This window comes from Vibrio tasmaniensis (genome assembly GCF_024347635.1).
Taxonomy (GTDB): Bacteria; Pseudomonadota; Gammaproteobacteria; order Enterobacterales; family Vibrionaceae; genus Vibrio; species Vibrio tasmaniensis.
In genome coordinates this window covers 2421390-2536732 of record NZ_AP025510.1, presented here as the reverse complement: position 1 = coordinate 2536732, position 115343 = coordinate 2421390, and the positions used below count along the sequence as shown (strand labels likewise).

The window sequence follows — 115343 nt, the reverse complement described above, 5'->3', positions numbered from 1 at the left end:
ACGACCTTCTTTAGAGATGGTTCTGCGTAGGATGCATTCACCGCCATCAAGCAGTTCGTTGTCTTCTAACCAGCGAGTTGCATGCAGATTGTTCTCAAGTAAAAAAGCGGCACTGACTTCGGTTTTTTCTTCACCTTGTCGAACCATTCCTGCATCAGATCTTCCTCCAAGACATAAGCCTAAAGCGTCGATAGCGATAGATTTACCCGCACCAGTTTCTCCGGTGATTGTTGTCATGCCTTTAGAGAGTTCTAGCTGTAAAGACTTAACAATAGCGAAATTATTAACACTTAGATGAGCTAGCATTTTTATTTACCTGTATAACTGAACAATACTGTATATAAGTTCAGTATATACTGTTTCTTTATACAGTAAAGTCAGCAGGTGAAAATTTTTTGCGACAGACCTCAGAATTGAGGTTGTCTGTAGATCACTGAAACCGCAGTAGATTCCCAACTCAGTTGTTCCTCCCTCTTGGGAATGACGATGTGATGGATTGGCGTGAAGATAGAGGTGGCGGGCTTTTGTTAGGCAATAAAAAAGGCTGACGAATACGTCAGCCTTTCAAGTTTTCGGTTATTACTGGAGCTTTTATTTTTTAGAACAGCTTACTCGACCAGCCTAGTTTGTTACGCAGAACATGGTAGTAATTGTAGTCTTTAGGGTGGATCAGCTTGAGTACATTCGGGCTTTGGTAAATGTGGATCTCATCACCAGGAGAAACCGGTAGCGAGATTTGACCATCGCAGCTCACTTCCTGAGTTCCGCGGTTATCAGGCGATACGATCAGCTTGATACGACGTTTTCCATCCACTACCAGTGGGCGGCTTGAAAGGGTGTGTGGGAACATCGGTACTAATGAAATTGCATTTAAACTTGATGACAGGATAGGACCACCACCAGAAAGCGAATAGGCGGTTGAACCTGTCGGTGTTGAGACGATCAAGCCATCAGAACGCTGTGAGAAGGCGAAGCTGTCATCGATATACACTTCGAACTCGATCATATGTGCGACTTGACCGGGGTGAAGTACTGCTTCGTTGAGTGCGGCGTTATGGCTTTTTATTTGGCCATGACGATGAATTTCAGTTTCAAGTAAGAAGCGCTCTTCTTCCATGAATTCACCCTTGAGTACATCAGTAAGCGCACTCTGGAAGTTTTCAGGATTAAGATCGGTAAGGAAACCTAGGTTACCTCGGTTTACGCCAATCACTGAAATATCGAAACGTGACAAGATTCTAGCGGCACCGAGCATATTTCCGTCACCACCCACCACAATGGCGAGATCGGCGCGTTTACCTAATTCAATTAGGCTAGAAAAATGTTCTTGTGGGATATCGTCTAAAATTGTAGCGAGTCTGTCATCCACAAACACTTGATAACCCTCAGTACTTAACCACTGATAGAGCTCTCTATGAGTCTGAATTGCTTGCTGATCTCGAGGTTTACCAATAATGGCGATGACTTCAAATGGCTTTTTCATAACGTTTCCAAACGAATTAGGCTTGAATCAAAATTCTTCATCCCCATAATAAAGGCAAGTTGAACGTCTATGCGAGTGTTTTATATCAATTTGGGGTGCAAACACACCTGTCACTTGCATTGAAAACGAATTCTGGAGAGATCATGAGCAACGAAGAAAACAAAGTAACGGAAGAAGAGCTAGATCAAATCATTGCTGAAGCTGAGAAAGTTGAAGAAGCTGAGCTAAATGAAGAGTCTGTTGATGAGCAAGAAGCAAAAATCGCTCAACTAGAAGCTGCACTACTTTCTAGCGAATCTAAAGTGAAAGAGCAGCAAGATTCTGTTCTTCGCGCAAAAGCTGAAGTTGAAAACATGCGTCGCCGTAGCGAGCAAGAAATTGATAAAGCGCGTAAATTCGCTTTGAACAAGTTTGCCGAAGGTCTACTTCCTGTCATCGACAACCTAGAGCGTGCAATGCAAGCGGCAGATGCTGAAAACGAAGTGGTTAAGCCACTGTTTGAAGGTGTTGAGCTAACGCACAAAACGTTCGTAGACACAGTTGCTAAGTTTGGTCTTAAAGAGATCAACCCTGAAGGTGAAGTGTTCAACCCTGAATTCCACCAAGCGATGTCTATCCAAGAAAGTCCAGATCACGAATCAAACACGGTTATGTTCGTAATGCAAAAAGGTTACGAGTTAAACGGTCGTGTGGTTCGCCCTGCGATGGTTATGGTTGCTAAGTAATGACGTGCTACGTTGCCAAGTGATTGAGTAGCGCATTGACTGAGTAAGTCGCGGCGACAAAATAAATCACTGGTTTACGTAAAATGAAAAGAGAGGCATATGCCTCTCTTTTTTTGTGCCTATAACTTGAGACCCCACGTAAATAGTCATCAAAACCGCATTAAGAATGTTGTTCTTTTTATATTACCCAGAACAATGATTTAGAGTTTTATATTATGAAACTGGTTGTTAATGAGGAAATGTTTTGATGTCACACTTGTAATGTTTTTGTAAATAAATGCTTTTAATTGTTATCTTTGTATGTAAAATCCACTGCGATATAGCGATTTGAGTCGCATATATAACTATAAAAGTACAAATTTCAAACACAACAAACTGGAGAAGAACGATGGACAAATCGCTCTCAAGTAAGATTTTTGTAGGCTTGTTTGCCGGCCTACTTATTGGTACTGCTATTCAGTACCTATTCAACGGTATTGCAGTATTTGATACTTACCTGCTAGGTCTAGCAGAAGGTGTCGGTGGTATGTTTGTCTCTTTGATCAAACTATTGGTTGTTCCACTGGTATACGTATCTATCGTTTGCGGAATTGTTGAATTGAAAGACATCCGTTCTTTCGGTCGCCTAGGTGGTAAAACTTTTGCTCTTTACATTATCAACACCATCATCGCGATTTCTGCAGCCCTAACTGTTGGCCTTATTTTCCAACCGGGTGCTGGTGCAGATTTAGCCGGAACGATCTCTGAGACAGTTCAACTAACAACAACTGAAACTCCAGATATCTTCTCTCTTGTTGTGAACATCGTTCCTAGCAACCCAGTTCAGGCGTTTGCAAGCGGCGACATGCTACAGATCATCTTCATGGCAATTTTGACTGGTCTTGCTATTCAGGCTCTTGATTCACGTGGCGGTCCAGCGATCAAAACGTTCAAGATGGCTAACGAAATCATGATGAAGCTTATCGGCCTAGTAATGAGCTTGGCGCCATTTGGTGTATTCGCTCTGATGATTCAACTAGGTGCGACACTGAACGCTGAGACACTTATGTCTGTAGCTGGCTATGTAGCGCTTGTTGTTGCGATGCTAGTGTTCTGGATTTTCTTCTTCTACCCAATGATGGTTGGTATCGCGACAGGTATTACGCCTAAGCAATTCCTACGTGCAACTCGTGAGCAAATCCTTTTCTCACTATCGACGGCAAGTTCGAATGCGACTATCCCAGTAACAATGCGCACTCTAACTGAAAAGCTTGGTGTATCAAGATCTGTGGCAGGCTTCGGTGTACCACTGGGTGCGACAATGAACATGTCTGGTGTTTCTATCTACATCGCACTAGCGACAATGTTCGTAGCAAACGCATTCGGTCAACCAATCAACACGGCTGACATCTTTACTCTGGGTCTAACTATCTTGCTACTGTCTATCGGTGCTGGTGGTGTTCCTGGTGGTGGTGTTGTAATGGTAGGTGTTCTATTGCACCAACTAGGTTTACCACCAGAAGGTCTAGCTATCATTGCTGCGGTAGACCGTATCAACGATATGTTCTGTACTTCTTCTAACGTAGTAGGTGATACAGCGGTTAACACTATCGTTGCTAAGTCTGAAGGCGAAATCGGCGTTGAAACAAACGAAGAAGCTGAGCTAAAGAAAGCAGAAGCGTAATCAGAGATTTTCCTCTATAGATGAAATCTAAGTGGAAAGCCTGAATAGACAAACGGAGCCTAAGTGGCTCCGTTTTTTATTGGGTGATAAACCCAGTTACTAGGCTTATGTGAAGGTAATGATATGTATTCGTGTCTAACCATTCCTTTTATCAAAATAAATGTGAAAAAATTCAGTATCCCCCTTGAAAAGGATTCGTGAGCCCTTATCTATGGTGCATACGAAAGCAAATTACATTTGCACTTAAATTTGTGTATTAGGGTTGAATCCCTGATTACTACCCCCCACATAGTGGGTATAGCAAAAAACTAAATAGAATTTATTCGGAGAAAGCCTGATGGGTCGAATCATTGGTATTGATTTAGGTACTACTAACTCTTGTGTTGCTGTTCTTGACGGTGACAAACCACGCGTATTAGAAAATGCTGAAGGCGAACGCACAACAGCATCGGTAATCGCATACACTGAAGGCGAGACGCTAGTTGGTCAACCTGCGAAACGTCAAGCTGTTACTAACCCTCAAAACACGCTATACGCGATTAAGCGTCTAATCGGTCGTCGTTTTGAAGATGAAGAAGTTCAACGCGATATCGAAATCATGCCTTTTAACATTGTTAAAGCTGATAACGGTGATGCATGGGTTGAAGCGCAAGGCCAAAAAATGGCTGCTCCTCAAGTATCTGCTGAAGTTCTTAAGAAAATGAAGAAAACAGCTGAAGACTTCCTAGGCGAAGAAGTAACTGGCGCAGTAGTAACTGTTCCTGCTTACTTCAACGATGCTCAACGTCAAGCAACGAAAGATGCTGGCCGTATCGCTGGTCTAGATGTTAAACGTATCATCAACGAACCTACTGCTGCTGCTCTGGCTTACGGCCTAGACAAGCAAGGTGGTGATCGCACTATCGCTGTATACGACCTTGGTGGTGGTACATTCGATATCTCTATTATCGAAATCGATGAAGTAGAAGGCGAGAAGACTTTCGAAGTTCTTTCAACTAACGGTGATACTCACCTTGGTGGTGAAGATTTCGATAACCGCATGATCAACTACCTAGTAGATGAGTTCAAGAAAGAGCAAGGTATCGATCTTAAAGCTGATCCACTAGCAATGCAGCGTGTTAAAGAAGCAGCAGAAAAAGCGAAAATCGAGCTTTCTTCTACTACTCAAACTGACGTAAACCTACCTTACGTTACTGCAGATGCGACTGGTCCTAAGCACATGAACATCAAAGTGACTCGCGCGAAGCTTGAGTCTCTAGTTGAAGACCTAGTTCAACGTTCTCTTGAGCCACTAAAAGTTGCTCTAGCAGATGCTGACCTATCTGTAGGCGAAATCACTGACGTTATCCTAGTTGGTGGTCAGACTCGTATGCCTATGGTTCAAGCTAAAGTAACTGAATTCTTCGGTAAAGAGCCACGTAAAGACGTGAACCCTGACGAAGCTGTTGCAATGGGTGCTGCTGTTCAAGGTGGTGTACTAGCTGGTGAAGTTAAAGACGTTCTTCTTCTAGACGTTACTCCTCTATCTTTCGGTATCGAAACGATGGGCGGCGTCATGACTAAGCTTATCGAGAAAAACACAACTATCCCTACTAAAGCGGATCAAGTGTTCTCTACAGCTGAAGACAACCAAAGCGCAGTAACTATCCACGTTCTTCAAGGTGAGCGTAAGCAAGCGACTTACAACAAGTCTCTTGGTCAGTTCAACCTAGAAGGTATCCAACCAGCACCACGTGGCATGCCACAAGTTGAAGTAACATTCGACCTAGATGCTGATGGTATCCTGAACGTATCTGCTAAAGATAAAGCGACAGGTAAAGAGCAGAAGATCACTATCCAAGCATCAGGCGGTTTGTCTGAGGAAGAGATCGAAGCAATGGTTCAAGAAGCAGAAGCTAACAAAGAAGCTGACAAGAAGTTCGAAGAGCTAGTAACTGCACGTAACCAAGCTGACCAAATGATTCACGGCACTAAGAAGCAAGTAGAAGAAGCTGGTGAAGCTCTACCTGCAGACGAGAAAGCTAAAATCGAAGCAGCTATCGAAGCTCTAGAATCAGTTAAGTCTGGTGACGACAAAGAAGCTATCGACGCTAAAGTTCAAGAACTTATGCAAGCAGCTCAAAAGCTAATGGAAATTGCTCAACAGAAAGCTCAAGCTGAACAAGCTGGTGCTGACGCTGGTGAACAACCTAAGCAAGACGACGATGTGGTAGACGCTGAGTTCGAAGAAGTAAAAGAAGACAAAAAATAATTTCGTCGCAGAGTAGCCTGATTTCGTTGTCGGAAGTGCTCACCTACTAGCGTAGGCTCCGCGCTTCCTCCTAGAACTCAAGCTACTTGCTTAGAAATTCATTGTCTCAAAGACTTATTATTGCGGGCGTCAGAGGTAACTCTCACGCCCGTAAATTTGTATTTAGACTTGTCGATCTAGATAATAGCTTTATTCGGCATTTCAGCCGGCAGAACTTTTATCTAGATTGATACATAGACTACTGAAGTGATCATTCGGTAGTAGCAATTATTTGGTGACCTAGAACATGTCAAAACGTGATTTTTACGAAGTATTAGGCGTAAGCCGCGATGCATCAGAGCGCGATATTAAAAAAGCGTACAAACGCTTAGCGATGAAATTCCACCCGGACCGTAATCAGGGTGATGACAGCGCAGCAGACAAATTTAAAGAAGTAAAAGTAGCGTACGAGATCCTAACCGATTCTCAAAAGAAAGCAGCTTACGACCAATACGGTCACGCAGCCTTTGAACAAGGTGGCATGGGCGGCGGCGGTTACGGCGGCGGTGGTCAAGGTGACTTCGGCGATATCTTCGGTGATGTGTTTGGCGATATCTTTGGCGGCGGTCGTCGTGGTGGTGGTCAAGCGCGTGCACAACGTGGTTCTGATTTGCGTTACAACATGGAGCTTTCTCTAGAAGAAGCCGTTCGTGGTGTATCTAAAGAGATTGAAGTACCAACACTTGTTGAATGTGACATTTGTGATGGTAGCGGTGCTAAAGCGGGTTCTTCTGCACAAACGTGTGGTACTTGTCATGGCCACGGCCAGGTACAAATGCGCCAAGGTTTCTTTGCGGTTCAACAGACTTGTCCTACTTGTAATGGTAAAGGCAAGATCATCAAAGACCCATGTAACTCATGTCATGGCCAAGGTCGCAAACAGAAGACGAAAACGCTTAACGTTAAGATCCCAGCAGGTGTTGATACTGGTGATCGCATTCGTCTATCTGGCGAAGGCGAAGCAGGGGAGCACGGCGCTCCAGCTGGCGACTTGTACGTACAAGTACACGTAAAAGAGCACAATATCTTTGAGCGTGACGGCAACAACCTTTACTGCGAAGTGCCAGTAAGCTTCTCTATGGCTGCTTTAGGTGGTGAAGTTGAAGTTCCAACACTCGATGGTCGTGTAAACCTTAAAGTGCCAGAAGAGACACAAACGGGCCGTATGTTCCGTATGCGTGGCAAAGGCGTGAAAGGCGTTCGTGGCGGCGGTGTGGGTGACCTAATCGTTAAGCTAGTGGTTGAAACTCCGGTTAAGCTAAGCTCTCGTCAAAAAGAACTACTGCGTGAATTTGAAGAAACATGTTGTGGTGAAGCGGCAAGCAAGCACAAGCCAAAATCTGAAGGTTTCTTCAGCGGCGTGAAAAACTTCTTTGATGACCTAACTAAGTAATCAGTTCAGTGATTTGGTAGCTTAAGTTACTAATAAAAAATAAAACCTGCTCATGTAGCAGGTTTTTTTGTGACTGAAGATAGTGTTTTCAAAGTGATGTTAAACCTTTGGCTTCTGATTTTACGCGGCTCCTGATTTCTACATTACTTCCAACACGCTTGAGGCTCTGAAACACCAGAGTGATGTAGCTTCAGAATATCAGTCGGTGAGCCAAAGCAGTCATCATTTGTCTGTGGTGCGTGTGGCTCTGCTTGAATGGAGTATGAGGTACTGCTGGCCGAAATTGTTAGTGTGTACCTGCTTGTATCGGTATCGCAAAACGAGCACGTCCCTCCAGAAACTATGTTTCCAGCAGCCGTGGCATAATTTCCGGCGTAAGCACTCTCAAGTTCAAGTTGAATTTTTGCCATATCTCCTATCGCTGTCATTCGATGCGATTTTAAAACATGGCTTGTGTAGCTTGGATAAGCTATTGCACTGAGTACTCCTACAATGGCAACAGCGATCAATAATTCGATCAGTGTCATTCCTTTCATACTTAAATTGTTGTTGTTACATCTTTTTATTCGAATCTTCACGAGTAGTTTCCTTTCATAACCCTGTCCATTTTTCTCGGGTGGTAGCATCGGTGCAAGATTAAATATGCTTACGCACCTGATTACATAGGAATTTGGGAAATGACTCGCGGGTTTACTTTATTAGAGCTGTTAATAACGGTGTCGATACTGTCGATATTGGTAGCGACGGCTGCTCCGAGTTTTAGTTCAGTCACCCAAACAGTCAAGATACAGCGCCTTGCTGGGGAGTTGAATGGTTTCTTAGTACAGGCAAAGTCTGAGTCTGTGAAAAGAAATCAAAAACTCTGGGTACATTTCTCGACGGCTAAAAATGAAGAGCAATCTACGGGGGAGTGGACTGTATGGTTGAAGCCTACGGAAGATCTGTCTGGTGATACATTGCTGATGTTGTCGGGAGAACCGTTTCGAGATTTATCGTTTTCTCATAACTATACAGGCTCAAAAATCAGCTTTGAAAGTGTAAGAGGAAGGCCAGCCAGAGGTACGATTTACCTGGCTCCTAAAAGAGCTTCAACCGACCGACTTTTGATTAAACTATCTAGCCCTCCGGGGCGAATTAAAGTGTGCGGCGAATCAGGCGCTCAGTATGGCTACTATGCTTGCTAAGCTTGGCAGCAGAAGCTTGCGAAAGCAAAAGGGCGCATCTCTCATTGAACTGATGGTCACCTCCGTTATTGGTGTATTCGCGATTGCTATTATCGGCAGCGTATTTATGACGGGACACAGGGTAGCCAAAGATAAAGGTATTGAATTATTGCTGTTGCAAAACCTTACGAGCACCATGCAGGTAATGAAAGAAGATATTCAACGAGCAGGCTACGATGGTTCAAATGGTGAATCCCTGAAGCTGTTAGGTGCCGCTAACACGATTAATGTTAGCGGTGGTGTTGAGGTGGGATTCGTCTATTTCAAAGAGGGATCAACTGACGGAAAAAACTATAGGAATATCGTGTATAAAAAGGAGGGGACTCGATTGAAAATTTGTGAAAAGGGCGTTCTTACTCCAGGGAACATTTTAGCTCATGATCAAGTTACCTCATGCTACTCACTTTTCGACGATAGCATTATCTCCGTCGACGATTTATCAATATCCTCGCAATTGTTGAGCAAAAATGGGGTGAGCACTACGCTCACTGATCTGAATATTGTTGCTTCAATTCCGAGTGCAGGGATCTCTAAAGGCGTCGCTATAACCATTAAGCAAAGGAATTGGCAATGACCTCGGTAAAGCAGCAATCTGGAGTGGCTACGTTGTTAATCACATCTGTTTTAGTGTTAAGTGCTTTAATTGTTACTTTGGGTACCTATCGCAGTGTTTTTCATCAAATTAAGGTAGCGCAAAATGAAGTTCAAGCCCGTAAAGCTCATTGGAACGCCGAGGCTGGATTGGAGTGTGGTTTTACCTATATAGCTGAAAATGATCTCACGGCTATTCCTAATGATTTAATGAATCACTGTCAGCAGTCGAAAGTCCTTACGTTGAAATCAGATAACCTAACGCCGAATATACTGGTGTCGGGCGCACACTCTTTATCTTTGAGCAAAGAGATAAGCTTTAACAATTCGTCGGGGCTAGGGGCGATGCAAACCAATTCGAGTTTGGAGTTTATTTCTGATCACAATATCGATATCACCCCAGATATTAGTCTTACTGCGGTCGGTGGTATTAACGAATGTGTGTCTGTTCGGTTCTTAGATAGTGTGATCTATAAAAACCAAGGTGGCGGGCGTTTAAAGACAATCACACCTACGGGCGGTCTCCCTCCTTTCCCTACCTTTGAGTCTTGCCAACCGACAACCAATATTAACCGCAATGCAACTATTGATTCCGTTGGGTCATTGCCTTCAAATGCTTTTCAATCCGATTTCAAGTTTGACCCAGCCATCGATACTTTCTCTAATTACTTTGGGGTACCTAAAACACCAGAGAATATTGACCAGATTAAGGGTGATTATCATGTGATTGACCTTATTGACAGGACGGTATCTCCTCCAAAACATACTGATTTGGTCAATGGAAAGTATCAAGGCAATAAGTGTAGCCAAGCGATTAATAATGCCTTTGCTAGTGGTAAAGATAAGGTATGGGTGATAGGTGACTGCGTGGTTTATCACCCACCAATTAATGTGGTAGAACCTATCCCCGGAGTTATTACGCCACGTTCACTGGTGATTCAAGATGGCATCGTTGCGAACGGTAATGCAAGTGTGTTTGATGGCTCCTTTTATCACCTAAATGATATGAGCATATACGATGAGCCAGCTTCCCCTGATGTTGATACGGACCTGTTGAGCGGCTTATGGACCAAAGTTCCAAATACGATACCTATCGCCGGCTTAGTGCAGAGCAATTCGGTTTATATTGGATTTGCTTCTTTTTTCCCCAAGGGAGGAATGTTCTTTGATTCAGTTGGCGGGCTATCGACAATTCAAGGTTCGATAAACTTAGATTACACAGGGGAATACAACCCCCATGGTGTTCCTTTGAAAGCCAAATGGAAAAAGGGATCATGGAATGACTTATAAACATTCAGGTTTTAGCTTGATAGAGGTCCTGATCTCTTTCCTATTGATCGGTATTGCTTCGCTAGGGCTGGTTAAACTACAGGTCTATGCAGAGCAAAAGTCGGATTACGCGCTGCACAGTGTAGAAGCGCTTCACTTTGCTGAAAGGCAGATGGAGTATTATCGAACTCGTGTGTCGGATGTTGGGGGAGCTGTAGGATTAATCCTTTTTACGGATCTCAATCAGGCGGACTACTGTCGCAATGCGACAAGTTCGGATCCTTTATCTGGTTTGTCAGGCTCTGGGTATTCGATGACCTGTGAAGTGACAAATGCCAGTGGTGCCTTGTCTCATGCTTTGAAAAACATTACGGTGACTGTTGCATGGCAAGATCGCATGAACCGTGCACAAAGCATTTACCTCGAAACTATGCTCTCCAAATACAGTGAGTTTGATTGATCTATTAAGCAAACGTTTACTGCATGCCAAGCCCTACGCTTCTCCCTTCTGATAGTTTGTCACTCCTCGGACATTGTTTACGTGCCAGTTAAAACTCTGTATATGGAATGGTGTTTTTTGTGTTTTTATATTGTTGCTGTTGTACGGTATTTTTGCAAAATATGTCTCCATTTATGGAAAATGATGTGGAACCTTGTGCTTTTTAACAGCGACTTTAATAGAATATGTGCTGTACCAATAGGCCATGGTCAAAACTTATATTAGGCCTAAACAAACAACATCACATATGGAGTTACAATGAGTAACCAAGCCGTAAAAAAAGCACCATCGACTGAGAAGATCAGTGGTATGGACCGCTTTCTAAACTTCATTGAACGCGCCGGCAACAAAATTCCAGATCCAGCAATCCTGTTCTTCTGGGCTCTAGTTATTGTATGGGTAGCATCTGCACTTTTGTCGAACCTTTCATTCGACCTAATCAACCCTCAAACGGGTGCTGCTCTAGAAGTAAACAACCTACTTACTGGTGAAGCGCTTGCTAGCTTCCTAGCGAATATGGTTACCACGTTTACAGGCTTTGCTCCGCTAGGCATCGTACTTGTTGCTATGCTAGGTGTTGGCGTTGCTGACTCTTCAGGCTTCATTACGACTGGCCTTAAGAAGATGCTGAATTTCACGCCAGCTAAGTTGCTAACGCCAATGCTAATCTTGGTTGCTATTGTGTCTCACACAGCAGCAGATGCAGGTTACGTTCTAGTCATCCCTCTTGGCGGTATCATCTTCCACGCTGCGGGTCGTCACCCTCTAGCGGGTATTGCAGCAGCGTTTGCTGGTGTATCAGGTGGTTTCTCTGCGAACTTCATTCCTTCAGGTATTGATCCGCTACTAGCAGGTTTCACTCAAACAGCGGCAAACGTTCTTGACCCTGCATACGTGATCAACCCTCTAGCGAACATCTTCTTTACTGGTTTGTCTTCAATTCTAATTGTGGCAATTGGTTGGTACGTTACAGAGAAAATCATCGAGCCTCGTCTTGCTAATACGCCCGTAGATGAAGATGCAGAACAAGCACCTGATCTAGGTACGTTCACAGCCATTGAATCTAAAGCATTCAAATTCGCTGGTTGGGCAATGGTTGCCGGTATTGGTCTGCTTATCGCGGCTCTAATGCCTGAAAACTCAGCACTTCGTTCACCTGAAGGCGAACTAACGGCGTTCTCAGCACCAGTAATGAAGTCTATCGTTCCTCTGATCTTCATCCTGTTTATTATTCCGGGTATCGTTTATGGCCGTGTAGCGGGTACATTCAAGAATAGTAATGATGTTATTAAAGCAATGTCTGAGACGATGGCAACGATGGGCGCATACATTGTAATGTCGTTCTTCTGTGCTCAGTTCCTATCTGCATTCGCTCAATCAAACATCGGTACTATGCTGGCACTTTATGGTGCAGAAGGCTTGAAAGCGATGGACCTTCCAGGTGAAGCAACGGTTGTTGGTATGATTCTACTAACGGCTTCAGTTAACCTTCTTGTAGGTTCAGCTTCAGCTAAGTGGGCTCTTATTGGTCCAATCTTAGTTCCTATGTTAATGGTTGTGGGTATCTCTCCTGAGCTATCTCAAGCGGCTTACCGTGTAGGCGATTCAGTGTCTAACATCATCTCTCCACTTATGGTGTTCTTCCCACTGGTTGTTGTTTACTGTCAACGTTACGTTAAGTCGACAGGTATCGGTACTCTAGCTTCTCTAATGATGCCATTCTCTATTGCTATGTTAATCGGTTGGTCTATCTTCTTGCTAGGTTACTGGGCTCTTGGTATCCCGCTAGGTATCCAAGCTCCTTACACTTACACAATGTAAGATAAGTAATAGAAGCAAAAGTTAGTAAGATAAAATCATCGAAGCCCGCACCGAAATGTGCGGGATTTTTTTTGCTATTTTTTTCTGTTTTTTATCCAAGATTTTTATAGCCAAGACTTTCTATATCCCAAACTTTTTATATCCAAAACTTTTTATATTCAAAATAAAGGCACTCAGCTTATACTCCGGATTACGGCTAATTGTTGGCCGGTAAATTTAGGAAATCCAAGCCACATGAAGATTCTGCTTTTAGTAGGGTTAATTGTTTTAAATGGTCTGTTTGCCATGTCAGAGATTGCACTGGTAGCAGCAAAAAATAGTCGGCTGAAACGCTTAGCCGAAAAACATCGCTCCGCTCAGGTTGCACTTGAGCTCAAAGAAAATCCAACTCGCTTCCTTTCAACTATTCAAATCGGTATTACGGTAATCGGCCTACTCAGCGGTATCGTGGGCGAGGCTACGTTATCAGCTCCACTTGCGGTTCAGCTTGAACTGTGGGGACTCGATCCAACACAAGCGAATATCCTGTCTACCACGGTAGTCGTTGTGGGTATAACTTACTTCGCGATTGTTGTAGGTGAGCTAGTGCCAAAACGTTTTGCTCAATCTCAAGCTGAAAACATTGCTGTGCTAGTCGCGCTGCCTATCTTCTGGTTATCTAAAATTGCGACGCCGTTTGTGTTTGCGTTGTCGGCTTCTACGGAAGGTATTCTCAAGTTAATGGGACGTGGTGGTGAAGAAGACAGTGTGACGGAAGATGATATTCATGCACTCGTAAAAGAAGGCTCGGAATCTGGTGTGATTGAACGTGGCGAGCAAGAGATGATTCGTAATATCTTGCAGCTTGATGACCGTCTGGTGAGCTCGTTGATGACGCCACGTCGAGACGTCGACTTTCTGGATATTAGCCAACCAGTTGAGCAGATATTTAAAAAACTGCGCAGCTCAAAGCATAGTGTGTTTCCATTGTGCCAAGATCACCTCAATAAAGTGGTCGGTACGGTGTCAGCCAAAGCCTTATTGAATCAGGCGGGTAATTTAAATATTCAAGTGATCATGGGGCTATCTCGCTCTCCGATCTATGTTCCAGAATCGATGAAGGCTTTACGTCTGCTTGGCTATTTTAAAGAGTCGGGAACAGAGATGGCATTCATTGTTGATGAATATGGCGATGTTCAAGGCCTTGTGACTCATTACGATATCCTAGAGGCGATTGCGGGCGAACTATCAAATAACCCGAAAGACCTGTGGACAGAGCAAGTGGAAGATGGATTGCTGGTGGATGGATTGATTCCTATCAGTGAACTGAAAAACCGCTTAGAGCTGTCGGATTTTGAGGGGGAAAGCGAGAGCTTCCAAACGTTGAATGGCCTAGTGACTTGGTTAATAGGGCGCTTACCTGATGCAGGTGAAGTTGTTCAATACCAGCAGTGGCAGTTTGAAATTATCTCTGTTGAGAATAATCGCATTGTGAGTATCAAAGCGACGCGAATAGCCGATGATATAGAAGGCGCCAATAGTTAGTGAACTAGCCAACCAGTAAGCGGCTATTGTTCATTGTCTCTTATCTCTTTATTGTTCATTATCACTAAGATTAGGTATGCTTCTCCGCATACCTATTTTCGTTTTTATCCTTTGTTTTCTGGAGCTCCCTTTGTCAGACCATCAATTCACCCCTCAAGATGAAATCTTCATGCGACGCGCCATCGAGGTGGCTAAGCAAGCAGAGAAAGAGGGGGAGGTTCCCGTTGGTGCTGTACTAGTGAAAGATGGAGAGGTTATCTCTGAAGGATGGAATCGCTCGATTGGCTGCCACGATGCAACCGCACATGCAGAAATCGAAACCTTGCGTAAAGCAGGTCAAGCCTTGGAAAACTATCGCTTACTTGATACCACCTTGTATGTCACCTTAGAACCTTGCCCAATGTGTGCGGGTGCCTTGTTACATAGCCGAGTAAAACGCATTGTGTTTGGTGCGCCAGATTTAAAAGCGGGTGCGGCTGGCACAGTCTTGAACTTGTTTGAAAGCCAAGCCTCATACCATTATGCCGACGTTGAGCATGGCTTATTAGAAGCTGAATGTCGTGAGCAGTTGCAGGCGTTTTTCAAGCGTCGTAGAAAAGAGATCAAAGAGAAGCGAAAGCAAGATCGCCTGTTGGAAGAGCAGCGTTTAGAATCCGACAAGGTAAGTAATAAGAATAAGGTCAGTAACAACAAGGCCTGTAACAACAAATAGCAGCGAGCTTTCGGCACTCTCAATCGCAAGAGTGCCAAGCAAACTTACTTAGTCATTACTTTTACTCAGCAATCATCTGCATGAAAGCACGGTTGCGCCAAATGATCTTCTTCTTATTATTTGAAAGCATACGCTTACGACGGTTGGCAGCAACGGTCTTATCAAGGCGTTTCGATTTCAGTTTGTTCTTCATCATTTCAACGATTTCCTATTTGTCGTTTGGCTTTGTAATTATGAACTCAGTTTTAATTGTAGTTGTTATTTGTTTATAAGCTCTGCCACGAACTTAGCATTAGCTTCCTGAACCACAATCGTGATGGCTAAGAGCTGAATGTAACCGAGCATGATGTCGCTTATGGTGTGACGTTATAAAGTTCGATTGTTACTGCAATATGACACTCTGGATATCGCAGGCGTTTTGTTTGTTTTGGTCATTTATCGTGATGTGCAATAAAAAAGAGCAATGCTAAATGGCATTGCTCTTTTTCTGTTATTTGGAAGACTCAGCGTCGTTCACTGTGGATTCAGTCTCACTGATTGTTGATTCAGCATCTGATACCTCTAGAGGCGGGATAACGACTAAACCTTCAAGGCTCGCTTCTTCCTCTTTATTACGCTTATTTACATGGCCAATAATGCTTTGGTAATAACGGCGAATGTTCTCAACGTAATTCCTTGCTTCATCACCACGAGCATAACCGTAACGAGTTTTACTGTAGTACTTCTTCTGTCTTAGAAGAGGCAGCCTGTCTTTCACATCACCCCAAGCATCAGGATCACCGCCTTGCGCTTTGGTTAAGCGACGTGCATCCATCATGTGACCGTAACCTACGTTATATGATGCGAGGGCAAACCAGATCTTTTCATGTTGAGTAATAGAGTCAGGAACTCGATTCACGATACGACGTAAGTATTCCACGCCACCTTGTACCGACTGTTTAGGGTCAAGACGATTGGTTACACCTACGCTCTTCGCGGTTGGCAGCGTCAACATCATCATCCCACGAACACCGGTTGGAGAACGTGCTACTGGGTTCCAGTGTGACTCTTGGTATGCCAAAGCGGCGATTAAGCGCCAATCAAATTCTTGCGAGTATTGCTGAAACAGTGGCGACCATTTTGGTAGCTTGCTGTCCAATGCACGGATAAAAGCACGAGTATCAACGTAGTCAAAAGTACCAATGTGACCGATGTACTTCTCTTCCAGTGAAGCCAGCTCACCAGATTGTTTAAGGTTACCGAAGAACTCAATCAGCAACGCATACAGGCTTTCATCTTCTGAACGTTCTAAGTACCAAGAGATAGGTTGGTCTTCAGTAAGTTCGAAAGCAAGAGCCACATCAGGGTATAAACGCTGTGCCAAGGAAAGCTCAATGGAGTCTGCAACGGTAAACAGTCGCTCTCCGGTTGATACTTCTTTTAGCAGGTCATTGATGTCTGCATTACCGACCGCATCGTAGATAAAGTCATCGTGTGTGTTCTGTAGCTGTTTTAATGTTGGTTCAAAGTGTGAGTCTTTCACCACAACCAAAGATGGCGTCAGTGTTTCATTGGATGCCGTTTCTTCTGATTCAGTTTGTTCTTTTACAAACTCGGCCTGACGATCGTTCTCAAACTTGATCAGCTGATCGAGGTTTCTTGGTCGCCATTGACCTTTCTTGTACACGACTTGTTGGCTTACATAGTAATAAGCAGGTGCAGCGCGATACGCACGTGTCAGGTTATTGTTTTGTGTTAATCCGGTCGCGATAAGATCGATTTCGCCTTTCTTCAACGCAGGGAATAGGCCGGATAAGCGGTATGCAGGTTTAACCTCAAGCTTTACACCGAGCTCTTTAGCAAACTCACGAGCCAACTCGTAATCTAAGCCAGCAGGGCCATCGGGACCAATGTAATAAGAGAGTTGGTTATTCAGTGTGCCGACACGCAGAACGCCGCGATCTCGTATCTGTTCAAGAACACTTTTAGGTTCAGACTCAATCTGACATCCAGTTATCCCGAACAGAGCGATAGCGAGCAAAAGGAATTTAGACGAAAAGATCAGCGTAATTTTATGCATCAAAATGAAATCTCGAAAAGTGGAAGCCCCTTTATACCAAACCCCGCAAGGCTGGCAAAGCAGGTTTATTTAAACAGTTGTAAAAGTGCTGATAAATGCAGCAAAACTGTCATTTATATCGTTAGATGAAAAAAATAACGCAAACGGTTGCTTTTGGTGTTACGTCACAAAAAGAAATGCTTTATAATGCGCTCGCATTGAAGAGGTGGAATCGGCATAGGTTTGTTAACCTTCGGGAATAGCTTCGAAGAAAACAGTTAGGTTGTTCCTATAACCCACTGAATTTATTCCAATATCACCTTAATCAACTGCATAAGAGACCTAAGCACATGAGAATTTTGCGTGGCTCCCCAGCTCTATCTGAGTTTCGTGTTAACAAGCTTTTAGAGCTTTGTCGTGAATTAAGCTTACCTGTAACAGGTATTTACGCTGAGTTTGCCCACTTTGCTGATTTAACGGCAGACCTAGATGCGTCTGAAGTTGAGAAGCTAGAAAAGCTACTGACTTACGGTCCAACGATTGAAGAGCATGAACCTGAAGGTTTATTGCTGCTTGCAACGCCACGTCCAGGCACTATCTCGCCTTGGTCTTCAAAATCAACTGATATCGCACACAACTGTGGACTGGCTAAAGTGTCACGTCTAGAGCGCGGTACAGCTTTCTACATTGAAACTTCTTCTGAACTTTCTGAGCTTCAACTTGTTGAGCTAAAAGCAATCCTGCACGATCGTATGATGGAAGTGGTTTTCACTGACTTCGAATCGGCAGCGGCACTATTTACTGTTGCTGAGCCTGCTCCTTACGCGGAAGTTGACCTATTAACTGGCGGACGTAAAGCGCTTGAAAAAGCAAACGTTACCTTAGGTCTTGCGCTTGCAGAAGATGAAATTGATTACCTTCTTGAAAGCTTCACTGAAAAGCTAGGTCGTAACCCGACTGATATCGAACTAATGATGTTTGCACAAGCGAACTCAGAGCACTGTCGTCACAAGATCTTTAACGCTGATTGGACTATCGATGGCGTTAAACAAGAAAAATCATTGTTCAAGATGATTAAGAATACTTTTGAAACGACACCAGAACACGTTCTGTCTGCTTATAAAGATAACGCAGCAGTAATGACAGGTTCTGAAGTGGGTCGTTTCTTCCCAGATCCAAAAACTCGTCAGTACAACTACCACCAAGAGAAAACACACATCTTGATGAAAGTTGAAACGCACAACCACCCAACGGCAATCTCTCCATGGCCGGGCGCATCAACAGGTTCAGGCGGTGAAATCCGTGATGAAGGCGCGACAGGTATTGGTGGTAAGCCAAAAGCGGGTCTAGTTGCTTTCTCAGTATCTAACCTTAAGATCCCGAACTTCGTTCAACCTTGGGAAACTGACTTTGGTAAGCCGAGCCGTATCGTTACTGCTCTGGATATTATGCTTGAAGGCCCTCTTGGTGGCGCAGCATTCAACAACGAATTTGGTCGTCCAAACCTACTAGGTTACTTCCGTACTTACGAAGAGAAAGTAAACTCTCACGCAGGTGAAGAAGTACGTGGTTACCACAAGCCAATCATGCTGGCTGGTGGTCTAGGTAACATTCGTGATGATCATGTTCAGAAGAAAGAGATCCCAGTAGGTGCAAGCCTAATCGTTCTTGGCGGTCCAGCAATGAACATCGGCCTTGGTGGCGGTGCTGCATCTTCAATGGATTCTGGTTCTTCTTCTGAAGACTTAGATTTTGCTTCTGTACAACGTGAAAATCCAGAGATGGAACGTCGCTGTCAGGAAGTTATCGACCGTTGTTGGCAGCTTGGTGATGCGAACCCAATCGCATTCATCCACGATGTGGGCGCGGGCGGTATCTCGAACGCACTTCCAGAGCTAGTAGACGATGGCGAGCGTGGCGGTATCTTTAATCTACGTGACGTACCAAACGATGAGCCGGGCATGAGCCCACTTGAGATCTGGTGTAATGAATCTCAAGAGCGTTACGTTATGGCGGTTGCTGATAAAGACATGGCAACATTCGACGCGATTTGTAAACGTGAACGCGCACCATATGCAGTGGTTGGTAAAGCAACTGAAGAGCGTGATCTTAAATTAGAAGATTCTCACTTCGACAATACGCCAATCGACATGCCAATGGACATCCTATTAGGTAAAACACCTAAGATGCACCGTGATGCGAAGACGCTAAAAGCAAACAATCCTGCGATTGACCGTTCTGGTATCGAACTAAACGAAGCGGTTGACCGTATTCTTCGCCTACCAACAGTGGCAGAGAAAACATTCCTTATCACTATCGGTGACCGCTCGGTAACAGGCCTTGTAGCTCGTGACCAAATGGTTGGCCCATGGCAGGTTCCAGTTGCTAACTGCGCAGTAACTGCAGCAAGTTACGACTCTTACCACGGTGAGGCAATGTCTCTTGGTGAGCGTACGCCAGTAGCACTACTAGATTTCGGCGCGTCAGCTCGTCTAGCGGTTGGTGAAGCAATCACTAACATCGCAGCGACCAACATCGGCGATATCAAACACATTAAATTGTCAGCTAACTGGATGTCTCCAGCAGGTCACCCTGGTGAAGATGCTGGTCTTTACGAAGCGGTTAAAGCCGTCGGTGAAGAACTATGTCCGGCACTGGGTCTTACTATCCCAGTAGGTAAAGACTCAATGTCGATGAAGACCAAGTGGGAAGAGAACGGCGAGCAGAAAGAAGTCACATCTCCGCTATCTCTTGTTATCACTGCGTTTGCACGTGTTGAAGATGTTCGTAAGACGATTACGCCACAACTTCGTACAGACAAAGGCAACACGTCACTGGTACTTATCGACCTTGGTAACGGCAAAAACCGCATGGGCGCAACAGCACTTGCTCAGGTTTACAAGCAGCTTGGTGATAAGCCAGCAGACGTAGACAATGCAGCGCAACTAAAAGGTTTCTACGAAGGCGTTCAAACGCTTGTAGCGAACGACCAAGTTGTCGCTTACCACGATAAAGGCGATGGCGGTCTATTCGTTACTCTAGCTGAAATGGCTTTCGCAGGTCACTGTGGTGTTAATGCAAACATTGAAGCGCTAGGTGAAGACACACTAGCAGCACTATTCAATGAAGAGCTAGGTGCGGTAATTCAGGTTCGTAACGACGACCTAGACGCAGTTATTTCTACGCTTGCAGCTAATGGCCTAGAAGCGTGTTCACACGTAATTGGTTCTGTTGAAGCATCTGACGAAGTAGTGATTAAGTCAGGCGCAGACGTTGTAATCCAACGTAACCGTACTGAACTACGTACTATCTGGGCTGAAACTACGCACAAGATGCAAGGTCTACGTGATAACCCAATCTGTGCAGACCAAGAGCACGAAGCGAAGAAAGACAATTCAGACCCCGGTCTGAACGTGAAACTAAGCTTCGACGTAAATGAAGACATTGCTGCTCCTTACATCAACACGGGCGCTAAGCCTAAGATGGCAATTCTACGTGAGCAGGGTGTTAACTCTCACGTTGAAATGGCAGCAGCATTCGACCGTGCAGGCTTCGAAGCGACTGATATTCACATGAGCGACATCCTAACGGGTCAAGCGGTACTAGAAGAGTACAATGGCCTTGTGGCTTGTGGTGGCTTCTCTTACGGTGATGTACTAGGCGCTGGTGAAGGTTGGGCTAAGTCGGTTCTATTTAACGACTCGACTCGTGACCAATTTGAAAACTTCTTCAAGCGTGAAGATACTTTCTCTCTAGGTGTGTGTAACGGTTGTCAGATGTTGTCTAACCTACGTGAACTAATCCCTGGTGCTGAGTACTGGCCGCGTTTCGTTCGTAACGAATCAGAGCGTTTTGAAGCTCGTTTCAGCCTAGTTGAAGTTCAGAAGTCAGATTCTGTATTCTTCAACGGTATGGAAGGTTCTCGTATGCCAATCGCTGTTTCTCACGGTGAAGGCCGCGTAGAAGTACGTGACAACGACCACCTAAACGCGATTGAAAACTCAGGCACAGTTGCTCTACGTTACGTTGATAACAACGGTAACCAAACGCAGCAATACCCGAACAACCCGAATGGTTCGCCAAACGCTATCACAGGTCTAACGACTACCGATGGCCGCGTAACTATTATGATGCCTCACCCAGAGCGTGTATTCCGTACGGTTGCTAACTCTTGGGCTCCAGAAACTTGGGGCGAGAACGGCGCTTGGATGCGTATGTTCCAAAACGCACGCAAGAACATTGGTTAATTGAGTTAATCAAAAACAGGGTTAATCTGAACTAAGGTTAACCCTGACGAAAAACAAAAGCGCAGGCCAATTGGTCTGCGCTTTTTTGTTTGTGTGTGGGATTTGTTGCTTAAATTTTATATGAGTGATTATATTACTAGTTTTTTAGTTATTTTAAGGCGTGTTGTAAATGTGTAATGCTCACAATCATTTACCAGGTTGTAATTGTGGTTATGGTAGAGGGCGTAATAGCTCTTTTAGTTATCGGGGTTATCAATCATCCCCAATAGAGAGTAAACCTGAAAAAGATAAAGCAGAAGTATTTTCACCATTATTAATTCGAATGGAATGTAACCAGTGTGGTAAGTCTGTGTATTTCTATCGTTCAAGATATAATGGTAGAGTTTTTTTTGATTCATTAGGTAAGCCTTGGCCAAAGCACTTATGTTTGTCTAATGATAGTGTGAAGACAACTAACGATAACTTTTTTGATATCCTCTCAATGCAAGAGCAGAATAATCTATATACTAAAATTACAGGTATACATAAAGATGAAGTAATTTGTTTGACTGTGCAGACAGAAGTACTCAACAAATATAAAATTAATATCAATAGTGAGTTGAAGTTAGTTAAAAATAAATACTCTGATAAGTTAATTTACATGGATCACTTGAAGAGAAAAATTGAGATTAGATGCCAGTAGGGATTTATAATCAAAAAAAGCCGCAGGATTTAACCCCTGCGGCTTTTGGCTTTCTATTTACATAGAACTCTAGGATCTAACGATTAGTTGTTGCTGTGTAGCTCGCTGTTCAGTTCAACAGCAGACTTGTTCGCTAGACATTCGATTTGACCAGTGATCGAGTTGCGACGGAACAGAAGATCAGAAACGCCAGCTAGGTCACGAGCTTTAATGATTTCTACTTCGTTGCCTTCTTTATCTAGCATGCGAACTTTCGTACCCGCAGTCACGTAAAGACCTGACTCAACCGTACAACGATCGCCCATTGGGAAGCCAAGACCTGCGTTTGCGCCTAGCAGGCAGTTTTCGCCGATAGAGATAACCATAGTGCCGCCACCAGAAAGCGTACCCATGATAGAAGCGCCGCCGCCGATATCAGAACCGTTACCCACAACCACACCAGCAGAGATACGACCTTCAACCATGCTTACGCCAGTAGTACCTGCATTGAAGTTGATGAAACCTTCATGCATAACCGTTGTGCCTTCACCCACATGTGCGCCAAGACGAACACGAGAAGTATCAGCAATACGAATACCTGTTGGTACCACGTAATCCACCATTTTAGGGAACTTGTCTACGCAATCTACAGACAGAGCACGACCCGCTAGGCGAGCTTCGATTTGACGCTCAGCCAGCTCAGGAAGATCGATAGGGCCTTCGTTAGTCCATGCGATGTTGTGCAGTAGACCGAAGATACCGTCTAATACCGTACCGTGTGGTTGTACTAGGCGGTTAGAGATAAGTTGTAGTTTTAGGAAACCTTCAGCAACTGATGCTGGCTTCTCGTCAGTCGCAAGAACAACAAGAACAAGAGGTTGCTCAGATGCTGCTGCTTTTTCTGCGAAAGATGCGTTTGCTGCATCGTCGTTTGCTGCGAATGCTTTCGCTAGTTCTGCGCTTTGTGCAGCAGAGATTTCGATAGCTTGGTTGCCTTCAGTGTAACCCGAAACTTCAGCCACAGCCGCTACAAGAGCATCGCTTGGGTTTAGAAGTGGGTTAGGGAAGAACGCTTCAATGATTTTATTGTCGCGGTTTTTGGTTGCCGTACCGAAGGCTAGTGAAAAGTAAGCCATGTTGAATCTCCATGTGTTGAGTCTTGATTTTGCTACTCCATAACAACGGCTCGAATAACAAGCGCTGCCGTTAGCAAAGTTAATTTAATTGCGTTCATCATAAAGAGAGCGCCCTCGTTATGAAAGGGCGCATCGGGATAAAGTCTGTAAAATGATATTGCTTGTCTTTCTGGAGATAGTTTTCTGCAATGAGAAAATGCTGTAGAACAACACAAATTGGCTCGTAATTTAATCAATACTCTCGTTTTAATAGTCTTCTCTAAACAAACAGCGCCTTATAAGCCTGTTCAATCCCTTCAATCAACATCTGCATACCGATGACTGCGAGTATTAACCCCATCATTCGTGTTATCACGTTCAATGCGCTTGGTCCGACAGCTTTAACAAAGCGCTCGCCGAATACAAATAAGATATAGGTTAAGGTACACAGTAGGCCGAAAGCTACAATGGTGATGATGGTTTCATAGATACTTTCGGTACTGGCAAAGTTCATCGCAGTGGCAATGGTGCCGGGGCCAGCGAGAATTGGCATTGCAAGTGGTGAGACGGCGATACTTAGAGCTGCGTCTCGCTGGGCATCTGAGTTCACTTTCTCTTTTGCTTTGGCGTGTGTTGAATCGCCTTGCAGCATGTGGAAGCCAATCAAAAAGACCAAAATGCCGCCTGTGATGCGCAGTGCGTACAGCGTGATACCAAATAGGTCAAAGATCAGTTTGCCAGAGAGTGCAAAAGTACTGACGATGATGAAGGCGATAAACACTGAACGGAAAGCGATAGATTTAACGGTTTCCCTGTCATTGTCACCAGTTAATCCAAGAAAAATTGGCGTATTAGCGATAGGGTTCATAATGGCAAAAAAGCCCATGAACACGGTAATGGTATGAATGATGAGCTCTTTCATATTATTCCTTTAAAAAGATGCAGTTAAATACGACAGCAGAATGTATTTAATCTTAGATACAAATAATTATTAGAAATAGATAGTAGAGCAAGTGTGGATAAAAAACAGCCAGCATAAGGCTGGCTGTTTGGTTTTAGTGATAGGTGTAGAGTTTTGGTCGTCTGTTATTGCTTGTTTCTCAGTTAACGGACTCTACTCTATGGGTAGATCGTGGAGCTCAACGTTGTCGTTATGCGTTTTGAGATTCGCTCACGGCTACAGCCAATGCAACCGTCGCACCGACCATTGGGTTGTTACCCATACCGATGAAGCCCATCATTGCTACGTGAGCAGGGACGGAAGAGCTACCTGCAAACTGAGCGTCAGCGTGCATTCTTCCCATAGTATCTGTCATGCCGTAAGACGCTGGGCCTGCTGCCACGTTATCTGGATGTAATGTACGGCCTGTACCGCCGCCTGAAGCAACTGAGAAGTAAGGTAAACCTTGGCGAGTACGTTCTGCTTTGTAGATACCTGCAACAGGGTGCTGGAAGCGCGTTGGGTTAGTTGAGTTACCCGTAATACTTACATCCACTTCTTCTCTGTGCATAATCGCCACGCCTTCACGTACATCATCAGCGCCGTAACACAAGATCTCTCCGCGAGGGCCTTGTGAGAAGCGGCGACGTTCTGTTTCAACAAGTTCACCGGTTTGGTAATCGTATTGAGTGCGAACATAGGTAAAACCATTGATGCGAGAGATTAAGTAAGCCGCATCTTTACCTAGACCATTGAGTATTACCTTCAATGGGTTGTGACGTGATTTGTTGACGTTGAGTGCGATTTTAATCGCACCTTCTGCAGCAGCAAAAGATTCATGGCCCGCAAGGAAGGCAAAGCAGTGGCTTTCTTCATTTAAAAGACGCGCAGCTAGCGCACCGTGGCCGATCCCCACTTGGCGTTGCTCAGCAACACTGCCGGGTTTGGTGAATGCTTGAAGGCCTTCACCAATGATATTCGCTGCTTGTTCTGCGCTGGTGGCTTTGCGAAATAGCGCCAGTGCTGAACCAAGGATATAGGCATCGGCAGCGCTTTCAAAAGCGATAGGCTGGGTGTCCATCACCATGGCTTTTGGATCAACGTTGTGGGCTTTACAGTATTGGTTCGCTTGCTCTAAAGAGTCGAAGTTCATTTCTGCCAATACGCGAGTTACTGATTCATTAAATTGAGTGTTCATCATATCTTTCCTCTAAATTGGCAAAAATTATTGTTGGCGTGGGTTAATGGTGGTAACGGCTTCATCGAATCGACCATAAGTTCCCATTGCAAGGTCTGCTGCTTCGTTGGCTGACATACCTTGGTTAATCGCCTTCATCATTTTGCCGAGGTTGAGATATTCGTAGCCAATTACCTCGCTGTGGTCATCAAGTGCAAGCTTGGTCACGTAACCCTCTGCAAGCTCTAGGTAACGAACGCCTTTCGCTGAGGTTGAATAGCTAGTACCTACTTGGCTACGTTGTGTTTGACCGAGATCTTCTAATGCTGCGCCAATTTCTAGGCCGCCTTCAGAGAATGCAGACTGAGTTCGACCGTAAACAAATTGCAGAAAAATTTCGCGCATGGCTACGTTAATAGCGTCGCACACCAAGTCAGTATTCAGGGCTTCAAGAATGGTTCTTCCTGTGAGGATTTCGGCTGCCATCGCGGCTGATTGAGTCATGCCTGAACAACCAATCGTTTCGATTAGCGCCTCTTCGATGATGCCGTTTTTTACATTCAGTGTTAGTTTTGCGGCACCTTGTTGTGGTGCACAAGTGCCGACGCCATGGCTTAAGCCAGAAATAGCGATAACGTCTTTTGGACTAACCATAGCGCCTTCAACTGGAATTGGTGCTGAAGTGTGGAGATCACCCCTTTGAATAGGGCACATTGATTGAATTTCTGAAGAGTAGTGCATAATGTTTTCTCACTGTTAGGGTCATTGAAGACCTAGGGCGTTGAGAAAACAGGACGTGTTGGAAGAGGTGCGGCTAATTCACTACAGATCTTGTGTATCGATCATCCAAAGGTGTCATGAAGCTCGGTCTTAATAGACTAAGTCCATTTCAAAATGGAGGAGTAGCGATACATCCAACAGTATTACCTGTTTTCGATTCTGTAGGAGTCATTAGCACTGTTCGAAAGAACGGGCAGTTGAAGCAAAAGCTTAGGTGGAACCCCATCACCTGATGACTATAGATTAGATCTTTATCACACTTTTGTGCAAGCGAATGTTTAGAGCGATTTCGACTATAAACAGAGCTCATTATATTTCGATAAGTATAAAAAAACGCCAATAAAGAACTCTGATTAGAGACATTATTGACGTTTTTTAGAAAACTTCAGCTAATTAAGCGGCATCTTCTTCTGCGTCTTCAACAGCTTCAAGCTTCTTTTCTTTTTTCGGAGCTGGTTTACGCTTAGCACCTAATGCGTAAAGAACTTCTTCTTTGTTCTTCGCTAGGTACATTGCAAGCTCTTCTTGCTTGCCTTCATCTTCAACTAAATCGCTTTTGCTTAATAGTTCAAAAAGCTCATCAGCCATATCCAGCATTTTGTCGTATGCGTCAGCTTCGGCTTTAGAGGTAAAAGTCATTTTCTCTTCTCCGTTGCGTTCGACCACGTACTTGACGATAACAGCCATGGTTAATCCTCTAAGTTTGATAAATTTTACTGGCTTTTTATACAGTTTCTGATGTTAAAAGTCCAGTTGGAGCCCTAACAATGCGGCCTCAATCTTGATGTGAAGCCCAGTCTTCACAATAACTCATGAAAGATTTCAGCAGCGGGCTCTGGTATTTGTCTTTATGGACCAGCATCCAGAATCGACGTTTCATGTCGAGTGGGACATTGAGTGCTTTCACTCGGCCTGAATCAATTGCTCGTTGCGCAGCCAGCCGAGATAAACACGCGAATCCAAGATTGGCAGAAACAGAATTAATGATCGCCTCAGTCGTGTTGAGTTCAAAGGATTCATACCAATGTTCTATGCGTGGTGCGACGGCACGAAGAAAAAACTCGCGAGTGCCTGAACCAGACTCACGTAAAATCCAATGACTGTCTTCTAAATCGCTTAAAATCACTTTTTCTTTTGAAGTGAGAGGGTGTTGATTACTAACAATAATACACATTTCATCGCTGCTAAACTGACTCGAAATGAGTTCTGGATGGAGTGTTTTTCCTTCAATTAGCGCGATATCAAGTTCATAATCCACCAACTTTTGGCAGATCAGCGCACTGTTTGAAATGAACAAGCTCTGATCTTGATGCTGAGTTAGTTCGCGAAAGCCAGACAGAATAAACGGTGCGACCTGATTACCAATCGTGTCGCTCGCGCCAACCTTTAAATTGCCACTTAACGGTTGGTCGTCGCGGAACAAAACATCAATACCAGCAGCACGATGTAATATCTCATCCGCCAAAGGAAGAAGCTTTTGTCCTTCTTGATTGAGAATTAATCGGTTATTAACCCGGTCAAATAGAGAGTGACCGAGTTGTTTCTCCATTTCGCCTAGCGCCATGCTGACAGCGGCCTTAGACAGAAACAGAGCCTCGGAGGCTGCGGTCAATGTCGAATGCTGGGTAATAGTGACAAACACTTTGAGTTGTTTGATTGAAATATTAGCCATCAGGTTCCTAGTTTTACGCTGCTGGTGTAAAGGTATCGTTCAGTATTAATGAACATTTGTTATATATAATTGGATATTGTTTAACGAAGCGCAAGCGTATTATGGCTTCAACAAGCTGATGAGTTCACAAGTTTAGTGAATTAAGTTTAAGAGAGGCTGACATGATTCAACGTATTAAATATAGATTAACAGGAGCTCCAACTCCCATGGCAGGGTTAGCACTCGCAATTGCAAGTTTAGGCTGGTGTTGGGATGGTGTTTTAGTCGCACAAGGTATTTTGCACACACCGGGTTTGGTGCAGTGGGTCAGTGCTGGTATTGCGGCGGTATTGCTTCTTGTTTTAGCTGTGAAATTTTTGATTCACGGCCACTTATTACGTGAAGACCTTGCTCACCCTGTTGTTGGCAGTGTTGTACCCACATTCGCAATGGGTTGTATGGTGGTGTCTGCTTCGTTGGCTCCGATCTCTCAATTCTTACAAGAAGCTGTGTGGCTCGCTTCGGTAGCGTTACATGTCGTGTTCTTGGTGAGCTTCCTATACCACAGAGCAAAACAGTTTGAGATCCACCACATGGTACCAAGCTGGTTTGTGCCACCAATCGGTATTATCGTGGCAGACGTTTCTTTTTCAGGTAACCCGATCTTAGAACCCGTTGCTCACGCGACTTTAGTCTTTGGTTTATTGGTTTATGCCGTAATGCTACCTCTTATGATCTACCGTTTGATCTTCTCTCATGAAGTGCCTGACGCAGCAAAACCAACCATTGCGATTATGGCGGCACCAGCAAGTCTATCTTTAGCTGGCTACCTAACGGTGACGGCAAATCCTTCGCCAGTGATCATTGGGTTACTCTTTGGCATTGCAGTGTTGATGACGTTTATTATCTACATCGCGTTTTTCAAACTACTTCGTCTGCCATTCAGCCCTGGCTATGCGGCGTTTACATTCCCAATCGTGATTGGTGCAACGGCGCTATTCAAATTGGCGGCTTGGATGCAAGCACAAGGTATTGAAGCGCATTACATAAATCAAGTATTCGGTCTAGCGTATCTAGAATTGATTGTGGCAACGTTTGTGGTGGGTTATGTGGCGGTTCGTTATTACATGAATTACAAACCTCACCGTGTTCTAAGCGCGGTAGGCAGTAAATTGTAAGAAGCAATAGTTCAAAAGATAAACGGACCTTAAGTTTTCAGTATTTCATAAGCTTATATTCCTAATCCAAACACGGCACTTATGCTAATCTGGCTTTATATTGTGGCAAGATTAGCGTGAGTGCACTTTGTTTACTGTTTACCATTCCAATAAAGTTGATACTTTAAAAATCCTTCTCGTTCACTTAATCAAAAGTGATCCTTTAGCCAATCCTTTCGAAAAAGAGCAGATCTTGGTTCAGAGCCCAGGTATGTCTCAATGGCTTAAGATGGAACTCGCCAAAGAGTTTGGTGTAGCAGCAAATATCGATTTCCCACTTCCAGCAACCTTCATTTGGGATATGTTTACCCAAGTGCTTCCTGATGTACCTAAACGCAGTGCTTTTAACAAAGAAGCGATGACGTGGAAGTTGATGAGTTTACTACCCGTTAAGCTTGACCACCCTGATTTCTTGCCTCTGCAACGTTATCTTGAAAATGATGAAGATGACTCTAAGTTGTATCAATTGGCAGAGAAAATTGCCGATATCTTCGATGGTTACTTGGTGTATCGACCTGAATGGATGGCGATGTGGGAAGCGGGAGAACCTGTTTCTGAACTTATTGATGACGAAGGGCAACAAGATCACCCTTGGCAGCCGATTTTGTGGCAAGCACTCTATGACCAGACCCTGTCCCAAGGCCAATCTAAATATCACCGTGGTAACTTGTATCACGACTTCATTGAAGCGTTAGCCAATCAACAAGGTCAGCTGCAGCATCTGCCGAAACGCTTATTTGTGTTTGGTATTTCTTCGCTGCCTCCTCGTTACATGGATGCGTTGAAAGCACTTGGCGAGCAGATTGATGTGCACTTGATGTTTACCAACCCTTGCCAACATTACTGGGGCGATATTCGCGACCGTAAATATTTGGCAAGAGTTGAAGCCCAGCGTCGCAAGCAGTTTGCGTTGGTTGATGGTTTACCTCAACTAGAAGGCGAAGTATCACCATTGAAAGATGGCATTGAAGCCAACGTTGAAGACGAACTGCATACCAGCCAAGCCGTGGGTAATAGTTTACTTGCGTCTATGGGAAAGCTGGGCAGAGATAACCTGTTCTTGCTATCTCAATCAGACAGCGAAGAGCATGAGTTCTTTATTGATGTTGAGAGGGATAACCTGCTGCATCAATTGCAAGCTGATATTCTTCAGTTAGAAGAGCATCAAGACGACCACATCTTAGATTCCAGCAACCATAAACAGGTGGTTGAGCTTGGCGATCGCTCTCTGACCGTACATGCGTGTCACAGCCCAATGCGTGAGGTCGAAGTCCTTCATGATCAGTTGTTGGCGATGTTTGATGCCAACCCGACTCTGAAACCACGCGATATCATCGTTATGGTGTCTGACATTAATGCTTATAGCCCAGCGATTCAGGCGGTATTTGGTAATGCACCGGGTGAGCGTTATATCCCTTACTCGATCTCTGATAGAACCGCAGACCAAGAAAGCCCAATTCTGACCGCCTTCATGCAGTTAGTCGCGCTACCAAACACGCGCTGTCTAGCTTCTGAGTTGCTAGAGCTGTTAGAAATTCCTGCGATGATGGCACGCTTTGGTATTGACGAGTTTCAATTCGAGCAAGCCAAGCAATGGGTTGAAGAAGCGGGTATCCGTTGGGGTGTCGATGCTTCAACGGCGACAGAATTTGATTTACCTGCGACCGAGCAAAATACTTGGCTATTCGGCATTCAGCGCATGCTCTTAGGTTATGCGATGTCAGACTCTGCAGGTTTGTTTGAAACTGAACACTCTCCGATTGCCGCTTATAACGAAGTTCAAGGCATTAACGCCGAACTTGCAGGTAAGTTAGCTCACTTTATCGATCGTATTGCCCATTACCGTCAACGCTTAACTGAAACTCAATCTATCGATATGTGGCGTGAAATCTTGCTGCAAATGATTGATGATTTCTTTGCGGTTGAACTGGAAGGCGAGGTGGTGCTTAAGTCGATACGTGATGCGCTTTCGCAACTGAATGAACAGCTTGATGATGCCTTGTATGAACAAGAGCTGTCGCCAAGCATTATCTACCAGTACCTCAATAATAAGTTATCTGGCGCGCGTATTAGCCAGAGATTCTTAGCCGGGCAAGTTAACTTTTGTACCTTGATGCCGATGCGTTCGATTCCGTTCAAAACCGTCTGTTTGTTAGGCATGAATGATGGTGTTTACCCTCGCTCAATGCCACCAGAAGGTTTTGATTTGATGAGCGCCCAAACTCGCTCGCCGAATGGCGTAGGCAAAAAGAGTCTAGCTCGTCCGGGCGATCGTTCTCGTCGTGATGATGACCGCTATCTATTCTTAGAGGCGATGTTGTCGGCGCAAGAGTGCTTATACATCAGCTATGTCGGCCGTTCAATTCAAGATAATACCGAGCGAGTGCCGTCGGTATTGGTTTCAGAGTTAATTGAGTACTGCCAACAGAACTACTGCTTAAGTGAAGACCAAGCCCTACCAAGTGATGATTCAGGCATCAACCTGACTCAAGCGATCAGCTTTGAACACACCATGACACCGTTCAGCCCGGCAGCGTTTACTCAAGGTGACGCAAGCCATGTATTGAGTTATGCCAAAGAGTGGCTACCTGCGGCAAATCGTTCTGGTGAACGCAGTGGTGAATTCAATCGCGCATTGGATGACTATTTGTTCGGTGCAACGTACCCGTTAGAATTGGATCTGGTTGAGTTACAGCGTTTTTGGCGTTTGCCAGTACAGTACTTCTTTAATCGCCGTCTAAAAGTGGTGTTTGAGCCGCCGCTTCCGGTAATGGAAGACGATGAGCCGTTCGTACTTAATGGTTTAGAGAGTTTCCAACTTAAGGATGCTTTGCTGCAAGTGCTGTTGGACCACCCAGAAGGCGCAGACGAAGCGGTTCGATTGTTTGTCTCTGAACAAAAAGCACAGGGCCGATTACCTGTCGGCGCTTTTGGTGATATCGAATTTGAAACTAACCGTGTTCAAGCGGAAGACTTAGCCAAAGAGATTCGATTTGTGAGCGGATCACCGCAGCAAGATCTCGAAGTAAATATCGAATTTGATGTGTTAGGCGAAGGTAAACCTGTTCGCTTGACGGGTTGGTTAACTCAAAACTATCAATCAGGTTTAGTGCGATTCCGAAGTGGAAAAATACGCTCTCAAGATTATTTGGCAGCGTGGATTGATCATCTATGTTGTGCAGTGATGGGGCACGGAAAAACGACTCATATTATTGGCTACGACAGAAAAGAGGGCGTGGTTCACCAAACGCTACAGCCGATTGGCGATGCGCTTCAGGCGAAGAGTTTACTGACTGAGTTAGTGCGACTGTTTTATCAAGGTATGACAGCGCCATTACCTTACTTTCCGAAAACTGCATTAGCTGGTGTTGAGGCTGGCTTTAGCCGTGGTAAGTGGGTCGATGACGAAGAAAAGTCCCTAAAGAAAATGGCCGATACCTTTAATGACAGCTTCGCCTTTACGGGCGAGGGGCGAGATACCTACATCTCACGTATTTGGCCTAAGTGGAATGATGAATTGGCTGCTGAGTCGCGTATGTATTCAACGCTTGTGTTACAGGCGGCAAGGTTGGCTGCTGCCGATCTGGAAGATCAGGAGTAGGTGGTTGTGATCGGTAAGATCAATAGCGGATGCGCTAAATTAATAGAAGACGAAAGAGAGTGGCTGGTAAACATTTGGGACGCTTGCTTTCAAGGTGAAGGGAATCTAGGTGAAGAGAAGCAAGGTACAGGAAATAAAGTGGCCGCCAGTAAATCATTATTAGTGTAGGGCGTTCGCTGTACGGCCACAGGTCAGAGGGACCATTATTCTGTGGTTCAAAGTAGGCAATGAGTATAAAACTCGAATCGCGCTCCTGAACTCGTGGGCGCATAGTATCGAGGCGATCTGAATTGATCCGTGAGAGAGATCGCACTAACTATTAACAAATTGGCGTAGGACGTAAATTGAATGACGTTTTCTACGCTAGGTCACATTTGTAACAGACTAATTTATCAGAAGGCAGTAAGGCATGACGACCACAAGCAGTGCTCAGGTAATCGTTCCACAAACACTTGATACCATGACGTTTCCACTTCATGGCGCGCGTTTAATTGAAGCATCAGCGGGTACGGGTAAAACATTCACCATTGCTGGCTTGTACTTGCGCCTACTGCTTGGGCACGGCACGGCTGCACCGCAAGGCGAGCTTACGGAAGCCACTCGACACCATGAACCACTAACCGTAGATCAAATATTGGTAGTGACCTTTACTGAAGCGGCAACGGCCGAGCTGCGAGATCGTATCCGTGCGCGAATCCATGATGCACGTATCGCGTTTGCTCGCGGGCAAAGTGACGACCCTGTGATTGCTCCTTTGTTACAAGCCATCGATGATCATGCTGGTGCGGCGAAAACTCTGCTCAATGCTGAAAGGCAAATGGATGAAGCGGCGGTATACACCATTCACGGTTTCTGTCAGAGAATGTTGACTCAGAATGCCTTCGAGTCTGGAAGCCGCTTTGATAATGAATTTGTGACCGATGAAAGCCACCTTAAAGCGCAAGTGGTTGCCGATTATTGGCGTAAACAGTTCTACCCATTGCCAATTCAATTAGCAGGTGAGGTTCGCAATATCTGGGGTTCTCCCGCTTCGCTATTGGCTGACGTAAACCGTTACCTGACGGGCTCTCCGCTGAAGTTGACGGTAGATGCGATGTCGGGTGATTTACAAACTCTGCACAATCAAAACCTAGACAAAGTGAAGCAACTTAAAGCGCTGTGGTGTGAATCTGAAGCGGACTTTTTGGCTTTGATTTCTGGATCGGATGTGAACAAGCGCAGCTACACCAAGAAGTCTTTGCCGACTTGGTTAGAAGCGGTAACAGCATGGGCTCAGAGCGACACCCATGATTACCAGTTCCCAGATAAATTAGAGAAGTTCTCACAAGCCACGTTAATTGAAAAAACACCAAAAGGTACTGCTCCTCAACACGCGGTGTTTGAGGCTATTGAGGACTTCTTAAACTCCCCAGCAGATCTAAAAGCCCCATTGTTGGCACATGCGATTACCCACTGTCGAACTATGCTAGCCAAGGCTAAACAGCAGAAGCAATGGTTATCGTTTGATGACTTGCTGACCCAGTTATCCGCGTCGATTGATGTGGATGAGCAATCCTTGCTGGTGGAGAGAATTCGCACCTTATACCCAGTGGCTATGATTGATGAATTCCAAGATACCGATCCGCTGCAATACAGTATTTTTAGTCGAATCTACCTAGATAATCCGCAGTGTGGCTTGTTTATGATCGGTGACCCTAAGCAGGCTATCTATGGCTTCCGTGGCGCGGATATCTTTACCTATATCAAGGCGAGAAACCAAGTTAGTGCTCACTACACGCTAGGCACTAACTGGCGTTCGAGTGCTGACATGGTCAGCGCGGTAAATCAAGTGTTTATGAATTCGGATAGCCCGTTTATCTATGACCAAGACATTCCATTTTTACCCGTCGCAGCTAGCCCATCGGCCGACAAACGCCAATGGGTGATGAACGGAGAAACTCAGCACGCACTCACCTTTTGGTTGCAAGAGGCTGAAGATAAGCCGTTACCAAAGGGCGAATATCACAAGGCAATGGCTGAGGCGACGGCGAGTCAAATTCAAACCATTCTGACCGCTTCTCAAAATCAGCAAGCCTATTTTGATAACGGCAAAAAACAACATGCCGTGAATGCAGGTGATATTGCTGTTTTGGTTCGAACCGGTAGTGAAGGTCGCCTGATTAAGAACGCGTTGTCGGAACAAGGCATCGCTAGTGTCTACTTATCGAACCGAGATAGCGTATTCACCAGCTTGGTCGCACAAGATATTCAACGCCTATTGCAAGCGGTGTTGACGCCTGAAAACGACCGTGCATTGCGTGCTAGTTTAGCGTCGGAATTGTTTGCTTTGGATGCCGCATCATTGGATGAACTCAACAACGATGAAGTGGTGTGGGAAAACGTTGTTAACGAATTTCGAGAATATCGTAAGTTGTGGCTACAGCGCGGCGTGCTACCAATGCTTCGCAGCGTGATCAGTAAACGACATCTCGCGGAACGTTTACTGGAAGAAGAAAATGGTGATCGCTCACTCACTGATTTGATGCATATTGGTGACCTGCTGCAACAAGCAAGGCAAGAACTCGACAGCGACTATGGCTTGTTACGTTGGCTAGCAGAAGCGATATCAGATGCACAAATTGGTTTAGGCGGAAGCGATGATGACATCCAACGCCTTGAATCAGAAAGAAACTTGGTTCAAATCGTTACTATTCATAAATCGAAAGGCTTGGAATATGACTTAGTATTTTTGCCGTTCGTTGCAAGTTACCGTGAAGCGAGTGAAGGCAAGTTCTACGATCACGAGTCAGATACCACAGTGCTTGATATTACCGGTAGTGATAGTGCTTTGGCACAAGCCGATAAAGAGCGATTAGCAGAAGACTTACGTTTGATTTACGTGGCGCTTACTCGTGCTGTATACGGTTGTTTCGTTGGTATGGCACCGTTACGTAAAGGCCGCTCAACTAAAGAGCCGACGGGTGTGCATTTGAGTGCGATGGGCTACTTGGTTCAAAATGGACAGGAGCAAGGTATTGCTGAGTTGAATCAAGCTTTGGCAGCGATTGAGGGTAAGAATTCAAGCGTACTACTGTCTGAAACACCAACCGCTCATGAGCAAGTGTTTGTTCAGGCAGAACAAGTGAGTGACGACTTACAGGCTAGCGAACTGAAGGCTTCAATTGACCGAGCTTGGCGAATCACCAGTTACTCGGGGCTTGTAAAACAAGGTAGTCACGGAGCAAGCCATGACGCTACGATTGAGGTGTCTGGCTTCGATATTGATTGTGCTGATGAGCAAGATGAGTCGGAACTGATTGAACCGGAACGCTCTATATTCACGTTCCCTCGCGGTGCTCGCCCAGGTACCTTCTTACATACCTTGTTTGAGGATGTTGAATTTACCGAGCCAGCAACCAGTGACCATAACACGCAAGTAATCACTCACTTGTTAGAGTCAGAGCAATACGAACTCGAATGGTTACCTGTGCTTCAACAGCTTGTTGATACGGTGCTAAACACGGCTTTAGATGGAAAGAACTTAAAGCTGAGCGAGAAAGACTCAACTCAACGACTGATTGAGATGGAATTCTTGTTGCCGATCGAAGTGTTAGCGGCATCTGAATTGAATCAAACCATTCAATATCACGATCCGCTATCAGCAAAAGCCGGTGACCTTGGCTTTCAAACCGTGCAAGGCATGCTGAAAGGCTTCATCGATTTGGTGTTTGAGCATCAAGGTAAATACTATGTGCTCGACTGGAAATCGAACCATCTAGGTGATGACGTTGCCGTCTACCATGGTGAAGCATTGAAATCGGCGATGGCAGACCACCGTTATGACCTGCAATATCAAATCTATGCTTTGGCGTTGCACCGTTTCTTACGCAGCCGCGTTGCGGATTACAGTTATGAACAACATTTCGGTGGGGTTTATTACTTGTTCTTAAGAGGAATGGACGGCCAATCTCAACAAGGTGTTTTCTCGGCTAAACCTACATTGGCTTTGCTCGATGAAATGGATCAATTGATTGACGGTAAAGTGATAGACAGACGTTCAGCACAATTGAATGATAATGAAACTGGACAGATGGGGCTTCTATAATGACAACAACGACCACTAATACCAGTATGGAAACAGCGAACTCTGTTAAGCCAGTTTCACTTATCCCTGAACAGCTCATGGATGTACTCAAGTTCCTTGCAGCCAAGGGCTCAATTCGCCAATTGGATTATCAGTTTGCTCGTTTTATTGCTCAGCAAGCGACGAGTCACTCTCAAGAGATCGGCTTTCTAGCTGGGGTGGTGAGCCATGAATTAGGCAAGGGGCATATCTGTACTCAGCTTGTTCAAGAGACAGATCTTGCTCAGCTAATTGGTTTGTATGGTGAGACGGCATTGCAACTGAATCAAAAATTGTTGGGGATTGACTGGGTGACTGTTTTGCAATCATCTAACCTCGTTGGCACAACCAATGACTGTGTTAAGCCGCTAATGTTTGATGGACGGCGTGTCTACTTACAGCGTTATTGGAACTATGAAGTTGTGTTGGCTGAAACGTTAAACCGTTTAAGTAAGCCAGTTGAGTTCAACTCTGAGCAAAAAAAATCGCTAACCGAAACATTGAATCAGTTATTCGCACGCAGTTATCACTTTCTGTTTAACGCTTTAGCCAAGGCTGAAGCAAACCAACAAACGTCTCAGGTATTACGCCAACAACTGGTGTGTGACCATCTAGATATTGTCGATGAACATGTTCTGGATTGGGGCGCGATAGACCAAGCGATTGTTCAAGCCAAACAAGTGACCGATTTAGATGCTCTAGACAGCTTGGTGCCTTTATCTGTTTGCTTGAACTGGCAAAAGGTCGCAGCAGCGGTGGCGTTAAGTCGTCGCTTCGCGGTGATCTCTGGTGGGCCGGGTACCGGTAAAACGACCACGGTAACCAAATTGCTGTCGGCTATGGTCGAGCAATCACTCAGTCAAGGTAAAACACCAACGATTAAATTAGTCGCACCGACAGGTAAAGCGGCGGCGCGTTTAACCGAGTCGATTGGTAAAGCGATTGAACAATTGCCTCTAGCGCCAGAAGTTAAGGCGAATATACCGACTGAATCCAGTACCTTACACCGCTTACTGGGTGCGATTCCTAATCGAGCTGAATTTAGACATAACCGACGCAATCCACTTCACCTTGATATTTTGGTGGTGGATGAAGCATCGATGGTCGATCTGTCGATGATGTATAAGCTGGTGGATGCGCTTCCTGAGCACGCAAGGCTCATTTTATTGGGTGATAAAGACCAACTTGCTTCAGTAGAGGCAGGAGCGGTGTTGGGTGATATCTGCTCGTTTAATTCAACAGGCTACAGCACAGCGCAAGGCAATTTGATTGCAGAAATGACCGGCTTTGACGCGATCGCTAAACCAGGGCAGGTCAAAGCTGGAGCGCTTAACCCTCCTGCTGCGATTGCGGATAGCTTGTGTATGCTGCAGAAGAGTTACCGTTTCGATGCGCGTTCAGGTATCGGACAGTTGGCAAAAGCGATCAATAACGGGTCTGCCAGTCAAGTTGACCAAGTGTTTGCTAAAGGGTTTGGAGACATTGAAAACCATCCTCTGTCGAGTGATAGCTATAATTTGATGCTGCGCACTTTAGTCAATGAGTATGGCGGGTATCTCAACCGAATGAATGTGCCGCTAGAAGAATTAGAAACCCAAGAAGCGCGAGCTAAATCGGTGCTCGATTTGTTCAGTCAATGTCGACTGTTATGTTCTATTCGTGAAGGGGATTTTGGTGTTAAAGGCCTCAACCACAGAATCGAAAGGGCACTTGCCGCAAGATGCTTGGTGAATCCGCACAACGATGAATTGTGGTATCACGGGCGACCAGTCATGGTAACGCGTAATGATCATGGTTTGGGTTTATACAATGGTGATATCGGTATCTGTATGCTAGAGGCGGATTCAAGCCAGCCTGACTCAACTCATCGCTTGAAGGTGTATTTTGAACTGCCAGATGGCAGTGTGAAAGCGGTGCTACCAAGCCGAGTTCCCGATCATGAAACCGCTTATGCGATGACGATACACAAATCTCAAGGCAGTGAATTTGATCTGACTTTGATGATCTTACCGCCAGACTTCAGCCCTATTTTAACGCGAGAGCTTATCTATACGGGTATCACGCGTGCTAAGAAACGACTGATGATGTTCAGTGATACAAACGTGTTGAAGCGTGGAATTAAGGTGAAAACAGAACGAGTGAGTGGTTTAGGCAGTCGTTTAACCGGCTAATGAGTTGTTCACTTCAACTGTTAGTGGGTTCTAGGGAAGGGTATCGCGAGGGGCAACGCGGCTAAATGGCTAACAGATAGTACATAAAGCAACCATCCCTGGTCGCTTTGAGCGTTATTAAGAATCTGTTCCTAAAAACGCTCGAGTAAACGATATATGGTTTATCTTGTATTTTGGTTGGCAATTCAAAATAAACTCTTTTAGATTTTCGCTCACAGGGAACACGCAGTGTACGTCTAGCCCTTCTAAGAATTGGTTATCAGCCATATCCCAAAAACTTTGCAGCGAGTTACAAACAATGGTTCTCATATCAATGTTGCTCTTTTGCTGTTTATATTAACGAGCAGACTGACTACTAGCATGCTGATCGTTAACGGGTATAGCAATCCGTGCAGTGACCACCTGAATGTCATAGCTTAAACATTCGGCGGCATTCCAATAAAAACGCTTGTCAATATTCATAAAGCGTGCAAATTCTATACAATTACGGCTGTGAATGAAAGTGCATATTTAATAAATATCACATAGCAAACGATTCAATTTGCAATAGAGTTGTTATTAAAGTGAGGTTTTGCTCCAAATTTCATTTACACATTTAACGCTAAGATCTTGGAGTTCCTTTGATAGTTGTACAGACCTTGCTTTTCCATTGGTAATTCATCAACCGTTATTTCGTAAAAACCCTGTTCACGGAACCAATGAAGGCTGTGTGTGGTAAGAACAAAGATCTGGTCGATATCACGAGATTTGGATTGGTGGCGCATGTAATCAAGCAGTAACTGGCCACGGTTTCCATCCCGGTAATCAGGGTGAATAGCGACACAGGCCATTTCTGCCATGTGATCTTCGGGGTAAGCGTATAGTGCTGCACAGCCTATAATTAGCCCGTCTTTTTCGATAATGGTAAAGCGATGGACTTCTTGCTCCAATTGTTCTCTTGAGCGACGCACTAAGATGCCTTGTTCTTCTAGAGGTCGAATGAGGTCAAAGATGCCACCAATATCGTCAATTTGAGCTTGTCTTACTTGTTCCGCACTCGCCATCACTACTTGGGTTCCAATACCATCAAAAGAGAACAGTTCTTGGATCAATGCGCCATCGACTTTGTAGCTGATTAAGTGACAACGAGGCACGCCTGCTCGGCAAGCTGAGATCGCTCCTTTTAAGAAGCGCAGTGTTCCGGTACTCATGTCTTCGGCGGGGTCCTGAGACTCCGTTAAGCGTTCAAGAATTTGCTTAGCGTCTTTAGGGAAGAGTTCGGCGAGTACATTACCATTTTCGTCGGTTACCCCTTGCTCCGAACAAAAGCCAATCAGTTTGTCGGCTTTTAAACGGATAGCAACTTGTGTCGCAACCTCTTCCGAAAGCAGGTTGAAGCTTTCGCCGGTGACTGAACTGGCAATAGGCCCAAGAAGGACGATGGAACCTTGGTCAAGGGTGCGATTGATCCCTTCGATGTCTATTCGACGAATGCGTCCGCTGTGGCAGTAATCCGTGCCATCATCGACGCCTAAGGGTTGAGCGGTAATGAAGTTACCACTCATCACATTGAGTTGAGTTCCTGCCATCGGGGTGTTATTTAAACTCATTGAAAGGCGAGCGGTGATCGCAAGTTGTAGTTGCCCAGCCGCCTGCATCGCGACACCTAAAGAATATTCATCTGTGACTCTAATATTTTTATGGTAAGGCGTATGACAATCTTGTTTTTCTAACAGTTGATTGATCTGTGGTCTAGCCCCATGAACGAGAACAATCTTAACCCCAAGGCTATGAAGTAGGGCTATATCATTAATAATATTACCAAAGTTTCTATCGGCAACGGCTTCACCTCCCAGCATAATGACCATGGTTTTCCCACGGTGAGCATTTACATAAGGGGTCGATTGCCTAAAGCCTTTGACTAGCGCCGTACTTCTTAATTTCACAGAATAAGCCTTCCTTGTTTATTTATTCGATAATTTAGCATTTAAATTCAAATCTGAACAACAACTTTTTGGAATGAAGCGCAAACTATTCTCATCTAGGCTTCGTTTTATAAACTGTCTCAGTGTACAATGCGTACAGCATCCTTATGAGTCGTAAACGAATGCAAAAAAATCCAGCAAGAAAGAGTAAGATTGATGAGATCGCTAGAGGTCTCTACAGTGGAGCAGAGCAGCGCAACAAACCTAAATTGAGACGGAAGGTCATTGAACGCAGTTTAATGGTTTTAGCTTTGGTGGGTTCGTTTGCCGTCGCTTCCTTGTTTGCCGATGTGTTTTATAGAGTGCAAGATGCGATAACGCCTAATAGTCAAATATATGGAACTTGGGTAGAGCAAGATGTCGCTCGTTATGCTGCGGACGAGTTTGTGCTGAGTGAAAATGGTGTGTCAGTGCGAGGCTCTGTTGTGTCGACTCATTTTGATTTCGATGGTAAGTACTTCGAATATAAGGCCGGCAATAAAACGTATCACTTCCGCATAACGAATTCTGATAAGACAGAAATGATGCTTGTATCGGATAATCACTATAATCCAGTCTTTCGTCTTAAAGGTCATATCGATAACTCAGTTCGATAGGTTATCTTATACCAATCGTAGTAAATAATTGGTCACCCTAGCTTGTTAAAAAACTCGATAACTTCGTTAGAATTTTTGATTGTAGAATAACTACTTATCAAAAAGATCTGCCTTGTTCTCAAGATTTTTTCCTACGCTATTTTTAATCACTTATTTACTGTGATTGGTATTATTGTAAACATTTACAATCTAAGATTGTGTTATCTGATCGTTTTTGTCATCCTCGATGCATAGAATATTTAGGATGACTCTTGTGATTAAAAAATGGCTTCCCCTTGTTGCTGCCTCTTTCTTATTTGGCTGTGCTCAACCCACTGATCTTGCCCAACAACACCTTGATGGTGAATTTCCCCGAACCTTAAATAAGGTCGATTTGGTTGAATCTAATAAACCAAGAGACTACACCGCATTTGCAGAGCAAGCTGAGATGGTGGTTTCTAAATCCCCTTCGATGGCTAAAATCTATGAGCCGCTTTATCAGCAACTCAATGAATGGGCGGTGCTGAGTGGAGAGCCGAGTGAACTCGCTAATTTTGGCGTTCAAACAGCTCAATTAGGCGGTGGCGATAAGCAAGGCAATGTTTTGTTTACGGGGTACTTTTCTCCTGTAATGGAATTGCGACATGAAGCAAACGAAGAATATCGATTCCCTGTTTATGGGCTTCCAGAGTGTGATAAAGAGTGTCCTACACGCGAAGAGATCTACAACGGTGCATTAGAAGGCCAAGGTCTTGAGTTAGGTTACTCGGCAAACCGTATCGACCCATTTATGATGGAAGTACAGGGCAGCGGCTTTGTGCATTTCGGAGATGATGACACGCTGCAATATTTTGCATACGCGGGTAAGAACAACAAAGCTTACGTGAGTATCGGCCGTGTTTTGATCGAGCGAGGTTTAGTGCCACGCGAAAAAATGTCATTGAAAGCAATCAAAGAGTGGGTATTGGCAAACGATCCTGAAGTGGTAAAAGAGCTGCTTGAGCAAAACCCATCTTTTGTCTTCTTTAGCGCGAGAGATGATCTATCCGTAATGGGCAGTGCAGGCATTCCTCTATTACCGATGGCAGCAGTTGCGGGTGATCGTTCGATCTTACCTATGGGTACACCTATTTTGGCTGAGGTTCCATTGTTGAATGCCGATGGCACGTGGAGCGGCGCGCACCAACTAAGACTGTTACTGGTTTTGGATACGGGTGGTGCGGTTAAGCAAAACCATTTGGATCTCTATCATGGTATGGGCCCACGAGCAGGTACTGAAGCAGGCCATTACAAGCATTTTGGTCGGGTGTGGAAACTTGGCTTAGATGGCAGTGCAACTGAAGCGCCTTGGGCTTTACCACCTGAAAAGGTCGAGTAAGCGGCAATAAAATAGGGCATTGAAAGCGAATCGCTAATCCCCTAGACTTTTAATTCAAGAGTGCGTATAAAACGCACTCTTTTCTTTTTCTCAGAAATAAATTGGCGGCAACAATGCGTGAATTGACCACTCCAGCTTCAGAAAACTATGACCAACGATTTGGTGGCACTCGTCGCCTGTATGGCAATAGTGAAGTAGATATACTTAGAGCAGCACACGTGTGTGTGATCGGTATTGGCGGTGTCGGTTCATGGGCGGTTGAAGCGCTTGCTCGTACTGGTTTAGGTGAGCTGACATTGATCGATATGGATGATGTGTGCGTGACGAACATCAACCGTCAGATCCATGCAATGTCGGGCACGGTTGGTAAGAGTAAAATCGAAGTGATGGCAGAGCGCGTTAAGCTGATTAACCCAGAGTGCAAAGTTAACCTGATTGATGACTTTATCGGGCCAGATAATCAGGCTGAATACCTATCGAAAGAGTTCGACTTTGTGCTCGATGCGATTGATAGCATGAAAGCTAAGGCTTCACTGTTGGCGTATTGTCGTAGCAACAAAATCAAAGTGATCACTACGGGTGGCGCGGGTGGGCAAGTTGACCCGACTCAAATCAAAGTGGCTGATCTGACTAAGACGATTCAAGATCCACTCGCAAAGAAACTAAAAGATACGCTGCGTCGTCATCATAATTTCCCTAAGAACCCTGCGCGTAAGTTTGGTATCGATTGTGTGTTCTCGACTGAGCAACTTAAATACCCTCAAGCCGACGGCAGTGTATGTGCTGCGAAAGCGACCGCAGAAGGTCCAAAACGTATGGATTGCGCGACGGGTTTTGGTGCGGCAACGGTTGTAACGGCTACATTTGGTTTTGTGGCTGTTTCGCGTATTGTCGAAAAGTTGATTCAAAAGCACGCTAAGTAGTTCTCTATTATCTGCTTTACAACACTAAACCTTTGTCACCTGTACATTTAGTCATAATCTATTGGATATTAAAATGATGTCATTCCCAAGCTCTCCATTTGGTACTGAAATTACCAGTGATGATATTGTCGCGAAAATGCAGACATTTAACGGTTGGGAAGATCGTTATCGCCAAGTGATTCAATGGGGTAAGAAACTGCCAATTATGCCTGGTGAACTGAAAAGTGAGCAGGTGATTGTCTCTGGCTGTGAAAGCCAAGTGTGGTTAGTTTCTCAAAATATCGACGGTGTTTGGCACTTTTGTGCTGATTCTGATGCGCGTATCGTGCGCGGTCTGATTGCATTAGTGATGGCTGCGTACGACGGTAAAACATCAGAGCAGGTTCAAGCATTTGATATCGATGGATACTTTGAAAAAATCGGTTTAATTACCCATCTAAGCCCATCTCGCGGTAATGGATTAAAAGCGATTGTTGCTCAAATCCAAGAGCTAAGTGCTTAATATCTCTTAGATACATAGAAACGAAAAGGGTTGACGCTACAGGTCAACCCTAAATAATTTCGCTACTCGTTATTCTTTACTATCTATAGCATATCAACGGCTTTTTTTATCGCCGCAATCAGCTTTTCAACATCATCCAGATTGTTATAAATACCAAATGAGATCCGTACTGTCCCTTTGACATTGAGTGCATCCATTAATGGGTGAGCACAGTGGTGTCCAGCACGTACTGCGATACCTTGTTGATCCAACAGGGTTGCAATATCTTGGTGGTGAACGCCATCCATCACAAAAGTAATCACACTTGCGTTGGGTTGATAACCCAATACCTGAATATCATCCAGCTTGCTGAGTGCAAGATAAGTCTCGTGCTGTAGTTGGTGGATATGATTTTCGACATCTTGCTGAGCAAAACCACTTAACCATTCTATTGCGGTACTTAATGCTATCGCTCCCGCCACATTTGGCGTGCCCGCTTCAAATTTCCCTGGCAGTTCAGAAAATGTGGTACCAGAGAAAGACACGCGCTCAACCATTTTGCCACCGCCATGCCAAGGGGGCATCGCTTCGAGCAATTCAAGTTTGCCGTAAAGCACACCTATGCCGGCAGGGGCGTAGAGTTTATGGCCTGAGAAAACGTAGAAATCCGCATCTAAAGCAGTAACATCTACTGGTTCATGAACAATACCTTGTGCGCCATCGACCACAACAATCGCATTCATCTTGTGCGCTTTCTCGATCACTTCTTCAATGGGCTGACGAGAACCCGTCACATTAGTTATCTGAGCCAGAGCAACAATCTTGGTTCGATCATTTAATAGAGCGTCAAAGGCAGCAAGGTCAAATTCACAATCTGACGTCATCGGTACTTTTACGACTTTCGCTCCGGTTTGTTCAGCCACAATTTGCCAAGGCACGATGTTGGCGTGATGCTCCATTTCGCTAACCAAGATCTCATCACCAGCTTGAAGCGTGCTTCTTGCGTACGTTTGAGCTATCAGGTTGAGAGCTTCGGTTGCACCACGAGTCCAAATGATCTCTTTTGAAGAAGCCGCGCCAATAAATTGAGCGACTTTGTCTCTTGCCGCTTCAAACTGACTGGTCGCGTTCGCGGTTAAGCTGTGGCTGCCTCGGTGAACATTGGCATTTTGTTTGGAGTAATATTGGCTAATAGCATCAATAACTACCTGAGGCTTTTGTGTCGTTGCCGCGCTGTCTAAATAAATCAACGACTGTTGATTGATGGTTTGTGATAGCGCAGGGAACTGCTCTCGGATGTGATTGATATCAAGCATCTATTCTTACCTAAAATCTTGGAAATTGGTGCTAGCGTTATGCTGAGCGGTATTGTTATTTTATCGCGACTTGTCAACCGTTGCTGACTAATCTTGATGATCCCAGCTATTTTCTCGCTCTTTAACCTGAGTAAACAGCTTTTGGTTAGCGGGAACTTTGATTTGATGCTTAAGTGCTGTCTTTATCAGGTGCCCGGTAATGAAGTCTATCTCTGTCTTGCGCTGGAAAAACATATCTTGCTTCATGGATGAGTTGTTCTGCGCCGTGGCTTGGATAACCTGTTTGACGCTTGCTTCCAATTCATCGGATGAACAAGCGATCCCTTCGGCTTGCATAACCTGCGTGAGCTCTTTAATGATAGAACTCAAAATATCCTCAAACCTTTTATCTGCAAGTTCGCCATTCTTGATTTGCTCCAGCCCAGTGAGTGGGTTGATAGCACAATTGATGGCGAGCTTAGTCCATAGTGCTGTTTTTATTTCTGGATTCCAACTCACGGTAGGGAAGGCATGTTCCAACACATCAACTAAAAAAGTGCACTGTTGACCCTTGAGGTTAAAAGCACCCAATTGAGTTTGGCCGATTCCTGTGTGGGATACATTGTTGCGATTGGGTTTAAATGCAGCCTGGGTGGTGGTCGCCAATATTACCGGGTGAGCGTCAATTTGAGCCGCTATCTGATCGACGGCTCCCATACCGTTGTGCATGAACATGAGAACGGTGTCAGGATCGATATGCTGCAGTAACGCAGTGGTGGCTTCTTCGACTTGCCAAGCTTTGACTGTGAAGATCACTAAGTCACTCGCTGATAGCTTTTCGATATTGTTGTTACTGAAGGAAAGTGAAGCTTGTCCATCAAGTGATAAGTCAATTGAGTTATCAGTGGTTCGACTCCACAAAGAGACATTATGACCAGCTTGAAGCAGTTTTATTGCCCATAAAGAGCCGATAGCCCCTGGCCCAACAATAGTGATGTTCACAGCAATACCGAGATAAGAAAGTGGTGCTGCAAGGATAACGAGGCATTAAATGAAAGCAATAAAAAATGGCACCCGAGGGTGCCATTTTGGAAACTTTATTAGAAGTTCGATTAGAACTTGTAAGTTACTGCGAAGTAGTGACCTACGCCTGATGTAGAGAACTCACCAATTTGTGGTTTGTTCGGGTCCATTAGAGCACCGTCTCTTAGGCCGTATACATCTTGGTATAATTTAAGACCGTAACCTACAGCAAATTGGTTATTGTGCCAGTAAATACCATTGAACATAGCTCCGCCGTTGCTTGACTGGTTGTATGAACTATCACGACCAAATTCGTAGTCAATGTAACCTTGGTAAGCAATGAATGAACCGTTATCGAAGTTCATGAAAGGTTTAAACCAGTTTGTAGAAAATTGGTAACCGTTCCAATCTTTTGCATTTAGATCGTAGTTAGCGTAAAGGTTGAATTGCATTTTACCAAACCAAGGTACCATTACGTCTGAACCGATACCTGTTTTAGTTGCGTAACCACCGTCAGCTTTACCATCAATAGTTGTGTAGTTTGCTACGTATAGTTCTTGTACCGGACCAAAAGAAAGGTCTTTACCAGTCAGGCCATCGATAGACATACGAGGTGCAAATTTAACAAACAGCTGATCGTCTTTTGCTTTATCACTGCCGCTATCGTTAGTTAGATTGAATACATCAATGTAACCGTAAAGATCGAAGATACCAGAGCGTCCACCAAACTCCATTTCAAGATAAGTATGATCTTTGTCTTGAGGCTTCTCGTCGATAGTGTGCATGATATTAAACTGCATCCAGTTGTAATCATTTTTGTGAGTATCGCCGTCAGAATAATCAGCCGCCATTACTGGAGCAGAAGCTGCCGCAAGTAGGCCAAGAGTTAAAAGTGATTTACGCATAATAGAACTCTCTATGTTTGAAATAAGTAACCCGCTAATCCGTGCGTGTTTATATGTCCGAATGCCGAGCATAATAGCGATTTTGTTCTCAAATAAAAGTGAGACAGAGTGAAAACTATGATTATTATGGTGAGCGCGATCACACTAACGATCTAAATGATGGAACTTTAATGTTGCTATGCATCTTGATGAATTCCTACTTCTATTGATTTTGTGAAATTCGATTATTTTGTGTATAAATTGGTGAAATACCGCTCTAAGCAAACGATTCTACCGAAAATCGTGACATGCATATCAAAATCAACAGTATTTCTTTCTAAGCGTTTTCTCGTGAAAAATACCTCACTCAGCGAGCTTGTCGATCCTGCCTTTGATCCATTCTCAAGCAACTCCGTACTGAAGTTTGAATCAATTGATGAACAATTCATGTGATGACTAGCTTGACTTTAAACCTGTTTGTTTTTTCATCACTGATAATATTGAGACAGTTCATTGCACTAATTTTGAGGCAACGATTAAAGATTTTCTCCTGAGCTTATCTTTTTTGTGACGAACTGGTCGAACTTTTTGGAGAGAAGACCAATGAAATATTCACCAATACTCGCGGTAGCGATGTCAGCCCTATTTATTGTTGGATGTGATGATGACGACCAACCTACAACCCAACTGCAAGCTGTGCACGCATCGCCAGATGCCCCACTAGCTAATGTGTTAGTTAATAGTCAGGCTCGTTGGACTGGAGTTGATTACGCTCAGGCATCAGGATACGCCTCGGTTAACCAAGGCCAAACAACTCTGCAAGTCGATGTTCAACTTCCTGGGGATAGTGTGGCGACGGTGATTTCACCAAGCCAATTCAATTTAAGTGGTGATCTGGATTACACAGTGATGGTGGTCGGTGATGCTGACGGTTCCAACAACCCAGTAGAGGCTCTTGTTGTGACACGACCTGCAGCAGGAACGGCGACGAGTTCGAGTTTGGATGTGCAAGTTGTTCACGCGGCAACTGGGGTTGGTGATGTCAATTTATACGTTACCGCACCGAATGATCCCTTAGGTGCACCGATTGGAACGTTGGGCTACAAAGGGTTTACTGATGTTCTGAACATACCTGCAGGGCAATATCGAGTGAGATTAGAAACTGTGAGTGGAAGTGCTATTGCTTTTGACTCTGGAGAAATCACTCTGTCTGGTGGTAGCGAGCTAACTATAGCGGCGGTGCCAAGAGCGGATTCAAACAGTGCATCTCCAGTGAAGTTGATGGTGATGGATGGAAAAGGCTCATCTTTAATTTACGATATGGCGGAAACGGCAGAAGTGAGAGTAGGGCATTTGGTTGATGGTGCGCCGGATGTCGACCCATTTGTCAACGGTTCTGCATTTGCTCCGCTTGCTGATTTAATGTTTAAAGAGATCCGTGGATTTTTAGATTTAGCAGCTGGGACTTACGATATTGACATCTTTGCTGACGGTACAACGACCAATGCATTGATTGATGCTGACGGGGTGGCTGTATTTGCCGGGATGGATTACAGCATTTATGCTGTGGGGACGGTAAGTCCACTCAATTTAGAACCACTAATTGTCCCTGAAAATCGCCGTCCTGTCGCGACTAGTGCGGTATTGAACATTACTCATGCAGCGGCTAATCCAATAGCAGCTTCAGTTGATATTTACTTAACCGAAAACGTGGGAATAGCGGGAAGCACACCAGCGCTGAGTAATGTGAAATTTAAAGATTACGCGAATGGTATTTATGTAGCAGCAGGAACTTACTATGTGACGATTACTGTCGCTGGCGATCCGTCTATTGTTGCGATTGACTCTGCGCCTGCAACTTTGGCTGATGGTGTTGTGTATCAAGTCGTAGCGATTGATGATTCGATGGGAACGGGCTTCAACTTATTAGTGAGTGATACAACAGACTAGATCTGTCATGTCAGTGAGCAGAAAATAAAAGAGGGTAGCTCAGTGCTCCCCTCTTCTGTTTTGCTTTCTTTTTTATTCGTGGTTGTTTTTAGCTTTTTCTAATAAATCAGTGAAAAAGTGGCGTAGCGAATAAAGCATGATCAAACTCGGAATCACCATTAATGACGTCAGTATAAAGAAAGTTGACCAATCATTGAGGTAATCGACGAGCTCGCCACTGAATGAAGCCAGAGTTGTTCGACCGAAATTACCTAGGGATGCTAATAAGGCATATTGCGTCGCCGAGAAAGCTTGACCAGTCAGTAAGGTTAAGAAAGAGACAAATGCGACTGTCGAAAAGGCGGTTGTGAAGTTGTCGACAATGATAGTTGCCAAGAACAGAGTTTCACTAGGGCCTGCCTGAGCGATCCACGCGAACATTAAGTTACTGGCTGCCATTGCAACACCGCCAATCATCAGTCCGCGTACAATACCGAATTTCACATTGAAGATACTGCCGAGCAAGGTGAAGAATATCGTCGCGCCCCAACCGATTAACTTGGAGTAGTGGCCAATCTGTTCATTGCTAAAGCCTATCTCTTTATAGAAGGTGATAGACATTCTACCTAAGAAGGCTTCACCTATCTTAAATAGGAAAACAAACAGTAGAAGGGTAATGGCAACTTGAACCCCGTTTCGTTTGAAGAAATCATAGAACGGTTCTAGCACTGTAACGCTGAACCACGCGACGACTTTTGAACCCACAACTTTATTGTGACGTTGCTGTGCTTGTTCTTGCAGGGCTTCGCGCTGTGTATTGGGCTCACCGACAAAAAGAGTAAATAGCATTAACACGACAACCACACCAGCCATGCCGTAATACACACCATTCCAACCGATTGAGTCTGCATTGATAAAAGCGAGATAACCTGGAAGAGAATAGCCCGTCCACCATCCCATTACGGCCATTGCGGATGCTTGTGGCAACTTTGATGCTTCCGATTTTGGAAATGAATCAATACGAAAGGCATCAATCGCGACATCTTGAGTAGCAGAAGCGATAGCTATTCCGAGAGCAAGCATAGAGGTGAACATCAAGTCATTGGCTGGGTTTACTCCGGCAATGAACAGGGTGCAGATCAATACCAAACTTTGGCACAAGAATATCCAACTGCGTCGTTGGCCTAATATCGCGTGTAAAACTGGCAGTTTGACCCGGTCTACTAACGGTGCCCATAGAAAGTTGATGGCATAGACGGCGAACACACTACCGAAATAACCGATCGCAGCACGAGTTAAACCGGCATCTTTTAGCCAACCAGACATGTTGGATCCAATCAGGACCCATGGGAAGCCACTCGAACAACCGAGCATAAACACCCAAAGTAGACGTTTATCTAGGTAGCTGCGGAAAGTTTGCATCCAAGAAAGAGAGGGGGTGCCTGATGACATGGGTCGTCCTTGTATAGAAAACGCCCTTAAGAATAAGGGCGTTACATTGGATTACTTAAGAAGGGTCACTTTAGTGATGACGATTGGGTCGACAGGAATGTCTGACATGCGGCCCATTCGCTTGGTTGGAATTGTTGCCATCTTTTGAACAACGTCAAAACCATCGGTTACTTTACCAAATACAGCGTAACCCGGATTGCCACCTTTAGCGTTTAAGAAATCGTTGTCTGCAAAGTTAATGAAGAACTGGCGAGTTGCAGAATCTGGTGCATTGGTGCGAGCCATTGCGATCGTTGCAGTATCATTCTTCAGGCCATTGCTACCTTCATTTTTGATAGGAGCATAAGTTGCTAATTGCTTCATATCTTGATCGAAGCCACCACCCTGAGCCATAAAGCCCGGGATCACACGGTGAAACTGAGTGCCTTCGTAGCTACCGTCTGCAACATATTTAAGAAAGTTATCAACACTAACCGGTGCTTGCTCTTGGTTTAGCTCGATAGTGAAGCCGCCTAATGTCGTCTCTACGCTGACTTTCGGTCCAGCCCAAACACTCACGCTCACCAGCATCAATGCGATAGAAGATAGAATGCGTCCCATTAGAAACGTTCCTTCATGTAAGTTCTTAGCTCTTGGTCATTAGCTATTTCAGTAAGTACCAAGTTAATGACATCGTTAAGCACCATTGAAATGTCGTCGTTTGATGCGCTCAATGCGCCAGTGCGAACAGCGGTACCATTGAATGTCTTAACTAGCTTACCTTCAGGCGTTTCAGCAGTGACTTCAAGTGTTACTTTACCGTCCATTTGGTTTTCCATGATGGTGTGCTTGACAGTAACGAGCGCTTCTTGAATCTCTAAAACAATTGAGTTTTCACTGTTTACGCTTGCACGAAAACCTTGAGACTCTAACTGTTGAGCAATAGCGTTTTCTAGAGAAATACGCATGTTTTGCTTAGCGTGAATCGGCTGAATGTTTGAACGTCCACTATCAACCAATGCAACATATTGAGCAGCACGAACATCTTTACTGGTTAGTGTGTATGTTTTGCCTTGTACAAGGTTGCTTGAGCTTAGTGAAGCTTCTGGCATTACGTTGATCTGTTCTTTCTGAGGGGCTGAACATGCTGTCAAAGCCAAAATAGAAGCAGCCAAAATCAGTTTTTTCATTCCTTTATCCTTTCTAAATTCACACCAGGAGCTCGGTATCTTAAATTCTTGTGACGTCGTTTCTGCTTATTTATTAAAATTCGCAGGTTCTCTTGTTGCTTGTAATATCTCAAATTTCTGGTTTAGTTCAAGCGTTTCAACGTTTGCTTCACCAAATAGTCTTGCTAGTTTGACATCGTATCCGAGGTGTCGGTTACCAATAACAATTAATTTGCCTCCGTTGCTAAGAACATGCTTTGCATCACAGAACATTTGCCATGCAATGTGATCAGTAATCGCTTGTTGCTGGTGGAACGGAGGGTTGCACATAACTAAGTAAGTGCTGTTTTTCTTAAAGCCATCTAAACAGTTATTGGCGATGAACTGAAAATTACCTTCTTCGCCAAGGTTATCCTTAATATTTTGACGCGCTGATTCTACGGCCATAAAGCTTTCATCTACACAGGTGATACGTGCTTGTGGGTTTAATTGCCCAGCTTTTACACTCAATACACCGTTGCCACAACCTAGGTCGATGATATGACGCAGTTCAGGATCTTGAGGGATGTGCTCTAGCATATAGCGAGCGCCTTGATCGAGTGCTTCGCCTGAGTAAACGTTCGGTAAATTTTTCAGGCGAATATCTTCACCGTCTACATCCCATTCAACAAAAGGTTCGACCGTTTGAAGCGGCTGACAATTTGGTGAAGAGAAAACCAAGCGATGTTTCTTCTTCGCTAGAGAAGTTTTGGTTTCACCTAGGTACTTTTCGAAAATATTAAGTGTAGATGTGTGGATATCTTTTACTTTGTTGACACCGATGACTTGGCAGCCTTCTGGCAACGCTTGGCGCAGTTGACTCAATTGCCAGACTAGATGGCGGTTTGTTTTAGGCAGCTGCATGATCACAAGGTCAATCCCGTGTGGGATATCATCCATTGTGTTCAGGAAGTTCACACGGTTACTTTGATTGCGCTGTAAATTTTTTAGCGCACCGCGATGAGAGATAAACGAGTCGCTCATCATGCTGACATCATGATCTTTCGAGAACCATGCCGACAAGGCACCAAAGCTATCGTTCATGATCAGGATGTGTTTGCCCGGTTCAAGGTTCATCTCTTCAACGTGACTAATAATGTATTCGTCGCCCGCATCCCAAGCTTGAAGGGTTTCATTTGAACGGTTGGGGAAACGATGTAAGGTCAAAGTTCTATCGAGAAGAGTAAGTTCGGTTTTCATAGCTTGAGATACTTATGTAAGAAATAACAACGATATTGTCTCAAATGCAGCCTGAACAAGATAGAAAAAACTCAACCAAACCTAAGTCGTTCGTTATGAAATACTCAGACAGTCGACCAGTTAGGGTTTATACTTCCCCCACAGATAATGCCAATACGTTATTAAGGAATCATAATGATCCAAGAAGTTATCGAAACAAAATTGCACAATGAGTTTTCACCAAGTCATTTAAACGTGGTCAATGAGAGCTATATGCACAATGTTCCGGCTGGTTCTGAGAGTCATTTTAAAGTGATTGTTGTCAGCGATGCGTTTGAAGGTTTGCGTCTTATTGGTCGTCATCGTGCGGTAAATAAAGCACTTTCAGAAGAGCTAGCGAATAATATTCACGCACTATCTATTCACACTTATACAAAAGATGAATGGATGAAGCAACTCGATAACGTGCCAGACAGCCCTATGTGTATGGGCGGTGGTAAGTAATAAATCTAATTGATAGAAGAGGTGGCGATGCCGCCTTTTTTATCGCCATGCTAATGTGTTTTTAGGGTTTATATCACTCAAATTGATGTCAAATTAGGCGCCTTTAAATACCCACAATGAGTAATGTTTTTATTAACAGTGTTTCAACATAACTCGTAAAATATTAGTTTGTGACAGAGTATTAATCTCTTGTTTAAAACGCGATTCAAAAGCCATTTTATCTGTGCGGCTCGTCAAATTTATACATATTTGAGAGTCCATATGCTTCAAATCTCACCAAATTAAGGCTGTATTCAAGTTATTGGTCATGGCATCAAGTTGTCAAAAAATGCTAGAATACGGCACCTGATAAATCTCACATAATCTTTGTGATGGGTTTATTAACGTAATGTTGCGATTTTGGTATCTCGAATTTACCAAAACCGGACACTGTAATGTCGTGTCTAAGGGCGATGTTAAAACGTCCTGAATTTACGCAATTAAAAGAATCTTTTTCCCGATAAAGTAGTGCAAGTGCGTATGATTACAATAAAGAAGGGTTTGGATCTTCCTATCGCAGGAACTCCATCCCAGGTGATTAATGATGGTAAGTCCATCACTAAAGTCGCCTTGCTTGGCGAAGAGTACGTTGGTATGCGTCCTACGATGCATGCTCGCGTTGGTGATGAAGTGAAGAAAGGCCAAGTTCTTTTTGCAGATAAAAAGAACCCAGGTGTTGTATTTACTTCTCCAGCAAGCGGTAAAGTTATTGAAGTGAACCGTGGTGCTAAGCGTGTTCTTCAATCAGTAGTGATTGAAGTAGCAGGTAATGAGCAGATCACGTTCAATAGCTATGAAGCTAACCAACTAGCAAGTCTTGACCGTGAAACGGTTAAAACTCAGTTAGTTGAGTCTGGCGCATGGACCGCTTTGCGAACTCGTCCGTTCAGCAAGGTTCCAGCAGTTGATTCTGAAACTCAGGCTATTTTCGTTACTGCTATGGATACTAATCCGTTAGCAGCTGAGCCAGAATTAATCATTAACGAGCAGTCTGATGCTTTCGTTGCTGGTTTAGATCTTCTTTCAACTCTGACTAACGGTAAAGTGTACGTTTGTAAAAAAGGTACTAGCTTACCTCGTTCAGCTCAGTCTAACGTTGAAGAACATGTTTTTGATGGCCCACACCCTGCAGGTCTTGCAGGCACGCATATGCATTACCTATATCCGGTAAATGCACAAAATGTAGCGTGGAGCATTAACTACCAAGATGTTATCGCATTCGGTAAGCTTTTCCTTACTGGTGAGATTTACTCTGAGCGTGTTGTTTCTCTGGCTGGTCCAGTGGTTAACAACCCTCGTCTAGTTCGTACTCAAATTGGTGCTAGCCTTGAAGAGTTGACGGACAGCGAGTTGATGCCAGGTGAAGTTCGCCTGATCTCTGGTTCAGTGCTATCTGGTGTTCACGCTTCAGGTCCACATGCTTACCTTGGCCGTTACCATCAACAAGTTTCGGTTCTTCGTGAAGGTCGTGATAAAGAGCTATTCGGCTGGGCTATGCCTGGTAAGAACAAGTTCTCTGTTACTCGTTCATTCCTTGGTCACGTGTTTAAAGGTCAGTTGTTCAACATGACAACGACAACAAACGGTAGTGATCGCTCTATGGTTCCAATTGGTAACTACGAGAAAGTAATGCCATTAGATATGGAGCCTACTTTGCTGCTTCGCGATCTATGTGCTGGCGACGTTGATAGTGCACAAGCACTTGGTGCGCTAGAGCTAGATGAAGAAGATTTAGCACTGTGTACCTTTGTATGTCCTGGTAAGTACGAGTACGGTCAGTTACTTCGTGAATGCCTAGATACAATTGTGAAGGAAGGGTAATTTCATGGGCCTTAAAAAGTTTATTGAAGACATCGAGCATCATTTTGAACCAGGTGGTAAACACGAAACGTGGTTTGCGCTTTACGAAGCAGCAGCAACACTTTTCTACACACCAGGTACTGTTACAAAGAAAAGCTCGCATGTCCGTGATAGCGTTGATTTAAAACGTATCATGATCATGGTTTGGCTTGCGGTATTCCCAGCAATGTTCTGGGGTATGTACAACGCAGGTGGTCAGGCTATCGCAGCACTAAACCACATGTATTCAGGTGCAGAACTGGTTTCTATCATTGATGGTAACTGGCACTACTGGCTAACCGAAATGCTTGGAGCCTCCTTAGGGGCCGATGCAGGTTGGGGCAGTAAGATGCTCTTGGGTGCGACTTACTTCTTACCTATCTACGCAACGGTATTTATCGTTGGTGGTTTCTGGGAAGTATTGTTCTGTATGGTGCGTAAGCATGAAGTCAACGAAGGTTTCTTTGTTACTTCTATCTTATTTGCGCTTATCGTTCCGCCAACGCTTCCTCTATGGCAAGCAGCACTAGGTATTACCTTTGGTGTTGTTGTAGCTAAAGAGATCTTCGGTGGTACGGGTCGTAACTTCTTGAACCCTGCTCTTGCTGGTCGTGCGTTCCTATTCTTTGCATACCCTGCACAGATTTCAGGTGACGTAGTTTGGACTGCTGCAGATGGCTTCTCTGGTGCAACTGCTCTTAGCCAATGGGCTCAAGGCGGCGGTAGTGCACTAATGAACGTAACATCAGGTGAAGCAATCACTTGGATGGACGCATTCATTGGTAACATTCCAGGTTCTATCGGTGAAGTTTCAACGCTTGCACTTATGATTGGTGCAGCAATGATTGTTTACATGGGCATTGCTTCATGGCGCATCATTGCGGGTGTAATGATCGGTATGGTTGCGGTATCAACACTATTTAACGTGATTGGTTCTGACACTAATGCAATGTTCAGCATGCCTTGGCATTGGCACCTAGTACTAGGTGGCTTCGCATTCGGTATGTTCTTCATGGCGACTGACCCAGTATCAGCTTCATTTACCAATAAAGGTAAGTGGTGGTACGGCATCCTAATCGGCGCAATGTGTGTAATGATTCGTGTAGTTAACCCTGCATACCCAGAAGGCATGATGCTTGCGATTCTATTCGCAAACCTATTTGCTCCTCTGTTTGACCACGTTGTAATCGAGAAGAACATTAAGCGGAGACTAGCGCGCTATGGCAAGTAATAACGATAGCATTAAAAAGACGCTGTTTGTTGTTATCGCATTGAGCCTAGTGTGCTCAATCATCGTTTCAACAGCTGCAGTTGTTCTTAAACCTAAGCAACAAGCTAACGCAGTTCTGGATCAGCAAACTAAGATCCTTGAAGTTGCGGGCATTGAACTTGCGGGTAATATCCCAGCACTGTACGCAGAGAACATCGAACCTCGTCTAGTCGATTTCGCTACTGGCGATTTCGTGGACGGCGACGCTGCTGCATACGACCAACGTAAAGCGGCAAAAGATCCTGCTCAGTCAATCAAGCTTTCAGCTGAAGATGACATCGCAAAGATCATTCGTCGTGCTAACACGGGTACTGTATACCTAGTGAAAGATGGCGCTGAAACTTCTAAAGTTATCATCCCTGTTCACGGTAACGGTCTATGGTCAATGATGTACGCATTCGTTGCGGTAGAAACTGATGGCAACACAGTTTCTGGTATCACTTACTACGAGCAAGGTGAAACTCCTGGACTTGGTGGTGAAGTTGAGAACCCAACTTGGCGCGCTCAATTCGTTGGTAAGAAATTATTCGACGAAAACCACAAACCTGCTATCCAGGTTGTTAAAGGTGGCGCTCCTCAAGGTTCTGAGCACGGTGTAGATGGCCTTTCTGGTGCAACACTGACTAGCGTTGGTGTTCAACATACATTTGACTTCTGGTTAGGTGATATGGGCTTTGGTCCGTTCCTAGCAAAAGTTCGTGACGGAGGTCTGAACTAATGTCTAGTGCAAAAGAAATTAAAAAGAGCATCTTAGCGCCTGTGTTGGATAACAACCCAATCGCGCTACAGGTTCTTGGTGTGTGTTCTGCTCTTGCGGTAACCACTAAGCTAGAAACAGCATTTGTTATGACTATCGCGGTAATGTTCGTTACTGCCCTGTCTAACTTCTTCGTTTCTTTAATCCGTAACCACATTCCTAACAGTGTGCGTATCATCGTTCAGATGGCAATTATCGCATCATTAGTAATCGTGGTAGACCAAGTGCTTAAAGCATACCTATACGATATCTCTAAGCAGCTATCTGTATTCGTTGGCCTAATCATTACAAACTGTATTGTAATGGGTCGTGCTGAAGCATTCGCAATGAAGTCTGCGCCAATCCCATCTTTCATCGATGGTCTTGGTAACGGTCTTGGTTACGGTTTCGTTCTTATCACTGTTGGTTTCTTCCGTGAGCTTCTAGGCTCTGGCAAACTATTTGGTATGGAAGTACTACCTCTAGTGAGCAACGGTGGTTGGTATCAGCCAAACGGCTTGATGCTTCTAGCACCTTCTGCATTCTTCCTAATTGGTTTCTTGATTTGGGCAATTCGTGTGTTCAAACCAGAACAAGTAGAAGCGAAGGGGTAAGGTAGTCATGGAACATTATATTAGTCTGCTAGTTAAATCGATTTTCATCGAAAACATGGCGCTTTCTTTCTTCCTAGGTATGTGTACATTCCTAGCGGTTTCTAAGAAAGTTAAAACTTCTTTTGGTCTTGGTGTTGCGGTAGTTGTAGTACTTACAATCGCTGTTCCTGTAAACAACCTTGTTTACACACACATCCTAAAAGAAAATGCACTTGTTGCCGGTGTCGATTTAAGTTTCCTTAACTTCATCGCATTCATCGGTGTTATCGCTGCACTTGTACAAATCCTAGAGATGGTTCTAGACCGTTTCTTCCCACCTTTGTACAACGCACTAGGTATCTTCCTTCCATTGATCACAGTTAACTGTGCAATCTTTGGTGGTGTATCTTTCATGGTAACTCGTGACTACAACTTTGCTGAATCTGTTGTTTACGGCTTCGGTTCTGGTGTGGGTTGGATGTTAGCTATCGTTGCTCTTGCGGGTATCCGTGAGAAGATGAAGTACTCTGACGTACCTCCAGGTCTACGTGGCCTTGGTATCACGTTCATTACTGTTGGTCTGATGGCGTTAGGCTTTATGTCTTTCTCTGGTGTTCAACTGTAGGGTAAGCACCCAGTAATAAGGAATAACAAATGCAAAGCATTATTCTTGGCGTAGCGATGTTTACCATTATTGTATTGGCTCTAGTACTAGTGATTCTTTTCGCTAAGTCTAAGCTAGTACCATCAGGTGACATCACTATTGCTGTAAACGGCGACCCTGAAAAGGCGATCGTTACTCAACCTGGTAGCAAGCTACTTGGTGCCCTAGCTGGCGCTGGTATCTTCGTATCGTCTGCTTGTGGTGGCGGTGGCTCTTGTGGTCAGTGTCGTGTAAAAGTTAAGTCTGGTGGTGGCGACATCCTACCAACTGAACTTGATCACATCACCAAAGGCGAAGCTCGCGAAGGCGAACGTCTTGCATGTCAAGTTGCTATGAAAACTGACATGGAGATTGAACTAGACGAAGACATCTTTGGTGTTAAGAAGTGGGAATGTACAGTTATCTCTAATGATAACGAAGCTACTTTCATCAAAGAGCTAGCACTTGCTATCCCTGAAGGTGAAGAAGTACCGTTCCGCGCGGGTGGTTATATTCAGATTGAAGCTGAACCACATCACGTGAAATACGCAGATTACGATATTCCTGAAGAATACCGTGGTGACTGGGATAAGTTCAACTTGTTCCGTTACGAGTCTATCGTTAAAGAGCATTCGATTCGTGCTTACTCTATGGCTTCATACCCAGAAGAGAAAGGCATCATCAAGCTTAACGTGCGTATCGCAACTCCGCCGCCAAACAACCCTGATGTTGCTCCAGGTGTGATGTCTTCATACATCTGGTCTCTTAAAGAAGGCGACAAATGTACTATTTCTGGTCCATTTGGTGAGTTCTTTGCTAAAGACACAGACAATGAAATGGTATTCATCGGTGGTGGTGCAGGTATGGCGCCAATGCGTTCACATATCTTCGACCAACTTAAGCGTCTTAACTCTACTCGTAAGATGTCTTACTGGTACGGTGCACGTTCTAAGCGTGAGATGTTCTACATTGAAGACTTCGACGGCCTAGCGGCTGCAAACGAGAACTTCGTGTGGCACTGTGCACTGTCTGATCCTCAACCAGAGGATAACTGGGACGGTTACACAGGTTTCATCCACAACGTATTGTACGAAAACTACCTGAAGGATCACGAAGCTCCTGAAGACTGTGAGTACTACATGTGTGGTCCACCAATGATGAACGCGGCTGTTATCGGCATGCTTAAAGATCTTGGTGTAGAGGATGAAAACATTCTACTAGATGACTTCGGTGGTTAATCCATTTAAGTGATTGATATTATGGCTGACTCTCACGAGTCAGCCATTTGTTTTTCTAAGACTACTCGTGACAACAAACTGGCTTATATAAGAAAGAGTAAGGCATTTAAAATACCTATTTTCACTCTTATTTTTCCTTATATAAATCCTCAACATTAGACAGGAGTAAGCAAGTGAGAATTTGGCTTGTTGCATTAACTTCTTTGATTTTTCTTGCGGGCTGTGAGCAGGCAAGAGAGCAAGTGCATTTAAGTGGCCCGACAATGGGGACCAGTTATAACATTAAGTATATCAATGGCGATGAATTTCCTGAGTCTAAAGAAGTTCATACCGAGATCGATCGTCTACTTGAAGAAGTGAATGATCAAATGTCGACCTACCGTGAAGACTCAGAGCTGAGCCGTTTCAACCAACACAAAGGTGCGGATGCATTCGAAGTATCTGAACAAACCGCTATCGTTGTGAAAGAAGCGATTCGTTTGAACGGTCTTACTGAAGGTGCATTGGATGTGACGGTTGGTCCATTAGTGAACTTGTGGGGTTTTGGCCCAGAAGCGCGTCCTGAAGTGGTTCCATCGGACGAAGAGCTTGCGGCTCGCAAAGCTAAGGTAGGTATTCATCACCTAAGCATTGAAGGCAACAAACTGACTAAGGATCTGCCGAACCTGTATGTCGATCTTTCGACGATTGCAAAAGGTTGGGGTGTTGACGTTGTAGCTGACTACCTAGATTCAATTGGTATCCACAATTACATGGTAGAAGTGGGCGGTGAAATTCGCTTGAAAGGCTTAAACCGTGAAAGTGTGGGTTGGCGTATCGCGATCGAGAAGCCAAGCGTTGATGAACGCAACATTCAAGAGATCATCGAGCCTGGTGATATGGCGATCGCAACGTCTGGTGACTATCGTAACTATTTCGAGCGAGATGGTGTTCGTTACTCACACATCATCAACCCAGAAACAGGTAAGCCGCTTCATCATAAAGTGGTTTCTGTAACCGTTTTAAATCCGTCTTCAATGACTGCAGACGGTTTATCTACTGGCCTTATGGTCTTAGGTGAAGAAAAAGGACTGGAAGTCGCAAACCAACATAACATCCCTGTGTTCATGGTGGTAAAAACAGCAGATGGCTTTAAAGAAGTTGCTTCTGAAGCATTTAAGCCATACTTAGGTAAATAAGGTAAGCGAGATAATTATGAATACATTTCTGATTACATTTGGTGTTTTTCTTGCAGTAATCGCAGCGATGTCAATTGGCTATATTATCCAAAAGAAAGTTGTGAAAGGTAGCTGTGGTGGCTTAGGTGCTGTTGGTATTGATAAAGTATGTAACTGCCCTGAACCTTGTGACGCGCGTAAGAAGCGTGAAGCACGTGAAGCATACCGTGAAGAGAAACTGGCTGAGCGTCAACAAAAAGAAGCGGCTTGGAGTAAAGACCGTATCGCTTAATTGGTGACAGTCATAGAGGAATAGAGTTATCTATGCCCTTAAAATAAGAAGCTCAAGATTATCGTCTTGAGCTTTTTTAGTTTTAAGGTTTCGCCGTTTATCTTGGTATTAAAAATGGGAAAAAAACGAATTTCTACTGGTCGATTTGCATGTTGTTGCGCACAAAGACCAGTTGGTTCCTACCTTGTTCTTTTGCAGTATAAAGCAGTTCATCTGCGGCTTTTATTTGCTCATCTAAACTGCCAACTAAGTCGGTTGCTCCGATACTCATGCTGACTTTAATCCGTTGCGAGTCATGGATAACCTCTTGGTTCTGTATCGCAACTCTCATCGATTCTAACGTGTCGACAAATTCTTCAAATGGTCTGCATGATTGAATGCAGAACTCTTCACCGCCGAAACGAACGGCTATATCATCTTTAAAATGATTTTTGATGATCTTTCCGACTTCAATGAGCACCGCATCACCACCGTCATGACCGTAGGTATCGTTCACTTTTTTAAAGAAGTCGATATCCATCATGGCGATACTACGATGTTCGCAGCCTTTACATGTTTGATTGAAAAGGTAGCGGCGGTTCCAAAGCCCGGTCAGAGCATCCTCATTGGCATGACGAAACAGCTCATTGGTGGCTTCTTTCATATCGAGTAGTTGATGAATACGACAGAAGAACTCTTCTTGGTTAAATGGCTTATAAAGGAAGTCGTTGGCGCCAGCTTTAAGGAAACGAGCAGTCATGGTTCGGTCGTCACTGCCAGATAGTCCTAGAATAGCGAGTTGATTGCGATCGTGGTGTACTCGGATATCACGGGTCATTGAAATGCCATCTTTGTTTGGCATGTCATGATCGGTAACGACGAAAGTGATGTCGGGGTCGTTTTGGATAAGATCTAGTGCTTGCTCTCCATCCTCCGCTTGAATCGTTTGAATATATTGGTGCTCAAGAAGTTGCACTACATATCGACGAACTACAGCAGAATCATCAACAACTAAGGCTTTATGGTATCGGTTATTCGAGATTCGATTAACCAGAGGAAGTAAGTAACTGACTGACGACATGCTGTCTTTAAGGATGTAATCAATCACACCTTTCGCGAGTACTTGTTCTCGAAGTGTGTTGTTGAACATGCCGGTTAGGACTATGATTTTTTGCTGATAGTCGAGTACCAAATCAATGATCTCGCCATCTTGGCCATCGGGTAAGCAGTAATCGAGCACCGCACACAAGAAATCCGTCTCTTGCTCTAAGATAGCTTTAGCTTCAGCCACTGATTCAGCCAGTGCAACCTCATAGCCATCGTTTGTCAATTGCTGGTACAGGTAGTTTCTGAATGCTCGACTATCTTCGACTACTAGTATTTTATCACTCAAAAGTTATCCCTACTTACAGGTTAAATACTCTCTTACAATACTATCAGAATAGTAAGTGGCTAATGAAGTTAAAGCTATTTAGCTGGGCTCCAGATCATTTTAAATCTGAGAATAATTGATTATACTGTTTATAGATACAGTTGTGAGGTTGGGTTATTCCTAGATGTGTAGTGCGGGTGAAGAGAAAGTAAGAAAAATAATCCACGTTGATATGGACTGCTTTTACGCTGCTGTAGAAATGAGAGATAACCCTGCTTACCGAAATCGACCACTCGCAGTAGGGGGGCATGAAAAGCAGCGTGGGGTTTTGAGTACCTGTAATTACGAAGCTCGCAAGTTTGGTATTCGCTCTGCAATGCCAACGGGAAAGGCGCTGCAGCTTTGCCCCAATCTGTTGGTTGTTCCTGGGAGAATGTCGGTTTACGTCGAGATATCGAAAAAAATCCGCGAAATTTTTTCTCGATACACATCCATCATTGAACCTCTTTCTTTAGATGAAGCTTTTCTTGATGTTACGGATTCGACGCTGTGTCGTGGGTCGGCAACACTGATTGCCGAATCAATTCGTCGTGATATCTGGAATGAACTTAACTTAACGGCTTCTGCTGGCATCGCCCCGATAAAGTTCTTGGCGAAAGTGGCTTCAGATCTGAACAAGCCTAATGGTCAGTTTGTTATCCCACCGCAAGACGTACAAGCTGTTATTGACGAATTGCCACTTGAAAAGATTCCCGGTGTTGGCAAGGTCAGTATTGAAAAACTTCATCAAGCGGGGCTTTTTACTTGTAAAGATATTAAGGAGTCTGATTATCGCGATCTCTTGCTCAGGTTTGGCCGTCAAGGTGCATCACTGTGGAAGCGCAGCCATGGTATTGATGACCGAGAAGTTATTATTGAGCGTGAACGAAAATCGGTAGGCGTGGAGCGAACTTTTACTCAGAATATTTCTACTTACGCAGAGTGTTGGCAGGTAATAGAAGACACGCTTTTCCCTGAGCTTGAAACACGTTTAGAGAAAGCTAGCCCAAGTAAAGCGATCATCAAGCAGGGCATTAAGCTCAAGTTTGCCGATTTCCAGCAAACCACTATTGAGCACATCCACGCCTCTTTAGATCGCGAACACTTCAAAGAGCTGTTAAGCGAAATACTCAAAAGGCAGCAAGGGCGAGAGATACGCCTGCTTGGTTTAAGCGTAATGCTACAACCCAAAGACCAAATGCGTCAGTTGAGTTTCTTTTAGGGAAAAGCACTGAGAGTTTAGATTTAGAGGTGTTGCTGGAAGTGCTAGAGTTTGAATACCGACTAGACTCCACAGCCTAGTCAGCTTCTATATCATTACATGAGATGCCCTACCTAGGGAGTTGTTTAACTCGCGCTAAGGTATCACTGAATGGTTGTTGCTCTAGCTTTCCGTACCCAACCATTTTGCTGGCTTTAAGCTTGGTTGAAAGCGGGGTGGCGATTCCGCATAGAAAACGCGTAATGGCTTCGTCGGTGATCAATTGTTGACTCTTAGATACAAATTCATGAATCCATGTCATTACGGTCTCGTCGTCAACGGGTTCAACATCGACGGTTGGTAATATTGCCACTTCACCACGGCAGACAGAGCAATGACCACAGTTTGTTGGTGCTTTATCATCGGCAAAGTAACTTGCTAGGCGTGAGCTTAGGCAGGTGTCTGCCTCAAAGAAGCTCAGCATTTGATTAAGGCGATTTATCTCACTGTTCTCTTTTGCCTTAAACAATTCAGTTAGACGTTCCGATAACTGCATCATCTCTTCAGAGGTGTTGTGGATCGCATACACATCTGTGATCTGCTTACTTTCCAACTCAATCCAACCTTGTTCATTGAAATAATCGATTGCCGCAATAACACGCTGACGATCAGTCTGGAAGTGTGTCCACAGCGCATCGAAGTCGACTTGGCACCAGACTCTGGCTTGAGGAGAGCATTGGAAAATCGCTTCTACAAAATGACGACGTTCGCCTTGGAACTGTTCGGTGATCTGCTGTTTCGGGCGAACGAACTTAAATTTGTAGTCAGCAAAGTAGCTGTATTTAGGCTCAATCACACCTTCAATTTCGAGATACACCAGTAGCGTTTTTAGTGGTAACTGACGAATGTTGGACTCACGCGATAGTTGGTTGAGCATGATTTCCCATTGGTTTGCGCCAGAAGCCGCAATGTTTTGGTTTTCGTATATTTCTTTTAAGACCGTTTGAATTGATATGTTGTCTGGCGTGTCGCCAAAGACGAAGTTCTCTAGTGTACTTAGACCGTACTTGTTGGCGAGAAGAATACATACCGAAGGCTGGCCATCTCGACCTGCTCTGCCTATCTCTTGCGAGTAGTTTTCGATTGATTTCGGTAAGTCAAAGTGAATCACTCGGCGAATGTTGGACTTGTCGACACCCATACCAAAAGCAATGGTTGCCACGATGCAGCTCACGTCATCGTTCATGAATTGATGTTGAATAGCATCTCTATTTTCAGGCTTAAGACCAGCATGGTAAGCCACGGCATTAACGCCAGCGTTACGAAGTTGCTGAGCCACCATCTCTGCTGTTTGTTGAAGAGTGACATAAACAATAGTTGGAGCGAGAGAAGCTTGGTTAACCACATTACACAAGGTTTCTAGCTTGCTGGTTTGTTCGCAAGGTTGAATCGACAGGTCGAGATTTTGACGATAGAAGCCCGTAACCACCACACGTTCCTCATCGATAGCAAACTTCGACTTCATATCTTGGATAACTGATGTGGTCGCGGTTGCTGTCAGTAGCAGTACCTGAGGAATATTGAGCTGTTTTTGGTACTGGGGAAGCTTCAGGTAATCTGGTCTAAAGTTGTGTCCCCATTCTGAAATACAGTGCGCTTCATCGACCACCAGTAACGAGATCGGTACTTGAGAGATAAACTGGCGAAAGCGTTCGTTCTTCAAGCGTTCAACTGAGATCATTAGGATTTTAGTATCGCCGTTACGTACCGACTGCATCACCTGTTGGGTGGTTTGTCTGTCTTGGCTTGATTCGATTGCAGCCGCGCTTATTCCCTTACTGTGTAAGAAGTTGAGTTGGTCTTTCATTAAGGCTAACAATGGTGATATCACCAAGGTTAAGTGCGGCAACTCTAATGCTGGCAATTGATAGCAAAGCGACTTGCCTGAGCCTGTTGGGAATATGGCGGCAGTCGAATGACCAGATAAAACATTATCAATGACTTGCTTTTGTCCATGACGCAGTGAGTCGAATCCGAATACTTGTTTTAGCTTCTGCTCAATCATTTATGTTCTACCTGAGTTATTAAGTGTCGTATTGATGCTTAAGCGGGCGCCTATTCATGATAGCGTCGCTTGATGAATCAAATGTCTTGCACCTGATTGTACCTAATTCTATTCTGTAGCTCCTATAGAAAAGCACCCCAATAGTATGAATAAGTCTGAGCTTCGCCAAATAATCATAGAGCAACTCGAATCCCGATTACGTATCGCGCAATCTGCTACTCAACGCGCCATTGATGCTGCAACCGATGAAGAGACAGTGCCTGAGCACAAGTACGATACATTGGCGCTAGAAGCCTCGTATCTAGCACATGGACAAGCCGTGAGAGTGCAAGAGTGTGAAGATGACATTCAGTGTTATCGTAACTTAGTGCTGCGTGATAGTGAGAAAATTACGGTGAGCAGCTATGTTGTGGTCATTGACGAGCATGATCAATATAAACACTTCTTTATGGGGCCGAGAGTCGGGGGACTGTCTGTCACGTGGAATAACAATGAAGTTGCTATCGTGACAGCAAATGCACCTTTTGGTCAGGCTCTAATGGGGAAAGAAGTTGGCGATGAGATTGAGTTTAAGGTCGCAGATAAACAGTTCTGCTATGAAGTCATGTCTGTCGACTAACTGAGTAACAGATATATATAAAACGTTTCTCTGACAAAGAAGCATAAACTCAAGGTATAGTAATTGGTCAGATTAATGAGAGGATGTTATGAAGAACAATGTATTTATGAAACACGCTGTATTTATGAAAAACAGTGTGTTTACGAAAAATAGTGTATTAATCGCATCGTTAACAGCGGCTGTCGCCATTATTAGTCTGCCAGCGTCTGCTGCTCAGTGTCGAGTTGATTTGAAGAATGAATTACGAATCGATGACCAAAAAGTCGAAATCCATCAAGTGAATGGTGATACTGCCGTTTTTGATGGTAACAACGACTTATATATCCATGGTGAGAAGGTTGAGCTTGATGCTGACCAACAAGCGGCGATAGAGAAATACCGCGAAAACATGAGTGAGTACTTACCACGAGCGAAACAAATGGCTAACGATGGTTTAGCGTTAGCGAATGACGTTATTGATGACATTGCCGCTAGCCTAAATTCACCGGAATCATTTGATAATGTAAAAGAGTCAATGAAAACCTACTTTGCTGAACTAGAAGGTCGTTACTACAAAGATGGTGAGTTAGTGCTGCCTGCAGACAGTTTTGATTCGATGGCGAATGGCTGGTCTGAAGATTTCGAAAAGGCTAAAGAGATCTTTAACCAAGAATTTATCTCTAGCGCTTTTAACGCGATGTCAGAAAAAATGAAACAAGATGGTGGTTTAAACCTAACTGAATTGGCTGACAGCATGGCTGCATTAAAGCTTAAAGTTGAAGAGCGCATGAAAGAACACTCTCAACAAGTGCAGGAGGAAGCGAATGAGTTCTGTGATTCTCTTGATGAGATGGCAGAACAAGAGCAACAGCTGCATGAAATCATTCCGAACTTAAAAGACTATCAAGTCTTCACGATCTAACCTGGATTGACTTATTAAATAGCAAGAGCACCAGTTGGTGCTCTTTTTGTTTGTATAAATTGAACCATACGACGAGTATTTATCTCAATTTAATTCAGTGCCTTCTCTAGTCCCACATCTTGCTTTTCTGCTTCCAATTAAACGATAAGACCAATTATTTGTTAATTTAATGGTTATAAATAGCGTGTTTGTTGTAAAAATTAGAGAATTGCTTATTTATTAGTTGTGCCTATCATTGCTTTTTATTACTGTACTTCTCAACTAGTTCACTGATTTTCGTGCGGGCGATATGGATCAACAATCTTCCTCTTCAAGAGAGCACTTTAGCTCTCGTTTGGGTTTTATTTTAGCAGCGGCGGGTGCTGCGGTTGGCTTGGGTAATATTTGGGGCTTCCCAACCCAAGTTGCCAGTAACGGCGGTGGTGCTTTTCTCTTAGTCTATTTGATTATGATCTTCGTGGTCGCTTTCCCAATGCTGGTGGTTGAGATGGCTATTGGGCGACACGGTCAAGCAAACCCTGTCGATAGCATGCGTTCTTTGACTACAAACCCGTTAGGCAAGAAAGTCGGTGAATTTGTCGGTTGGATTGGGTTGAGCGTTCCAAGTGCAGTGCTAGCGTTTTATAGCATTGTCGGTGGTTGGTTGATCTGCTTTCTCATTGGTGCTGTCGCTGACCTGATTGGTCTAGAGGCTGCTGCTGATTGGTTTAAAGGCTTCAGTGTTGAGCGCAATGTTTTTGGTACCGTCGCATTTTATGTGCTGACTATCTTGATTGTTCAGGGCGGTGTTAAGCAGGGGATCGAGAAATGGTCGACCCGTTTGATGCCTGCGCTATTTGTGTTATTTGGCTTATTGTTTGTTTACATCATGACGCAATCTGGCGCGATGGAAGGCCTAAAGCACTACCTAGTTCCAGACTTTGAGAAAGTGTGGGATAGAAAACTGATTTTGGCAGCTATGGGGCAAGGCTTCTTCTCGCTCACTATTGGCGGTTGCTCTATGTTGGTTTATGGCTCTTACTTAAGTAAGAAAGAGAACCTGCCAAAAATGGCAATGAACGTTACCTTAGTTGATACCGCGGTTGCTTTTATTGCGGGTTTAGTCGTGATGCCTGCCATGTTTGTTGCGATGCAAAAAGGTGTTCAAATTTATGCTGAAGATGGCTCATTACTGAGCTCTGATACCCTCGTGTTTACGGTTCTGCCTTTGATGTTTGATAGCTTAGGTATGCTGGGCCAGGTCTTCGCAATTGTGTTCTTCTTATTGCTAACAATTGCTGCACTTACTTCATCGATTTCAATGTTGGAAGCCCCTGTCGCTCTTGTTAGTGAGCGTTTCAAGACCAGACGAACGCCAACAAGTTGGGTAATTGGTGGTGCGATCGCATTGTTCAGTGTGGTGATTGTTTACAACTTTGCTGCGATGTTTGGAATGGTAGCGATGATTGCGACTCAGTACCTTCAACCAGTCGCTGCACTGATGTTCTGTGTGTTTGGTGGTTGGGTATGGAGCCGAGCTTCAAAAGTGAAAGAGCTTGAACAAGGTTGTCCTGATTTTCAACTTGGTTGGTTTGGTAAGGTTTGGCCAATGTATGTGAAGTTCGTTTGCCCAATCCTAGTTGCAACGGTTATCTGGGCTTCATTTGGATAGTAGACCAATTAGCGTTTAGAATATTTAGCGCCTAGAATAATTAGCGTTTAGAACATTAGATTTCAGTTCAAGACCACTCTCAATGAGTGGTTTTTTTACGTTTTACTTATGAATAATTGAGCTCTTCAGTTTCTTACTCTAGATACATTCTGCTCGATTAAGATCAATCCAACCTCGCTTAAGAAGTGGCTTCATAGCGGATATCTTGCAGATTAAATCCAAGATCAATGTCGGTTTTGAGTGCAGAAACGAGCTTACAGACACGTGCCGATTCAATGTGTTCATCAAACTTCTTACGGTATTTTTTCGGTAGGTCTTCTGCTTGATATGCAGTTTCGATATCCGGGTAGGTCGTTAATATCTCTTTGGCTGCTTTTGGCCCGACACCAGGAATTCCTGGGACTTGGCTAGAGCTGACGCCTGTTAATCCCCAGTAATCCGCTAGCTGTTCAGGTTTTACGCCGAACTCTGCTTCGATAAAGGGTTTATCTAACCAACGGTGCTGGAAATAATCACGGATTTGTAGCGTTGGTGACAACAGTTGGCAGTAGCCTTTATCTGTAGAGATGATAGTCACTGTTTCACCATGGTCAGCTACTTTTTTAGCGAGTGTTGCGACCAGATCATCCGCTTCATCGCCGTCAGAGAGCAGTGAATCAATCCCTAGTTCCCACCAAGCCTGTTGGATAGCATCAAGCCCTTTCATGAGTGGCTCAGGCATAGGTTTTCGGTTCTGCTTATAGGCAGGAAGAACTTCCGCGCGCCAGCCTCGATCTTGTAAATGATGATCAAATACCGCGATGATATGAGTGGGTTTGGATTCGTTTAAGATGCGGTTAAGTGTGCGAGCAGTCGTGGTGATGGTTCTTGCAATATCGGTTGGGTCCGGCTGAACAGAGTGCACACGTCGGATGAGGTTTAAGGCATCGATAATAACAAGATGGATAGACATAAGTTTCCACTAAATAGGCAATAAATAAGGGGCTGCTAGCCCCTTATAGTAACGTATCACTTGGTGAGTTGAAACGTTGGTGACGTAAACGTCATGACTTGTTTAACTTTATGCTTGTGGCTTGTTATCAGTTACTTGCCGTTATTCGCTGCTAGGCATAATTTTATAGCAAGGAACATAGTCAGTGCCGCCCGGCAGTTTCATTCGATGCTGTTCAACAAAGTCATTCAGCAGCTGGTCCATTTTGGTCATCAACTCTTTGTCGCCATCAATCAGGAAGGGGCCATGTTTCTCTATCTCCAAAATACCTTCAGCTTTGACGTTACCTGCCACAATTCCTGAGAAGGCTTTACGTAGATTAGCTGCAAGGCTCTCTGTTTTTTGGTCCATATGCAGATCGAGCGCCGCCATAGATTCATGTGTTGGGTCGAATGGCAGTTGGAACTCAGGTTCAATATGCAGCGACCAGTTGTAGCTGTAGGCATCGCCAGTTTCTTTACGGTGAGAGCGTACATCTGGCATTGCCTGCTTCATGATTTTCGCAGCGCGAGCTGGGTCATCAATCACGATCTCATAGTGTTTTTGCGCATCAGGCCCCAAGGTTTCGCCGATGAATTTATCGATAGAACGGAAGTAAGCTTCACTCTCTTTTGAACCTGTCAATACAATCGGCATTGGTTGGTCGACGTTATTTGGGTGCATCATGATCCCTAAGATATACAGTAGCTCTTCGGCCGTACCAGGACCGCCAGGGAAAATTATGATGCCATGCGCCATACGAACAAACGCCTCAAGACGCTTCTCGATATCAGGCATGATCACCAGTTCGTTGACGATCGGGTTTGGTGGCTCAGCTGCAATGATCGAGGGCTCAGTAAGCCCTAGGTAACGATGATCGGTGTAACGCTGCTTGGCGTGACCAATTGCCGCGCCTTTCATCGGGCCTTCCATTGCTCCCGGCCCACAACCGGTACAGATGTTCAGCTCTCGCAGGCCTAATTCGTTACCCACTTCACGAGTGTATTGGTATTCAGAGGCATTAATTGAGTGACCGCCCCAACACACGATCAGGTTAGGTTCGATACCCGGCGTAAGCGCACCTGCATTTCTCAAAATGCCGAACACGAGGTTAGTAATATGAGTAGCGTTAGTTAGGTTGAGTCTTTGGTTGTCTGCAAGGTGCATGTTGACGTAAACAATGTCACGCAGCACTGAAAATAGGTGCTCTTGAATACCCTTGATGATTTCACCGTCGACAAAGGCATGCTCTGGTGGATTGCTCAATTCGAGCTTGATACCACGCTCACGACGGACTACCTCAACATCAAACGATTGATATTTATCGAGCAGCTCTTTGGAGTTGTCGGTGTGGCTACCTGAGTTTAGTACCGCCAACGTACAGTTACGATACAGTTGGTACAGATCACTAGATGCGGTTTTTTTAAGACGCTCAACTTCAAGTTGAGAGAGTAAATCCATGCTACCGGCAGGGCTGATATGAGTGATCATAATGCCTCCTTGTTGAAAAGAGCAGGGGACGTTGAAGTGACCCTCTGGCTCGAGAGTGAGAAGCAAACGTTGAAAGTGTTTGGTTAAAGGCGAGATAGTTAACCAGACGAAACGGTTACGACAGTGTTGCTTAATGGCTTTTATAGCATTGCTCTGAGATTTAAATACAGCATTGCTTGCCAAGAATGCTTGTTAAGCGAATGTTAATCATTAGCTTAGCAAACATTGAGGGATATGGTATGTGATAAGTATTTGAAAAAATGAAATAAATTGAATTTAGGGCGGTCTTAGCCCCAAACAAGTTGGTTGTTACCGCGCTGTTTGGCTTTGTTTAGTGTTTTATTGAGTCGTTCTAATACTTCTTCAGGTGTGTCTGACTCTTTAAACTGAGTACTTGCCGCGCACAAGGTAATTGTGATTTGTTGGTCACGGAATTTAAAAGGTAAGCGGCTTACTTGATTCTGGATGCTTTGAGTTACCTGATGGCAATATTCATCGCTTTGCTCGGGGAGTAGCAAGATGAACTCTTCACCAGAAAAGCGAGCGACAGTATCGGTAGTGCCAATTTCTTTGGTGATGGCTCTTGCGATGATCTTGAGTGCCTTGTCACCAGCGGTATAACCAAAGCTATCATTAATTGCTTTGAAGTTATCGATATCTAGCAGCACGACTCTTAGTGAGTGTTGTGCGCGAATCCAGCGACGATATTCTAACTCTAAACGATCGGTGAAGGCGGTACGGTTGTAGATCTTAGTCAGAGGGTCAAGCAGCATACGCTGAGCCTGATCTTCTAGACGCTTGCGGTAATCTTGGGTGACTTCATAGAGCGAATCTAATTGGTTTTTTCCGTAGCTCATTCTTTCTATTAGAGCTTGTTCTTTCTGTTCTGCGTGATTCAGTCTTTCTGAAAGAGAGGCAATTTCACTGAGCAGCGGGTTTATCGAAAGTTTTAAGTTATCAATATCCGTTGCTTTATCAACAGAGCTTTGGCTCTTAGTAACAAGTTCATTCAACTCAGAGTTAAGGCCTTGGCGGTGCTCAAAGTAGCTTTGGCTCTGGTCGGCATTTTGGTCTGCTGTTTTGATACTAGAAGCGAGCGAGGAATTGAGTTGTTCGATAAATTGTTCAGACTGCTTACGTTCTAGGCTTGTACCATCAAGTACCAGTTTGAGGATCTGAAGTGCGAGCTCAAGTAGGTTTTGTGTTGAAACACCAAGTAGTAGCTTCGCTCGAATATCGGTAAGCAAATCACCAGATTCACCCTCGAAATCGAGCTCAGTGATCAGATGCTGTAATTCGTTTGATAGGTCGGAAAGGAGTTCTTGTTCCGGAGAGTGCGTAGCGTCGGCAAAATGAGTGCGTGAATTATTCGCCATAATCTTAATGGCACGCTCATAAATACCGAGAAGTTTCATAGCATGGTCGATTTTCTGACTGCCATTGCATTCGGAGAAGCTAAGTAAGTTTCGTAGGTCGCGTTTAAGCTGCGCTGGAAGGCCAGTTATGCGCTGCAGCGTTTCCCCACTGTGCTTAATGCTATCGTCTAGATATCCATTCTGTTTATCCATAGCCAACGTTTTCTGCTTAAGCATCCTTTCTAATACAGCCAGCTTTGGGATCATTGAGCTAATATCTTTTTGTTTTTCTAGCTCTTCCCTAAGGGCAATGAGATTTTCATCTAAACGAGTGTTGCTGCCAACACATGCATCACTTAAAGATGTAACGATACGCTTGAGAACTTTTTGTTCTCGAATAAATTTGAACGAGGTATCTCTTTGCGTCAAGCGGACTTGATCCAACTGATATTTTAGCTGGTGGAGTTGTGCCTGAATGTCTTTTTCAAGAATGCCCATAGATATATTAAATAGCGCCGCGTAGATCGTACTCGATCGTTTAGATGAAATTTCGTGACCTTGATAATAACAAAACTAAAAATAAGGTCACGAGCTACGACGTTTAACAGCTCGTAAATCAGTCATCTTTTAGCATTTTTTTGATATTGTCCTCATTCTGATGAGATGATTGTATCTTTATTAACCCTTGATTAATCGCATGTTTACAAGCTTCTCTTATGTTACCTGTTGCAAGACTCGCCGCTGGTGCATTATCAATGGCTTTAAGGTAAACCCATTGGCTACTGCGCTCTTTGAGACTGATTTCTCGTGCCAGATTGGTCGACATCAATAGTACATCGAGCAGCTCTTGGTCGTTAATTGCGGTGTAAGCGCGTGGCAAGAACGGGTAGTCAGCGATGCCCATACGGACGGTTCGGTTAATGTTTCGTTCTGGTTCGAAGTGATTAACCCAAGATTGAATCTTTTTGAACATAGCCTCAGGCGATAGATCACGGTCAGCATTTGGTTCGATATAAAGTAAGTTCGCATCGGAGAAGTGATAGACGCGTGCCGGACCTTCAAGCTTAGATTTAAGGAACTCGCCGAAAGCATCTTCGAGTTCTAAACCTGCTTTATAACCGTTCTGAGTGTACATATTGCGTAGGAACGGCAAATCAATCATCACAAAGCGTAAGCGGTCGTTGAGCGGTTCATGAATCAGCTCACCAAGTTGCCATTGTTCGAAGTTTTGGCTGGTTTGTTCTAGTGAATTTGATAGCTTCGCGTTCAGCATTCTTAGATTTGGAAGCTTTGAGCGTGAGTGCGTAAATAGGTCGGTACGCAGTGAATCCATTTCCGTGACTAAGGTTTGAATGATGTAGCCTCGGCGTAGCACAAAAAAGAATAAGACAATGCTGAACAAAAATAAGGCGAACGATATTTTCTGGAACTTATGGTGCTCAAGTTTGTATTTTTCTAATTCTTGTTCTTGACCTGCATAGTGGAGCGTTTGCTCAGCAAACTCTTTTTGTTGGCGGAATGCATCTTCACCAACACGGTTGAGTTTTTGTTGTTCCAAAGAGACAAGGATATTGTATTGCTTGAGGTTTGCTAGCGCTTGTTGTGGACGCCCTGCTTGCTCATAACCTAAAGAGAGCAATTGGTAGGAGTGTTGCGACAGGCGTGCGTTTTCTACCTGACGTGAAATCTCGAGCGCACGTGTCGCATGCTTAATGACATCTTCGCTTTCTTGTAGGTGGTATGCCAAACCTGCGGATAAGAGTGCTGCGCGACCTTCCAACTTAGGTATGTCGGAATACTCTAGAAGTTCAAGGGCTCGTGCTAGGTATTGTTCAGCTAAAGGGTAGTTATAAAGTCGTAAGTAAGTTGCGGATAAACTTAAACGAATATCAATGACTTGGTGGATGTCTCGGTCGGTACTCTCATGATCAAGGACATTGAAAAAGTGCACGAGGGCAAGGTTGTATTTTCCTTGAAAGAAGTACACATCACCCATTTTCTTGAGCACTTGCGCTAAGACGGGGGAGCTTTCAAAGTTGTCATAAAAATCAGCGGCTTGAGATAGGTGTTCTAGTGCTTTATCTAATACTTGGCGTTCAAAGAAAAGTTGCGCAAGCAGGCTATTTACTTTAGCCAAGCGTGCACTCAGGTTACCTTCAACTGATTTCCAGTAGCCGTACAATAACTCAGACAGTGCATGGTTGTACTCTTTATGAGTCAGATAAAATTCGCCAACCGCGATGTGATAATCGATGACGACTTTTTCCGAGTAACGCTGTTCTAGGTAGGTTTTTGCTTCTTTATAGAGCTTTTCAGCATCGCCTACGTTGTTGTTATAAGAGGCAACCTCTGCTTTTAACATGATCAAACGATAGGTAATCCCTTCCGTCAGGCGTAGGGTTTTGTTGACCGACTCAAGGTTTACTTCGATTTTCTCTAATTCAGATTCTGCTTGGGCCGATTTTCTGTCAGTAAGCCAAAGCAACCGAACTTTGAGTATTTCAAGATCCAACTTTAGATAGTCAAGCTTATAAGCTTTTGCTAGATCAGAGGCTTTGTCGATGTGTTGAATAGCAATACGAATGTTGCCAAGATTAAACTCTGCTTTCGCTAAGATCTTATACGCATCGATACTGCTGTTTGGGGTTCTAATCGAAGAATCGGCCTCTTCGCGAGAAATAGCTGAAGGGCTCTTCTCGCGTTGATCTGAAAGGATACGTAGCGTTAGGTAGCTGTTGGCCATTCGTTTTGCTTGGCTCGGTTCTATCTCAACCAAGTTATTGGCTTCATTGAGGAGCGCCGAAGAATAAACCGACGCATTAACCGATGTGCTTAAGCTTAAAATGAATAGACTAATAACGTATAACCAACGCATTTCAATGTCCCTTTAAAGATTTTGTAGGTTCAAATAAGTGTGGGCGGTTCACGCCGATTATTGGCGAGCCATACGCTTATTGTGGCTTGGTCTATCTTGTTCTGTTGAACGGTATGGATTGATATCCAGACCACCACGACGCGTGTAACGTGCAAATACGGTGAGCTTTGATGGGGCACAGTATTTCATGATGTCAGTGAAGATACGCTCAACACATTGTTCGTGGAATTCGTTATGCTCGCGGAAAGAAACTAAATAGCGTAGCAGAGCTTCACGGTCAATTTGCTTACCGGTATATGCGATCTCTACGCTGCCCCAATCCGGTTGATTGGTGATCAAGCAGTTCGACTTCAATAGGTGGCTATGCAGAGTTTCTTCTACTTCTTGCTCGCCAGCAGCCCCTTCAAGCAATGACGCTTCAAAATCGTAGCTCGTGATTTGGATGTCTTGATTGTCGATACAGTCACCTTCCATCGTCACGATAGGTTGGTTGGTGTAATCGGTTACTGAGTTTACATTCACAATCACAGATTCGCCTGCACATGCCGATAAATCTTGAGTCAGACGCTCAGTGACTTGATCCCAGTTTTCAAACTGAGTTTGGTTGTAGCTGTTTAGGTACAGCTTGAAAGATTTTGACTCAATCAAATTTTGGCTGGTTGCAGGAATGAGCACTTCACCAACAGCCACTTGTGGTAAGCCGTTGGTGTTTAGCCACGAAAGCTCGTACATCGTCCAAATATCATGACCAACAAAAGGTAACTCTCCGTTTAGCGCAAGATCATTACGATTGAGGCTACGAGGTACTGGTTGCAATAAACTTGCATCGTATTGGTTAGAGTACTCAGTTTTTTGGCCCAGGGTTAAACCCGCTAGCTCTTTTGCGTCAGAATATTTGCTCATACTTTCGTTTCAAATTCGATTAGAATGGGGTCGATTTTACTGAATCCCCATTACCCTGTCATTAAGTCATCGCTTAATCGGCACGGAAAGAGCTCGGATTCTATTTATTATTTTGTGTTTAGGAGATTTTCATGACTCAACGCGCTCAAGACGCACTACTTTCTTTCAGTCAGCGATACGTTGACGCGTGGCAGCTACAACACCAAAGCTTACCTCGTAACGAGGAGTTGGTGGACATCGTATCACCATGCGTAGAAGAAAAGAGTGGCGACGCCGTGTTGTGGAAGCACTATCCACGTGAGCAATTCGCGGATTTCACCAACGTTGAAACCGGAATTGAATTGACTCTGCACGAAGACATCAAGACTTTCTACGGCGCACAATTCAGCGCAGATATGAACGCGACTTTTGATGGTAACGAGCTGACTCTGTTACAGATTTGGAGTGATGAAGACTTCGAATGCCTACAAGAAAACATTTTGGGTCACCTAGTGACTCAGCGTCGTCTAAAGCTAAAACCAACGGTTTTCATTGCCGCGACTGATGCTGAACTGGATGTGATCTCTATCTGTAACTTAACGGGTAACGTGATTCTAGAGCGCTTAGGCACCAAAAATCGTGATGTATTAGCCGAGACATTGGCAGAATTTTTAGAAAAGTTACAACCAGCGGTATAAATAGATGTACGTACTAGAACTTCAATTTGAGTGTTTTGATAACACAACGGTCAGCGCTGTCGATAAGGCGGTTAATGGCTTGATGGATGCACTTCGTTATAACGGACAAGTGTTAGGTCGTGAGTTTCCAATCGTGATGGGCGACGGTGAATTCTATGTTCGCGTAGTGTGCCCTGAGCAAGATAGTTTACACCCACGTAATCACTCAGACTTCGTCAAAGTCTGTTTCGAGCGCTTATCTGCGGCGAGTTTATTAGCGCCTAAGATGCGTCTGCTTGGCCGAGATCTTAATTCCGAAGAAGTAGCCGAAGATGAAACGCCAAGTTGGCAGGTGTTATACACGACATTCGTGCATACCTGTTCACCACTGCGTAGTGGCGATAGCTTGTTGCCTATTCCACTATATCGTAACCCGCCGACATTTAATGGCGATCATAAAGCCGTACTGAAATGGCAGACCGAATGGCAAGCCTGTGATGAAGTGCAAATGGGTGGTGGTTGCCGTGCTGAACATGCAACGCTAACCGAGATCAGTGATACTAAGAGTGTGCTGTTTAAACGCGGTTGGGGTTTAAGAGGACGCATTGAATTTCTGACTAAGATTCCAACTTACTACTACTTATATCGTGTCGGTGGGATCAGCCTGAAAGATGAAAAAGAGCGCAAATGTCCGCAATGTGGTGGTGAATGGCTGCTTGATGCACCAATCCACGACATTTTCTATTTTAAGTGTGACGATTGCCGTCTGGTATCCAACATTTCTTGGGATCACCTCAAGTAATCGACTTCGTTTCGATTAACCCTGAGAAGCTTTACTTTCTAGCAAACCTTCATCATTAAAAAAGGGGCTGACATTGAGTCAGCCCCTTTCGGTATCTATAAGTGTCTATTTAAGCTGATTACCAACCTTTAACTACGCCACCTTGGAAGATGTCAGAAGCTGCGTTGTACACTTCTTCAGTTTGATATGCTTTAACGAAGTTTTGTACGTTTTCTGCATTTAGGTTGTCTTCACGAGAAACGATTAGGTTCACGTATGGAGAATCTTTGTCTTCAACGAATACGCCGTCTTTTTGTGGAGTCAGATTGATAGAGCTCGCGTAAGTAGTGTTGATGATAGATAAAGTTACATCATCAAGAGAACGTGGCAGTTGAGCTGCGTCTAGTTCAACAATCGTTAGGTTCTTAGGGTTACCAACGATGTCACGAACGGTAGCTAGAAGACCTGCACTTTCACGAAGTTCAAGTAGACCTTGCTGTTCAAGAAGCAGTAGAGAACGACCTAGGTTTGTTGGGTCGTTTGGTACAGCAATACGAGCACCATCTTGGATTTCGTCTACAGATTTAACTTCTTTAGAGTAACCAGCAATAGGGTAAACAAAAGTGTTACCAGCGATCGTTAGCTTGTAACCACGGTCAGCAACTTGCTGATCGAGATACGGCGTGTGCTGGAATGCATTGATGTCGATAGAACCATCATCTAGTGCTGCGTTAGGTGTTACATAATCCGTAAAAGTGACCAGTTCAACATCCAGGCCGTATTGCTCTTTAGCGACTTTAGCTGCTACTTCAGCAACTTGTGCTTCTGCACCTGCCATTACGCCGACTTTGATCTTAGAAGTATCGACTTCTTTATCACCACAACCTGCTAGTACTAGCGCTGAAGCTGCTGCTGCAATAGTAAGTAAACCTTTAAGGTTAAATTTCATAATAATCTCCTTTTAATAAATCTATTTAATTTGGTTTCGATGACTTTATGTATCTAATGATTAACGCTTTTAATGAATGGGTGTTTCAAATAACGTCACATTCACGAAGTCAGCCTTTATCTGTGGTCAACGCGGCGAACCAATGAATCACCGATTGATTGAATAATTTGTACCAGCACAATCAACATGACGACGGTCACAGCCATAATGGTCACATCGTAGCGGTGAAATCCGTAACGAATCGCGACATCACCTAGGCCGCCACCACCTACAGTTCCGGCCATTGCCGAGTAACTCACAAGAGTCACTAGCGTAATCGTCACTGAGTTGATGATAGTCGGCAGTGCTTCAGGAAGCAGAACCTTATTGATAATTTGTGTTGGTGTTGCGCCCATTGACTGAGCTGCTTCCACTAGACCTGTTGGTACTTCAAGTAGTGCACTCTCGATAAGTCGAGCCACGAATGGGATAGCGCCAATCGTCAGTGGAACAATCGCTGCTGTTGTACCTATGAAGGTGCCGATCAGCATTTTAGTGAGAGGGATGATCGCTACCATCAGTACTAAGAAAGGCACTGAACGGCCCACGTTCACAACTGCACCAAGAATCTTGTTTAGTTTGGTGTTCTCTAACAGACCACCTTTTTTAGTGGTGTGTAGAATCACGCCTAATGGAATACCGACAGCGAAACCAACGATGCCAGCAACAGCAACCATGTAAAGCGTTTCGCCAGTTGCTTCGAGTAGAAGGTTGCCGTTAAGGCTGATCCAGTCAGCAATCTCGTTGAAACTAAAGGACATAACCAAGCACCTCTACTTTTACATTGTTGTCGCGTAGGAATTGGATAGCAGCATTATCATCTGCTTCATTACCGAACAGCTCAGCGACCATCATGCCGAACTTCACGCCGCCGGCGTAATCAAGGTCAGAGCTTAAGATGCTGACATCGATATTAAATTTACGAGCAATTTGTGTCATCAGTGGAGCATCAACCGTTGCACCAGTAAACTCAAGACGTACTAATGGATAGCTGCTGTTGACACGAGTCTCTTGCAAACGCGCTTGATAATCTTCAGGAATCGTTAGATCCAGCGTCGAACGAATGAACTGATGCGCAAGCTCTGTCTTAGGGTGTGCAAAGATGTCACCAACTGTGCCTTTCTCTACTAGCTCACCACCACCGATGATCGCAACTTCGTGACAAATGCTCTTAACTACGTCCATTTCATGAGTAATCAGTAGGATAGTGATACTCAACTTACGGTTGATTTCACGTAGCAGCTCAAGAATAGATTGAGTCGTTGCTGGATCCAGTGCACTGGTCGCTTCATCACACAGTAGTACTTTCGGGTCTGATGCTAGTGCACGAGCAATCGCGACACGCTGCTTTTGACCACCACTTAAGTTTGCAGGGTAGGTATCACGCTTATCCGATAGGCCGACAAGCTCAAGTAACTCACTCACTTTCGCTTCAATCGCTGCTTTATCTCTACCAGCGAGCTCTAAAGGCAGCGCTACGTTGTTAAATACAGTACGAGAAGACAGCAGATTGAAGTGTTGGAATATCATGCCGATGTTACGGCGTGCTTCGCTAAGTTCTGATTTGCTGAGTTTTGTTAGGTCGATACCGTCAACAATCACCTCACCTGACGTTGGAGCTTCCAACATGTTTACACAACGGATAAGGGTACTTTTTCCTGCACCTGAAGAGCCGATGACTCCAAAGATTTGACCTTGAGGAATGTGGAGGTTGATATCAATTAAGGCATTGATTTCTTTAGTGCCTTGATAAAAAACCTTATTGACTTGATTCACTTTAATCATAGAGAAACTCGTGCAGGTAGAACAGAATAATATATTGATGACTCACTCGATTTACAGATGATGCTATGGTGTTCTATGATCTAAGTCAATAGATATTTTTACGTCTAGACGGCTAAACGCGGATTGCGAAGTTAAACTAGAAACAAATCGTTAACGAACGCAAAACTAAATAGATAGTGATGAAGCAAATAAAGCGTGTAATAATTAATGATTAATAGAGAGTTGATAGAGAACTGAATTTTGTCTAAACCTGCTGTTTTTTTAGATCGTGATGGTGTGATTAACGTTGATCACGGCTACGTACATGATGAACATGACTTTGAATACATCGATGGTGTGTTTGAAGCGGCGAAAGCGTTTAAAGATATGGGTTATTTATTGGTGTTAGTGACCAATCAATCTGGTATTGCTCGCGGCATGTTTAGCGAAGATCGTTTTCTTTCTCTAACGCAGTGGATGGATTGGAACTTTGTTGATAACGGCGTTGAGCTAGATGGTATTTATTACTGCCCGCACCACGCTGAGCACGGTATTGGTGACTACAAACAAGATTGTGAATGTCGTAAGCCAAAGCCTGGCATGTTCATTTCAGCGCGTGATTTTCTGAAAATTGATATGGCAAACTCTGTCATGATCGGCGATAAAGCTGAAGACATGATGGCTGCAGAAGCAGCGGGTGTTGGCACTAAAGTTCTGGTAAGAACCGGTAAGCCAATCACTGAAAAGGGTGAAGCGTTAGCCAGCGTTGTGCTTGATAGCATTAAAGACGTACCTGCTTTTTTGAAAGGCTAAGACACTTCTCCACCGTTAATGTATATAGATGAGGAACGCAGTATGAAAGCATTGTTGGTAATATCTCTATGTACGGTAGCGTTAGTCGGGTGCTCTAAATCAGCAGCTCCTGAGACTGAGAGCGCAGTATCGGACGATCAATTCGTGACTTATCAATGTGAGTCTGACGCTTCATTTAAGGTCGCTTACCTTGGTGATGAAAAAGCGGTATTACGTTTGCCAGAGAATGAATATCGCCTCACTCAAATAGCGGCAGGTTCAGGAACGAAGTACATCTTAGATGATGGAACCTCTGAACTGATCAATAGCGTAACTTTACGAACTAAAGGTGACAATGCACGTCTAGAACTTGGTCGTGTTATCTATAAAAACTGCCGAAAGTAGGTCATAGTGAACGACTAGGATTTACAAACAGTTAAGTGAGGGAGTTCGCCCTCACTTTTTCTTTCTCTTCCCTTTAACGTTAGACTTTTTATGAGCAAAAAACTCACTATTCTCGATATTGCTAAGCTGTCCGGTGTTGGTAAGTCTACCGTATCTCGCGTTCTGACCAATGATCCCAAAGTGAAACCTGAAACCCGTGAAAGGGTGGAAAGAGTAATTCAAGAATCAGGGTATACACCTTCAAAGTCTGCACAATCTATGCGCGGTGGCAGCCAAAAAGTCATCGGTGTGATCATCTCTCGTCTGGACTCTCCCTCTGAAAACAAAGCGGTAAGTACGATGCTGGCCGAGTTGTATCGAGCGGATTACGATGTGGTGATCATGGAAAGCCAACTTGATAGAGATAAAGCCAATGAGCACCTTCAGGTTCTTAAACGTCGCAATGTTGATGGCATCATTGTGTTTGGCTTTACTGACTGTGATATCCCTGCGATCGAAGCGTGGGAACACAAAGCGGTGGTGATTGCTCTGGATACCGAGAACGTGACATCGATTAACTATGATAACCAGCAGGTGATCAATAGTGCGTTGGCGCATCTGTCGGATCAAGGGATCTCAGATATTGGCTTTATTGGCGTTGATCCTAGCGATAAATCAACCGGTGAACTGCGTCTTAAGGCTTATCTCGATTGGTGCGAAAGCACTGGAGTGATTGCGAACTATCGCACTGGTCAGCTTCATCATGAAAGCGCTTATCAGCTGGTGGATGAGGTGCTAGCTCCTGCGACTCAAGCACTTGTTTGTGCCAGTGACACATTAGCTCTTGGCGTGATCAAGCGTCTTCAAGAACTACAACGTGAAGATGTGGTTGTAACAGGTGTCGGTGGCAATGATCTTCTCTCTTTCTTGTTCCCGCGAGTATTTAGTATTGATCCTGGATATCAATCTGCAGGAAAATTGGCCGCTAATCTATTGATCTCTCAGCTTTTAGGCAATGCAGAGATCTCTCATCACACGCAATCTCCGATTCTATAATCCACTCAATTAAGCGAAATTGAACCGCTTAGATTAAAATTAGAGTGTGATCTCTTTCAATTAATGGGACTGTTCCCATTTTAATTTATCATTCACGTGGGCATTATAATAACTGTGATTGGGAATGTTCCCATAAGTCTAAATCCGAGTAGTTATCGCTGCATGGTTTAGATGAGTAATTGAATGAAACCAGGGTGGGGTAGTATGAGTAAGATAGCGAAGCAAGACGTTGCGCGTCTTATCGAGTTAGTCGGTGGCAAAGAAAATATTGCGAGTGTCAGCCATTGTCTAACTCGACTGCGTTTTGTATTGAACGATACGGAACAAGCGAACAAAGCAGAATTAGAGAAGCTTAAGCTGGTAAAAGGCTGCTTTACTAACGCAGGTCAATTCCAAGTGGTTATTGGCACCGAGGTTGATGAGGTGTACGCACTTCTGATTGAGCAAACCGGTAAAGATGCATCATCAAAAGATGAGGCGAAACTGGCGGCTCGCCAAAATATGAACTTCCTTGAGCGTGGTATCTCCCATTTAGCCGAAATTTTCGTACCACTGCTGCCAGCCATCATTACTGGTGGTTTGATTCTTGGTTTCCGCAATGTGATTGGCGACATTCGCATGTTCGACGGCAAAACCTTAGTTGAAATCAGTCAATTCTGGGCAACCGTTCACTCATTCTTATGGTTGATCGGCGAAGCTATTTTCTTCTTCCTACCGGTTGGTGTGTGTTGGGCAACGGTTAAGAAACTCGGCGGAACGCCTATTTTGGGTATTACGCTTGGTGTGACCTTAGTTTCTCCACAGTTGATGAACGCTTACATGATAGGTAAATCGGTACCTGAGGTGTGGGATTTTGGCTTGTTCGTGATTGAGAAAGTCGGTTATCAAGCTCAGGTGATCCCTGCGATGTTAGCGGGTGTGGCTTTGGCGTTCATTGAAACTAACCTTAAGCGCATTGTTCCAGCTTATTTGTACCTAGTGGTTGTGCCATTTGTTTCGATTATCTTGTCTGTGATTCTAGCGCACGCCTTTATTGGCCCATTCGGTCGTATGTTAGGCGATGGTGTGGCATTCGCGGCTAAAGCGGCAATGACAGGCGACTTTGCTATTCTGGGTTCAGTGGTATTTGGCTTCCTTTACGCACCTTTGGTTATTACGGGTATTCACCACACAACCAACGCCGTTGACCTACAACTGATGCAAGACTTAGGTGGCACGCCAATCTGGCCTTTGATTGCGCTATCAAATATCGCACAAGCTTCAGCGGTTGTCGGCATCATTATCTTAAGTAAGCGTGAAGGTGAGCGAGACATTTCAGTACCTGCAGCAATCTCAGCCTACTTAGGTGTGACAGAGCCTGCGATGTACGGCATCAACCTTAAATACAAATTCCCAATGCTGAGCGCAATGATTGGTAGTGCTGTTGCTGCCGCAATCTGTGGTAGCGCAGGTGTGATGGCGAATGGTATCGGTGTTGGTGGCTTGCCGGGTATCTTATCGATTCAACCTCAATATTGGTCGATTTACTTAGTCGCGATGCTGGTGGCGGTTGCACTGCCGATAACGCTGACATTGTTCTTCTATAAACGAGCACAGATGAAAGGCGAGTTAGAAACCGCCAACGCGTAATGTATTTAGCAAGCGATGACTTCAAGTGAGTCATCGCTTTTTCTCTTAGTTATAACGGCTATTCGACCATGATTTGCATGGTGATTTTTATTTTATATTTTCTGGTAAGTGAGTGTTAGAGATGGCGATGACTGAACATGATGAAAGTTGGTGGAAAACCGCAACCATCTATCAAATCTACCCAAAGAGTTTTTGTGACAGTGGCAGTAAAGGCACTGGTGATATCAAAGGGATCATTTCGAAACTGGATTACCTCAAACATTTGAGCGTGGATGCGATTTGGCTAACCCCAGTTTACGCATCACCTATGATCGACAATGGTTACGATATCTCGGACTACTACGCGATTAACCCTCAATTCGGCACCATGGAAGACTTTGACCTGTTGCTAGCTGAAGCGCACCAACGTGGTATTCGTATCGTGATGGATATCGTGGTCAACCATACTTCAACCGAGCATGCGTGGTTTCAGTCTGCATTGGGTGACAAAAACAGCCCATACCGCGACTACTACATCTGGAAAGACCCAGTAAATGGTCAAGCACCAACCAACTGGCAGTCTAAGTTCGGTGGTAATGCATGGGAAATGGATGATGCCACTGGGCAATATTTCCTACATTTATTTGCGAAAGAACAGGCCGACCTTAACTGGGAGAACCCTGTTGTACGTGAAGAAGTGAAAGATGTCATCAGCTTCTGGGCTGAAAAGGGCGTCGATGGTTTTCGCTTGGACGTGATCAACTTGATTTCAAAGCAGCAAGATTTCCCGAATGATGATATTGGTGACGGTCGTCGCTTCTATACCGATGGCCCACGAGTGCACGAATACCTGAAAGAAATCAGCGAAGCGGTATTCCAGAAATACGGCAGCGTGACCGTTGGTGAGATGTCTTCAACTACGTTGGAACATTGTCAGCAGTACTCAAATATTGATAATAGCGAGTTATCGATGGTGTTTAACTTCCACCACCTTAAGGTTGATTACACCAATGGTGAGAAGTGGACCAATGCACCATTTGATTTCTTACTGCTCAAGTCGATCTTCAATCACTGGCAAACCGGTTTGAACGGCAAAGGGTGGGGCGCACTGTTTTGGTGTAACCATGACCAACCAAGAGTCGTGAGCCGCTTGGGTAACGATCAACAATATCGCGTTGAATCAGCCAAGATGCTTGCCGCCTCGGTTCACATGATGCAAGGCACACCTTATATCTATCAAGGTGAAGAGATTGGCATGACTAACCCGGGTTACACCGACATCAGCCAGTATCGTGATGTTGAGAGTACCAACATGTATGACATCATGGTGAACCGTGATGGTGTGGGTCATGAAGATATGATGGCGATTCTGGCGCAGAAATCTCGTGATAACTCTCGCACGCCGATGCAATGGAACAGCGAAGTGCATGCAGGTTTCTCACAAGCTAAGCCGTGGCTAGATGTTGCGAATAACTACACTGAGATCAACGCTGAGCAAGCGCTAGAAGATAAAGACTCTGTGTTTTACTTCTACAAGAGCTTGATTGAGTTACGTAAAGAAGTCCCCGTGATTACTCATGGTAGCTACAACGATTTGTTGCCTGAGCACCCATCGGTATTTGCATATTCTCGCGAGACTGATAGTCAGACTTTGTTGTGTATTAATAACTATTATGGTGAAGAGGTGGAATGCGTTTTACCGGAACGTTTTGATATGAGTAAAGCGAAGAGTCTGCTGTCTAACTATCAAGAAGCGAACGCTTCAGTAGCATTACATCATCAAGTCTTACGTCCTTACGAGACTCGTATTATCTTGATTGAAGATTAGCCTTGTTGCTATTTCAATAAACCTTATTCACAGTTTCCCCTAAAGATTTAGGTTTCAACAAAGGCTTTGGAGTGCTCCCAAAGCCTTTTTGTTTTAGTGATGTCTTGGTCATCGTGTTTCTGCTTGTATAGTTGAGAAGCTAAAGCAGCAGATATTAGCAACACAGAGCAGGTAATAAGCGCTAAGACGCGTAATTCACCGAGTAACGAGTTGGCTTGTGATTCATTGCAAGCACGATATTTAGTACCGCAGTACCCAATACAGAAACGGCAATTACCCAAGGTGATACGAAGAAGCATGACGCAAACAGAATACAAGCATCAATGCCCATCTGAGTTTTGCCTACAGAGATGCCGTAGCGGTCTTGGATAAACAAACATAATACGTTGAAGCCACCCAAGCTTGAGCGATGACGGAATAGTATTAGCATACCTAAGCCCATTAATAAGCCACCGGCAACAGCACAATAGATCTCGTTATGAACTTCTAGTGAGATAACTAGGTATAAATGGTCGGCAAACACAGACACTAACGCCCCAGCAATGGCACTGCTAATGGCAAAGCTACGGCCAAATCGTTTCCAAGCTAATAAATAGAATGGACAGTTGGCAACAAAGTACAAAATACCGAAGGTTACAGGTAAGAATTGACTCAAAAGCAGAGCCAAGCCAGTAGTACCACCAGTAAGCAGGTTCGCTGACTGTAAAAAGAAGACGCCTAACGCCACTAAAAACGTGCCAGTAAGAATGGCTACCCAATCTTCTTTACGTGAGTGTTTTTCCATCGTTTTTATAATTACCTAACCAATAAAGGCGTGCATAGTAGAGAAAAACCTTAGCTTTCGGTAGCTTGAGGGGCAAAATTAAGGTAAACCTATGTAATCTGCGTTTTACAGGGTGTAAAGCGTAAAATTGACAGTAAGCGTCATCTTTGGTTGGATAAGCTGAATAACCATGATGAATCTTATTTGTGATTATGAAAAAACTACATGATAAAATTGCAATTAGCTCTTTATGACCTAGATCAAATTATGTAGAATGCGTCACATCAAAACGGTGACGGAAACGTTTGCTTTCGGTCATTGTGTGGTTTTTTTGAAACTTTCAGTACAATCTGAGTCAGGAGATACAGATGCTTAAGCGTGACATGAACATTGCTGATTACGATGCGGACCTATTCGCAGCTATCCAAGAAGAAACTCTTCGTCAGGAAGAGCACATCGAACTTATCGCTTCAGAAAACTACACAAGCCCACGTGTAATGGAAGCTCAAGGTTCTCAACTTACAAACAAATACGCTGAAGGCTACCCTGGTAAGCGTTACTACGGTGGTTGTGAGTTCGTAGATAAAGTTGAAACTCTAGCAATCGAACGTGCATGTGAACTGTTTGGCGCTCAATACGCGAACGTACAACCTCACTCAGGTTCTCAAGCAAACAACGCTGTATACATGGCACTACTGAATGCTGGCGATACTGTTCTAGGTATGAGCCTAGCGCACGGTGGTCACCTAACTCACGGTTCTCCAGTAAACTTCTCTGGTAAGCTTTACAACATCATCCCTTACGGTATTGATGAAGCAGGTCAAATCGATTACGAAGAGATGGAAGCGCTAGCTATCGAGCACAAACCTAAGATGATCATCGGTGGTTTCTCAGCTTACTCTCAAGTTTGTGATTGGGCGCGCATGCGTGAAATCGCAGACAAAGTAGGTGCTTACTTCTTCGTAGATATGGCTCACGTTGCGGGTCTAATCGCTGCAGGTGTTTATCCAAACCCAGTTCCACACGCTCACGTTGTTACAACAACAACGCACAAAACGCTTGCTGGTCCTCGTGGTGGTCTTATCCTTTCTAACGAAGGCGAAGATCTTTACAAGAAGCTAAACTCAGCAGTATTCCCTGGCGGCCAAGGTGGTCCTCTAATGCACGTTATCGCTGGTAAAGCAGTAGCGTTCAAAGAAGCTCTAGAGCCAGAGTTCAAAGAATACCAAGCTCGCGTTGTTGCTAACGCAAAAGCAATGGTTGCTGAATTCCTAGCACGCGGTTACAACATCGTTTCAGGTTCTACAGAGAACCACCTGTTCCTAGTTGACCTAATCGACAAAGACATCACAGGTAAAGAAGCAGACGCAGCACTAGGTTCAGCTAACATTACAGTTAACAAGAACTCAGTACCAAACGATCCACGTAGCCCGTTCGTTACGTCTGGTATCCGTATCGGTTCTCCTTCTATCACTCGTCGCGGTTTCTCTGAAGCAGACGCGAAAGAGTTAGCAGGTTGGATGTGTGACATCCTTGATAACATGGGCGATGAGTCTGTTATCGAAGCAACTAAAGCAAAAGTACTAGAAATTTGTAAGCGTCTACCTGTTTACGCTTAATTTTTCTGCGTAGTAATTTGAACTTCGTTGTCGAGCATGCTCACTTACATTCGTAAGCTCCGCGTGCTCTCCTAGAATTTCAAACGACTACTTTGAAAATTGATTTAAAAGGTCCCTTTTGGGACCTTTTTTGTATCTGTAGGCATGAGAGTTAGGTTATCTGAGAATACAGAAAGGCAGGTACTAAAAAGGGTTGATGCTTTCACATCAACCCTTTTGTACTTTATCGCTTTTTTTTGTCGCTTCTACTTTTTGATGCTAAGTAGGGTGCCAGACTTACATTTGAAAGAGTAGTAGTGACGGCTTTCGTTGAATTTACCTAAGCCTTCACCATCACAATAGTCGATGTTGATATCGCGCATAATTTCTAGCGTATCTTCACTGTTTAAGGCAAATTTAGAGCCGTCAGAGCAGACGATACGTACTCTTTCATCATGGCTTACAGAGTAGATATCGACTTCAGTATTACACAGCTCAAAAGAGGCTTCACGGAAGTTGTCTTGCTGAGTATTTGAAGCGCAACCTGCGGTAAATACGGCTGCGATAACGGCTAAAAGTCCGAGTCTTTTCATTGTTAGTCCTTCGATATCATCGAATTTGGTGATGAGTTTTATATGTTGTTTGGAGTAGCCTATACAACAACACGCTTTGATTCAAGGCGCGTCGGCTGACTCTAGGATATAAAAGTATAGGCGCAAACAGATAATTTCTAATAAGTTTATTGGTCTTGGCCTATTACGTACCTCAAACAAAAAAGACCAACACAGAGGTTGGTCTTTAAAATTAAGTGTGTTCTAAATGACTATCGAAACTGTTTGGCTTCCGGAAGGAATTCAAAACCAGCAGACGCAAGTTTTGCGGTCAATGCAGCTTTGTCGATTTCATAGAAATTAACGACTCGATCTAAATCACCGCCAAAGTCGTCACGCAGCTTCATGTTGACGATGCTCATCAACATCACAGGATCCATCTTTTCAAAGTTAGCGAGGTTCATGTTAGTCCTCGTAATCTGAGATCAGTAGGTTCGCTGCGGCAAATGCAGCGCGCTCTCTTGCTTCTTTAGGAAAAGACTCATCTGCAGCAAGGTCGTTCAAGGTTTTTACCGCGCAGGTAATCGCTTTAGGGATATAGCCTTGGTCGCCACTGCCAATTTGAGAATACAGTTCACGCACCAAATCACAACAATCGTATACTTTCATTTTTATACCTAACCAAATGATAACTGCTCTCAATATACACATAGAGATAAGCAAAAACAAAGTGGATCTGACTAAGTTCAGAGTTAGATTGTTCTTGCTCAATATCTCATTCTGTTGATGCTCAATGTATCACTTTGCTAACTTGTTACTTAGTTTGATATTACTGCTTAGCGAGATATTTACGGATTAGCCTGATAATTACCGCTTAACCAGAGATTTGCTGTTCAAGTTGATAAGTAACCTCATCAGCAAGGTTGAGTTGCTTAGCTAACTCTTTGAGGTAAGCCTTCTCCATGAAGTTTTGCTCATCCGCTACAATCAAAGACGCTAGATAGATCTCACTCGCTTGTTGAGGTGAAGTCGCGAGCTGAGCGATTTCACTTGGATCGAGTGGTTTGTGCAGTTCTTCAGACACCAATTTGGTCAGCTGATAATCGGCGCCCATGTTTTCGACCGCTTGCTCGATCTTTGCCATCTCTTCTTCATCAACATGACCATCGGCTTTGGATGCTGCAATCATCGATCTTAGAATCAGCACACTATGGTTTGAGTCGTTCTCATCAAATTGAGCTTGTTCGGAATTCGGTGCTTGGCCTTGTTTAGACTGATAGTCGTTATAGACCTTGTAAGCGAGTGCGCCAAGTGCCGCTGCGCCACCAATACCAGCGGCTTTCTTACCCATTTTCTTGGTTTTCTTAGAGCCCATTAACGCACCTAAGAGTCCGCCGCCAACTGCGCCTGCGCCGAAGGCTCCGAGCGTGCTTTTGTTGATATTCTTACCACTGCCGCCTTGAGTTAGGCCACTTAAACTTGAAGAGCCTTGGGAAAGCTTCTGAGTACCTTGTTTAACGAGATCTGACTTAAGTGCTTGGTTAAGTAAGCTTTTGATATCCATCGATACCTCCAATGTAATCGTGTCTAAAGAGTTGATGAACCCAATATACGGATTTAAAGATGAACAGGGGATTAACTTACGTTATTTACTTTACTGATAAATAGAAGGGAGTTTGAAGGGAGACTGTAGGTACAAAAAAGGCCTCCTAAATGGAAGCCTTTCAATGTTTATCTAGCGAGTAACTGGGTTACTAAGCTAGTTGAGCCTTAAGGTGCTCGATAACCGTATCCATAGCGATAACTTCTTTATCACCAGTGCGACGGTTTTTGTATTCGAAGTTGCCTTCGTCCATGCTGCGATCGCCGATAACGATAGTGTGAGGGATACCCACTAGCTCGATATCTTTAAACATTACACCAGGGCGTTCTTTACGGTCATCGAATAGTACTTCGATACCCATAGCTGTTAATTCAGCGTATAGCTTTTCAGCAGCTTCTTTAACACGCTCAGATTTGTGCATGTTCATTGGTACGATAGCAACTTGGAACGGTGCCAGTGCGTCTGGCCAAGTGATACCGAATTTATCGTGGTTTTGCTCGATAGCAGATGCAACAACACGTGAAACACCGATACCGTAACAACCCATTTCTAGGATTACGCTCTTACCATCAGGACCAAGCACGTTACAGTTCATTGCTTTAGAGTAAGTATTACCTAGTTGGAAGATGTGACCAACTTCGATACCGCGCTTAAGTTGGATGGTACCTTGACCACATGGGCTAAGGTCGCCTTCAACTACGTTACGTAGGTCTTCAACTTGAGCAAGCTCAACGTCACGACCCCAGTTAATACCGAAGTAGTGCTTACCGTCTACGTTTGCACCAGCACCGAAGTCGCTCATTACAGCAACAGAGCGGTCAACGATGAATGGTAGCTCTAGACCAACAGGGCCAAGTGAACCAGGACCTGCACCAACAAGTGCACGGATTTCTTCTTCAGAAGCCATCTCTAGTGGAGAAGCAACCTGTGGAAGGTTCTCTGCTTTCACTTCGTTAAGATCGTGGTCGCCACGGATGATTAGCGCGATGATATCAGCGTCTACTTCATCAGAAGCTTTAACGAATAGAGTCTTAACTGTCTTCTCGATTGCTAGACCGTGTTGCTCTACAAGTTCTGCGATTGTTTTTGCGTTTGGCGTATCAACCAGTTCCATCTCTTGAGTTGGCGCTGCCGCTTCAGTCGTTGGAGCTAGTGCTTCTGCTTTCTCGATGTTCGCTGCGTAATCAGATTCTGAAGAGAATGCGATTAGGTCTTCGCCGCTTTCAGCAAGAACGTGGAATTCTTGAGAGCCGCTGCCGCCGATTGCGCCAGAGTCGGCCAATACTGGACGGTACTCAAGGCCCATGCGGTCGAATGCTTTACAGTAAGCATCGTGCATCGCTTGGTAAGACTTTTCTAAGCCTTCTTTATCGATATCAAAGCTGTACGCATCCATCATCGAGAATTCGCGAGCACGCATTACGCCAAAACGAGGGCGGCGCTCATCACGGAATTTAGTCTGGATTTGGTACAGGTTTAGAGGTAGCTGTTTGTAAGAGCTGATCTCGTTACGTACTAGGCTCGTTACCACTTCTTCTGCTGTTGGGCTAAGAACAAATGGACGAGAATGACGGTCTGTGAAACGAAGTAGCTCAGGACCCATCTTTTCAGAACGGCCAGTCTCTTCCCAAAGCTCAAACGGTTGAACTACGGGCATCAAGATTTCAACGGCACCTGCATTATCGATCTCTTGGCGAACGATATTTTCGACTTTACGCAGTACACGTAGACCAGTAGGTAGCCAAGTATATAAACCTGAAGCTAGCTTACGGATCATACCTGCACGTAGCATCAGCTGGTGGCTGATAACTTCTGCGTCGTTTGGAGTCTCTTTCAGAGTAGAAAGAAGGTAGTTACTGGTACGCATTCTATGGTATCCGTTTCATCATTGATAAAAGAAAACTTGCTGTCGTTCGTAACCACAGCAAATCTGATATAGCCGCATATAATATCAGCCTATTTGGGATCTCAAAAGCGTTCAATGTCAGTTACATTGATGAAAAGCGTTTCAACCATGAATTTCACGTTAAGATCGAACAAATTTACCGCATATTCCTTGTTGTCAGGCTTACCTTTCTTATAGGCAGGGCGAGGATCTTGGCCTAATACTTCTTTGATCACCTGAATGATATGGCGTGCTTGTGGGTGGTTTGCGAGCTTACTTTGGGCTTGTTGCGAGAAGTTAACGTCGAGCACTGCTGGTTCATCGGCGGCAAACCCTCCTCGTGCATCGGGAATTGAATCCGAGTAGGGGATATAAGGTTTGATGTCGATGATAGGCGTGCCGTCAACGAGATCAACACTGCCCAAGTCCAACCAAGTTTGTCCCTTTTCTTGAGATACACCTTTCAGTTCAACGGCAGACATGCCAATTCCATTGGGTCTGAACGTGGCGCGAGACGCGAATACACCAATCCGTTCATTACCGCCAAGTCGAGGTGGCCTCACGGTTGGTTTCCAGCCTGCTGCGAGGTTCTTGTCGAACAGAAACAATAACCACACGTGGCTAAATTGTTCAATGTCACGAACAGATTCAAGGCAGTTAGCCGAATCAACTAATCTGACTCTTGAGGTAGATGTGGGAACCAATCTAGGCTGCCTTGGCACCGCGAACTTCTCTTTATAAGGAGATTCAATAAAGCCAACAGGTTCAATGGAGTACATGAGCGGACGTTCTCTAATTACGATCTATGGCGGAAAAATATCATAAAATCGCTTGTTTTTCTGTTGATAATAATTATCATTTGGGATGTTATAACATATCAATTTAATTATTTAGGGAAATACAATGAAACCGAATATCCACCCTGACTACCGTAAAGTGGTGTTCCACGACACCAGTGTTGATGAGTACTTCTTGATCGGGTCAACGTTGAAAACAGATCGTACTATCGAATGGGAAGACGGAAATACTTACCCTTACTTCACCATTGAAGTGTCTGAAAAGTCGCATCCTTTCTATACGGGTAAACAGCGAGTGCTACATAAAGAGGGACGCGTTGCGAACTTCACTCGTCGTTTTGGTCAATTAGGTAAGGGAGCGAAATAGAATGAAAGTTGTGAAATCACTTAAAAGTGCGAAAAGCCGCCACCCAGATTGCCAAATAGTAAAGCGCAGAGGCCGTCTCTATGTCATCTGTAAATCCAACCCGAGATTCAAAGCGGTTCAAAAATAATCAGTCAATTTGATGTGACACGAGTGTAAAAACGAGGGGAAAGTCAAACTTCATTCATTTGTCTGTTTTTCTTTTCCTTCGAGAGGAACTTTGCAGGAGAGCAGGTGCTCATTTAGCGTATGGTATTTCTTATTTTTCATTTTATCAATAACTTACAGGTTTAGGTATAAGCCGAATGAATGTATCTATACCAATTATAAATCTAACTTTTACCTCTCGGCTGGAGTTATTTGCTAAATTTTTGTTTTTATTAAGTTAAAAATAATGGTTTGTTACACACTTTGTAACATTTACGATTTCTAATTGACCCTTTTGTCGAGTAATCTGCGCGGGCAATTTAAACATCTTTGTCACAATTGCACAGGAATCACTACAAGGAGGGAACTGATGAGTTCATCAGCTTCAATAAAAAACAATTCGCCTAAAAAACCTATTTTTACTCGCTTTTTAGATGGCGTTGAATATTTGGGGAACCTATTACCCCACCCAATCACTCTTTTCGCAATCTTCTGCTTAGCAATCCTCGTTACTTCAGGTATTGCTGGTTACTTCGAAGTGTCTGTTATGGACCCTCGACCAGAAGGTGCTAAAGGTCGTGCTGCTGACGGCATGATCCACGTTGTAAGTCTGCTTAACGCAGAAGGTCTACAACTTATTGTGACTAACTTAGTTAAGAACTTTGTTGGTTTTGCTCCACTAGGTACTGTACTTGTTGCTATGCTTGGTGTAGCGATTGCTGAACACTCAGGTCTACTATCTGCTGCAATGCGTGGCATGGTAATGGGTGCTTCTAAGCGCATGGTTACAGTAACGGTTGTGTTTGCAGGTATTATCTCTAACACAGCATCAGAGCTTGGCTATGTGGTACTTATTCCACTAGCAGCAATGCTTTTCCATTCTTTAGGTCGTCACCCTCTTGCTGGTCTTGCTGCGGCATTCGCTGGTGTGTCAGGTGGTTACTCTGCAAACCTACTTATCGGTACGGTTGACCCACTGCTTTCTGGTATTACAGAAACAGCGGCACAGATGATTGACCCGTCTTACACGGTTGGTCCTGAGTCAAACTGGTACTTCATGTTTGTTTCTACTTTCTTCATCGCGATTACAGGTGCATTTGTAACTGAGAAGATTGTTGAACCTAAGTTGGGTAAATACAACGACGAAGAAGCTTCTGAAGATTTATCAAATGATTCGATGGGCAGACTGACGGATGTTGAGAAGAAAGGTCTAAAACTAGCAGGTATTGCTGTATTGGCTGTTTCTGCACTTCTGGCGTGGACTATCGTTCCAGCTGACGGTGTTCTACGTTCAGCGTCTGGTACGGTTTCGGGTTCTCCATTCCTGAAGAGTATTGTTGCGTTTATCTTTGTATTCTTCGCTATTCCTGGTTTTGTTTACGGTAAAGTTACCGGTTCAATGAAGAACGATCGTGACGTGATCAATGCGATGGCAACGTCTATGTCTTCAATGGGCATGTACATTGTTCTTGTATTCTTTGCTGCACAGTTTGTTGCTTTCTTTAAGTGGACTAACTTTGGTCAAGTAATCGCTGTTGGTGGCGCTAGCTTCTTACAAGATATCGGTCTTACTGGCCCAATGTTGTTCTTTGCATTTATCCTAATGTGTGGCTTCATTAACCTAATGATCGGTTCGGCTTCTGCTCAGTGGGCAGTAACAGCACCTATCTTTGTACCTATGCTAATGCTTGTTGGTTACGCACCAGAAACGATTCAAGCAGCTTACCGTATCGGTGATTCAACGACGAACATCATTACACCAATGATGAGCTACTTCGGTCTTATTCTTGCTGTAGCGACGCGTTACATGAAGAACCTTGGTATCGGTACTCTGATTGCTACAATGCTTCCATACTCAATCTGCTTTATGTTCGGTTGGAGCATCTTGTTCTACCTATGGGTGTTCGTATTTGGTCTTCCAGTAGGCCCAGGTGCAGCAACGTTCTACACGCCGTAGTAACTAGTACAAGTCATATTGTTAGATTTTAAAGCCTGCCTCGTGCAGGTTTTTTTTTGATCTAAAGTATGGTGTACCAATCACGGAAAGTGATCTGAAAGAGTGTAGAAAATTGGGATGATTTAAAAAGAAGAGATGGTGACAAGATGGATCATCAATACTCCGTTAAAGTAGCACTTAGTATCAAGTATCAAGTATCAAGTGTTAAGTAACAAGAACGGAGTATGTCGACAAACATATCTACAGGTTCACGGTTATGGCTATGAACGAATATCAATGTTTCTTAATGATTAGCGCTTTGCTAGCAGGCGATCAAGATGATTCGCGAACTCACGACGGTCGGTTTGAGAAAGGGTGCTTGGTCCGCCAGTTTGAATACCACTTGAACGCATAGTATCCATAAAGTCACGAATGTTGAGGCGCGCTTTAATGGTCTCTTTGGTGTAAAGCTCGCCGCGAGAGCTTAAAGCAAGCGCACCTTTGGTGATCACTTCATCAGCCAGAGGAATGTCAGAGGTAATCACCAGATCGCCGGGTTCAGTGCGTTTTACGATTTCATCATCTGCAATATCAAATCCGCTTGGGACTTGAATTGAGTGAATGTTATTACGCTTGGGAACGGGAACCAAATGGTTCGCGACAAAGGTACATTCGACCCCTGTGCGCTCAGCTGCGCGTACGATTGTTTCTCGGATAACCTTGGGACAAGCGTCCGCATCAACCCATATTTTCATAGTGTTCTATTTCTCTGTTAGCTTATTGCTCAGTTAACTTATTGCTCAGTTAACTTGGCTTCTAGCGTGGCAACGCGGGTGGTAAGTTCAAGGATTTGCTTTTCCAGTTGGCTAACACGATCGAGTGCTGGCTCTTCTTGTGTCGCGACTTCAACTTTAGGAACGCGATTCGCGCTTTTCCAGCTCTTGATGGTTGTGATTAAAGCGGGCATCGGAACCGATGTACTCATACGAGCTTTAACTAAAGCAACTGTAGGCTCTTTCCCTTGTGCTTGCAGTCCTTCAAGCACTGATTTCAACTCTTCAGACACATCTTTTGTCAGCATGTTGACCTCCATTTTTAGTCTTCAGCCATTTTACTCGCTCTGGTGAGTGATAGCGAATCATAAAACCGCCCATAGCTTGTGAGAGATCTCTTACAAAGGTTGTGAGATAACACGAATACATCGCTAGAGAGATTGAGGTGCATATGATTAAGTGGTTGATTTTTTGTTGTTTTATATAATTAACAACTTTTGTGAATTCAAAGTGTGATGCAAATCTATTGTCCCAAATCGTAAATCGCGTAAATTAAACCTTGTCGGAAGGATTCTGACACGGAACAGGAAAGCACCAAGGATTTGGTTATCTTCAGGATGAAGATTTGGTTACTTAGGATTGAGTAGTCAAGCATGGAGCGTAAGGACATTGTAGGGATACAGTCAGTTAACAGGAAGTTAGCTGCAACGGAATGACAATGGACACCTTTAGGATTTAAAGGGTTGGATTAGCATCAGGACGATGTAAAGGACACCGCTCACGGAACAAGTGATGTGCGCTAACTAGGATTGTTAGCTTTCAGGATGATTGGACACCGCTAGGACGGCGAAGTAAAGGAAAGAGCTGAAGGATTACAGCCACTATTATGGATGATGCATGGAGCATTTATTAGTAGCCGGACTGCTGCGAGTAAGACCCTAGCCCTGACACTTCGGTGTCGGGGCTTTTCTTTATCTGAGACTTTTCTTCTCTCTAGGGGGCTCTTTAATTCAGGAGCTTTTATCTAAGATCGCGACATCTGCTTTTCTGCTAATGGTCAACACAAGGAGTGTTTTATGACGATAGCAACCTCAAGAACGCTGTTGGTACCTTATACCGAACAGCTACAACACGACTTTATCAAGTTGAATTGCTGCCCCGTTAATCGTTCTGAAATGAATGGGCCGCACTCTATTGCCTCTGCGAAGTTCTTATTTCAAGAGATACTGCAAGACAACGTCGGCTTCTGCCGCGCTATCATCCACAACCAAACCCGTGAATATCTTGGACATGTCTTTATTTCATCACAAGAGGGTAGGCATGAGCTTGGCTTTATTTTGGATAAAGAGTATTGGAATCGCGGCTTTGCTAGTGAGGTGCTAAAACCATTTTTAAGTTTGGTGTGTTTTGAAGAGCGCCTAACGAGTGTTGTTGCGACTGTGAATGTCGGCCACAACCCATCGATTAAGTTATTAGAAAAACTAGGATTTGAATTTAAGGAAACCAAACAAGATTCGTTTGGCCCTTATCATGAATATAGCTATAACGCGCACTGCGACGTTACATTCTATGAGGCTGTAGCTCAAACCGCATAGAGCGGAAGCCCACCATGGTCAGTTTTCCTTGGTACAGGTCATCACCTAACGCCGAAAATTCAAAATGGTACACAGTATGCCAGCGCCAAATGGTCGTGAGCTCATGGCGCATCTTAAGTTTATGACCGTTGAAGGCGACACTTAATAATTGTAGGTCTAGCTCTTTACACTTTCTCGCAATGGCAGCTTTCGCAAGCTCGGATTGCCTGCGCTGCTGCCAAAACAGAAAGCAAAAGAAGCACAGCATCAAAATAGCCACTAAGTTATCTATCATTTAGTCCACACTTCCTTTTATCTTTCTATTCCAATCGTGTTTTTAGCTTATTGTTACGAACTACTGAGCTGTTCTGTCTAGTTTTTATTGCGACTTAGCCGCTTGTTGTAACTCAATCAATGCGTTTGCGAGTTCTGGTGATGGGTTCGAATTCAACAAGGGTAAAAATACCATTCTTAGTGTCGGAATCATCACTAAATCTGCAAATAACTGATTGAACAGGTTTTGATTGCCCGTTTGTGCGAGACGCAGCAAGAATTGCTCAGCAATCGCAGGGTCTTGTAGCGCATGCCAGCTGCGACCCGCTAAACCAATTAACACTTCTTGGTGGCTCAAGCGTGGACTAGCGAGCACTTGGTTAATGATGTTATTCGCGATCCCTTGTTCTGCACCGGAAAGGGCACGAACCAAAGCTGACAGTAAGAACAGATCCGGCTCTTGACTGTTAATCTCATTGTCTGCCATTTCTTGTAAGCGTTGAGCGAGCTTATCATTGATTTGCGTGTGCTCAAGCGCCCCTAGTGTTGCGTATAGCGGCTCTGATGGCAGTTTATTCAATGCTTTGCGAATAGCGACACCGTTTTGCTGACTGCCTAAGCGAGCACACATATCGGTGATGCCTTGAAGACCAACGGTTTTCCAGTTATCCCAACCAAGCTCACCTGTGAAGTAATGCTGAGCGTGCTCGTAATATTGGCTCGTCGCGAGGTCTAATCCTGCTCTTACTTGGCTATGGAATACGGCCATTTTGTCTTCAGAAGGCTTGAAGGTATAAGGGTTGTTTGACAGCTTTTGTTGTTGCTCTTCGCTGATATCACCGTTCAAACGAGTGCCCATCGCTTCGATAACAAACTTAAGAAAATTACCCACATCCCCTTGATGCAGTAAGCCTCTTTCATCGAGTTTGAATTTTAGGAACCAGATCCAAGGTTGCTTGTGTTCGTTCCAGTAGCTAATCGCTAAGTGAGCTTGTTTCTGAAGTGGAAACGGGTATGGCTGTTTCCCCTGCTCAACATCAGAGAATAGGGTGTTGTCGATTTTCTGGATACGACGACCTAGGTCGTAGATGTCGTATTGGCAACCGCTATTCTTTAGTAACTGAGTGAGCGTGTGAATGGTTTCCATAGTAATAAAGCTCCTAACTTTCTTTCCTAAATAGATGGTACTCTATGCCCCAATTTCAAGGTCACTAGATAAATAACTTGGTGAAAAATGACAGCTGCCACAAAGTTACCTCTTTTACTTCAACAATTAGAACAACAAATGCGCCAATGTTCGCTATGGAGTGATGTTTCGCCTTCGGATGAAGCTTTGGCGAGCGTTGAGCCTTTTGCGATTGACTCGCTACAGCCAGAAGAGTGGTTGCAGTGGATCTTTATCGTAAAGATCAACGCAATGATGGATGCCCAAATGAGCCTACCGAAAGGCTTTGCGATTCATCCTTATTTTGGTGAAGTGTGGAAAAATGAGGCAGACAAAGCTGAACTGCTAGTGACGATTCAGAGCATTGATGAGGTATGCGCGTAATGTTAGAGATCATTTATCAAGATGAGTATTTTGTCGCGGTGAATAAGCCTGCGGGTATGCTAGTGCATCGCTCATGGTTGGATAAACACGAGACTCAGTTTGTGATGCAGACTCTGCGCGACCAAATTGGTCAGCACGTATTTCCTCTGCATCGCTTAGACCGTCCAACGTCTGGCGTATTGGTGTTTGCTCTGTCGAGTGAAGTTGCCTCTGAGGTGATGCCGATGTTCGCCAACCACGAGATGCAAAAAACCTATCATGCGATTGTGCGTGGTTGGATAGAAGAGGGCGATACGCTCGATTATGCGCTTAAGGTTGAGCTGGATAAGATCGCCGATAAGTTCGCGAAAGAAGATAAAGAACCACAAGAAGCCGTCACTGTGTACGAGCCGTTAGCGAAAGTCGAAGTGCCGTATTCAACAGGCCGTTTTCCTACCAGTCGTTATTGCTTAGTTGAGATGATGCCAAAAACAGGACGTAAACATCAGCTGCGTCGTCACATGGCTCATCTAAGACACCCAATCGTGGGCGATACTTCACATGGTGATGGTAAGCATAACCGACTGTTCCGTGATGATTTAGACTCACACCGTCTGTTGCTGCATGCTTCTGAATTGCGCTTCATTCATCCTTTCACTAAAGAAGAATTGGTGATGAAGGCGAACTTAGATGAAACGTGGTTAAGGTTGTTTGAAACTTTTGAGTGGGACGCCAACTTAATCGATGCTCAAACTTGCTTATCGAAGTAAGTCACGCGTGTTTAAGCAATTGCGAGTCTAAGTGAATAGAGAAAATAGAATAAAAACAAAGGGCTGATAGTGATATCAGCCCTTTTTGACGTCTGTGCGACCTTAACAACATAACTAATGTTGGTTAGTTGATAGTTAATCGCTAACAGTTAATCGTGGGATCATTTAAGTTTTTCTAGATCGGCTTCGATCTCTGCGATCTTGCTTGATACCACTTTTTCTAGATGGCGTAAGTCAGTAAGGATCTTCTGCTTCACATCCACCTCAGCCGTTGGCGTCGGTTTGGTGATCTTGTTGAGTTCATCAATCACAAGAGTGAGGTTGCGGTTAATCTCGGTCACTTCTTTGTATTGATTATTGCCGCCGCTAACAAGCACACTTTTTACTTGTCGCGGGTACTTAAACTTAACGCTTTTCGCGAACAGTTCACCTTTCTGCTTACGAAAGTAAATCTTCAGGATATCTTTGTGCGCTTCTTGGCGAAGGGAGTAACGTTCAATCTGTTTAGGTTCGTGGATACCTAAGCCAGTGAGGTTTGGATACATAAGCGACCTCTAGGTTATGAATGTAATACTTTTATGTAATTGACTTGATCAATGTAGCAGCCTAACGACGAGCTAGATAGTTGATATCTGTGAATTGATTGTAAGTTGTGGGCAAGATCGCTCTCTATCTTTGCCCACACTTATTTGGCTATTAAAGCAGCTCCAAGAGCTAAACTTGTTTCCTAGTCACAACTTACTTCTAGCTCTAAATTAGCTTTCTAAGGTGCGAGTTCTGAAACGTGTTCGGTTAATCTTTCTCTTAAGGCTTGTTCTTGTTCTTCAGACAACCTTCCTCCCGCGTCACTGGTCAGAATAAACAAATCTTCTGCACGTTCGCCGATGGTGGTAATTTTAGCGCCGTGCAAATTGATGTCTAACTCAGCAAAGGTTGCGCCGACTTGAGCCAACAACCCCGGTGTATCAAGAGCTCTCAACTCCATCAAGGTGCGCTTCTTGCTCTTAGTTGGTAGGAACTCAACCCGAGTTTTTACCTTGAAATGCTGCAAGTTTCGAGGCGTGCGACGTGTCTTAATCTTAGTTGGACGGCCATCAGCTAGAACATGAGTTAGATGTTTCGCAACGGCTTTGTGTCTTGTTTCATCAATCGCTTCACCGTGCTGATCCAGTACGATAAAGGTATCCAAAACGTGGCCATCTTTACTGACCATGACCTGTGCGTCGTGAACGTTAAAGTTGCGTCTATCGAGCTCGGCAACCACGGTCGCAAAGAGTGCCGCTTGGTCTTTACAGTAAACGAATACCTCTGTGCCGCCACGTGTCGCTTTTTGGCTGATAAGCACTAAAGGTTGGCTCGGATCTTCTAAGCGAAGTAAATGTTCACAGTGCCATGCGATTTGAGAGTGTGTATGACGCAAGAAATAGTCAGCTTTGAAACGCTGCCACAACACCTCAATTTCACGAGCCGTGAAACCTTCTTTACGCAGCAGTGCTGATGCCATTTGTTGATTGTGACGAATACGGTCTCTGACATCGACTGGGTTTTCCAAGCCGCGACGCAGTGCTCGCTGCGTAGAATGGAATAGCTCTGCGAGTAGGGTACGTTTCCAGCTGTTCCATAGCTCAGGGTTGGTTGCACAGATATCGGCTACCGTTAGACAAACCAAAAGCTCAAGTGATTCTTCATCGCGAACTTTCTTGGCGAATTCGGTAATCACATCCGGATCGTAGATATCACGGCGCTGAGCGGTCACTGACATCAACAGGTGGTTTTGTACTAGCCACGCGACTTGTTTGGCTTCAGGCTTCGATAACCCGTGTTCAATACAGAAAGAGTAAGCTTCAACAGCACCAATCTCTGAGTGGTCTCCGCCACGGCCTTTGCCGATATCGTGGAAAATAGCCGCCAGGATCAGGAGTTCTTTCTTCTGTACGCGTGGATAGACTTCACAACAAATCGGGTGCTTATCGTGGTTTTCGATCTGACTAAAGCGGTTGATGTGCTTGAGTAGACGAATACTGTGTTCATCAACGGTGTAAACGTGGAACAGATCAAACTGCATTTGGCCGACAATTTGACTCCACTGTGGCAAATAGGCCGAGAGCACGCCCAATTTATGCATCAAGCTAAAGGCTTTGTGCAGTGCGTTAGGATGGCGAACCAAATCCATGAACTTGTCACGAGCTTCAGGGATGGTATGCAGGAAGCGGTTCAATCGGCGACGTGCCGTACGCAGTTGTCGTAAGGTTGGCGGACTCACCCCTTCGATCGACGAGTCATTCGCGATATGGATAAACATATCGAGAATCGTTTCTGGTCGCGCTTGGAATAGGGCAGGCTTACGCGCTTCGATCAATGAACCACGACGTTGGAAGTCACTGTCGAGAATCTCAGCTTCTTGTGTTTGACCACCGTTAATGATTGCTTGGTCAAACAACTTAAGCAGCATCTTATTGAGCTCAGCTACACGACGAAGTGTTCGGTAGAACTCTTTCATCATCATCTCGACACCACGATTGCCTTCACCGGTATAACCAAGGTGTTCTGCCACTTGAGCTTGGTGTGCAAAGGTAAGTCGGTTGTCATAACGGCGCAGCTCTATGTGCAGTGCAAAGCGAACTCGCCATAAGAAATCTTGGCACTCCACGAGTTCACGATATTCAGCATCGGTAAGAAAGCCATACTTGCTCATTTCTAACAAAGAAGTCGCACCGAAGTGACGACGTGCTACCCAACTTAGGGTGTGGATGTCTCTGAGCCCGCCTGGAGTTGATTTGATATCCGGTTCTAGATTATATGTCGTGTCGTGATAACGAGCATGACGCTCTTTCTGTTCTTGAATCTTCGCCTTATAGAAGGTCTCACTTGGCCAAAATGAATCGGAATGAATCTTTAGTTTTAACTCTTGAAAGGTGTCTTCACTTCCGCATAGTAAACGTGACTCTTGCAAGTTGGTCGCAACGGTTAAGTCATCAATGCCAATCTCAAGACACTCGGCAATGGTACGAACTGCGTGGCCGACCTCTAACTTCAAATCCCACAGTAGGGTGATGAATTGACTGACTTTCTCACCTAGTGCTGGTGGCAGAGTTTTTTGCGAGACGATGAGAATATCAATATCGGATAAAGGGTGTAGTTCACCACGGCCATAGCCGCCTACAGCGACCAGTGCGATATGCGGCAGTTTGCTAAATCCAAAATGATCCCATAAACGATTGAGAAGCAAATCCATGTATTCGGAGCGCAACAGAACCAAATCGGTAACTGGATGATGATTTAGAAATTCACTCTTTTGATACTGCGTGAAGATTTCGAGTTGATTTTTTAATTCGCAGATTTCAAGTTGTTCGTCATTGAACGTAATAGGGCATTGATAAGGCATAGTCTGCTATCCGTGCAAGCAAGTGAGAATAGTAAACAATTTAACAGAAGCTGATGCAAAATCGAAATTGAGCGGATAAAAAAATATCCTCGACAATGCGAGGATATTTTTAAAAGTCTGAGGTGCTCAGTTTGTTGAACTAAGCGTTCTTCATGATACGTGGAATCGTATCATCGCTGCGTAGTGTTAGAACTTCACAACCTGTCTCAGTTACAACCAGTGTGTGCTCCCACTGTGCAGAGTTTTTGCTGTCTGCTGTGTACACTGTCCAGCTATCTTCGTCATCAAGACGGCAGCCAAACTTACCTGCATTGATCATTGGCTCGATTGTGAAACACATGCCTGCTTTTAGTACTGTGCGATCGCTGTTTTTGTAGTGAACGACTTGTGGATCTTCGTGGAACTCAGAACCAATGCCGTGACCACAGTAATCTTTAACAATAGAGAACTTAGCGCGTGGGTTATTCTTGTTGTTTGTCTTGATGTACTTCTCGATAGCAGTACCAACTTGGCCAAGTTGAACACCTGGTTTAACTTGGCGCATGCCTTCGTAAAGTGCTTCTTGAGCAACCATGCATAGACGTTTGTTTGCTGGTGAAACTTCACCCACAAGGAACATCTTAGAGGTGTCACCGTGGTAACCTTGAGGACGAGTGCTTAGGTCTGCATTTTTATCATCAGGAACAATTACCGTGATATCAACGTTTAGAATATCGCCATCTTTCAATACTGCAGGTTTGAATTGACCTGTGCTACCAGTTTCATCTTGTGATGCTGGAATACCGTGGCACACAATGTGGTTGATAGACGTACAGATAGACTTAGGGAAACCGTGGTAATCAAGTGGTGCTGAATATGCGCCTCTCTCTAGAGCGTACTCGTGACAGATTTTGTTCAGTTCTTCTGTCGTTGTACCTACTTGGATGTGAGGTTCAATCATCTCTAGAATTTCAGAAGCCAGCTTGCCGGCAACGCGCATTTTTTCAATTTCTTCAGCAGTTTTAATTTTTACAGCCATTGCATATCTCTTAATTTGGTAGCACCTAAGTGTGCATATTGGGGCTATTCTATCAGTGCAGCATTTTAGCGCAACATTCCCATGTCCGCACAATGTTGGTGGATACTGCTCAGTCTGAGTAGATAATGTTCGGTTTAATGACGCAGACGCGATTTGAATAGGACACTATTTTATAGAGAAAATTCACCGCTAGGGATCAGTATAGCAGTCGCCATTTTTAGATTTTTTTCTAGCCATAGATAGACAAAATATGGTATAAAGCGCGCCGGACATCAGGACTGTTTTCTCCAATTGGCGAAACAAGCTTTGTGTCCACTAACTTATTTCTTTAAATCACACACATTCCGACACATGTTCCGGGGTGCCTCAACAACACAGATAACGGCTGAAAAGTGGTTAGTTGTTAGGGGTCGGATTCATGGGGGATGTGGAGGCCTAACCCCATAGAGGATTTTAAAATGGCAACTGTATCAATGCGCGATATGCTTAAAGCTGGTGTTCACTTCGGTCACCAAACTCGTTACTGGAACCCAAAAATGAAGCCATTCATCTTTGGTGCTCGTAACAAAGTACATATCATCAACCTAGAAAAAACTGTACCAATGTTCAACGACGCTCTAGCTGAAATCGCTAAAGTTGGCGAGAAGAAAGGTAAAGTTCTTTTTGTTGGTACTAAGCGCGCTGCATCTGAAGCTGTTAAAGAAGCTGCTATCAACAGCAACCAGTTCTACGTTAACAACCGCTGGTTAGGCGGTATGCTAACGAACTACAAAACTGTTCGTCAGTCTATCAAGCGTCTGAAAGAACTTGAAGCGCAAGCTCAAGACGGTACTTTCGACAAGCTTACTAAGAAAGAAGCTCTAATGCGCACTCGTGAAATGGAGAAGCTAGAGAAGTCTCTTGGTGGTATCAAGAACATGGGCGGCCTTCCAGACGCTCTATTCGTTATCGATGCTGATCACGAACACATCGCAGTTAAAGAAGCAAACAACCTAGGTATCCCAGTTTACGCTGTAGTTGATACTAACTCTAACCCAGACGGTGTTGACTTCGTTATCCCTGGTAACGATGATGCAATCCGTGCAGTACAGCTTTACCTAAACGCTGCTGCAGACGCGGTTAAAGAAGGTCGTAACAAAGATGTTGCTGCTGTAGCTGCTGAAAAAGACGGTTTTGTAGAAGCTGAATAATAGCGGCTCTGAGCCATATTTAGTTCATATTAAGCGGTCATAATCGATGGCTTAAGAACTGAATACAGTCAATATCAGGGGCCAATTAATTAGGCCCCTGTTTTTTATCTTTTTTAGAATTTACTGAGGAATAGAGAATGGCAACTGTAACTGCAGCTCTAGTTAAAGAACTTCGTGAACGCACAGCTGCGGGCATGATGGAATGTAAAAAAGCGCTTGTTGCTGCTGAAGGCGACATCGAGCTAGCAATTGAAAACATGCGTAAATCTGGCGCAGCGAAAGCAGCTAAAAAAGCTGGTAACGTTGCTGCTGAAGGCGCAATCATCATTAAAGAAGAAGCTGGCGTTGCTGCTCTTCTTGAAGTGAACTGCCAAACTGATTTCGTAGCTAAAGATGCAGGTTTCCTTGCATTCGCTAACGAAGTTGCTGAAGTTGCTCTAGCTGAACGTCTAGACATCGTTGCACTTCAAGCTAAGTTTGAAGACGCTCGTATCGCTCTAGTAACTAAGATCGGTGAGAACATCAGCATCCGTCGCGTTGAGCTTGTTGAAGGTGTTGCACTAGCTTCTTACCGTCACGGCGAGAAAATCGGTGTTGTTGTTGCTGGTGAAGGCGAAGCTGAAACGCTTAAGCACATCGCTATGCACGTTGCTGCTTCTAAGCCTGAGTACGTTAACCCATCTGACGTACCTGCTGACGTAGTAGAAAAAGAAAAAGCTGTTCAAGTTGAAATCGCTATGAACGAAGGCAAACCACAAGAGATCGCTGAGAAAATGGTTATCGGCCGTATGAAGAAATTCACGGGCGAAGTATCTCTTACTGGTCAAGCTTTCATCATGGAACCTAAGAAAACTGTTGCTGACATTCTTAAAGAGAAAGGCGCATCAGTTACTACCTTCGTTCGTTTAGAAGTTGGTGAAGGTATCGAGAAAGCAGCTGAAATGAGCTTCGCAGACGAAGTTGCAGCGGTACAAAAAGGTTAATCCTTAGCGTATTGTTTGAAAAGAGACCGTGGCAAATGCTGCGGTCTTTTTATGAATAATGAATTATTTCCGACTTTTAGCTGTTATGAATGCAAACTGAGCTCTTCAGTTTTTATCCATGACTGTTAATCATCAACTCTTTGGAAGGTAAGCTCCATGACTACGAACCCTAAACCAGCGTATCAACGTATTCTGTTAAAACTTAGCGGTGAAGCGCTACAAGGCGAAGAAGGTTTTGGTATTGACCCAACGATCCTTGATCGTATGGCTCAAGAAGTAAAAGAATTAGTTGAACTAGGCGTTCAAGTTGGTGTTGTTATCGGTGGTGGTAACCTATTCCGTGGCGCAGGCCTAGCAGAAGCGGGTATGAACCGTGTTGTTGGTGACCACATGGGTATGCTTGCAACGGTAATGAACGGCCTTGCAATGCGTGACGCTCTACACCGTGCTTACGTAAATGCACGTGTAATGTCAGCAATTCCTCTTAAAGGTGTGTGTGACGACTACAACTGGGCAGACGCAATCAGCCAACTACGTCAAGGTCGTGTTGTGATCTTCTCTGCTGGTACGGGTAACCCATTCTTTACTACAGACTCTGCTGCATGTTTACGCGGTATCGAAATCGAAGCTGACGTAGTTCTAAAAGCAACAAAAGTAGATGGTGTATTTACTGCTGACCCAGTAGCAAACCCAGACGCAGAGTTGTATGATACGTTGTCTTACAACACAATTCTTGAGAAAGAATTGAAAGTAATGGACTTGGCTGCATTTACGCTAGCACGTGACCACAAAATGCCAATCCGTGTATTTAACATGAATAAACCAGGCGCACTACGTCGCGTGGTTATGGGTGAAACTGAAGGTACATTAATCAGCGACGCTGACTAATTTTTCGGGCTTACTGAAGTATAGTGCTTCGGTAAGCTTATCCTTATCACTCCAAATAAAAAGCTTTCTTGAAGAAAGAACATAATCAAGGTGAAATTGTGATTAACGAAATCAAAAAAGACGCTCAAGAGCGCATGGTAAAAAGTGTTGATGCACTAAAAAACAGCCTACAAAAAATCCGTACAGGCCGTGCTCACCCGAGCCTACTTTCTGGTCTTACCGTTGAGTACTACGGTGCACCAACGCCTTTGACTCAAGTAGCTAACGTTATTGCTGAAGACGCACGTACACTAGCAATTACAGTGTTTGATAAAACACTGACTCCTCTTGTTGAAAAAGCAATCATGACTTCTGACCTAGGCTTAAACCCTATGTCTGCAGGTACGGTTATTCGCGTTCCACTTCCACCGCTAACGGAAGAGCGTCGTAAAGACCTAGTTAAAATCGTTCGTGGCGAAGCTGAAGGTGGCCGTGTTGCTATCCGTAACATCCGTCGTGACGCGAATGGCGATCTAAAAGCGCTTCTTAAAGACAAAGAAATTTCAGAAGACGAAGATCGTAAAGCACAAGACGAAATTCAAAAGCTAACTGACGCTGCGGTTAAGAACGTAGACGAAGTTCTAGCAGTTAAAGAAAAAGAGTTGATGGAAGTTTAATTTTCCATATTCTTTTCTTTCAGGAAAAACGCTGTACTCACGGTGCAGCGTTTTTTTATGCTATTCTGTTCGACTATTAGAATTTGATTCACTCTTTTATGCATAATTCTCAAGCGTTCACAGACTCTCTTCCTAAGCATATTGCTATCATTATGGATGGCAATGGTCGCTGGGCAAAAGCTCAAGGTAAGCCTCGTGTCTTTGGCCATAAAAATGGCGTTCAAGCCGTTCGAAAAACCATATCTTCAGCTGCCAGACTTGGCATTAAAGCCGTAACTCTTTTTGCTTTTAGTAGCGAAAATTGGCGTCGTCCTGAAGAAGAAGTGGGTCTCTTGATGGAGCTGTTTATTTCAGTGCTGTCGAGTGAAGTAAAAAAGCTTCATAAAAATAATCTACAACTTCGTGTTATTGGTGATAAAAGTCGTTTTAATGCGCGACTACAAAAGAAAATAGAAGAAGCGGAAGCTTTGACTAGCACCAATACGGGTATGGTTATTAATATTGCGGCTAACTACGGCGGTAAGTGGGATATCCAGCAAGCGATGACTTCGATTGCTCAACAGGTTAAGTCTGGCGATATTAATGTAGAAGACATTGATGAAGCTATGATTACACAGCACCTGACTATGTCAGATATTCCAGAAGTCGATCTACTTATCCGCACCAGTGGCGAGTGCCGCATTAGTAACTTTATGCTTTGGCAATTGGCTTACGCCGAAATGTATTTCACTGAACAATTCTGGCCAGACTTTAATGAAGACAGCTTAGTAGAAGCTGTGACTTGGTTTGTAAACCGCGAGCGTCGTTTTGGATGCACAGGTGAGCAAATTAAAGCTCTGATGGACAGTTAATAAGGATTTTTTTGGTTTGAAACAACGAATTATTACGGCGTTGATTTTAGCTCCCCTAGTTATTCTAGGTATTTTCGAGTTATCACTTCCCACATTTATTCTTTCACTAGCGGTAATCTCGCTACTGGGCTTTTGGGAGTGGACTCAGTTTGTTGAAAGCAAATCGCGTTATTTAGCCTTGATTCCAACAGTTGTGGTAAGTGCTGCGAGTTTTGCTTTTATCCCTTTTGATGCATTTAGCCTTAACAACTTATCGAGTGTTCACTACGCCATTCTAACGATTGGTTCGATTTGGTGGGTAATCGCAAGTGGTATGGCAGTGACTTATCCCAAGTCTATGCCTGCATGGAAAGACTCATCCATTCTTCGTCACGCATTTGGCGTGCTGACTCTGCTACCCTTCTTCTGGAGTGTGGTTATCCTGCGTGCTAACGGTATCGATGTTGATCCTTACCACGGCGCAAAATTGGTGATGTTCGTTTGCTTGCTTGTTTGGGCAGCAGACAGTGGAGCTTATTTTTCAGGAAAGAGCTTTGGCAAGCGCAAGATGGCCCCTGCGGTGAGTCCTAATAAAACGATTGAAGGTCTTATTGGTGGCATCATTACAGCAGTGATCGTGGCCTGGATCTTTGCTGACTTGTTTGATATCCAATTCACAAGTCCTCTTCAAATGATTGTTATCACTCTGGTGACCGTCGTTATTTCTGTTCTTGGTGATCTTGTTGAAAGCATGTTTAAACGTGTTTCTGGGGTCAAAGACAGCAGTAATCTGATTCCTGGTCATGGTGGTATACTTGATAGAATAGATAGCTTAACGGCTGCATTCCCTGTCTTTGCTCTGCTTTATTTAGCATTCTAATAAAAAAGGGCAGTGATTCTGCCCTTTATTACATTTCTACGGTCATATGTGATGCGAAATCTAACTATCCTTGGCGCTACCGGCTCAATTGGTGCAAGTACACTAAAAGTCGTTGAACAAAACCCAGATCTCTATTCGGTCGTAGCAATGGCTGCTGGCTCGAATGTTGAAAAGATGCTGGCGTTAGTTGAAAAGTGGCAACCAAGCTATGTTGCTATGGCTTGCCCTGATGCAGCATCTAAGCTGACTGAAGTGTTGTCTGCAAATTACCCAAACATCAAAGTTCTTTCTGGTTCTGAAGGCATGTGTCAGGTCGCTTCTCTAGATGAAGTGGACACGGTAATGGCTGCGATTGTGGGAGCGGCAGGTTTGCTTCCTACAATGGCTGCGGTTAAGGCTGGTAAGCGTATTTTACTTGCTAATAAAGAAGCCTTGGTGATGTCTGGACAGTTGTTTATCGACGCCGTGGAAAAGTACGGTGCTGAACTGCTTCCTGTCGACAGTGAGCACAATGCTATCTTTCAATGCTTACCTCAGAATGTGCAAACCAAGCTAGGCCGTTGTGATTTAGAAGAGAACGGTATCAACCATATTCTTTTGACCGGCTCTGGTGGTCCTTTTCGCTATACGGATGTTGCAGAGTTAGATTCGGTAACACCGGTTCGCGCTATTGCACACCCAAACTGGTCAATGGGCCCTAAGATCTCTGTCGACTCAGCAACTATGATGAATAAAGGCTTAGAGTACATTGAGGCTAAGTGGCTATTTAATGCCTCTCAAGAGCAGTTGAAAGTGATTATTCATCCTCAGTCTGTGATTCATTCTATGGTTCAGTACAAGGATGGCTCGGTACTGGCTCAAATGGGCGAGCCCGATATGGCGACCCCAATCGCATTGACGATGTCTTACCCAGAACGTACGGAAGCGGGGGTTAAGCCTCTGGATTTCACCAAAGTGGGCGAGCTTACCTTCTTAGAGCCCGATTTAACTCGTTACCCATGTTTGAGATTAGCCATTGAGGCGTGTTATTTGGGTCAGCATGCAACAACCGCAATTAATGCGGCAAACGAAATTGCAGTCGATGCTTTCTTGAACAATCAAGTGAAGTTTACCGATATTGCTATCATTAACGAGCATGTTATGAGCAAAGTATGTGAACAACATAACTCTGAGGGCTTAGATAGCTTGGAAAGCCTTCTCGAGCTCGATAATATGTCTCGTCAAATAGCCATTCAATTTATAAAAGAGCAGCTAGCATGAGTGGAATTCTGTGGAACTTCGCATCCTTTATTGTAGCGCTTGGTATTCTGGTCGCTGTTCATGAATTTGGACACTTCTGGGTTGCTCGTCGCTGCGGTGTGAAAGTAGAAAAATTCTCGATTGGTTTTGGTAAGTCGATCTGGAGTAAAGTTGGCCGTGATGGAACGGAATACAGCTTGTCAGTCATTCCATTGGGCGGCTACGTTAAGATGCTTGATGGTCGTGTTGATGACCTTTCAGAAGACGAACAGCAATACGCTTTTGATAAGAAACCGTTGTGGAAACGAACGGCGATTGTGGGAGCCGGTCCAGCATTCAATTTTATATTTGCCGTGTTCGCATATTGGCTGGTTTTTTTGATTGGTGTTCCTGCGGTTAAGCCTGTGATTGGAGAGGTAACGCCTCAATCTATCGTGGCACAAGCCGGAATTGAAAGTGGAATGGAACTTAAATCTATTTCAGGAATCAAAACCGCAGATTGGGAATCAGTAAACTTGGGTTTGATATCACATATTGGTGATGAGTCCATGACAGTAACGGTTTCTTCTCAAGACGACATCGGCTTTGAACAACAGATAATATTGGATATTTCTGATTGGTCGTTCAACCCAGAAACTGAGTCAGCAATGACAACGCTTGGTTTTAGACCGTATTCTCCAGAAATATCGACAGTACTCGCTCAAGTTATTGATGACGGTGCCGCATATTCTGCAGGGCTAGAGGCTGGCGACAAAATTGTTGAAGTTAATGGTCAGCCTATTGAGCAGTGGAAGTCGGTAGTCGAGTTAATTCGCGCAAACCCGATGACGTCATTAGACCTTGTTGTGTTGAGAAATGGTGCTGAGCAGTCATTGATTATGACGCCAAAAAGCCGAGAGCTTTCTGATGGTTCTACAATTGGCTATGCGGGTATTGCTCCCGAAGTCGCAGAATGGCCAGAAGATTATCGCTTTGAGTTACAATTTGGTGTAATTGAGTCTGTAGGAAAAGCATTTGATAAAACAGGTCAAATCATAGGTTTGACGCTGACAATGCTTAAGAAGCTCATCGTTGGTGATGTTGGCTTAAATAACTTGAGTGGCCCAATTTCAATTGCTAAAGGCGCAGGGGCAACCGCCGATTACGGTTTGGTTTACTTCCTAGGTTTTTTGGCTCTGATTAGTGTTAACTTGGGGATTATTAATTTGGTTCCGCTGCCTATGCTTGATGGCGGACATTTGCTCTTTTTCGCTATTGAGGCCGTTACTCGTAAACCTGTACCTGAAAAAGTTCAAGAAATGGGATACAGAGTAGGAGGCGCAATCCTCTTCTCTTTGATGGCTCTGGCAATATTTAATGATTTTACTCGTCTGTGAATGGTTTCTCACAGGCATTGGTAGTAGCAAGGAATAATTAGAATAAGTATGGCGATTAAGCAAATTCTGTTCGCAAGTCTATTGGCCACTAGTGTGGCTGCGAACGGAGCACAAAACTTTGTAGTTCAAGATATCAAGATCGAAGGTTTACAGCGTGTTGCACTTGGTGCAGCTCTACTGAAAATGCCAGTACGTATTGGCGATGAAGTGGATGACGGCGATGTATCTGAGATCATTCGTGCACTGTATGCTTCAGGCAACTTTGAGGACGTTAAAGTCCTTCGCGATGATGATGTTTTAGTTGTTCAAGTCAAAGAACGACCGACCATCGCAAGCATCTCATTCTCAGGTAACAAGGCGATCAAAGAAGAACAACTTCAGCAGAACCTAGATGCATCTGGTGTTCGTGAAGGTGAAGCCCTTGACCGCACTACGCTGAGTAACATAGAGAAAGGCCTTGAAGATTTTTACTACAGTGTTGGTAAGTACAACGCGACAGTAAAAGCGGTTGTAACGCCTTTGCCTCGTAATCGTTCTGACCTTAAGTTTGTATTTACTGAAGGTGTGTCCGCTAAGATTCAGCAAATTAACTTTATCGGTAATGAAGTTTTCTCTGACGCTGATCTACTGAGTCGTTTCAACTTAAACGTTGATGTTGCATGGTGGAATTTCCTTGCGGATGAAAAATACCAGAAGCAAGTGTTAGCGGGTGATATCGAAGCTCTGAAGTCTTACTACCTTGACCGTGGTTACCTTAAGTTTAAGGTAGATTCGACTCAGGTTGCGATCTCTCCTGATAAGAAAGGTGTCTACATCACGTTGGGCCTTGATGAAGGCGAAGCTTACACCGTTAAGGATGTCGCTTTCCGTGGTGAGCTTATCGGCCGCGAGGCTGACTTCGAAGCGTTAGTGCCATTCGAAGATGGCGATATATATAACGGCTCTTCTGTAACGTCTTTAGAAGAGAGCGTAAAACGAATTCTAGGCGAATCTGGCTATGCGTACCCACAAGTTCGTACGATTCCTGAATTTGACGATGAGACCAAAGAAGTGTCGTTGGTTATCAATGTAGAAGCGGGCAGCCGTATCTACGTTCGTGATATTCGATTCACGGGTAACAACTCAACGAAAGATGAAGTACTGCGTCGTGAAATGCGTCAGATGGAAGGCAGCTGGCTGAACTCCAAGTCGATTGATACAGGTAAGAGCCGTCTTAACCGTTTAGGCTTTTTTGAAACGGTTGATGTGCAAACGGTACGTGTTCCTGGCAGTGAAGACCAAGTGGATCTGGTTTACAACGTTAAGGAAGCGAACTCGGGTAGCGTCAACTTCGGTGTTGGCTACGGTACTGAATCGGGTGTCAGCTTCCAGGTTGGTTTACAGCAAGATAACTTTGCAGGTTCTGGTAACCGTGTTGGCGTAAGCGCCATGATGAACGATTACCAAAAGAATGTGAGCTTAGACTACCGCGACCCATACTGGAACCTTGATGGCGTGAGTATGGGCGGCAAAATCTTCTACAACGAATTTGAAGCCTCTGAAGCGGGTATTGTCGATTATACCAACCAAAGTTATGGTACGAGC

Annotated in this window: 103 protein-coding genes and 1 riboswitch (2 of these 104 cut by a window edge); of the genes, 59 read left to right on the top strand and 44 right to left on the bottom strand. The window is 44.2% G+C overall.

Annotated features, from left to right (window positions below):
• Together recN and nadK are read right to left on the bottom strand one after the other, a co-directional pair.
• A protein-coding gene (gene recN, locus OCV44_RS11385; protein ID WP_139684121.1) for a DNA repair protein RecN crosses the window boundary here: on the bottom strand, window positions 1-306 show its start. It extends 1359 nt beyond the left edge of the window; 306 of the gene's 1665 nt are visible here — the first part of the coding sequence; the start codon lies at window positions 304-306; its stop codon lies off the left edge, out of view.
• Window positions 307-598: 292 nt separating this feature from the next.
• On the bottom strand, window positions 599-1483 hold the full coding sequence (nadK, locus tag OCV44_RS11380) for an NAD(+) kinase (protein ID WP_009848328.1): 885 nt from the start codon (window positions 1481-1483) through the stop codon (window positions 599-601).
• A gap of 143 nt (window positions 1484-1626) precedes the next feature.
• Here nadK and grpE point away from each other — a divergent pair, with 143 nt between their 5' ends.
• The 4 genes from grpE (at window position 1627) to dnaJ (ending at window position 7554) form a co-directional block, all read left to right on the top strand.
• On the top strand, window positions 1627-2208 hold the full coding sequence (gene grpE / locus OCV44_RS11375) for a nucleotide exchange factor GrpE (protein ID WP_009848329.1): 582 nt from the start codon (window positions 1627-1629) through the stop codon (window positions 2206-2208).
• Between the two features lie 388 nt (window positions 2209-2596).
• A complete protein-coding gene (locus OCV44_RS11370; protein ID WP_009848330.1) occupies window positions 2597-3871 on the top strand; it encodes a dicarboxylate/amino acid:cation symporter in 1275 nt (424 codons plus the stop codon).
• A gap of 337 nt (window positions 3872-4208) precedes the next feature.
• Window positions 4209-6122: a molecular chaperone DnaK gene (gene dnaK / locus OCV44_RS11365; protein ID WP_009848331.1), complete on the top strand. Its 1914-nt coding sequence runs from the start codon at window positions 4209-4211 to the stop codon at window positions 6120-6122.
• A gap of 286 nt (window positions 6123-6408) precedes the next feature.
• Window positions 6409-7554 carry a molecular chaperone DnaJ gene (gene dnaJ, locus OCV44_RS11360; protein WP_004735166.1) on the top strand — a complete coding sequence of 382 codons (1146 nt, stop codon included), beginning with the start codon at window positions 6409-6411 and terminating at the stop codon, window positions 7552-7554.
• A gap of 143 nt (window positions 7555-7697) precedes the next feature.
• Here the strand turns inward: dnaJ and OCV44_RS11355 are convergent, their stop codons facing one another.
• Entirely contained in the window at window positions 7698-8180 is a 483-nt protein-coding gene (locus OCV44_RS11355) for a type IV pilin protein (RefSeq protein WP_139684120.1), read from the bottom strand.
• Between the two features lie 51 nt (window positions 8181-8231).
• Between OCV44_RS11355 and OCV44_RS11350 the strand changes: the two genes are divergently transcribed.
• From OCV44_RS11350 to tadA, 7 genes are all read left to right on the top strand, one after another.
• Window positions 8232-8738: a GspH/FimT family pseudopilin gene (locus tag OCV44_RS11350; protein ID WP_017098042.1), complete on the top strand. Its 507-nt coding sequence runs from the start codon at window positions 8232-8234 to the stop codon at window positions 8736-8738.
• Window positions 8719-9351, top strand: a complete 633-nt coding sequence (locus OCV44_RS11345; protein WP_139684119.1) for a PilW family protein — start codon at window positions 8719-8721, stop codon at window positions 9349-9351. Before OCV44_RS11350 ends, OCV44_RS11345 begins: the two co-directional genes overlap by 20 nt.
• Window positions 9348-10658: a hypothetical protein gene (locus tag OCV44_RS11340; protein ID WP_139684118.1), complete on the top strand. Its 1311-nt coding sequence runs from the start codon at window positions 9348-9350 to the stop codon at window positions 10656-10658. The genes OCV44_RS11345 and OCV44_RS11340 overlap by 4 nt, the downstream gene beginning before the upstream one ends.
• A complete protein-coding gene (locus tag OCV44_RS11335) occupies window positions 10648-11097 on the top strand; it encodes a type IV pilus modification PilV family protein (RefSeq protein WP_139684117.1) in 450 nt (149 codons plus the stop codon). The genes OCV44_RS11340 and OCV44_RS11335 overlap by 11 nt, the downstream gene beginning before the upstream one ends.
• Before the next feature lie 297 nt (window positions 11098-11394).
• Window positions 11395-12957: an AbgT family transporter gene (locus tag OCV44_RS11330; RefSeq protein ID WP_012603342.1), complete on the top strand. Its 1563-nt coding sequence runs from the start codon at window positions 11395-11397 to the stop codon at window positions 12955-12957.
• 234 nt (window positions 12958-13191) lie between these two features.
• Window positions 13192-14481 carry a hemolysin family protein gene (locus tag OCV44_RS11325; protein WP_139684116.1) on the top strand — a complete coding sequence of 430 codons (1290 nt, stop codon included), beginning with the start codon at window positions 13192-13194 and terminating at the stop codon, window positions 14479-14481.
• 76 nt (window positions 14482-14557) lie between these two features.
• Entirely contained in the window at window positions 14558-15193 is a 636-nt protein-coding gene (gene tadA / locus OCV44_RS11320) for a tRNA adenosine(34) deaminase TadA (RefSeq protein ID WP_139684115.1), read from the top strand.
• Window positions 15194-15254: 61 nt separating this feature from the next.
• On the opposite strand, the gene OCV44_RS11315 is transcribed toward tadA, so the two are convergent.
• Together OCV44_RS11315 and mltF are read right to left on the bottom strand one after the other, a co-directional pair.
• Window positions 15255-15389 carry a hypothetical protein gene (locus OCV44_RS11315; protein ID WP_010438952.1) on the bottom strand — a complete coding sequence of 45 codons (135 nt, stop codon included), beginning with the start codon at window positions 15387-15389 and terminating at the stop codon, window positions 15255-15257.
• A gap of 294 nt (window positions 15390-15683) precedes the next feature.
• Window positions 15684-17252, bottom strand: a complete 1569-nt coding sequence (gene mltF, locus OCV44_RS11310) for a membrane-bound lytic murein transglycosylase MltF (RefSeq protein ID WP_139684114.1) — start codon at window positions 17250-17252, stop codon at window positions 15684-15686.
• 329 nt (window positions 17253-17581) lie between these two features.
• On the opposite strand from mltF, the gene purL reads away from it, so the two are divergent.
• Window positions 17582-21478: a phosphoribosylformylglycinamidine synthase gene (gene purL / locus OCV44_RS11305; protein ID WP_139684113.1), complete on the top strand. Its 3897-nt coding sequence runs from the start codon at window positions 17582-17584 to the stop codon at window positions 21476-21478.
• Between the two features lie 169 nt (window positions 21479-21647).
• Window positions 21648-22160: a hypothetical protein gene (locus tag OCV44_RS11300; protein WP_139684112.1), complete on the top strand. Its 513-nt coding sequence runs from the start codon at window positions 21648-21650 to the stop codon at window positions 22158-22160.
• 83 nt (window positions 22161-22243) lie between these two features.
• Here OCV44_RS11300 and dapD read toward each other — a convergent pair whose 3' ends face one another.
• The 6 genes from dapD to OCV44_RS11270 all read right to left on the bottom strand — a co-directional run bounded on the left by dapD (window position 22244) and on the right by OCV44_RS11270 (window position 27823).
• Window positions 22244-23275: a 2,3,4,5-tetrahydropyridine-2,6-dicarboxylate N-succinyltransferase gene (gene dapD / locus OCV44_RS11295; protein WP_050653306.1), complete on the bottom strand. Its 1032-nt coding sequence runs from the start codon at window positions 23273-23275 to the stop codon at window positions 22244-22246.
• Window positions 23276-23534: 259 nt separating this feature from the next.
• Window positions 23535-24176 (bottom strand): MarC family protein, encoded by a 642-nt coding sequence (locus tag OCV44_RS11290; RefSeq protein WP_139684111.1) that lies wholly within the window; start codon window positions 24174-24176, stop codon window positions 23535-23537.
• A gap of 229 nt (window positions 24177-24405) precedes the next feature.
• Window positions 24406-25395 carry a GGGtGRT protein gene (locus tag OCV44_RS11285; RefSeq protein WP_139684110.1) on the bottom strand — a complete coding sequence of 330 codons (990 nt, stop codon included), beginning with the start codon at window positions 25393-25395 and terminating at the stop codon, window positions 24406-24408.
• Between the two features lie 24 nt (window positions 25396-25419).
• Window positions 25420-26112 (bottom strand): iron-sulfur cluster assembly scaffold protein, encoded by a 693-nt coding sequence (locus OCV44_RS11280; protein ID WP_065206889.1) that lies wholly within the window; start codon window positions 26110-26112, stop codon window positions 25420-25422.
• A gap of 194 nt (window positions 26113-26306) precedes the next feature.
• Window positions 26307-26390: riboswitch (Fluoride riboswitch) on the bottom strand.
• A 154-nt stretch (window positions 26391-26544) separates the two neighbouring features.
• Entirely contained in the window at window positions 26545-26838 is a 294-nt protein-coding gene (locus tag OCV44_RS11275) for a YebG family protein (protein WP_004735185.1), read from the bottom strand.
• Window positions 26839-26926: 88 nt separating this feature from the next.
• Entirely contained in the window at window positions 26927-27823 is an 897-nt protein-coding gene (locus tag OCV44_RS11270; protein WP_139684109.1) for a LysR family transcriptional regulator, read from the bottom strand.
• 161 nt (window positions 27824-27984) lie between these two features.
• Between OCV44_RS11270 and OCV44_RS11265 the strand changes: the two genes are divergently transcribed.
• The 5 genes from OCV44_RS11265 to recD all read left to right on the top strand — a co-directional run bounded on the left by OCV44_RS11265 (window position 27985) and on the right by recD (window position 38893).
• Window positions 27985-28980, top strand: a complete 996-nt coding sequence (locus OCV44_RS11265; RefSeq protein ID WP_170213700.1) for a TDT family transporter — start codon at window positions 27985-27987, stop codon at window positions 28978-28980.
• A gap of 127 nt (window positions 28981-29107) precedes the next feature.
• Window positions 29108-32620 carry an exodeoxyribonuclease V subunit gamma gene (gene recC, locus OCV44_RS11260; protein ID WP_139684107.1) on the top strand — a complete coding sequence of 1171 codons (3513 nt, stop codon included), beginning with the start codon at window positions 29108-29110 and terminating at the stop codon, window positions 32618-32620.
• A gap of 6 nt (window positions 32621-32626) precedes the next feature.
• Window positions 32627-32788, top strand: coding sequence for a hypothetical protein (locus OCV44_RS11255; RefSeq protein WP_170213699.1), 162 nt, complete (start codon window positions 32627-32629; stop codon window positions 32786-32788).
• A 241-nt stretch (window positions 32789-33029) separates the two neighbouring features.
• A complete protein-coding gene (recB, locus tag OCV44_RS11250) occupies window positions 33030-36704 on the top strand; it encodes an exodeoxyribonuclease V subunit beta (RefSeq protein WP_139684106.1) in 3675 nt (1224 codons plus the stop codon).
• On the top strand, window positions 36704-38893 hold the full coding sequence (recD, locus tag OCV44_RS11245; RefSeq protein ID WP_139684105.1) for an exodeoxyribonuclease V subunit alpha: 2190 nt from the start codon (window positions 36704-36706) through the stop codon (window positions 38891-38893). The genes recB and recD overlap by 1 nt, the downstream gene beginning before the upstream one ends.
• Window positions 38894-39010: 117 nt before the next feature.
• Here the strand turns inward: recD and OCV44_RS11240 are convergent, their stop codons facing one another.
• A complete protein-coding gene (locus OCV44_RS11240) occupies window positions 39011-39202 on the bottom strand; it encodes a hypothetical protein (RefSeq protein ID WP_009848356.1) in 192 nt (63 codons plus the stop codon).
• A 278-nt stretch (window positions 39203-39480) separates the two neighbouring features.
• On the bottom strand, window positions 39481-40818 hold the full coding sequence (gene argA / locus OCV44_RS11235; RefSeq protein WP_139684104.1) for an amino-acid N-acetyltransferase: 1338 nt from the start codon (window positions 40816-40818) through the stop codon (window positions 39481-39483).
• Window positions 40819-40979: 161 nt separating this feature from the next.
• Between argA and OCV44_RS11230 the strand changes: the two genes are divergently transcribed.
• The 4 genes from OCV44_RS11230 (at window position 40980) to csdE (ending at window position 44235) form a co-directional block, all read left to right on the top strand.
• A complete protein-coding gene (locus OCV44_RS11230; protein ID WP_139684155.1) occupies window positions 40980-41453 on the top strand; it encodes a DUF2850 domain-containing protein in 474 nt (157 codons plus the stop codon).
• 244 nt (window positions 41454-41697) lie between these two features.
• Window positions 41698-42810 (top strand): murein transglycosylase A, encoded by a 1113-nt coding sequence (mltA, locus tag OCV44_RS11225; protein ID WP_139684103.1) that lies wholly within the window; start codon window positions 41698-41700, stop codon window positions 42808-42810.
• A 113-nt stretch (window positions 42811-42923) separates the two neighbouring features.
• Window positions 42924-43733, top strand: a complete 810-nt coding sequence (gene tcdA, locus OCV44_RS11220; protein WP_081231154.1) for a tRNA cyclic N6-threonylcarbamoyladenosine(37) synthase TcdA — start codon at window positions 42924-42926, stop codon at window positions 43731-43733.
• A 73-nt stretch (window positions 43734-43806) separates the two neighbouring features.
• Complete coding sequence (gene csdE, locus OCV44_RS11215; RefSeq protein WP_139684102.1) at window positions 43807-44235, top strand: cysteine desulfurase sulfur acceptor subunit CsdE; 429 nt, start codon at window positions 43807-43809, stop codon at window positions 44233-44235.
• Window positions 44236-44318: 83 nt separating this feature from the next.
• Here the strand turns inward: csdE and csdA are convergent, their stop codons facing one another.
• From csdA to OCV44_RS11200, 3 genes are all read right to left on the bottom strand, one after another.
• Entirely contained in the window at window positions 44319-45530 is a 1212-nt protein-coding gene (gene csdA, locus OCV44_RS11210) for a cysteine desulfurase CsdA (RefSeq protein ID WP_139684101.1), read from the bottom strand.
• A gap of 87 nt (window positions 45531-45617) precedes the next feature.
• Window positions 45618-46511 carry a 2-dehydropantoate 2-reductase gene (panE, locus tag OCV44_RS11205; protein WP_139684100.1) on the bottom strand — a complete coding sequence of 298 codons (894 nt, stop codon included), beginning with the start codon at window positions 46509-46511 and terminating at the stop codon, window positions 45618-45620.
• A gap of 110 nt (window positions 46512-46621) precedes the next feature.
• The gene (locus OCV44_RS11200) at window positions 46622-47509 is read right to left on the bottom strand and encodes a nucleoside-specific channel-forming Tsx family protein (protein ID WP_139684099.1); all 888 of its coding nucleotides are present in this window, start codon (window positions 47507-47509) and stop codon (window positions 46622-46624) included.
• A gap of 510 nt (window positions 47510-48019) precedes the next feature.
• On the opposite strand from OCV44_RS11200, the gene OCV44_RS11195 reads away from it, so the two are divergent.
• On the top strand, window positions 48020-49366 hold the full coding sequence (locus OCV44_RS11195; RefSeq protein ID WP_139684098.1) for a DUF4397 domain-containing protein: 1347 nt from the start codon (window positions 48020-48022) through the stop codon (window positions 49364-49366).
• A gap of 72 nt (window positions 49367-49438) precedes the next feature.
• Here OCV44_RS11195 and OCV44_RS11190 read toward each other — a convergent pair whose 3' ends face one another.
• The 4 genes from OCV44_RS11190 to OCV44_RS11175 all read right to left on the bottom strand — a co-directional run bounded on the left by OCV44_RS11190 (window position 49439) and on the right by OCV44_RS11175 (window position 53184).
• The gene (locus tag OCV44_RS11190) at window positions 49439-50797 is read right to left on the bottom strand and encodes an AmpG family muropeptide MFS transporter (protein ID WP_139684097.1); all 1359 of its coding nucleotides are present in this window, start codon (window positions 50795-50797) and stop codon (window positions 49439-49441) included.
• Window positions 50798-50848: 51 nt separating this feature from the next.
• Complete coding sequence (locus OCV44_RS11185) at window positions 50849-51397, bottom strand: peptidylprolyl isomerase (protein ID WP_139684096.1); 549 nt, start codon at window positions 51395-51397, stop codon at window positions 50849-50851.
• The gene (locus OCV44_RS11180) at window positions 51397-51966 is read right to left on the bottom strand and encodes a YajG family lipoprotein (protein ID WP_139684095.1); all 570 of its coding nucleotides are present in this window, start codon (window positions 51964-51966) and stop codon (window positions 51397-51399) included. Before OCV44_RS11180 ends, OCV44_RS11185 begins: the two co-directional genes overlap by 1 nt.
• A gap of 66 nt (window positions 51967-52032) precedes the next feature.
• Window positions 52033-53184: a methyltransferase gene (locus OCV44_RS11175; protein ID WP_139684094.1), complete on the bottom strand. Its 1152-nt coding sequence runs from the start codon at window positions 53182-53184 to the stop codon at window positions 52033-52035.
• 174 nt (window positions 53185-53358) lie between these two features.
• Here OCV44_RS11175 and bolA point away from each other — a divergent pair, with 174 nt between their 5' ends.
• The 9 genes from bolA to nqrM all read left to right on the top strand — a co-directional run bounded on the left by bolA (window position 53359) and on the right by nqrM (window position 61474).
• A complete protein-coding gene (gene bolA / locus OCV44_RS11170) occupies window positions 53359-53667 on the top strand; it encodes a transcriptional regulator BolA (protein ID WP_009848370.1) in 309 nt (102 codons plus the stop codon).
• 519 nt (window positions 53668-54186) lie between these two features.
• The gene (locus OCV44_RS11165) at window positions 54187-55527 is read left to right on the top strand and encodes a Na(+)-translocating NADH-quinone reductase subunit A (protein WP_123301652.1); all 1341 of its coding nucleotides are present in this window, start codon (window positions 54187-54189) and stop codon (window positions 55525-55527) included.
• Between the two features lie 4 nt (window positions 55528-55531).
• Window positions 55532-56776 carry an NADH:ubiquinone reductase (Na(+)-transporting) subunit B gene (locus tag OCV44_RS11160; protein ID WP_004735208.1) on the top strand — a complete coding sequence of 415 codons (1245 nt, stop codon included), beginning with the start codon at window positions 55532-55534 and terminating at the stop codon, window positions 56774-56776.
• Window positions 56766-57533, top strand: coding sequence for a Na(+)-translocating NADH-quinone reductase subunit C (locus OCV44_RS11155; protein ID WP_004735209.1), 768 nt, complete (start codon window positions 56766-56768; stop codon window positions 57531-57533). The genes OCV44_RS11160 and OCV44_RS11155 overlap by 11 nt, the downstream gene beginning before the upstream one ends.
• A complete protein-coding gene (locus tag OCV44_RS11150; protein ID WP_004735210.1) occupies window positions 57533-58165 on the top strand; it encodes an NADH:ubiquinone reductase (Na(+)-transporting) subunit D in 633 nt (210 codons plus the stop codon). The genes OCV44_RS11155 and OCV44_RS11150 overlap by 1 nt, the downstream gene beginning before the upstream one ends.
• 7 nt (window positions 58166-58172) lie before the next feature.
• On the top strand, window positions 58173-58769 hold the full coding sequence (gene nqrE, locus OCV44_RS11145) for an NADH:ubiquinone reductase (Na(+)-transporting) subunit E (protein WP_004735211.1): 597 nt from the start codon (window positions 58173-58175) through the stop codon (window positions 58767-58769).
• 29 nt (window positions 58770-58798) lie between these two features.
• The gene (gene nqrF / locus OCV44_RS11140; protein WP_009848376.1) at window positions 58799-60025 is read left to right on the top strand and encodes an NADH:ubiquinone reductase (Na(+)-transporting) subunit F; all 1227 of its coding nucleotides are present in this window, start codon (window positions 58799-58801) and stop codon (window positions 60023-60025) included.
• 173 nt (window positions 60026-60198) lie between these two features.
• Complete coding sequence (locus OCV44_RS11135) at window positions 60199-61203, top strand: FAD:protein FMN transferase (protein WP_086049945.1); 1005 nt, start codon at window positions 60199-60201, stop codon at window positions 61201-61203.
• Between the two features lie 16 nt (window positions 61204-61219).
• A complete protein-coding gene (gene nqrM / locus OCV44_RS11130; RefSeq protein WP_009848378.1) occupies window positions 61220-61474 on the top strand; it encodes a (Na+)-NQR maturation NqrM in 255 nt (84 codons plus the stop codon).
• 133 nt (window positions 61475-61607) lie between these two features.
• On the opposite strand, the gene OCV44_RS11125 is transcribed toward nqrM, so the two are convergent.
• Window positions 61608-62846: a GGDEF domain-containing response regulator gene (locus tag OCV44_RS11125; RefSeq protein WP_139684093.1), complete on the bottom strand. Its 1239-nt coding sequence runs from the start codon at window positions 62844-62846 to the stop codon at window positions 61608-61610.
• A 163-nt stretch (window positions 62847-63009) separates the two neighbouring features.
• Here OCV44_RS11125 and dinB point away from each other — a divergent pair, with 163 nt between their 5' ends.
• Window positions 63010-64086 (top strand): DNA polymerase IV, encoded by a 1077-nt coding sequence (dinB, locus tag OCV44_RS11120; RefSeq protein ID WP_139684092.1) that lies wholly within the window; start codon window positions 63010-63012, stop codon window positions 64084-64086.
• Between the two features lie 109 nt (window positions 64087-64195).
• On the opposite strand, the gene OCV44_RS11115 is transcribed toward dinB, so the two are convergent.
• Window positions 64196-66130 (bottom strand): RecQ family ATP-dependent DNA helicase, encoded by a 1935-nt coding sequence (locus tag OCV44_RS11115; RefSeq protein ID WP_139684091.1) that lies wholly within the window; start codon window positions 66128-66130, stop codon window positions 64196-64198.
• A 145-nt stretch (window positions 66131-66275) separates the two neighbouring features.
• Between OCV44_RS11115 and OCV44_RS11110 the strand changes: the two genes are divergently transcribed.
• The 3 genes from OCV44_RS11110 to OCV44_RS11100 all read left to right on the top strand — a co-directional run bounded on the left by OCV44_RS11110 (window position 66276) and on the right by OCV44_RS11100 (window position 69301).
• A complete protein-coding gene (locus tag OCV44_RS11110) occupies window positions 66276-66749 on the top strand; it encodes a GreA/GreB family elongation factor (RefSeq protein ID WP_139684090.1) in 474 nt (157 codons plus the stop codon).
• Window positions 66750-66855: 106 nt separating this feature from the next.
• Entirely contained in the window at window positions 66856-67650 is a 795-nt protein-coding gene (locus tag OCV44_RS11105; RefSeq protein WP_139684154.1) for a YggN family protein, read from the top strand.
• Between the two features lie 289 nt (window positions 67651-67939).
• Window positions 67940-69301, top strand: a complete 1362-nt coding sequence (locus OCV44_RS11100) for a sodium-dependent transporter (protein ID WP_012603370.1) — start codon at window positions 67940-67942, stop codon at window positions 69299-69301.
• 178 nt (window positions 69302-69479) lie between these two features.
• Here OCV44_RS11100 and xni read toward each other — a convergent pair whose 3' ends face one another.
• The 5 genes from xni to queF all read right to left on the bottom strand — a co-directional run bounded on the left by xni (window position 69480) and on the right by queF (window position 76895).
• Window positions 69480-70253, bottom strand: a complete 774-nt coding sequence (gene xni / locus OCV44_RS11095) for a flap endonuclease Xni (RefSeq protein ID WP_086049939.1) — start codon at window positions 70251-70253, stop codon at window positions 69480-69482.
• A gap of 141 nt (window positions 70254-70394) precedes the next feature.
• On the bottom strand, window positions 70395-71762 hold the full coding sequence (gene ppnN / locus OCV44_RS11090; protein ID WP_135383013.1) for a nucleotide 5'-monophosphate nucleosidase PpnN: 1368 nt from the start codon (window positions 71760-71762) through the stop codon (window positions 70395-70397).
• Window positions 71763-72049: 287 nt separating this feature from the next.
• Window positions 72050-73615 (bottom strand): sensor domain-containing diguanylate cyclase, encoded by a 1566-nt coding sequence (locus OCV44_RS11085; RefSeq protein ID WP_139684089.1) that lies wholly within the window; start codon window positions 73613-73615, stop codon window positions 72050-72052.
• 118 nt (window positions 73616-73733) lie between these two features.
• Window positions 73734-75992 (bottom strand): tetratricopeptide repeat protein, encoded by a 2259-nt coding sequence (locus OCV44_RS11080; RefSeq protein ID WP_139684088.1) that lies wholly within the window; start codon window positions 75990-75992, stop codon window positions 73734-73736.
• Window positions 75993-76049: 57 nt separating this feature from the next.
• The gene (gene queF / locus OCV44_RS11075) at window positions 76050-76895 is read right to left on the bottom strand and encodes an NADPH-dependent 7-cyano-7-deazaguanine reductase QueF (protein WP_139684087.1); all 846 of its coding nucleotides are present in this window, start codon (window positions 76893-76895) and stop codon (window positions 76050-76052) included.
• A gap of 131 nt (window positions 76896-77026) precedes the next feature.
• On the opposite strand from queF, the gene syd reads away from it, so the two are divergent.
• Window positions 77027-77572 carry a SecY-interacting protein gene (gene syd, locus OCV44_RS11070; RefSeq protein ID WP_139684086.1) on the top strand — a complete coding sequence of 182 codons (546 nt, stop codon included), beginning with the start codon at window positions 77027-77029 and terminating at the stop codon, window positions 77570-77572.
• 4 nt (window positions 77573-77576) lie between these two features.
• Entirely contained in the window at window positions 77577-78353 is a 777-nt protein-coding gene (locus OCV44_RS11065; protein ID WP_012604630.1) for a Zn-ribbon-containing protein, read from the top strand.
• 118 nt (window positions 78354-78471) lie between these two features.
• Here the strand turns inward: OCV44_RS11065 and OCV44_RS11060 are convergent, their stop codons facing one another.
• The 3 genes from OCV44_RS11060 to metN all read right to left on the bottom strand — a co-directional run bounded on the left by OCV44_RS11060 (window position 78472) and on the right by metN (window position 81105).
• Window positions 78472-79281, bottom strand: coding sequence for a MetQ/NlpA family lipoprotein (locus tag OCV44_RS11060; RefSeq protein WP_139684085.1), 810 nt, complete (start codon window positions 79279-79281; stop codon window positions 78472-78474).
• Between the two features lie 116 nt (window positions 79282-79397).
• Window positions 79398-80081 (bottom strand): methionine ABC transporter permease, encoded by a 684-nt coding sequence (locus OCV44_RS11055; RefSeq protein ID WP_009847449.1) that lies wholly within the window; start codon window positions 80079-80081, stop codon window positions 79398-79400.
• Window positions 80071-81105, bottom strand: a complete 1035-nt coding sequence (gene metN / locus OCV44_RS11050; protein WP_139684084.1) for a methionine ABC transporter ATP-binding protein MetN — start codon at window positions 81103-81105, stop codon at window positions 80071-80073. Before metN ends, OCV44_RS11055 begins: the two co-directional genes overlap by 11 nt.
• 240 nt (window positions 81106-81345) lie before the next feature.
• Here metN and gmhB point away from each other — a divergent pair, with 240 nt between their 5' ends.
• From gmhB to treC, 5 genes are all read left to right on the top strand, one after another.
• Entirely contained in the window at window positions 81346-81897 is a 552-nt protein-coding gene (gmhB, locus tag OCV44_RS11045) for a D-glycero-beta-D-manno-heptose 1,7-bisphosphate 7-phosphatase (RefSeq protein WP_060468351.1), read from the top strand.
• Window positions 81898-81939: 42 nt separating this feature from the next.
• Complete coding sequence (locus OCV44_RS11040) at window positions 81940-82281, top strand: MliC family protein (RefSeq protein WP_139684083.1); 342 nt, start codon at window positions 81940-81942, stop codon at window positions 82279-82281.
• A gap of 90 nt (window positions 82282-82371) precedes the next feature.
• A complete protein-coding gene (gene treR, locus OCV44_RS11035; RefSeq protein WP_139684082.1) occupies window positions 82372-83316 on the top strand; it encodes a trehalose operon repressor TreR in 945 nt (314 codons plus the stop codon).
• Between the two features lie 204 nt (window positions 83317-83520).
• Window positions 83521-84945, top strand: coding sequence for a PTS trehalose transporter subunit IIBC (treB, locus tag OCV44_RS11030; RefSeq protein ID WP_139684081.1), 1425 nt, complete (start codon window positions 83521-83523; stop codon window positions 84943-84945).
• Between the two features lie 121 nt (window positions 84946-85066).
• Entirely contained in the window at window positions 85067-86752 is a 1686-nt protein-coding gene (gene treC, locus OCV44_RS11025) for an alpha,alpha-phosphotrehalase (protein WP_139684080.1), read from the top strand.
• Between the two features lie 181 nt (window positions 86753-86933).
• Here the strand turns inward: treC and OCV44_RS11020 are convergent, their stop codons facing one another.
• Window positions 86934-87536, bottom strand: coding sequence for a YitT family protein (locus tag OCV44_RS11020; RefSeq protein WP_016784986.1), 603 nt, complete (start codon window positions 87534-87536; stop codon window positions 86934-86936).
• Between the two features lie 347 nt (window positions 87537-87883).
• Here OCV44_RS11020 and glyA point away from each other — a divergent pair, with 347 nt between their 5' ends.
• Window positions 87884-89134 (top strand): serine hydroxymethyltransferase, encoded by a 1251-nt coding sequence (glyA, locus tag OCV44_RS11015; protein ID WP_017084166.1) that lies wholly within the window; start codon window positions 87884-87886, stop codon window positions 89132-89134.
• 245 nt (window positions 89135-89379) lie between these two features.
• On the opposite strand, the gene OCV44_RS11010 is transcribed toward glyA, so the two are convergent.
• From OCV44_RS11010 to tsaA, 6 genes are all read right to left on the bottom strand, one after another.
• A complete protein-coding gene (locus OCV44_RS11010; RefSeq protein ID WP_009847438.1) occupies window positions 89380-89706 on the bottom strand; it encodes a hypothetical protein in 327 nt (108 codons plus the stop codon).
• Between the two features lie 230 nt (window positions 89707-89936).
• Window positions 89937-90128: a DUF4250 domain-containing protein gene (locus OCV44_RS11005; RefSeq protein ID WP_009847437.1), complete on the bottom strand. Its 192-nt coding sequence runs from the start codon at window positions 90126-90128 to the stop codon at window positions 89937-89939.
• 1 nt (window position 90129) lies between these two features.
• Window positions 90130-90333: a YaeP family protein gene (locus OCV44_RS11000; RefSeq protein WP_139684079.1), complete on the bottom strand. Its 204-nt coding sequence runs from the start codon at window positions 90331-90333 to the stop codon at window positions 90130-90132.
• 205 nt (window positions 90334-90538) lie between these two features.
• Window positions 90539-91228: a tellurite resistance TerB family protein gene (locus OCV44_RS10995; RefSeq protein WP_139684078.1), complete on the bottom strand. Its 690-nt coding sequence runs from the start codon at window positions 91226-91228 to the stop codon at window positions 90539-90541.
• A gap of 190 nt (window positions 91229-91418) precedes the next feature.
• Window positions 91419-93134 (bottom strand): proline--tRNA ligase, encoded by a 1716-nt coding sequence (locus tag OCV44_RS10990; protein WP_139684077.1) that lies wholly within the window; start codon window positions 93132-93134, stop codon window positions 91419-91421.
• 101 nt (window positions 93135-93235) lie between these two features.
• Window positions 93236-93931, bottom strand: coding sequence for a tRNA (N6-threonylcarbamoyladenosine(37)-N6)-methyltransferase TrmO (gene tsaA, locus OCV44_RS10985; protein WP_139684076.1), 696 nt, complete (start codon window positions 93929-93931; stop codon window positions 93236-93238).
• A 124-nt stretch (window positions 93932-94055) separates the two neighbouring features.
• Between tsaA and OCV44_RS10980 the strand changes: the two genes are divergently transcribed.
• The 3 genes from OCV44_RS10980 (at window position 94056) to OCV44_RS10970 (ending at window position 96417) form a co-directional block, all read left to right on the top strand.
• Window positions 94056-94316, top strand: a complete 261-nt coding sequence (locus OCV44_RS10980) for a type B 50S ribosomal protein L31 (protein ID WP_086049922.1) — start codon at window positions 94056-94058, stop codon at window positions 94314-94316.
• A gap of 1 nt (window position 94317) precedes the next feature.
• Window positions 94318-94443 (top strand): type B 50S ribosomal protein L36, encoded by a 126-nt coding sequence (gene ykgO, locus OCV44_RS10975; protein WP_009847431.1) that lies wholly within the window; start codon window positions 94318-94320, stop codon window positions 94441-94443.
• Window positions 94444-94830: 387 nt separating this feature from the next.
• Window positions 94831-96417, top strand: coding sequence for an AbgT family transporter (locus tag OCV44_RS10970; protein ID WP_009847430.1), 1587 nt, complete (start codon window positions 94831-94833; stop codon window positions 96415-96417).
• Window positions 96418-96707: 290 nt separating this feature from the next.
• Here OCV44_RS10970 and OCV44_RS10965 read toward each other — a convergent pair whose 3' ends face one another.
• On the bottom strand, window positions 96708-97151 hold the full coding sequence (locus tag OCV44_RS10965) for a YaiI/YqxD family protein (protein WP_004734361.1): 444 nt from the start codon (window positions 97149-97151) through the stop codon (window positions 96708-96710).
• 38 nt (window positions 97152-97189) lie between these two features.
• Window positions 97190-97477 (bottom strand): hypothetical protein, encoded by a 288-nt coding sequence (locus tag OCV44_RS10960; protein ID WP_009847428.1) that lies wholly within the window; start codon window positions 97475-97477, stop codon window positions 97190-97192.
• Between the two features lie 768 nt (window positions 97478-98245).
• On the opposite strand from OCV44_RS10960, the gene OCV44_RS10955 reads away from it, so the two are divergent.
• Entirely contained in the window at window positions 98246-98764 is a 519-nt protein-coding gene (locus OCV44_RS10955; RefSeq protein ID WP_139684075.1) for a GNAT family N-acetyltransferase, read from the top strand.
• Here the strand turns inward: OCV44_RS10955 and OCV44_RS10950 are convergent.
• Window positions 98730-99038: a DUF3301 domain-containing protein gene (locus OCV44_RS10950; protein WP_009847426.1), complete on the bottom strand. Its 309-nt coding sequence runs from the start codon at window positions 99036-99038 to the stop codon at window positions 98730-98732. The two genes, OCV44_RS10955 and OCV44_RS10950, sit on opposite strands and share 35 nt — an antisense overlap.
• 84 nt (window positions 99039-99122) lie before the next feature.
• A complete protein-coding gene (locus tag OCV44_RS10945; RefSeq protein WP_139684074.1) occupies window positions 99123-100163 on the bottom strand; it encodes a DUF3549 family protein in 1041 nt (346 codons plus the stop codon).
• Between the two features lie 87 nt (window positions 100164-100250).
• Here OCV44_RS10945 and OCV44_RS10940 point away from each other — a divergent pair, with 87 nt between their 5' ends.
• The gene (locus OCV44_RS10940; protein ID WP_012604609.1) at window positions 100251-100565 is read left to right on the top strand and encodes a YqcC family protein; all 315 of its coding nucleotides are present in this window, start codon (window positions 100251-100253) and stop codon (window positions 100563-100565) included.
• Window positions 100565-101314 carry a tRNA pseudouridine(65) synthase TruC gene (gene truC / locus OCV44_RS10935; RefSeq protein ID WP_009847423.1) on the top strand — a complete coding sequence of 250 codons (750 nt, stop codon included), beginning with the start codon at window positions 100565-100567 and terminating at the stop codon, window positions 101312-101314. Before OCV44_RS10940 ends, truC begins: the two co-directional genes overlap by 1 nt.
• 161 nt (window positions 101315-101475) lie before the next feature.
• Here truC and OCV44_RS10930 read toward each other — a convergent pair whose 3' ends face one another.
• The 3 genes from OCV44_RS10930 to map form a co-directional block, all read right to left on the bottom strand.
• Entirely contained in the window at window positions 101476-101859 is a 384-nt protein-coding gene (locus OCV44_RS10930) for a DUF3461 family protein (protein ID WP_004734354.1), read from the bottom strand.
• 218 nt (window positions 101860-102077) lie between these two features.
• Complete coding sequence (glnD, locus tag OCV44_RS10925; RefSeq protein ID WP_139684073.1) at window positions 102078-104699, bottom strand: bifunctional uridylyltransferase/uridylyl-removing protein GlnD; 2622 nt, start codon at window positions 104697-104699, stop codon at window positions 102078-102080.
• A 139-nt stretch (window positions 104700-104838) separates the two neighbouring features.
• The gene (map, locus tag OCV44_RS10920; protein ID WP_139684072.1) at window positions 104839-105717 is read right to left on the bottom strand and encodes a type I methionyl aminopeptidase; all 879 of its coding nucleotides are present in this window, start codon (window positions 105715-105717) and stop codon (window positions 104839-104841) included.
• Window positions 105718-106175: 458 nt separating this feature from the next.
• Between map and rpsB the strand changes: the two genes are divergently transcribed.
• The 9 genes from rpsB to bamA form a co-directional block, all read left to right on the top strand.
• A complete protein-coding gene (gene rpsB, locus OCV44_RS10915) occupies window positions 106176-106907 on the top strand; it encodes a 30S ribosomal protein S2 (RefSeq protein ID WP_009847420.1) in 732 nt (243 codons plus the stop codon).
• Between the two features lie 137 nt (window positions 106908-107044).
• The gene (tsf, locus tag OCV44_RS10910) at window positions 107045-107890 is read left to right on the top strand and encodes a translation elongation factor Ts (RefSeq protein ID WP_009847419.1); all 846 of its coding nucleotides are present in this window, start codon (window positions 107045-107047) and stop codon (window positions 107888-107890) included.
• Window positions 107891-108046: 156 nt separating this feature from the next.
• Window positions 108047-108778: a UMP kinase gene (pyrH, locus tag OCV44_RS10905; protein WP_009847418.1), complete on the top strand. Its 732-nt coding sequence runs from the start codon at window positions 108047-108049 to the stop codon at window positions 108776-108778.
• A gap of 98 nt (window positions 108779-108876) precedes the next feature.
• Window positions 108877-109434: a ribosome recycling factor gene (frr, locus tag OCV44_RS10900; RefSeq protein ID WP_009847417.1), complete on the top strand. Its 558-nt coding sequence runs from the start codon at window positions 108877-108879 to the stop codon at window positions 109432-109434.
• Between the two features lie 98 nt (window positions 109435-109532).
• Window positions 109533-110285, top strand: coding sequence for an isoprenyl transferase (locus OCV44_RS10895; RefSeq protein WP_139684071.1), 753 nt, complete (start codon window positions 109533-109535; stop codon window positions 110283-110285).
• A 16-nt stretch (window positions 110286-110301) separates the two neighbouring features.
• Window positions 110302-111144: a phosphatidate cytidylyltransferase gene (locus tag OCV44_RS10890; protein WP_139684070.1), complete on the top strand. Its 843-nt coding sequence runs from the start codon at window positions 110302-110304 to the stop codon at window positions 111142-111144.
• A gap of 51 nt (window positions 111145-111195) precedes the next feature.
• Entirely contained in the window at window positions 111196-112404 is a 1209-nt protein-coding gene (gene ispC / locus OCV44_RS10885; RefSeq protein WP_139684069.1) for a 1-deoxy-D-xylulose-5-phosphate reductoisomerase, read from the top strand.
• Window positions 112401-113759 (top strand): sigma E protease regulator RseP, encoded by a 1359-nt coding sequence (gene rseP, locus OCV44_RS10880; RefSeq protein ID WP_139684068.1) that lies wholly within the window; start codon window positions 112401-112403, stop codon window positions 113757-113759. Before ispC ends, rseP begins: the two co-directional genes overlap by 4 nt.
• Window positions 113760-113807: 48 nt before the next feature.
• Window positions 113808-115343, top strand: the 5' portion of a protein-coding gene (gene bamA / locus OCV44_RS10875; protein ID WP_139684067.1) for an outer membrane protein assembly factor BamA. It continues 870 nt past the right edge of the window; 1536 of the gene's 2406 nt are visible here — the first part of the coding sequence; it begins with the start codon at window positions 113808-113810; its stop codon lies beyond the right edge, outside the window.

Excerpts from the sequence above, each read along its gene's own strand:
- nadK (WP_009848328.1), bottom strand. The coding sequence starts at position 1,483 with ATGAAAAAGCCATTTGAAGTCATCGCCATTATTGGTAAACCTCGAGAT.
- grpE (WP_009848329.1), top strand. The coding sequence starts at position 1,627 with ATGAGCAACGAAGAAAACAAAGTAACGGAAGAAGAGCTAGATCAAATC.
- OCV44_RS11370 (WP_009848330.1), top strand. The coding sequence starts at position 2,597 with ATGGACAAATCGCTCTCAAGTAAGATTTTTGTAGGCTTGTTTGCCGGC.
- dnaK (WP_009848331.1), top strand. The coding sequence starts at position 4,209 with ATGGGTCGAATCATTGGTATTGATTTAGGTACTACTAACTCTTGTGTT.
- dnaJ (WP_004735166.1), top strand. The coding sequence starts at position 6,409 with ATGTCAAAACGTGATTTTTACGAAGTATTAGGCGTAAGCCGCGATGCA.
- OCV44_RS11355 (WP_139684120.1), bottom strand. The coding sequence starts at position 8,180 with ATGCTACCACCCGAGAAAAATGGACAGGGTTATGAAAGGAAACTACTC.
- OCV44_RS11350 (WP_017098042.1), top strand. The coding sequence starts at position 8,232 with ATGACTCGCGGGTTTACTTTATTAGAGCTGTTAATAACGGTGTCGATA.
- OCV44_RS11345 (WP_139684119.1), top strand. The coding sequence starts at position 8,719 with ATGGCTACTATGCTTGCTAAGCTTGGCAGCAGAAGCTTGCGAAAGCAA.
- OCV44_RS11340 (WP_139684118.1), top strand. The coding sequence starts at position 9,348 with ATGACCTCGGTAAAGCAGCAATCTGGAGTGGCTACGTTGTTAATCACA.
- OCV44_RS11335 (WP_139684117.1), top strand. The coding sequence starts at position 10,648 with ATGACTTATAAACATTCAGGTTTTAGCTTGATAGAGGTCCTGATCTCT.
- OCV44_RS11330 (WP_012603342.1), top strand. The coding sequence starts at position 11,395 with ATGAGTAACCAAGCCGTAAAAAAAGCACCATCGACTGAGAAGATCAGT.
- OCV44_RS11325 (WP_139684116.1), top strand. The coding sequence starts at position 13,192 with ATGAAGATTCTGCTTTTAGTAGGGTTAATTGTTTTAAATGGTCTGTTT.
- tadA (WP_139684115.1), top strand. The coding sequence starts at position 14,558 with ATGCTTCTCCGCATACCTATTTTCGTTTTTATCCTTTGTTTTCTGGAG.
- OCV44_RS11315 (WP_010438952.1), bottom strand. The coding sequence starts at position 15,389 with ATGATGAAGAACAAACTGAAATCGAAACGCCTTGATAAGACCGTTGCT.
- mltF (WP_139684114.1), bottom strand. The coding sequence starts at position 17,252 with ATGCATAAAATTACGCTGATCTTTTCGTCTAAATTCCTTTTGCTCGCT.
- purL (WP_139684113.1), top strand. The coding sequence starts at position 17,582 with ATGAGAATTTTGCGTGGCTCCCCAGCTCTATCTGAGTTTCGTGTTAAC.
- OCV44_RS11300 (WP_139684112.1), top strand. The coding sequence starts at position 21,648 with ATGTGTAATGCTCACAATCATTTACCAGGTTGTAATTGTGGTTATGGT.
- dapD (WP_050653306.1), bottom strand. The coding sequence starts at position 23,275 with ATGGCTTACTTTTCACTAGCCTTCGGTACGGCAACCAAAAACCGCGAC.
- OCV44_RS11290 (WP_139684111.1), bottom strand. The coding sequence starts at position 24,176 with ATGAAAGAGCTCATCATTCATACCATTACCGTGTTCATGGGCTTTTTT.
- OCV44_RS11285 (WP_139684110.1), bottom strand. The coding sequence starts at position 25,395 with ATGATGAACACTCAATTTAATGAATCAGTAACTCGCGTATTGGCAGAA.
- OCV44_RS11280 (WP_065206889.1), bottom strand. The coding sequence starts at position 26,112 with ATGCACTACTCTTCAGAAATTCAATCAATGTGCCCTATTCAAAGGGGT.
- OCV44_RS11275 (WP_004735185.1), bottom strand. The coding sequence starts at position 26,838 with ATGGCTGTTATCGTCAAGTACGTGGTCGAACGCAACGGAGAAGAGAAA.
- OCV44_RS11270 (WP_139684109.1), bottom strand. The coding sequence starts at position 27,823 with ATGGCTAATATTTCAATCAAACAACTCAAAGTGTTTGTCACTATTACC.
- OCV44_RS11265 (WP_170213700.1), top strand. The coding sequence starts at position 27,985 with ATGATTCAACGTATTAAATATAGATTAACAGGAGCTCCAACTCCCATG.
- recB (WP_139684106.1), top strand. The coding sequence starts at position 33,030 with ATGACGACCACAAGCAGTGCTCAGGTAATCGTTCCACAAACACTTGAT.
- recD (WP_139684105.1), top strand. The coding sequence starts at position 36,704 with ATGACAACAACGACCACTAATACCAGTATGGAAACAGCGAACTCTGTT.
- OCV44_RS11240 (WP_009848356.1), bottom strand. The coding sequence starts at position 39,202 with ATGAGAACCATTGTTTGTAACTCGCTGCAAAGTTTTTGGGATATGGCT.
- OCV44_RS11230 (WP_139684155.1), top strand. The coding sequence starts at position 40,980 with ATGCAAAAAAATCCAGCAAGAAAGAGTAAGATTGATGAGATCGCTAGA.
- mltA (WP_139684103.1), top strand. The coding sequence starts at position 41,698 with ATGACTCTTGTGATTAAAAAATGGCTTCCCCTTGTTGCTGCCTCTTTC.
- tcdA (WP_081231154.1), top strand. The coding sequence starts at position 42,924 with ATGCGTGAATTGACCACTCCAGCTTCAGAAAACTATGACCAACGATTT.
- csdE (WP_139684102.1), top strand. The coding sequence starts at position 43,807 with ATGATGTCATTCCCAAGCTCTCCATTTGGTACTGAAATTACCAGTGAT.
- csdA (WP_139684101.1), bottom strand. The coding sequence starts at position 45,530 with ATGCTTGATATCAATCACATCCGAGAGCAGTTCCCTGCGCTATCACAA.
- OCV44_RS11200 (WP_139684099.1), bottom strand. The coding sequence starts at position 47,509 with ATGCTCGGCATTCGGACATATAAACACGCACGGATTAGCGGGTTACTT.
- OCV44_RS11195 (WP_139684098.1), top strand. The coding sequence starts at position 48,020 with ATGAAATATTCACCAATACTCGCGGTAGCGATGTCAGCCCTATTTATT.
- OCV44_RS11190 (WP_139684097.1), bottom strand. The coding sequence starts at position 50,797 with ATGTCATCAGGCACCCCCTCTCTTTCTTGGATGCAAACTTTCCGCAGC.
- OCV44_RS11185 (WP_139684096.1), bottom strand. The coding sequence starts at position 51,397 with ATGGGACGCATTCTATCTTCTATCGCATTGATGCTGGTGAGCGTGAGT.
- OCV44_RS11180 (WP_139684095.1), bottom strand. The coding sequence starts at position 51,966 with ATGAAAAAACTGATTTTGGCTGCTTCTATTTTGGCTTTGACAGCATGT.
- OCV44_RS11175 (WP_139684094.1), bottom strand. The coding sequence starts at position 53,184 with ATGAAAACCGAACTTACTCTTCTCGATAGAACTTTGACCTTACATCGT.
- bolA (WP_009848370.1), top strand. The coding sequence starts at position 53,359 with ATGATCCAAGAAGTTATCGAAACAAAATTGCACAATGAGTTTTCACCA.
- OCV44_RS11165 (WP_123301652.1), top strand. The coding sequence starts at position 54,187 with ATGATTACAATAAAGAAGGGTTTGGATCTTCCTATCGCAGGAACTCCA.
- OCV44_RS11160 (WP_004735208.1), top strand. The coding sequence starts at position 55,532 with ATGGGCCTTAAAAAGTTTATTGAAGACATCGAGCATCATTTTGAACCA.
- OCV44_RS11155 (WP_004735209.1), top strand. The coding sequence starts at position 56,766 with ATGGCAAGTAATAACGATAGCATTAAAAAGACGCTGTTTGTTGTTATC.
- OCV44_RS11150 (WP_004735210.1), top strand. The coding sequence starts at position 57,533 with ATGTCTAGTGCAAAAGAAATTAAAAAGAGCATCTTAGCGCCTGTGTTG.
- nqrE (WP_004735211.1), top strand. The coding sequence starts at position 58,173 with ATGGAACATTATATTAGTCTGCTAGTTAAATCGATTTTCATCGAAAAC.
- nqrF (WP_009848376.1), top strand. The coding sequence starts at position 58,799 with ATGCAAAGCATTATTCTTGGCGTAGCGATGTTTACCATTATTGTATTG.
- nqrM (WP_009848378.1), top strand. The coding sequence starts at position 61,220 with ATGAATACATTTCTGATTACATTTGGTGTTTTTCTTGCAGTAATCGCA.
- dinB (WP_139684092.1), top strand. The coding sequence starts at position 63,010 with ATGTGTAGTGCGGGTGAAGAGAAAGTAAGAAAAATAATCCACGTTGAT.
- OCV44_RS11115 (WP_139684091.1), bottom strand. The coding sequence starts at position 66,130 with ATGATTGAGCAGAAGCTAAAACAAGTATTCGGATTCGACTCACTGCGT.
- OCV44_RS11110 (WP_139684090.1), top strand. The coding sequence starts at position 66,276 with ATGAATAAGTCTGAGCTTCGCCAAATAATCATAGAGCAACTCGAATCC.
- OCV44_RS11105 (WP_139684154.1), top strand. The coding sequence starts at position 66,856 with ATGAAACACGCTGTATTTATGAAAAACAGTGTGTTTACGAAAAATAGT.
- OCV44_RS11100 (WP_012603370.1), top strand. The coding sequence starts at position 67,940 with ATGGATCAACAATCTTCCTCTTCAAGAGAGCACTTTAGCTCTCGTTTG.
- xni (WP_086049939.1), bottom strand. The coding sequence starts at position 70,253 with ATGTCTATCCATCTTGTTATTATCGATGCCTTAAACCTCATCCGACGT.
- ppnN (WP_135383013.1), bottom strand. The coding sequence starts at position 71,762 with ATGATCACTCATATCAGCCCTGCCGGTAGCATGGATTTACTCTCTCAA.
- OCV44_RS11085 (WP_139684089.1), bottom strand. The coding sequence starts at position 73,615 with ATGGGCATTCTTGAAAAAGACATTCAGGCACAACTCCACCAGCTAAAA.
- OCV44_RS11080 (WP_139684088.1), bottom strand. The coding sequence starts at position 75,992 with ATGCGTTGGTTATACGTTATTAGTCTATTCATTTTAAGCTTAAGCACA.
- queF (WP_139684087.1), bottom strand. The coding sequence starts at position 76,895 with ATGAGCAAATATTCTGACGCAAAAGAGCTAGCGGGTTTAACCCTGGGC.
- syd (WP_139684086.1), top strand. The coding sequence starts at position 77,027 with ATGACTCAACGCGCTCAAGACGCACTACTTTCTTTCAGTCAGCGATAC.
- OCV44_RS11065 (WP_012604630.1), top strand. The coding sequence starts at position 77,577 with ATGTACGTACTAGAACTTCAATTTGAGTGTTTTGATAACACAACGGTC.
- OCV44_RS11060 (WP_139684085.1), bottom strand. The coding sequence starts at position 79,281 with ATGAAATTTAACCTTAAAGGTTTACTTACTATTGCAGCAGCAGCTTCA.
- OCV44_RS11055 (WP_009847449.1), bottom strand. The coding sequence starts at position 80,081 with ATGTCCTTTAGTTTCAACGAGATTGCTGACTGGATCAGCCTTAACGGC.
- metN (WP_139684084.1), bottom strand. The coding sequence starts at position 81,105 with ATGATTAAAGTGAATCAAGTCAATAAGGTTTTTTATCAAGGCACTAAA.
- OCV44_RS11040 (WP_139684083.1), top strand. The coding sequence starts at position 81,940 with ATGAAAGCATTGTTGGTAATATCTCTATGTACGGTAGCGTTAGTCGGG.
- treR (WP_139684082.1), top strand. The coding sequence starts at position 82,372 with ATGAGCAAAAAACTCACTATTCTCGATATTGCTAAGCTGTCCGGTGTT.
- treB (WP_139684081.1), top strand. The coding sequence starts at position 83,521 with ATGAGTAAGATAGCGAAGCAAGACGTTGCGCGTCTTATCGAGTTAGTC.
- treC (WP_139684080.1), top strand. The coding sequence starts at position 85,067 with ATGGCGATGACTGAACATGATGAAAGTTGGTGGAAAACCGCAACCATC.
- OCV44_RS11020 (WP_016784986.1), bottom strand. The coding sequence starts at position 87,536 with ATGGAAAAACACTCACGTAAAGAAGATTGGGTAGCCATTCTTACTGGC.
- glyA (WP_017084166.1), top strand. The coding sequence starts at position 87,884 with ATGCTTAAGCGTGACATGAACATTGCTGATTACGATGCGGACCTATTC.
- OCV44_RS11010 (WP_009847438.1), bottom strand. The coding sequence starts at position 89,706 with ATGAAAAGACTCGGACTTTTAGCCGTTATCGCAGCCGTATTTACCGCA.
- OCV44_RS11005 (WP_009847437.1), bottom strand. The coding sequence starts at position 90,128 with ATGAACCTCGCTAACTTTGAAAAGATGGATCCTGTGATGTTGATGAGC.
- OCV44_RS11000 (WP_139684079.1), bottom strand. The coding sequence starts at position 90,333 with ATGAAAGTATACGATTGTTGTGATTTGGTGCGTGAACTGTATTCTCAA.
- OCV44_RS10995 (WP_139684078.1), bottom strand. The coding sequence starts at position 91,228 with ATGGATATCAAAAGCTTACTTAACCAAGCACTTAAGTCAGATCTCGTT.
- OCV44_RS10990 (WP_139684077.1), bottom strand. The coding sequence starts at position 93,134 with ATGCGTACCAGTAACTACCTTCTTTCTACTCTGAAAGAGACTCCAAAC.
- tsaA (WP_139684076.1), bottom strand. The coding sequence starts at position 93,931 with ATGTACTCCATTGAACCTGTTGGCTTTATTGAATCTCCTTATAAAGAG.
- OCV44_RS10980 (WP_086049922.1), top strand. The coding sequence starts at position 94,056 with ATGAAACCGAATATCCACCCTGACTACCGTAAAGTGGTGTTCCACGAC.
- ykgO (WP_009847431.1), top strand. The coding sequence starts at position 94,318 with ATGAAAGTTGTGAAATCACTTAAAAGTGCGAAAAGCCGCCACCCAGAT.
- OCV44_RS10970 (WP_009847430.1), top strand. The coding sequence starts at position 94,831 with ATGAGTTCATCAGCTTCAATAAAAAACAATTCGCCTAAAAAACCTATT.
- OCV44_RS10965 (WP_004734361.1), bottom strand. The coding sequence starts at position 97,151 with ATGAAAATATGGGTTGATGCGGACGCTTGTCCCAAGGTTATCCGAGAA.
- OCV44_RS10960 (WP_009847428.1), bottom strand. The coding sequence starts at position 97,477 with ATGCTGACAAAAGATGTGTCTGAAGAGTTGAAATCAGTGCTTGAAGGA.
- OCV44_RS10955 (WP_139684075.1), top strand. The coding sequence starts at position 98,246 with ATGACGATAGCAACCTCAAGAACGCTGTTGGTACCTTATACCGAACAG.
- OCV44_RS10950 (WP_009847426.1), bottom strand. The coding sequence starts at position 99,038 with ATGATAGATAACTTAGTGGCTATTTTGATGCTGTGCTTCTTTTGCTTT.
- OCV44_RS10945 (WP_139684074.1), bottom strand. The coding sequence starts at position 100,163 with ATGGAAACCATTCACACGCTCACTCAGTTACTAAAGAATAGCGGTTGC.
- OCV44_RS10940 (WP_012604609.1), top strand. The coding sequence starts at position 100,251 with ATGACAGCTGCCACAAAGTTACCTCTTTTACTTCAACAATTAGAACAA.
- truC (WP_009847423.1), top strand. The coding sequence starts at position 100,565 with ATGTTAGAGATCATTTATCAAGATGAGTATTTTGTCGCGGTGAATAAG.
- OCV44_RS10930 (WP_004734354.1), bottom strand. The coding sequence starts at position 101,859 with ATGTATCCAAACCTCACTGGCTTAGGTATCCACGAACCTAAACAGATT.
- glnD (WP_139684073.1), bottom strand. The coding sequence starts at position 104,699 with ATGCCTTATCAATGCCCTATTACGTTCAATGACGAACAACTTGAAATC.
- map (WP_139684072.1), bottom strand. The coding sequence starts at position 105,717 with ATGGCTGTAAAAATTAAAACTGCTGAAGAAATTGAAAAAATGCGCGTT.
- rpsB (WP_009847420.1), top strand. The coding sequence starts at position 106,176 with ATGGCAACTGTATCAATGCGCGATATGCTTAAAGCTGGTGTTCACTTC.
- tsf (WP_009847419.1), top strand. The coding sequence starts at position 107,045 with ATGGCAACTGTAACTGCAGCTCTAGTTAAAGAACTTCGTGAACGCACA.
- pyrH (WP_009847418.1), top strand. The coding sequence starts at position 108,047 with ATGACTACGAACCCTAAACCAGCGTATCAACGTATTCTGTTAAAACTT.
- OCV44_RS10895 (WP_139684071.1), top strand. The coding sequence starts at position 109,533 with ATGCATAATTCTCAAGCGTTCACAGACTCTCTTCCTAAGCATATTGCT.
- ispC (WP_139684069.1), top strand. The coding sequence starts at position 111,196 with ATGCGAAATCTAACTATCCTTGGCGCTACCGGCTCAATTGGTGCAAGT.
- rseP (WP_139684068.1), top strand. The coding sequence starts at position 112,401 with ATGAGTGGAATTCTGTGGAACTTCGCATCCTTTATTGTAGCGCTTGGT.